This is a genomic window from Pseudomonas silensiensis (assembly GCF_050434865.1).
Classification (GTDB): Bacteria; Pseudomonadota; Gammaproteobacteria; order Pseudomonadales; family Pseudomonadaceae; genus Aquipseudomonas; species Aquipseudomonas fluorescens_W.
Window position 1 is genome coordinate 1 of sequence record NZ_JBNDJH010000027.1, and the last position, 112246, is coordinate 112246.

A 112246-nucleotide genomic window follows, 5' to 3' on the forward strand; every position below is an offset into this window, starting at 1 on the left:
GTTTCCTTTGCAACTTCAACCACTTGCGCTTTCGATCTCTCGTTAGCGGGAGGCGAATTCTACAGCGTTACTCGCTGCTGTCAACACCTCTTTTGCTCCGCTTTCGACCGAGAAGATCGAACCGTTAAAAGAGCCAAACCACCCTGCTCTTCCAACTCCTTCCGGGCTTCGATGAACTGAAGCCGCTCGCTGTCGAAACCTGCGTAACTCATTGTTTACCAAGGAGTTTTCCGTTTCGACTGCGCCGGAAGTGGGGCGAATTATAGACTTCCAGAATCTGCCGTCAACACCTAATTATGCTTTTCGTGCAGAAGATGTCTTTTGGGCTATTAATCGTGGGATTCGGCGGGTTACAGGGGGTAGTCGCAACACTAATAGCAATGCACCTATAGAGGCGTAAACCGCCCACTCCTTAAGATCAGCACGCACGATCCACAACATATGCAGCAATCCAAGCCCGAGAACTACATAGGCAAGACGATGCAGCGTCTTCCAGCGAGAACCCAAACGCCGCTGACTATAGCGATTTGAGGTCGCCGCCAAGGCCAATAAACAGAGAAACCCCAGCGTCCCGACAATAATGTACGGCCGTTTACGCAACTCGACACCTAACTGCGACCAATCAAAGCCGAGGATGAACGCCGTATACCCACTCAAATGCAAAACCACATAAACGAAGCACCACAGCCCCAGTTGCCGCCGGACAGCAACCCACCCCGCCCAACCGGTAAACCTCTGCAGAGGTGTCATGCTTAAAGTAATGAGTAGCAGGACAAGCGTCCCCAGCCCCAACCGGTCAACCAGCACCTTGCCCGGATCAGGCCCCAGCACATCCTCCCAGGCCTGATACAACCAAAGCAGCGGCCAGACCGCAGCAGCTATAAAGACGCCAATTCGCCAAAACGGAAATCGCATCAGTAGTTCTTCCGCAAATCGAGCCCTGTATATAAGGAGGCGACTTCATCCGAGTAACCATTGAACATCTGCGTATCCCGCACATTGGGCTTGAACAGTCCACTCGGCAAACGCCGCTCGCGCGCCTGAGTCCAGCGTGGATGGTCGACCGCAGGATTCACGTTCGCATAAAAACCATATTCATCCGAAGCAATGCTCTGCCAGGTGGTTTTCGGCTGCTCACTCACCAGACTGATCCGCACGATGGATTTGATGCTCTTGAAGCCGTACTTCCATGGGACCACCAACCGCAGAGGCGCGCCGTTCTGATTCGGCAACTCCCGCCCGTACATACCCACGGCAAGAATCGCCAACGGATTCATCGCTTCATCCAGGCGCAGCCCTTCCACATAAGGCCAGTCAATCAAGGCAAAACCGGAACGTTGCCCGGGCATGCTCTTGGGATCTTCCAGGGTTTCGAAGCGAATGAATTTGGCTTTGGACGTCGGCTCAACTTCCTTGAGCAGGGCCGAGATGGGAAATCCGATCCATGGAATGACCATCGACCAGGCCTCTACACAGCGAAGACGGTAGATGCGCTCCTCCAACTGATAAGGCTTCATGAAGTCTTCCAGCGCGTACCGCCCCGGCTTGCCCACCTCCCCATCTATTACCACGCTCCAAGGTTCGGTTTTCAGCGCGCCGGCGTTGGCGGCAGGATCACCCTTATCGGTGCCGAACTCGTAGAAGTTGTTGTAATGGGTTGCGTCCTTGAATGGTGTGATCGCCTCATCCTTGACGTTGACCGCCCCCCATTTGGTAGCAGGCAGTTTTTCGGCAAACCAGGAAGGCGCCTTGCCAGGCTCAACATCCGCGTAACGCGTAGCATCCTCTGCACTGGCCCAGCGCGGCAGGCTGCTCACGGCAAAACCGGCAACGGCGGCACCGAGAACATTGCGACGAGATAGATAGAAGGATTCAGGCGTGACGTCCGACTCGTGGCTGTCAGACGCTTTGGGGACTTTGATCAGCATGGCAACTCCGCAGCTTTGGAGACAGATGCACCAATAGACTGCGGAGTATGAGGGAAGTTAAGCGTTTTTGTGCCGTCGAAGACGTAACAGATATTGAACCGGGCCAGAGGCTGCATAAGCGAGGAAAACCAGCAGCAGGATGCGCGGCGGATCACTGAACACCACGGCAAACACCAGCACCACGGCGAGAATCGCCACGAAAGGTACACGCCCTTTCAAGTCCAGCTCCTTGAAGCTGTTGTACTTGATGTTGCTGACCATCAGCATGCCGGCGGCAGCGACCATCAGTGCAACCAGGAAGGACATCTTCGAGCCCTGAATGCCGTAATCACTGAACGCCCAGACAATGCCTGCAACCACACCAGCAGCAGCCGGGCTGGCCAGACCGATGAAGTAGCGCTTGTCCGCCGTGCCGACCTGGGTATTGAAACGCGCCAGACGCAACGCTGCACCGGCAACATAAATGAACGCGACCATCCAGCCGACCTTACCCATGTCGCCCAAGGCCCAACCGAACGCCAGCAAAGCCGGCGCGACACCAAAGGCGACCATGTCGGACAGCGAATCGTACTCGGCACCGAAGGCGCTCTGGGTATTGGTCATACGGGCAACGCGACCATCGAGGCCATCGAGCACCATCGCGACAAAAATCGCGATCGCTGCAAAAGCAAAATACTTGCTCGCACCAATCGAATCACCGGCACTCAAGGCGCTCTGGGCGCTCATCGAGTTGATGATGGAATAAAACCCTGCGAACAGATTCGCAGTCGTGAACAGATTCGGCAGAAGATAGATACCACGATGCCGGACTTTACGGCCTTCAGCGTCATGCCCTTCCTCGATGTGTTCATCGATGGGCAGCAGGCTTTCGGCGTCAGAAGCCTGGTTTGGCTCTTCGGGACGTTCGCTCATGGACATTACCTTGCAACGGGGTGGAAGTTTGGACAGGTGTCTGGGACGACGGTTCGGCCGCAAACGATGCAGCTTTATACCAGAACCAGCCACCCAAACGAAAAAACGCGGCCTAGGCCGCGTTTTTCGTACAAGTGCGCGACTTAGTTTTTAGCTTTGTCGACGATCTTGTTGGCACCGATCCACGGCATCATGGAGCGCAGTTGCTCGCCGATGATTTCGATACCGTGAGCGGCGTTGTTACGACGCTTGGCGGTCATCGAAGGATAGCCGGTAGCGCCTTCGCTGATGAACATCTTGGCGTATTCGCCGTCCTGAATACGTTTCAGGGCGTTGCGCATGGCCTGACGGGATTCGGCGTTGATCACTTCCGGGCCAGTCACGTACTCGCCGTATTCAGCGTTGTTGGAGATCGAGTAGTTCATGTTGGCGATACCGCCTTCGTACATGAGGTCAACGATCAGTTTCAGTTCGTGCAGGCATTCGAAGTAGGCCATTTCCGGCGCGTAGCCAGCTTCAACCAGGGTTTCGAAACCGGCTTTAACCAGCTCAACGGTACCGCCGCACAGAACGGCTTGTTCGCCGAACAGGTCGGTTTCAGTCTCGTCCTTGAAGGTGGTTTCGATGATGCCGGTACGACCGCCACCAACGCCAGCAGCGTAGGACAGTGCAACGTTTTTGGCGTTGCCGGAAGCATCCTGATAGATAGCGATCAGGTCAGGGATACCGCCGCCTTTGACGAACTCGGAGCGCACGGTGTGGCCCGGAGCTTTCGGCGCGATCATGATCACGTCGAGGTCAGCGCGCGGAACAACCTGGTTGTAGTGGATCGCGAAGCCGTGGGAGAAGGCCAGGGTGGCGCCTTTCTTGATGTTCGGCTCGATTTCGTTCTTGTACAGAGCGGACTGGAACTCGTCCGGGGTCAGGATCATGACCAGGTCGGCAGCCGCAACAGCGGAAGCAACGTCGGTCACTTTCAGGCCGTGAGCTTCGGCTTTGGCAACAGTCGCCGAACCTTTACGCAGACCAACAGTAACGTCAACGCCGGAGTCTTTCAGGTTGCACGCTTGAGCGTGGCCCTGGGAACCGTAACCGATGATGGCAACTTTCTTGCCCTGGATGATCGACAGGTCGCAGTCTTTTTCGTAATAAACTTTCATGAAATTCCCCTATATATCCAGGCCGTTCAGGCCATTCGCTAATTTGGTTTAGATGCTGAGTACTTTGTCGCCGCGGGCAATACCGGTTACGCCGCTGCGGACGGTCTCCAGAATCGAGGCGGTGCCAATGGACTGAATGAAGCTGTCGAGCTTATCGCTGGTACCGGTCAATTGAACGGTATACACGCTAGCGCTGACGTCAACGATCTGCCCACGATAAATATCGGTAGTGCGTTTGATCTCGGCGCGCTGGGCACCGGTGGCCTTGACCTTGACCAGCATCAGCTCGCGCTCGATGTGAGCACTCTCCGACAGGTCGACCAGTTTGACCACTTCGATCAACTTGTTCAGGTTCTTGGTGATCTGCTCGATCACTTCATCGTGGCCAACCGTGGTCAGCGTCAGACGCGACAGGGTCGGGTCTTCGGTAGGTGCCACGGTCAGGCTTTCGATGTTGTAGTTGCGCTGCGAGAACAGGCCGACTACACGAGACAGAGCGCCAGGTTCGTTTTCCAGAAGCAAGGAAATAATGTGCCGCATGATTAAGTACGCTCCGTCTTGCTCAGCCACATATCGCGCATGGAGCCGTCTTTGATCTGCATCGGGTAGACGTGCTCGCTGGTGTCGACCGAAATATCGAGCACCACCAGGCGATCTTTCATGGCAAACGCTTCCTCCATCTTCGACTTCAAATCTTTCGAGTCGGTGATGCGCATGCCGACGTGACCATAGGCCTCCGCCAACTTGACGAAGTCAGGCAACGACTCCATGTAGGAATGCGAGTGACGGCTACCATAGCTCATGTCTTGCCACTGGCGAACCATACCCAGAACACCATTGTTCAGGATGACGATTTTCACCGGCAAGCCATATTGCAGACAGGTGGACAGTTCCTGAATGTTCATCTGGATACTGCCCTCGCCCGTCACGCAGACGACGTCGTCATCCGGGAAGCTAAGCTTGATGCCCATGGCCGCCGGAAAACCGAAGCCCATGGTGCCCAGGCCACCGGAATTGATCCAGCGGTTCGGCTTGTTGAACGTGTAGTACTGCGCCGCAAACATTTGGTGCTGGCCCACGTCGGAGGCCACAAAGGCATCGCCCTTGGTGACTTCGCACAGGGTTTCGATCACGGTCTGCGGCTTGATGACGCTGCCGTCGCCCTTGTCGTAAGGGAACAGGCCGCGGTCACCGCGCCACTCATCAACTTGCTTCCACCAGCTGGCAACAGACTCCTTGTTCGGGGTCTCGCCAATTTCCTTGAGGATCGCGACCATCTCGGTCAGGACACTCTCGACCGGACCGACGATAGGTACGTCTGCCTTGATGGTCTTGGAAATCGAAGCCGGGTCGATGTCGATGTGAATGATCTTGGCATTCGGGCAGAACTTGGCCGGGCCGTTGATCACGCGGTCATCGAAACGAGCGCCGACTGCAAGGATTACGTCGGCATGGTGCATCGCCAGGTTAGCGGTGTAGCTGCCGTGCATGCCGAGCATGCCGATGAACTGACGGTCGGTGCCAGGGTAGGCACCCAGACCCATCAGGGTATTGGTCACTGGCAGGTTGAGCATCTTCGCCAGCTCGGTCAGCGGCGCGGAGCCACCACCGAGAATCACGCCGCCGCCTGCGTACATCACAGGACGCTTGGCCGCCAGGAGCATTTCTGCCGCCTTGCGGATTTGCCCGGAGTGACCGCGAACGGCCGGGCTGTAGGAACGCAGCTTGGCTTTTTTCGGGAAGATGTATTCGAACTTCTCGGCCGGGTTGGTCATGTCTTTCGGGATATCGACAACGACCGGACCAGGACGACCGGATTGCGCGAGGTAGAACGCTTTCTTCATGACTTCCGGGATTTCCGACGCGTGCTTGATCATGAAGCTGTGCTTCACGATCGGCCGGGAGATACCGATCATGTCGGTTTCCTGGAACGCATCGGTGCCCACCATGGTGCTAGGCACCTGGCCGGAAATGACCACCATCGGAATGGAGTCCATGTAGGCCGTGGCAATACCGGTGATGGCGTTGGTTGCGCCCGGGCCGGAGGTCACCAGTACCACACCGGCTTTACCGGTGGCACGGGCATAACCATCAGCCATATGGGTCGCAGCCTGTTCGTGACGAACCAGGATGTGGGTCACTTCCGGTTCTTTGAACAGGGCATCGTAGACATGAAGAAGAGCACCACCCGGGTACCCGTAGATATATTTGACGCCTTCGTCACGCAAAAAGCGGACGAGCATCTCACCGCCAGATAAAAGCTCCACGTTGTTCACCTCTAAAACGCCAGAATACCGTCCACATAAAAGGGGACGGGTCTTAATAGGTTTACTTCTCAGCAGAGCATGAGCGACGGTGGTCGCCGACTACGTCAGCACTGACTGAGCAAGTATTGGGATCGTCCCAAGTGTTGCGGGCCTTTCCCACCCAGCGCGAGGTAACGCGTTGCGGGTGTAACAGGTCGGCGCGGATGTGCGCCTCATGATCTGCTGAGCGGGCCTGCTTCTGGCAGTCCCTCTACAGCGGACTTTGGATTCTTCTGTTTCGTCCTCTCCAAGTCAAGTCGTCTATGTGCTTTATTGAACTAAGCACATGAGAAAGCAAGAAAAAACCTCTAAACAGCAACTGTGTTAGCTTCAATTGCGCAACCCAATACAAGGAAATGGCATGCGAACGTTTTTCCTGACCGTCAGCCTGCTGATTGGCATCAGCCCTTTGTGCATGGCCGCTCAGATCTATAAATGGGTCGACGCCCAAGGCGTTACCCACTTCGACGCCCAGCCGCCCCAAGGCCGGGAAGCCACCACCGTGGTCACGCCCTCCTCGCCTGCAAGCAACCAGCCCCCGCCGCCACGCAGCGGCGCCATCGGTGATCAACAGGCGATCGACAAGAAAGTTAAAAAGCAGGTGACCGAGGAGCAAGCCCAGCTAAAGGCATTCTGCGAACAGGCCCGGACGAACCTGGCTCAGCTGCAGAACAATCCGCGAATACGAGAGGATGTCGAAGGCGAAATGCGCCGCCTGACCGACCAGCAACGTCAGGAGCGCATCAGCGAAGCACAGAATCAGATTGCGGATAACTGCCAGTAGACAGTTCCTGCATCGGATCGGCGTTAGCGGGAGGCGGTGATCAGTAGATCAAACTCTTTGAGCAGCACCTGCAACTGCCGGTCCTTGCCTTGAACATTACGGGCAGCGAAGACCATTTCGGCCATCTCCTGAATTCCCGAAGCGTTTGGCAAGGGCAGATCCTGCTCGAGGATCACCTTCATCCGCGGAAGAAAGATCCATTGCAGCCACTGCTCGAAATCCAGCGTATCGACCGAGAATGGTTCGACACTGGAAAGCGCTTCGGCGGAGGGCGAGACCTCGTCCCACCAACCCTGAACCCGCAGCTCGCGCTCGATCAATAGCAACTGTTCGGCAATCTTCGGAAAGCGCGCATCCATCACAGCGATACCTTGGCCTTCTGACGGGCCAATGCTGCGCCAGCAGAATCACCCTGTTTCTCACGCGCCTGAGCGATCAATTGCCACAGACTGGCCTGAAGTGCCGGACGACCGTTGGCGAAGGTCAGGCCACGACGAGCAAACTGCTCGGCTTGTGCCGCATCGCCTTGAGCCATACGCACCTGAGCCAGACGATAAAGCACTTGCGGCTCACGCGGCGCAACACGCTGGGCGCGCTCGAGGCTGGAGGAAGCACCGTTGAGATCACCGCTCGCCTGTTGCTGCTGAGCGGTGGTCAGCAAGGCCAGAACCGGACCGTCCAATTGCTCGTCGGCAGACAAGCCACCGGAGTTCGCCGAAGGAATCCCGCTCGGCGTCGACGGCATGCTGTAGCTGCCCTGATTGACCGGTGCCGACTGAACCGGCGAGGTATCGATCGGCCCCGGGGTAATCGGGCCTGGCGTAATCGGCGCAGTGCTGATCGGTGCCGACGTCACTGCGCCACCACCTGGCACCATCACGACGACGCCGGTATCACCTTGCGGGATTGCCTGGGTCTGGGCTTGCACAGGACGTTTAGTCGTCGTCTGACGGAAACCACCATTCGCCGAAACCCGTTCACTGTTCGAAACGGCGCTACCGGAATCCACAACCGGAATCGACCCGCGTTGTACGGAGGAGCAACCGCTGAGCAAAGCCACGGCGGTAACCGCTGGAATCAACCACTTGTTCACTTGAAACCCTCTTTGCTTAATTCATCCAGCCCTTGACCCAATCCATCACCGTTTCGCCGGAAACAGGGCTTTCGCCACCGCAAGCGGCACCGGGAGGCGGTTCACTGCCGCGAATATACGGCATCTGCACCGCGCCTGGGCAGTTGGCATCAGAGCCTTGCCCGGTACGCGAATCGACCCAGGCCTGAACAACGTTGTCTGGCTGCGGCATGTCCAGCGGCAACGGATCGGCCTTGCGCATGAAACTGGTCCAGACCTGCAGCGCACCGGTGGCGCCGGTGAACGGAGTCTTGCCGTTGTCATCGCGCCCCAGCCAGACCACTGCCAGCAGGTCCTGACTGAAACCGGCAAACCAGCTGTCCCGCGAATCGTTACTGGTACCGGTCTTGCCGGCCAGGGTCAGGGTTTTCGGCAACACGTTGTAAACCGAACTGCCGGTACCTTCACGCATGACCCGCTGCATGGCGCTCTGGATCAGGTAAATGGAGGCCGGATCGAAACGCTGCTGAATCTGGAAAGGATAACGCTTGAGCGGTTCGCCTTCAGCGGTCAATACGCTACGGATCCCGCGCATCGGTGTATTGAAACCACCGTTGGCCAGGGTCTGGTACATCGTCGCCACTTCGATCGGGGTCAAACCGCCAGCGCCCAGCAACATCGACGGGAACGCCGGGAATTCGCGACTCACACCGAGACGCGCCAGGGTCTTGAGGACATTCGGCACGCCCACCGCCAACCCGAGACGCGCGGTCGACAGGTTGTAGGAATGCGCCAGGCCCTGATACAGAAATACAGTGCCATGGGAGCGGCGATCGTAGTTCTGCGGTTTCCAGACTTGGCCGTCCGCGCCTTTGACCGAGAAGGAATCGTCCGACAGCCAACTGGTCAAGGTGTACTGACTCGGCTTCTCAAGGGCCGTCAGATAAACTGCCGGCTTGATCAAAGAACCGATCGGTCGCACAGCATCCAGCGCACGGTTGAAGCCGGCAAAACTTGCCTGACGACTGCCGATCATGGCCTGGACTTCACCGGTTTCGGGGTTGGTCACGACCATGGCCGCTTCAACCTCATCGGAACCCTTGCGCCCGGAGAGTCTCTTGAAGGTGTCGTTGACCGACGCCTCGGCTTTCATCTGCAGGATCGGGTCGAAACTGGTGAAGATCCGCAGGCCTTCTTCGGTCAAGTCTTCATCGCGATAGTCTTCGCGCAACTGCCGCTTGACCAGGTCGAGGAAGCCCGGGAACGAGCTGTCCGCCAGCTTGCCGCGAGTGGTCACACCCAGTGGCATTTTCTTCGCAGCAGCGACCTGATCGGCGGTGGCAACGCCCTGTTGCTCAAGTACATCGAGTACGAGATTGCGCCGCTCAAGCGCCCGTTCCGGGTTGCGACGAGGGTTGTAATAGGACGGCCCCTTGACCATGCCCACCAACATCGCGACTTGATGCAGCTTCAGTTCAGACAACGGCTGCCCGAAGAAAAACTGGCTTGCCAAGCCGAAACCGTGCACCGCGCGCTGCCCATCCTGACCGACGAACACTTCATTGAGGTAAGCCTCAAGAATTTCTCGTTTGTCGTAATGCAGCTCAAGCAACAACGCCATCATGGCTTCGGTAAGTTTACGGGTCAGGCTGCGTTCGCTGGTCAGGTAGAAGTTCTTGACCAATTGTTGCGTCAGCGTACTGCCGCCCTGGGTCATCTTGCCGCCAGAGGTGTTGACATAGATGGCTCGGGCAATCGACTTGGGTGACACGCCCCAGTGGCTGTAGAAATCCCGGTCTTCCACGGCAACCAGAGTTTCCAGCAGATACGGCGGGACCTGATCAATTTTGATCAAAATGCGATCTTCGAGATTTTTCGGGTAAATCCCGCCGATCAGTAGCGGTTCCAACCGCACCACAGAGAGCTTCGAACCGTTGGTCGCCGAAAGTTCGGCCACGTAGTCGCCAGAGAAGCGCACCCGTACGGGTTGCGCTTGCTCCATGCCTTCATAGAACTGGAAGCCACGGGTATTCAAGTCGACGGTATTGCCGCTGACAGCCGCCGCGCCGGGTCCATTGCTCACACTTTCACGTCGATAGCCCAAGGCATCGAGCTCGGTCAGAAAATCGTCTTTGCTGAGCTTTTGTCCGACGAACAGCTCCAGCGGGCGCGCGTACACCTTGGCCGGGATGGTCCAGCGTTTGCCGGAGAACTTCTCCTGGACAATCGCGTCGAGGTAAACCGCGAATCCGGCCAGCACCACAAGGCCGACCAGACTGAGTTTAAGGGCCCAGCCCAGCCAGGGGCGCAGGCCCTTGGAAGGTGGTTTTTTGGGGGTGCGGGGGGATCGAGTACGAGTCATGGCGGCGGATTATACGCACTTTATTCATACTCAACAGGAGCCCTCCGAGGTTTGCGTCAGACGGACTTGCGGCCATAATGACGGCCGTGAATTTTCCCCAGACTCTGAAGGATCGCCTGTGAGCCAGTCCCTGATCGCTGCCCTGCAAAACCCGGCCCTCTACCCGCATCCCGTAGACGGGTTCCAGGTCATCGAAACCCATATTTCCTGGGTAATCCTCACCGGCCCGTTTGCTTATAAAGTGAAGAAACCAGTGAATTTCGGCTTCCTGGACTTCACCAACCTCGATGCACGCAAGCATTTTTGCGCCGAAGAGCTGCGTCTTAACCAGCGTCTGACCAACGATTTGTACCTCGAAGTGTTGCCAATCACCGGCAGCGCCGAAGCCCCACAACTGGGTGGCGAGGGTCCGGTCGTCGATTACGCATTGAAAATGCGTCAATTCCCACAGAGCCAGCTGCTCAGCACGCTTCAAGCGAACGGTGAATTGACCCCCTTGCACATCGACGAGATGGCCGCGCAGATTGCCCAATTCCACCTCAGCGCACCGAAAGTGCCTGCCGAACACGAAGCCGGTACGCCGGACAGCGTGATGGCACCGGTTCGCCAGAACTTCGAACAGATCCGCCCGTTCCTCAGCGACAAGGCCGATCTGCTGCAACTTGATGCGCTGCAAGCCTGGGCCGAAAGCAGCTTCGAACGCCTCAAGCCACTGTTCGCCCAGCGCAAGGCTGAAGGTTTTATCCGCGAATGCCACGGTGACATCCACCTGGGCAACGCCACCGTGATCGACGGCAAGGTCGTGATCTTCGACTGCATCGAGTTCAACGAACCGTTCCGCTTCACCGACGTTTACGCCGACACCGGTTTCCTGGCGATGGACCTGGAAGACCGTGGCCTGAAGAGCCTGGCGCGCCGCTTCATCAGCCAATACCTGGAACTGACCGGCGATTACCAGGGCCTTGAGTTGCTGAACTTCTATAAAGCCTATCGCGCACTGGTTCGCGCCAAGGTCAGCCTGTTCAGCATGCCGGCCGAGGCCGACCCGGTGCAGCGAGCCACCACCCTGCGTCAGTACCGCAATTACGCCAACCTGGCGGAAAGCTACAGCACCATTCCTTCGCGCTTCATGGCCATCACCCACGGTGTATCTGCCGTCGGCAAGAGCCACGTGGCCATGCGCCTGGTGGAAGCATTGGGCGCCATTCGCCTGCGTTCCGATGTAGAGCGCAAACGTCTGTTCGGCGAGCAAACCGTGCCAAACGACCCGCAGGCCGGCATCTATAGCGCCGACGCCAGCGCCGCCACTTACACCCGCCTGCATGAAATTGCCGCAGTGATCCTTCGTGCTGGCTTCCCGGTGGTCGTCGATGCAACTTACCTCAAGCGCGACCAGCGTGACGGCGCAGCGAAAATCGCCGAAGCCACCGGCGCGCCGTTCCTGATCCTCGATTGCAATGCGCCGCAAGCGGTGATCGAGAGCTGGCTGGCCCTGCGTCAGGCAGACAAAAAGGACCCGTCCGACGCCAACCTGGCGGTTATCGAAGCCCAGCAAGCCACTCGCGAGGCTCTGACGCCAGCAGAGATTCTCTGCAGCAAACGCGTTCAGACCAATGAAAGCGGAACCCTCGACACAGTCGTTGCACAGATTCGCCAGCGCCTGCCGGGCCTGTAAGAAACTATTTCAGCCGTGAAGCCTTCGCCGGCTTCACGGCTGCCAAATAGTGGCACTATACTGGCGTCATAAAACCAACAGGTGATCTGACATGAGCCAGCCGAAACTTCTCGACACCCCGCTTTATGCTTTGCTGCACAAAGACGACATCACTGGCTTCAACAACGAGCGTCCAAAAGACGGACCTATCGACATGGTCGGTGGCGATTTCCGGGGGCTGGACCTGCGTGAACTGAACGCTGACGGCGTCGACTTTAGCGATGCCTACTTCCGCTCAGCCGACTTGCGCGGCATCGACTTTCGCAAAGCCTCCCTGGAAGGCGCGAGCCTTGCTCATGCACAAATCTCCGGCGCCTATTTCCCGCCAGAGCTGAGTGCTGACGAGATCCTGATGTCGATGAATTTCGGAACTCGCCTGCGTTATCGCACCCGCTAAAAACGACTTTTAACTGACCCGTTCGGCGCCCCCCACTTTGCGCTGAACGCTGGGCATGCTTTGCCTGAAAACCTGATTCCACCGCCCTCTCTTCCTACCGCACTCGCGGACTTTCACACAGCTTCGGGGCTTCGCCTCTTAGAAGCTTTTGCGTCGAAACCGACCAAACAATCACGCTTTTCCTACTGATGGCTACACTCCTGAGAAGCTCGCCCACGCACCGTTCGGCCGTCGCAAGGAGGCTTGATGAATGATGAACTGCAGCACCTGAAGAATCTTGGCAAGACGTCGGCGCAGTGGCTTCATGCCGTGGGCATCCACAGCGCCTCGGACTTGCGTCGACTGGGGGCGGTGGATGCTTATCGGGCCGTGCGCACGCGCGGGTTTCGGGCATCCAAGGTGTTGTTATATGCCATCGAAGGCGCCCTGATGGATGTGCATTGGAATGACATTCCCGCCGAGCGCAAGGACGCCTTGAACAAACAGCTGGAAGCTATCTCGTCACGTCACAAGAACTGAACGGACGCAGCAGCCATGTACCTACTTGGGGAACAACCGGCTTACGCCGACGCGCTGATCAACCGACTGCAACATATTCCCGTCCGGCTGTTGGAAGGTTTGATGCCCTGCGGACCGAGCCTCGAATTTTCAGCCGTCGATGATCTGGCCGTCCTGTTACCCGGCAATCAATTGTTTGTGCTGGACAATGGCCTGCTGCATGGATGCATCGACGATCGGGCATTGTTCTATCTGCACGAGGGAGATCTGATCGGCTTGCGCCAGGGTACAGAGCTGCCCCGCTGCCGCTTTCGCAGCGATAGCCCTTTGGCACTGACGCCTTATCTGCGCTCCGAGGTTTTTCAGCATATTTATGCCGACCCGGAGCGTTCGGAACTGTTCCTTCAATACATGGCCGGCCAGTCCGCCCTGCTGTCCGACGCACTCGCCCGCCTCAAACAACCCGAGTTTCGAAGCACCAATGGCTTTCAGCGCGTGGCCAGTGGTGAAGTGTTGATCCGTCAGGGCGATGAACCGGATCACGTGTTCGTCATCATTGATGGCCACGCCGAAGCCTTTGTCGACGGGCATAAAGTCGGCGATGTATCCAAGGACGAGATTTTCGGCACCATGGCGGTGTTCACTGGCGAGAAGCGTAACGCCAGCGTGATCACCAGCGAACCCAGCACTGTCATGCTGATTCCCAAGGACCAGTTTCTCAGCCTGACCCAAAGCAATCCGAAGATCGCCCACAGCCTGATCGAGAGCATGGCCCGACGTATCGACCTGCTGAACAAGCAGATCATTCTGATGAGCTCGCTCAACCGCACTGGCTGAAACCCAATGATTACGGGCGTTTCAAGCGAACGAGCAGCGCATTTCAAAGAATTGAGAAATCAGCGGTTGACTTGGTAATGAGAATCGCTATGATTATCACAACTGGTCGCGAGACTGGTCGATATTTGAAAAGCCCTTGGTTCGGACTCTCAGATATCTCCTCATCAGGCTAATCACGGTTATTTGACCCGGCTCTTGCCGGGTCTTTTTTTGCCTGGAGAAAACCCGTTCGCTCACTTGCCAAATTGCTTACGCATTTGCGCGCAGTAATCCTGCGGTGGCTTGGCAGGCGTGTACCAGACGTAATCCGCCATGGCCGGTGTGACCTCGCTGCCCTGCTCCGCCAACATCAACACCACAGGCGCCTGGCGCTCTCCCAGATCAAGCACATGAATCGGCACGCCGACATCCTTGCGCGCATGGTAAGCGCCGGCAAACAGCAGTGAAGGCGTGGGTGCCGCCCGCAGGCGCTCGGCCATCCGTCGGTCACGTTGTTGCTGGACCGCCAGCATCGCCGGCATTTGCGATTCGGGCAGCAGACCACAGTGGGAGTCGCTGACTTGCTTCAGCAACTCGTCCTTGACTGAAGCAGCGTTGGAGCGCGAACCGCTCAATGTCGGAGGGTTGGCGTACACGGTACGGACTTCAAGCGTGTCCAGATTGGCTGCCAGCAGCGGGTATGGCTGGGTCAGGGCGAAACGAACGATTGGTTCGTACAGATTCCAGTCCCAGCCAGACTGCCAGGCCAATGCACCGGGTAAATCCGCTGGTGGTGTCGAGGCGTGACGAACGTCATCGACGCGCAGCTGTTGATCCGGCGTGAGCATTTCCAGCAACAGACTGCCTTGAGCTCGCCGCTCACCCAGCGACTTCAATAACCACAATTGCAGTTGATGGTGATCGCGATTGTCATGCTGTTCGCCCACGATCAGCCGTGAAGGCGACTCCAACCGCTCAACCAGTTCCTCCGCCGTGAGGGTCTGACCGCTGCGCAAGTCCCGGATCTCGCCGACAACCGGCGGCGGAGTCGAAACATGCTGACAGGCACTCAGCATCAGCAAGGCCAGCATCAAAATCCCACGCATGTTTTCACTCCATAAAAAACTCAGCGGGCGATGATCAGCGGATGCCCACGCTCCGGGTGCCGCTGCACCAGCACTTCCAGCCCGAACACGGCCTTGAGTGGCTCCGGGCGCAACACCTGCTCCGGCGTATCGAGCGCCACAGGGCACCCGCCTTCGAGCAGTAACAGGCGATCACAATAGCGCGCGGCCAGGTTCAGATCATGCAGGATAACCAGTACCGCCGCGCCGCGATTGGCGAACTCGCGCACGGCTTGCAACGTGGTGTGCTGATGAAGCGGGTCGAGCATCGACGTTGGCTCATCGAGCAACAACGTTTGCCCTGCTTCGCCCGGCCAGAGTTGCGCCAGAACCCGCGCCAGATGCACCCGCTGACGTTCGCCACCGGACAAGGCCAGATAGCTGCGACCACTCAAATGCCCGGCATCGGCAGCGTGCAATGCAGCGGCAACGATCTCGTCATCGCGGACGCGACCGCTTTGATGCGGCAGGCGACCCATGCCGACCACTTCTTCGACACGAAAGGCGAAGTCCAGGGTCGACACCTGCGGCAATACCGCCAAACGCTGCGCTCGCGACGTCCCGGTCCAATCGTTCAACTCGCGCTCATCAAGCCAGACGCTGCCATGATGAGCCTGCAACTCGCCGCACAGGGCGCCGAGCAAGGTGCTTTTACCGGCGCCGTTAGGCCCCAGCACACCGAGGACTTCGCCCGGCTTGAGTTCAAGCGTGATGTCCGTCAGGACAATCTTTCGGCCTCGACGGATTTGCAGATTTTGCGTTCGCAACATCAGGCACGCCCTCTGAGCAATAAATACAGAAAGAACGGCGCACCGATGAAAGCCGTGACGATCCCGATCGGTAATTCAGCCGGCGCCAGGGCCAGTCGCGCCACCAGATCGGCAAACAACAAAAGACTGGCCCCCGCCAATACTGACGCCGGCAACAGCACACGATGATCCGGACCCGCCAGCAGTCGCACCAGATGTGGCACCACCAGACCCACAAATCCGATCATCCCCGCCGCGGCTACCGCAGCACCGACACCCAACGCCGTGCAAAACACCAATTCGCGCTTGAGCCGTTCGACGTCGATGCCCAGGTGACCGGCCTCCGACTCACCCAGCAACAACGCATTCAAGGCTTTGGCCCGGCGCGGCAGCCACAGCGCCACGCCGGCACTAACCAGCAGTAACGGCCAGAGCCGCGAATAGCTGGCGCCATTGAGGCTGCCCAGGTTCCAGAACGTCAGGGTGCGCAGCGTCGCGTCATCCGCCAGATAGGTGAACAGCCCCACGGCGGAGCCGGCCAGCGCAGTCAACGCAATACCGGCCAACAGCATGGTCGCGACATTGGTCTGCCCGTTACGCCGGCCCAGTCGATACACCAACGCCGTCACGCCGAGCCCGCCGAGAAACGCGCACAGCGATAACAGATAAGGCCCGAAGGATTCGGGCAGTCCACCGAATACCGAGCCACCGACAATCGCGATCGCCGCGCCCAATGCCGCACCGCTGGAGACGCCGACCAGCCCCGGATCGGCCAGAGGATTACGAAACAACCCCTGCATCGCCACGCCGGACAGTGCCAACACCCCTCCCACGGCCAAACCCAACAAGGTTCGCGGCAAGCGAATCTGCCCGAGGATCAGCTCGGCCTGTTCCAGCCCGTCGGGCGCGATCGGTACACCCACCAGCCGCAGGGCTGCACGCAAGGTGTCGAACAGCGGCAAGCTCACCGGCCCAAGCGCCAACGACAACCAGATGGCCAACACACACAGCAGGATCAGACCAACGAATAAAGCGCGGGGTTTAACCAGGATGGTCATTGGCCGGCCGAACCGGGGTAGAAAGCGTCAGACAGTTTTTCCAACGCAGCGGGTAGCCGCGGCCCCAAGCCCCCCACCAACAAGGTCGGATCAAGCTCCATGACTCGCCCGTCCTTGGCCGCTCGGGTCGAGGACAGGATCGGGTTCTCCTTGAACAACGCCGCACGGGCCGCATCGCCGGTCAGTGCCCGATCGGCAAACACCAGCATCTCAGGATCCAGACTGACCAGGGATTCGACAGAAAAGGGTTTATAGCCGGTATGCGTGGCCAGATTGTGCCCACCGGCCTGCTGCAGCAACCAATCGGCGGCGGTGTCCTTGCCGGCGATGAGCGGTTTGCCGCCCGCGTGGCCAAGCAACAACAGCACGCCCGGCGATTTTTCCTTCAACTGCGCCCGAGTGACCCGGATCTTTTGTTGATCGAGTTGCCGTTGATAAATCTGAAACACCTGCGAAGCCTGATCTTCAGCGCCGAGTAACTTGCCCAAATGCTGCAAATTACCCTGCAAGGTCGGCAGATCCGGCTGGGCCGAGAACAGTTCGACCTGCACGCCTGCACTGCGAACTTGCGAAAGTACCGGTGGCGGTCCCACTTCCTCGGTACCGACCAGTATCTGCGGGCGTAAGCTCAAGATACCCTCCGCCGACAATTGCCGCTGATACCCGATGCTTGGCAATGCCTTGAGCGATTCCGGGTGCTGACTGGTGGTGTCGACACCGACCAGCTTCGATTCACCACCCAGCGCGCTGATCCATTCCGATAAAGCCCCACCGGCACTGACCCAACGTTGTGGCAACTCGGCCGCTGCGGCGTGGTGGCTGACGAAGAGTCCGACACAGAGCGCAGCAACGCGGGTACTCAGGCGCATAAACAGCTTCCTTTAAGGGTTTTCCCGGGCATCGAGATGACAGGCCAAGTATCCTCGGCATCTGGCACCTGAACCCGACAGGCAAGGCAGCCATTTGATAATTGTTTGCATTTGCACGTCAAGCTCGGACATATCCAGTCACGAGCCGCAGGACTTGAGGATAGACATGAAGTTTCTTTGTGCAGGCGTTGAGCTGGCCGATGCCAGCAGTCGCGGTTTCGACATCGACGGCCAGAAGCTCTTTGCCGTACGCCGTGGCGGCCAGGTTTACGTCTACATCAATCGCTGCCCGCACCGTGGCGTCGGACTGGAATGGAAGCCTGACCAGTTTCTTGACCCCAGCAACAGCCTGATCCAGTGCGCGACCCACGGCGCACTGTTTCTGATCGAAGACGGGGAATGCGTCGCCGGCCCTTGCGCGGGTCAGTCCTTGACCACAGTCGCCTGCCGCGAAGACGAGCAAGGGATCTGGGTCAGTCTTTAACCGTTGAGCAACACATCCAGACGCCGATCGACCACCATTTCTTCGTGGGTCAAACGCACGCCATAGGCCAGCACCTCGACCCCGCACGACACCGCCTCACGCAAGGCTGCGGCGTAGGCCGAATCGATTTCTTCTGCAGGACGCACAGCGTCGATGCCGCTGAGATTGACGCAATACAACTGCACCGCACGAATTCCGTCCCGGGCCAGATGCGCCAATTCGCGCAAATGCTTGGCCCCGCGTTGGGTCACCGCATCGGGAAATGCTGCCACCGAAGAACCATCGAAGCCCAAAGTGACACTTTTGACTTCCACATAAGCCGGCCCGCTCGGGTAATCGAGGCGGAAGTCGATGCGACTGCTTTCCTGACCGTAGGCCACTTCACGTTTCAGCTCGGTAAAGCCGTTCAGTTCGGCGATGACGCCGGCTCGCAGTGCTTCTTCGATCAGGCCGTTGGCCCGCCCGGTGTTCACACAAAACAAGCGTCCCTGAGGGGTTTCGCCGATTTCCCAGGTGCCGGGCAACTTGCGCTTTGGATCGTTGGAACGGCTGAACCAGACCTGCCCGCCTTCGACCTGGCAATTGAGCATCGAACCGGTGTTCGGGCAGTGAATGGTCAGCAACTCGCCGTTAACGGTTTCGATATCGGCGAGAAAACGCTTGTAACGACGAATCAAACGGCCTTCTTCGAGGGGAGGATGAAAACGCATCAGCCTTGCCAGCTCTTCAAGCCGCGCGCAATCCGCTCGACCGCTTCCTGTAGGCGCGGAAGACTTTGGGTGTAGGCAAACCGCACGTGGTGGCCAGCCTGATACCGACCGAAGTCCAGACCCGGAGTAATCGCCACGTGTTCGGTCTCGAGGAAATGTCGGCAGAACGCGAAGGCATCGCCGCCGAACTTGCTGATATCGGCATACAAGTAGAACGCACCCTCAGGCTCGACGGCGATACCAAAGCCCAACTCTCGCAGGGCTGGCAGCAGGAAATCCCGACGACGTCCGAATTCGGCGCGACGTTCTTCCAGAATGCTGATCGTGGCCGGTTCGAAGCAAGCCAGAGCGGCGTGCTGAGCCATGCTCGGGGCGCTGATGTAGAGATTCTGGGCGAGTTTTTCCAGCTCACCGACCGCCGCTTCAGGCGCCACCAGCCAACCGAGTCGCCATCCCGTCATGCCGAAATATTTGGAAAAACTATTCAGTACAAAGGCGCTGTCATCGACTTCCAGCACGCTCGCAGCATCGGTGCCGTAGGTCAGACCGTGATAGATCTCGTCCACCACCAGATGACCGTGACGCTCCTTGATCGCAGCCGACAGACCCGCCAGCTCATCGCGGGTCAGGATCGTTCCGGTCGGGTTGGCTGGCGACGCCACCAGGGCGCCGACGCTGTCTTGATCCCAATGGCGGGCAATCAGGTCCGGCGTCAGCTGGTAGCGCACATCTGGACCTACAGGAACAAGCTGCGCCGCGCCTTCCACCAACCGTAGGAAATGCCGATTGCACGGGTATCCCGGGTCCGCCAGCAGCCAATGCTTGCCCGGATCCACCAACAAGGCGCTGGCCAGCAGCAGCGCACCGGAACCACCGGGCGTGATGAGGATTCGCTGCGGGTCGATGTTCAAACCGTAACGCTGTTGATAAAAGCCGGAAATGGCCTCACGCAACTCGGGAATGCCGCGCGCCGCGGTGTAACGGGTCTTCCCCGCCGTCAGGGCAGCCTGGCCAGCCTGAATGATCGGCTCGGCGGTGGTGAAGTCGGGTTCGCCGATTTCCAGGTGGATCACGTCGTGACCAGCGGCTTGCAGTTCATTGGCCCGCGCCAGCAGCGCCATGACATGGAAAGGTTCGATCGCGCGACTGCGGGCACTGTAGGACTGAGCCATTAGCCTTCCTTCAACGGGAAAAAAAACCAATTCTACCCAAGCGCAGGAACGAGCGAGAACCTAAAGCGGTCAGACCGTTATAACGCTGGTCTCAAACGACTCAAGCGAGTGTCTCAGGTTTGACTAAAATCAATAATTGATCAGGTCTCCAGCGCCGCCAGACAAGGCTTTGCAATCATTTGCAAGCACAGCGGGCCACTACCTCGACATCCGGGAGTAGCGCGGTCCGATTTGATCTGGTAAGTTCGCCCGCTTGCAGCCGCAGGGCCGGCAGGTGTCGGTGATGGAGCAATCCTGCGCAATGGATTACAAGAGTAGAGGCGGTCCATTTCATGCCCACCCAAGCAAAGCAGCAAAACCAGTCGATCAGCGGTTTCGAACCCTACAAAGAAGTGAAGGGTGAGGAATACATGGGCAAGCCCATGCGCGCTCACTTCACCAAGATCCTGAATAAGTGGAAACAGGACTTGATGCAGGAAGTCGACCGTACGGTTGATCACATGAAAGACGAAGCGGCCAACTTCCCGGACCCGGCAGACCGTGCCAGCCAGGAAGAAGAATTCAGCCTCGAGCTGCGTGCCCGCGACCGCGAGCGCAAGTTGATCAAAAAGATCGACAAGACGCTGCAACTGATCGAAGACGAAGAATATGGCTGGTGCGAGTCTTGCGGCGTCGAAATCGGCGTCAAGCGACTGGAAGCCCGCCCTACCGCCGACATGTGCGTTGACTGCAAGACCCTGGCGGAAATCAAGGAAAAGCAAGTCGGCAAGTAATCTCGACTTGAACGAAAAACGGAGCGTGCGAACGCTCCGTTTTTGTTTCTGACATTCGCTGATACCTGCTGTGACTTTAAGATCGCCATCGCGAGCAAGCCGTGCGCTTATCAGGCGCCAACAAAGTAATATTCAGCCATGACCGCCATCGTTTCCCCCACCTACATCGGGCGCTTCGCCCCCACGCCCAGTGGACATCTGCATTTCGGTTCGCTGGTCGCAGCGCTGGCCTCGTACCTCGACGCGCGTTCGGTGGGTGGCCGTTGGCTGATGCGCATGGAAGATCTCGATCCGCCAAGGGAAGAGCCCGGCGCTCAAGCGGCGATCCTTAAAGCCCTGGAAAGCTACGGTTTCGAGTGGGATGGTGAAATGGTGCGACAGAGTGACCGGCACGATGCCTATGCCGAAGTCCTCAATCGCCTGTTCAATCACGGCCTGGCCTACGCTTGCACCTGCTCACGCAAAACACTTGCGCCCTATCACGGGATTTATCCAGGGCTGTGCCGCAATGCCGGTCATGACACTAAAAATGCTGCGATTCGCCTGCGCGTCCCCGAGCTGGAATACCACTTCATCGACCGGGTGCAAGGCGAATACCGCCAACACCTGGGCCGTGAGGTCGGCGATTTCGTGATCCGTCGCCGCGACCGGCTCTACGCCTATCAATTGGCGGTGGTGCTGGACGATGCCTGGCAAGGCATTACCGATATCGTCCGCGGCGCCGACCTGCTCGACTCCACACCGCGCCAGCTCTACCTGCAAGAACTACTCGGCCTGCCGCAACCGCGTTATCTGCATATCCCGCTGATCACCCAGCCCGATGGCAACAAGCTCGGCAAGTCCTATCGTTCGCCGCCGTTGACCGAAGATCAGGCGACTCCCTTGTTGCTGCGTGCGTTGCGCGCATTGGGGCAGAACCCCGGTGCCGAACTGGCTTACGCCAGCCCAAGGGAAGTGTTGAACTGGGGCATCGCCCACTGGGATGCCGTGCTGATCCCGCGCACACTCAATCTGCCTGAAGCGCAACTACAGTGATCACACTTGCAGTGGCGCGCCCATCCGTTACCATCGCCGCACGTTATCGGGCACGCGCATAAAAAAGAGAGGCCGGGATGTACATCTATCGCTTGGTCCTGCTCCTGGTAGTGGGGATTTATCTGTTCTCCCCAGCCATCATGGATTGGTGGATCGACGCCACTGGCGCCTGGTATCGCCCTTATCTGCTCTGGCTGATTCTGATCGTCGTGACCTTCATCCTGCAGAGTCAAAAAGATGCCGATGAGCTTTAGCCTGACCCAGATGATCCTGATCAGCGCCGCCTACCTGGCGGTGCTGTTCGGCGTAGCCTGGGTCAGCGAACGGGGCATGATCCCCCGGGCGATCATTCGCCACCCGCTGACGTACACCCTGTCGCTGGGCGTGTATGCCAGCGCGTGGGCGTTTTACGGCACGGTGGGCCTGGCCTATCAATACGGCTACGGATTTTTGTCCAGCTACCTGGGCGTCTCCGGCGCGTTTCTGCTGGCACCGGTGCTTTTGTATCCGATCCTGAAAATCACCCGCACGTATCAGCTGTCGTCGCTGGCCGATCTGTTCGCCTTCCGCTTCCGCAGCACCTGGGCCGGCGCGCTGACCACGATTTTCATGCTGATCGGTGTGCTGCCGTTGCTGGCGTTGCAGATTCAGGCGGTGGCCGATTCCATCGGCATCCTCACCCGCGAGCCAGTGCAGCATCGCGTGGCCCTAAGCTTTTGCGCACTGATTACGCTGTTCACGATTTTCTTCGGCTCCCGCCACATTGCCACTCGCGAAAAACACGAAGGCCTGGTGTTCGCGATTGCTTTCGAGTCGGTGATCAAACTCATCGCCATCGGCGGCGTGGGTCTCTATGCGCTGTACGGCGTGTTCGATGGCCCGCAACAGCTGGAACTGTGGCTGCTGCAAAACCAGACCGCCCTCGCCGCTTTGCACACGCCATTGCAGGAAGGCCCATGGCGTACGCTGCTGCTGGTGTTCTTCGCTTCGGCGATCGTGATGCCGCACATGTACCACATGACGTTTACCGAAAACCTCAACCCGCGCTCGCTGGTCAGTGCGAGCTGGGGCTTGCCGCTGTTCCTGCTGTTAATGAGCCTGGCGGTACCGCTGATTCTCTGGGCCGGACTGAAACTCGGTGCCACCACCAACCCGGAATACTTCACGCTGGGCATAGGTATCGCGGCCAACAGCAAGGCTTTGGCGCTATTGGCCTATGTCGGTGGATTGTCGGCGGCCAGCGGTTTGATCATCGTCACCACTCTGGCCCTGTCTGGTATGGCGCTGAACCATTTGGTGTTGCCGCTCTATCAGCCGCCGGCCGAAGGCAATATCTACCGTTGGCTGAAGTGGACCCGTCGGGCGCTGATCGTCGCGATCATCATGGCCGGTTACGGTTTCTACCTGCTGCTGGGCGCGGAACAGGATCTGGCGAATCTGGGCATCGTCGCCTTCGTCGCCACCCTGCAATTCCTGCCGGGCGTGCTGTCGGTACTGTACTGGCCGACCGCCAACCGCCGTGGTTTCATCGCCGGTTTGCTCGCGGGGATTCTGGTGTGGCTGGTGACCATGCTGCTGCCGCTGGTTGGCAATCTGCAGGGCTTTTACATCCCGCTGCTGAACATGATCTACGTGCTGGACGACACCAGTTGGCACATGGCCGCGATCGCCTCGCTGGCCGCCAACGTGCTGATGTTCACCCTGATCTCGCTGTTTACCAACGCCAGCCCGGAAGAAGCCAGCGCCGCCGAAGCCTGCGCCGTGGACAACGTGCGTCGCCCGCAACGCCGCGAATTGCACGCCGCGTCGCCTCAGGAATTCGCCACGCAGTTGGCAAAACCCTTGGGCGCCAAGGCTGCGCAGAAAGAAGTTGAACAAGCACTGCGCGACCTCTATCTGCCATTCGACGAGCGCCGGCCTTATGCCTTGCGCCGCCTGCGTGACCGCATCGAAGCCAACCTGTCCGGCCTGATGGGCCCGAGCGTGGCGCAAGACATGGTCGAAACATTCCTGCCCTATAAGGCGGGCGGCGAGAACTATGTCACCGAAGACATTCACTTCATCGAAAGTCGCCTCGAGGATTACCACTCGCGCCTGACCGGCCTTGCCGCCGAACTCGATGCCCTGCGCCGCTATCACCGCCAGACCCTGCAGGAATTGCCGATGGGCGTCTGCTCGCTGGCCAAGGATCAGGAAATCCTCATGTGGAACAAAGCCATGGAGGAGCTGACCGGGATTGCCGCGCAACGTGTGGTGGGTTCGCGCCTGAGCACCATTGCCGATCCGTGGAAAGAACTGCTGCAAGGCTTTATCAATCTGCCGGACGAGCATTTGCACAAACAGCACTTGGCCCTCGACGGCCAGACCCGTTGGCTGAACCTGCACAAAGCCGCGATCGATGAACCGCTCGCACCAGGTAACAGCGGCTTGGTGTTGCTGGTAGAAGACTTGACCGAAACCCAGATGCTCGAAGACAAACTGGTGCACTCCGAGCGGCTGGCCAGCATCGGCCGACTCGCGGCTGGCGTAGCCCATGAAATCGGCAACCCGATCACCGGCATAGCCTGCCTGGCGCAGAACCTGCGCGAAGAGCGCGAAGAAGACAGTGAACTGAAGGAAATCAGCGGGCAGATCCTCGAGCAGACCAAACGCGTGTCGCGCATCGTTCAGTCGCTGATGAGCTTCGCCCACGCCGGCAGTCATCAGCACAGTGATGAGCCCGTCTGTCTGGCCGAAGTGGCGCAGGATGCCATCGGCTTGCTGGCCTTGAACCGACGCAATTTCGAAGTGCAGTTCTATAATCTGTGCGACCCCGATCACTGGTGTGAAGGTGACCCGCAGCGACTCGCGCAAGTACTGATCAACCTGCTCTCAAATGCCCGCGACGCCTCGCCTCCCGGCAGTGCGGTACGGGTCAAAAGCGAAGCCGGCGAACACACGGTCGATTTGATCGTGGAGGACGAAGGCAGCGGTATTCCGAAGAACATCATGGATAGATTGTTCGAACCTTTCTTCACCACCAAGGATCCTGGCGAAGGCACCGGTCTGGGCCTTGCACTGGTCTATTCCATCGTTGAAGAGCATTATGGACAAATCACCATCGACAGCCCGGCTGATGTTCAAAGCCAACGCGGCACCCGTATCCGGGTGACCTTGCCGCGTCATGTCGAAGCGACGTCCGCTGTGAACTGAGACCGTCGAGAGTATCGAATCAATGCCGCACATTTTGATCGTCGAAGACGAAACAATTATCCGCTCCGCCTTGCGCCGCCTGCTGGAACGTAACCAGTACCAGGTCAGCGAAGCCGGTTCAGTGCAGGAAGCACAAGAACGCTTCACCATTCCCTCGTTCGACCTGATCGTCAGCGACCTGCGTCTGCCTGGTGCGCCAGGTACCGAGTTGATCAAACTCGGCCAGGGCACTCCGGTGCTGATCATGACCAGCTACGCCAGCCTGCGTTCGGCGGTCGACTCGATGAAGATGGGCGCGGTGGACTACATCGCCAAGCCTTTCGATCACGATGAAATGCTCCAGGCCGTCGCGCGAATCCTGCGTGACCGTCAAACTGTGCAAGCCAGCGGCGAGCCGGTCGCCGGTAAAGCCGGTAATGGCGCCGCGAAACCGGGCGCCAGCAACAACAACGGCGAAATCGGCATCATCGGTTCCTGTCCGCCGATGCAGGATCTGTACAGCAAGATCCGCAAAGTCGCGCCTACCGACTCCAATGTCCTGATCCAGGGCGAATCCGGCACCGGTAAAGAACTGGTGGCGCGCGCCCTGCACAATTTGTCCAAACGCGCCAAGGCGCCGATGATTTCGGTGAACTGCGCGGCCATTCCGGAAAGCCTGATCGAGTCCGAACTGTTCGGCCACGAAAAAGGCGCGTTCACTGGCGCCAGCGCCGGGCGTGCAGGTCTGGTAGAAGCGGCAGACGGCGGCACCTTGTTCCTCGACGAAATCGGCGAACTGCCTCTGGAAGCCCAGGCCCGCCTGTTGCGCGTGCTGCAGGAAGGTGAAATTCGTCGTGTGGGCTCGGTGCAGTCACAGAAAGTCGATGTGCGCCTGATTGCCGCGACTCACCGGGACCTCAAGAGCCTGGCGAAGATCGGCCAGTTCCGTGAAGACTTGTATTACCGCCTTCACGTGATCGCCCTGAAACTGCCGGCCCTGCGTGAACGTGGCGCCGACGTCAACGAAATCGCCAACGCGTTCCTGGCGCGGCAGAGCGCGCGGGTCAACCGCACTGATCTGAAGTTCGCCCCGGATGCCGAGCAGGCGATTCGTCATTACTCCTGGCCGGGTAACGTTCGAGAGCTGGAAAACGCCGTTGAACGCGCCGTCATCCTGTGCGAGAGCCCGGAGATTTCCGCCGAGCTGCTGGGGATCGACATCGAACTGAGCGATCTGGACGATGACGATTTCATCGGCCTGCCCCCACAACAGGGCAGCGCCGCCGGTAACAATAGCCATGAGCCGACCGAAGACCTGTCACTGGAAGACTACTTCCAGCACTTCGTCCTCGAGCATCAGGACCACATGACCGAAACCGAGCTGGCCCGCAAACTCGGGGTCAGCCGCAAATGCCTGTGGGAACGCCGTCAGCGCCTGGGTATTCCGCGGCGCAAGACCGGGGTGGCCAGCGAGAGCTGAACCGCGCCTGTCTGATGCGCGGGTAACACGTGACTTCGTGAAAAAACTGTTACCTCAGTTTTTTCACGTAACAGAAGCCGGGGCTTACGGTAACGAAGCCCCGGTTTTTTTTGGCCTCTGAAAAGCTCATCAGCCGGCCTAACCCCTTGTTTTGCTGGGCTTCGCAAAAGTTGGCACGCACCCTGCTATATGTTTGGTACAAGAACAATAACAAGCAATGCACAAGACAATAAAAATAAGACGTATCGACTCACGCACAATAAAAACAAGACGGCGAGAGGCGCAGCTAACTGATTCTTTTGGAGAGGCGTTGTATTTGGGGCTTGCCCCACGACCAGGCTGAGAACAACAAAAAACTGTCACAAGACAGAGCCCGAACTGGTTGGATCGCAAGATCACTGCAACACAGCGACCAAAGCAATCCGTTTGCTCTTGGCTCCCGATTGGGAGGGTCATGAAGGAAAAACTTCATGGCGAGGGCACTCAACAAAAACAAGAAGCCCGAATCAAAAATAAAAATAGAGCACGCAACTACTTTCTTGGGGAGCTTCGGCTCCCCTTGTAGTTTCTGGCGTTTAGACCCGCTATAAGCCCCTGCTTCAAGCGCTTGCGCAGCTTCCTACACCATCCCCCGACTAAATGCTAGAATCCCCGCCCATCATGCGGTCATTCTTCGTTTTGGCCGAACATTCCTTCAAACAGTGCATCCCATGCTGAAGAAGCTGTTCCAGTCATTCCGTTCTCCCAAGCGTCATACGCAACACATTCGCAGTACGCCTGAAGTGCTCAACAGCGGCCAACATTCGCTGCAAAAGGCTCAATTCAGTCGCTACGCGGTGAACATCGTCGAACGCCTGCAGAACGCCGGTTATCAGGCTTACCTGGTCGGCGGCTGCGTGCGTGACATGCTGCTCGGCATCACACCGAAGGATTTCGACGTCGCCACCAGTGCCACACCTGAACAGGTGCGAGCCGAATTCCGCAACGCGCGGATCATCGGTCGTCGCTTCAAGCTGGTGCACATCCACTTTGGCCGCGAAATCATTGAAGTCGCGACCTTCCGCGCCAATCACCCGCAAAACGATGAAGAGGAAGACAGTAACCAGTCCTCGCGCAACGAGAGCGGGCGCATCCTGCGCGATAACGTCTACGGCACGCTGGAAGAAGACGCGCAACGCCGCGACTTCACCATCAACGCCTTGTATTACGATCCGGTCAGCGAGCGCATCCTCGACTACGCCAACGGCGTACACGACATCCGCAATCACCTGATCCGCCTGATCGGCGATCCGAAGCAACGCTACCAGGAAGATCCGGTTCGGATGCTGCGAGCCGTGCGCTTCGCCGCCAAACTGAATTTCGGCATCGAAAAACACAGCGCCGCGCCAATCCGTGAACTGGCGCCGATGCTGCGCGAGATTCCATCGGCCCGCCTGTTCGAAGAAGTGCTCAAGCTGTTCCTCTCCGGCCATGCCGCGGACACCTTCGAGATGCTGGTCGACCTGCAGCTGTTCGATCCGCTGTTCCCGGCCAGTGCCGAGGCGCTGGAATACAACCCGACGTATACCCACACGCTGATCAGCGAAGCGTTGATCAACACTGATCTGCGAATCAAACAGAACAAACCGGTGACCCCGGCGTTCCTGTTTGCGGCCCTGCTGTGGCCTGCCCTGCCGGCTCGTGTATTGCGCCTGCAAGAACGTGGCATGCCGCCGATTCCGGCGATGCAGGAAGCGGCTCACGAGTTGATTGCCGAACAGTGCCAGCGCATCGCGATTCCGAAACGCTTCACCATGCCGATCCGCGAGATCTGGGACATGCAAGAGCGTCTGCCACGCCGCAGCGGCAAGCGCGCCGACCTGTTGCTGGACAATCCACGGTTCCGTGCCGGTTACGACTTCCTGCTGCTGCGCGAAAGCGCCGGCGAGCAGACTGATGGCCTGGGCGAATGGTGGACGGATTATCAGGACGCCAACGACAGCGAACGTCGCGACATGATCCGCGACCTCAGCGGCAAGGATGACGGCACCGGCGCTCCACGCAAACGTCGCCGCAGCGGTGGCGCCAAGCGCAAACGCACTGCCGGCGCACCGAGCGCCACGGGCGAGTAATCCATGGAACGCATCTACATCGGCATGGGCAGCAATCTGGCTGACCCCGCCGAACAATTGCGCAGCGCCATCGAGGCGCTGGCGCAGTTGCCGCAGACCGAACTGATCGGCGTGTCCGCGTTCTATCAAAGCGACTCGCTGCTGCCCGGCCAACCGCGTTACACCAACGCGGTTGCTGCCCTCGACAGCACGCTCCCGCCGCTGGAGTTGCTGGATGCGCTGCAAGCCATCGAGAACGGACAGGGTCGCGAGCGCCTGGAGCGCTGGGGACCGCGTACGCTGGATCTCGACATCGTACTGTTCGGTGATCGGCTGATCGATGAACCTCGCCTCAAAGTGCCTCACTACCATATGCAGGAACGAGCCTTCGTTCTCTATCCACTGGCCGAACTGGCACCTGCGGATTTGCGTCTGGCTGATGGTCGCGCGCTTAGCGAATTGCTCGCAGCGTGCCCGTTCGTCGGCCTGGAACGACTTCCTCAGCCAGAATGCTAATCCCTGTGGGAGCGGGCTTGCCCGCGATGGCGGACTACCAGCCAACATTGATGTTGAATGTAAAGTCGCTATCGCGGGCAAGCCCGCTCCCACAGTGTTTTGTACCCGGCTCAAGATCGACGGCAATCCTGCTGAATCGCATCAGTTACCCCGGTAACACCCCTGGCGTAACAATGCGGTAACACACGCAATTGACTTCCCGAGTTCTCCTCACGACTATAGGCGTCCCGCTGCCGCCAACACGGCGTTGAAGGGCGCAATCCAGGCCTTAAAAGCACGACAACAGACCGTGCGCCTGTATTTAACGAAGAATCACGCGCGTTACTCGCAGTAGTTTCCACAGCGCCTGAATGAGGAACTTTTCATGCCAGCCATCACCCTGACCACTCTGCAAGGTCTCAAGCAAAAAGGTGAAAAAATCACCATGCTGACCTGCTATGACGCGACCTTCGCCCACGCCTGCAATGAGGCTGGCGTCGAAGTGCTGCTGGTGGGCGACTCCCTCGGCATGGTTTTGCAAGGTCACGACAGCACCCTGCCGGTCTCCACCGCTGAAATGGCTTACCACGTGGCGTGCGTCAAGCGCGGTAACACCGATGCGCTGATCCTCGCCGACCTGCCCTTCATGGCCTACGCCACCACCGAACAAGCCATGACCAACAGTGCCCTGTTGATGCAGGCGGGTGCGCATATGGTCAAGGTTGAAGGTGCGCTGTGGCTGGCGGACTCGATCCGTCTGCTAGCCGAGCGCGGTATCCCGGTGTGCGCGCACATGGGGCTGACACCGCAATCGGTGAATATCCTCGGCGGTTACAAAGTCCAGGGTCGCAACGAAAACCAGGCGCGGCAGATGCGTGCCGATGCGATCGCCCTGGAACAGGCCGGCGCAGCGATGTTGCTGCTCGAATGCGTCCCGAGCGAACTGGCCGAAGAGATCACCCAGGCGGTGAAAATCCCGGTGATCGGCATCGGCGCCGGCAGTGGCACTGACGGCCAGGTACTGGTTCTGCACGATATGCTCGGCCTGTCGATCACTGGCCGTGTGCCGAAGTTCGTGAAGAACTTCATGGCCGGGCAACAAAACATTCAAGCGGCGCTTGGTGCGTACGTCACTGAAGTCAAAGCGGCGACTTTCCCTGGTATCGAACACGGATTCTCTGCATGAACACCGTAAAAACCGTACGCGAATTGCGGGCCGCCGTGGCCCGTGCCCGCAGTGAAGGCAAGCGCATCGGCTTCGTGCCGACCATGGGCAACCTGCACAGCGGTCATGTGGCACTGGTGACCAAAGCCACCCAACGAGTGGATTTCGTGGTCGCGAGCATTTTCGTCAACCCGTTGCAGTTCGGCGCCGGCGAAGACCTCGACAAGTACCCGCGCACCCTGGCAGCCGATCAGGAGAAACTGCTCCAGGCCGGTTGCCACTTGCTGTTCGCGCCAACCGTTGAAGAAATGTACCCCGACGGCATGGTCGGCCAGACCCGCGTCAGCGTTCCGCAACTCTCCCAAGGCCTCTGCGGCGCCAGCCGTCCCGGGCATTTCGAAGGTGTGGCGACGGTGGTCACCAAGCTGTTCAACATGGTCCAGCCGGACCTGGCGATCTTCGGCCAGAAAGACTTCCAGCAACTGGCGGTGATCCGCGCCCTGGTGCATGACCTGAACATGCCGATCCAGATCATCGGCGAACCGACGGTACGTGCAGCCGATGGCCTGGCGCTGTCATCGCGCAATGGTTTCCTCAGCGAAGAACAGCGGGCCGTTGCGCCGGTTGTGTATCGCGGCTTGAGCCAGATTGCCGACGCAATCAAACAGGGCGAACGGGATTTCCCTGCGTTGATCGACGCGCAGATCAAGCAGCTTGAAGCGGCGGGTTTGCGTCCTGACTACCTGGAAATTCGTCATGCCCAGACCTTGCGCCCGGCAACGGCGCAAGATCGGGATCTGGTGATTCTGGTCGCAGCGTTTCTTGGCACTACGCGGTTGATCGATAACCTGCACCTGAACCTCGACGCTACGGTTTAAAAAAACAAAATCAAAAAATTGAACGGCAGGATTGCAGCCTGCGCCTGTGGTCGCGGCCCGCCGTTCAATTCCGACCAGGGGAAACACTCATGCACGCCATCATGCTCAAGGCCAAGCTGCATCGCGCCGAAGTCACCCACGCTGTACTCGATTACGAAGGTTCTTGCGCCATCGACGGCGAATGGCTGGACCTGTCCGGCATTCGTGAGTACGAACAGATCCAGATCTACAACATCGACAATGGTGAACGCTTCACCACCTACGCGATTCGTGGCGAAGAAGGTTCGCGCATGATCTCGGTCAACGGTGCCGCAGCGCACAAGGCCAAGGTCGGTGATCGCGTGATCATCTGCGCATACGCCCATTACAGCGAAGCCGAGCTGCTCAACTTCAAGCCACGCATGCTCTACATGGCGCCGGGTAATGAACTGAGCCATACCAGCAATGCCATTCCGGTTCAGGTCGCCTGATCCCGTCTTAGCCCCTCCCCCCTTCCGTTTGTCGGACTGTTCCCTGCTTGATGTATAAAAAAGTACCGGGAACGGGTCAGACAAAGTCAAGACAGATTGCAGCGCGAGGTTTACTGTATTCGCCCTGTGTCATGAAATCGTGTCGACGCAGTTGACCGGACGCCCACCCACAGCGCTCCGGTATTTTTAGTGTTCAAAAGGCCGTTCAAGTAAAAAGGAAACCCGCAGCGATGGCGTATTACCGCACCCCTCAAGACGTTACCGCTCTGCCCGCCTGGCAAGCGTTGAATGACCACCGCCAAGCCATGCAAGATTTCAGCATGCGCGAAGCCTTTAATGCCGATCCGCAGCGCTTTACCCAATTCACCCTCAGCAGCTGCGGCCTGTTTCTCGACTACTCGAAGAACCTGATCAACGCCCAGACCCGCGATCTGCTGGTATGCCTGGCCAACGAAGTCGACCTGCAGGGCGCTATCAAAGCGCTGTTCGAAGGCGAAATCGTCAACTCCTCCGAAGGTCGTCCGGCCTTGCACACCGCCCTGCGCCGTCCGGTCGGCGACAAGCTGAAGGTCAACGGCGTCAACGTGATGCCGGAAGTGCACAAGGTCCTGAACCAGATCACCGACCTCGTGGGCCGTATCCACGACGGTTTGTGGCGCGGTTACTCCGAGAAGCCGATCACTGACGTGGTGAACATCGGCATCGGTGGCTCGTTCCTCGGCCCGGAGCTGGTCTCCGAAGCGCTGCTGTCCTACGCCCAGAAAGGCGTGCGCTGCCATTACCTGGCGAACATCGACGGCAGTGAGTTCCACGAACTGACCATGAAACTGCGTGCCGAAACCACGCTGTTCATCGTTTCGTCGAAATCCTTCAACACCCTCGAAACCCTGAAGAATGCCCAGGCCGCACGCGCCTGGTACCTGGCTCAGGGTGGTTCGGAAGCCGAGCTGTACCGTCACTTCATCGCCGTCTCCAGCAACAATGCAGCGGCAGTGGCATTCGGGATCCGCGAAGAAAACATCTTCCCGATGTGGGACTGGGTTGGCGGCCGTTACTCGCTGTGGTCGGCCATCGGTTTGCCGATTGCCCTGGCCATCGGCATGTCGAACTTCAAGGAACTGCTGTCCGGTGCCTACACCATGGACCAGCATTTCCAGAGCGCGCCTTTCGAACAGAACATGCCGGTGCTGCTGGCCTTGCTCGGCGTCTGGTACGGCAACTTCTGGGGCGCGCAAAGCCACGCGATCCTGCCGTACGACCACTACTTGCGTAACATCACCAAGCACCTGCAACAGCTGGACATGGAATCCAACGGCAAGAGCGTCCGTCAGGACGGCACGCCAGTGTCCACCGACACGGGCCCGGTGATCTGGGGTGGCGTGGGTTGCAACGGTCAGCATGCGTATCACCAGTTGCTGCACCAGGGCACCCAACTGATCCCGGCCGACTTCATCGTGCCGATCGTCAGCTTCAACCCGGTGTCCGACCACCACCAGTGGCTGTACGCCAACTGCCTGTCGCAAAGCCAGGCATTGATGCTCGGCAAGACCCTTGCAGAGGCCGAAACCGAGCTGCGCGACAAAGGCTTGAGCGAAGAAGAGGTGCAGAAGCTCGCGCCTCACAAGGTGATCCCGGGCAACCGTCCGAGCAATACGTTGGTGGTCGAACGCATCAGCCCGCGTCGTCTCGGCGCATTGGTGGCGATGTACGAACACAAAGTCTTCGTGCAAAGCGTGATCTGGGGCATCAACGCCTTCGACCAGTGGGGCGTGGAACTGGGTAAAGAGCTGGGCAAAGGCGTCTACAACCGCCTGGTCGGCAGCGAAGAAACCCCGGCTGACGATGCTTCGACCCAAGGCTTGATCAACTACTTCCGCGGCCGTCACCGCGGGTGATCTGACGCCCCGCCCACAGAATGTGTGAACAACACAAATTCTGTGGGCAACACTAATACCTGTAGGAGTGAGCCTGCTCGCGATAACGATTTTTCATTCAACATCGATGTTGACTGATCCACCGCGATCGCGAGCAGGCTCACTCCTACAGTTGTTTAGTGGACACCCTCTGGTTCAGTGTTCGGCTTGAACCCTTTCGCTACTCGGCGCATCTTTATTACTTGTCGCAAAACAAGAATAAGGAACCGTCATGTTCGATATCAGCACGTTCCCCCAAGCCGATGCCGTCCGCCGGGCTGCACAATTAAGTCAAGACGACTACAAGCGCCTGTACCGCCAGTCCATCGAACACCCCACTGAATTCTGGGCCGAACAGGCCACACGCTTTCTCGACTGGAGCAAGCCGTGGGATACCGTCCAGCGCTATAACCTGAAAACCGGTGAAGCGAGCTGGTTCGCCGGCGCAAAGTTGAATGTCAGTTACAACTGCATCGACCGTCACCTGGAAAAGCGCGGCGATCAAATCGCGATCATCTGGGAAGGCGACGACCCTGCCGAATCCGCGCAGATCAGCTACAAAAAACTTCATCACAACGTCTGTCGCCTGGCCAACGTGCTCAAAAGCCGTGGCGTTAAGAAAGGCGACCGCGTGTGCATCTACATGCCGATGATCCCCGAAGCCGCCTACGCCATGCTCGCCTGCACGCGCATTGGTGCAGTGCATTCGGTGGTGTTCGGTGGTTTCTCCCCGGACTCGGTGCGTGACCGGATTCTCGATGCCGACTGCCGCACCGTGATCACCGCCGATGAAGGCGTGCGCGGCGGTAAAGTCGTGCCGCTCAAGCAGAAGGTCGACAAGGCGCTACTCAGTTGCCCAAACGTCAGCACCGTCATCGTGGTCGAGCGCACTCAGGGCGACGTGGACTGGGTCGAGGGCCGGGACATCTGGTATCACCAGGCGCTGCGCGACGTCAGTGACGATTGCCCGCCTGAACCGATGGACGCCGAAGACCCGCTGTTTATCCTCTACACCTCCGGCAGCACCGGCAAACCCAAAGGCGTGCTGCACACCACCGGCGGCTACCTGCTGCAAGCGGCGATGACCTTCAAGTACGTGCTCGACTACCGCGACGACGAAGTCTTCTGGTGCACCGCCGATGTCGGCTGGGTCACCGGCCACAGCTATATCGTCTACGGTCCTTTGGCCAACGGCGCGACCACGCTGATCTTTGAAGGCGTGCCGAGCTACCCGAGCAGCGCGCGCTTCTGGCAGGTGATCGACAAGCACCATGTGAACATTTTCTATACCGCCCCGACCGCCCTGCGCTCCCTGATGCGTGAAGGCCCCGAACCGTTGAAGGAAACTTCCCGCGCGAGCCTCAGATTACTCGGCAGTGTCGGTGAGCCGATCAACCCGGAAGCGTGGGAGTGGTACTTCAATGCCGTCGGCGAACAGCGTTGTCCGATCGTCGATACCTGGTGGCAGACCGAAACCGGCGGCATCATGCTCAGCCCTCTGGTCAGCGCTCAACGGATCAAACCCGGCTGCGCCACGCAACCGATGTTCGGCGTGCAGCCGGTGCTGCTCGATGAAGTGGGCAAGGAAATCAAAGGCGCCGGCAGCGGCGTACTGGCGATCAAATCCAGCTGGCCGGCGCAGATCCGCAGCGTCTACGGCGACCCGCAACGAATGGTCGATACCTACTTCAAGCCCTACCCAGGTTACTACTTCACCGGCGACGGCGCCCGGCGCGATGAAGACGGTGACTATTGGATTACCGGACGCATCGACGACGTGATCAACGTCTCCGGGCACCGCATCGGCACCGCAGAAGTGGAAAGCGCATTGGTGCTGCACGACAGCATCGCCGAAGCGGCGGTGGTCGGTTACCCGCACGACGTCAAGGGTCAGGGCATCTACGCCTTCGTCACCCCCATGAACGGCACCGAGCCCAGTGACGAGCTGAAGAAAGCACTGCTGGCTCACGTCAGCGAGGAAATCGGCAGCTTCGCCAAACCGGACCTGATCCAGTGGGCGCCGGCCTTGCCGAAAACCCGTTCGGGCAAGATCATGCGGCGCATTCTGCGCAAGATCGCCTGCAACGAACTGGACAGCCTGGGCGACACCTCGACCCTGGCCGATCCGAGCGTGGTCCAGGAATTGGTCGATAAACGCCTGAACCAATAATCACTTGTTTCAAAAGCCTGCGCGGCCGTTAATGGCCGCGCCTCCTTTTCCGCCACTGAGTCGCCATGGAATTCATTCGAACCCGCATCGAAACCCAGATCATGAGCCTGACCGGTCTTTCTCTGGGCAAACTCGACCTGGAAAACCCCAAGGGTGATCCCGGCCTGTTCGGCCCCGATTCGGTGAGCTGGCAAGTGCATGGCGACTTCAGCAGCATGCTGATCGGTGGCATCAGTGCGCTGATGCTGCAAGCTCTGCATCCACTGGCCCTGGCCGGGGTTTGGGACCATTCGAATTTTCGCGAGGACATGATCGGCCGACTGCGCCGCACCGGGCAGTTCATTTCCGGCACCACCTTCGGTTCGCGAAAGGACGCCGACTGGCTGATCGAGAAAGTGCGCACCATCCACCTGCAAGTGACCGGCACAGCACCGGATGGCCGGCCCTACGCCGCCAGCGATCCCGATCTGTTGACCTGGGTGCACGTGGCCGAGGTCAGCAACTTCCTCGCGGCCCATTTGCGTTACCGCAATCCGAACCTGTCCCTCGCGGACCAGGACCGTTACTACGCGGAAATCGCGCTGGTTGCCGAACGGCTCGGCGCCCGTGACGTGCCGCGTTCACGGAAGGAAATTGCTGATTACCTTGAACGAGTTCGCCCACAACTGCTGTGCGATGAGCGCAGTCGAGAGGTGTTACGGCTGTTGTTGAACGCCCCGTCCCCCAGTCGTTTAGCCAAACCTTTTGGCAGCTTGATGATGCAAGCCGGGATCGACCTGCTGCCGGACTGGGCCAGTGACATGCTGGGCGTCAGCCAGAGCCCGCTGCAACGCAAACTGATCCGCGCCAGCGTCAATCGCAGCGTGCCGATGCTGCGTTGGGCGGTGCGTAATGGTTCGGTGCACCGGGCCAAACGACGGATGGGACTGTAGGAGCGAGGCTTGCCCGCGAAGAAGGTCACGCGATCTGGCTGATGCACCGCGTTATCGTTCTTCGCGGGCAAGCCTCGCTCCTACAGGTTCTTCATCGCTCAAGCTGTTAAACTCCCGCGCCAAATTCCCTCCTGCAAGGCGCCCAGCATGTCTTCCTTGAATCAGGCGCTGCGCGCCGCCCTCGATCGTCGCCAAGACCTGCTGGCCGAGCTGCATCAGCAAGGCACCGATTGCTATCGCCTGTTCCACGGCAGCCAGGAAGGCGCCGGCGGCCTGACGATCGACCGCTACGGCCCGCAGTTGCTGGTGCAAAGCTTTCACCAGTCGCTGGAACGGGATGCGCTGCTGCAACTGCACGACACCATCAATCAGCACCTGGGCCTCGAAACGCTGCTGGTCTACAACGATCGCTCCCGTGGCAACTCACGCATCGACCGTGAAGACACCGTCTACCGCGCCGACGAGGCCGCCCTGCAAGACTTGATCGGGCACGAATGGGGCTTGAATTACCGGGTTCGCGGTCGCCACGCCGGCCAGGATCCGCTGCTGTTCCTCGACCTGCGCAACACGCGCGGCTGGGTCAAGCAACACAGCAAAAACAAAAGTGTGCTGAACCTGTTCGCCTACACCTGTGGCGTCGGCCTGAGTGCGGCGGCCGGTGGCGCGAGCGAAGTCTGCAACCTCGATTTCGCTGAGGGCAACCTGGCCGTCGGCCGTGAGAACGGCCTGCTCAATCCCCAACTGCCGACCATGGACTTCATCCAGTCCGACTACTTCCCGGCCATTCGCCAATTGGCCGGCCTGCCGATCAGCCAGCGCCGTGGGCAGAAACTGCCGAGCTATCAGCGTCTGGAACAGCGTCAGTACGACCTGGTGCTGCTGGACCCGCCGGCCTGGGCCAAGAGCGCTTTTGGCACCGTCGACTTGCTGCGCGACTATCAGAGCCTGTTGAAGCCGGCACTGCTGACCACCGCCGACAATGGCGTGCTGATCTGCTGCAACAACCTGGCAAAAGTCAGCATGGACGACTGGCGCGAGCAGGTTTTGCGTTGTGCGGAGAAAGCCGGCCGGCCGGTGCGCGAGTGGACGGTGATGAAACCGGGCGGCGATTTTCCGTCAATGGATGAGCAGCCGCCGCTAAAAACCCTGATTCTGCAGCTCTGAAATTCGTGCGAAAAATCAGATAAATCCTATAAAGCATGATCACTTCGGAACCGGAAACGCGTGCCATACTCCAACGCACTCCGATTCAGACAGATGAAGCCGCACATGCCCAAAGGATTGATTCGCGCTATTGGCGCTCTGTTGACCGCTCTAGCCCTCTACAGCCTGCTGGGGTTTCTGATTTTGCCGGGTATCGCGTTGCGGGTGGCCAATCAACAATTGGCCAATTACGCAACGACGCCTGCCACGATTCAGCGGATCGAACTCAATCCGTTCAGCCTTGAAGTCACTCTGTGGGGACTGATCATCGGCGATCCGGGCAAGGAGCAGGTCGGCTTCGAACGCCTGTACGCCAACCTGCAGATCGACAGCCTCTGGACCAAGGCGCTGCACCTGTCCGATATCGAAATCGACAAACCCAAGACCGAAATCCTCTTTGGCAAGGACGGTAAGCTCAATCTGATTGGCCTGTTCAAACTCCCCGCCAGTGAGCCGACCCCGGCCGACCCGAACGCTAAACCGTTCCCGTTGCGCATCGAGCGGATCAAACTGGCCGGCGGTGTCGTGCACTTCCAGGACCAACGCCCCAGCGAACCCATCGAATTCCTCTACGACAAACTCGACTTCGAACTGAAAAACCTCAGCACCCTGCCTGAAGACAGTGCCGACATGACCTTGGTGGCCATCGGCCCGGCAGGTGGACAGATCGACTGGACCGGCAATTTCAGCCTGATCCCGATCGCCTCCGAAGGTAAGCTGAAGATCACCAACGGCAAGATGAAATCCTTTTGGCCCTATGTGCGTGACGCGCTGCCACTGGTGCTCGAAAACGGCGTCATGAGCCTCAGCACCGACTACAAACTCAACCTGGCCAAGGAAACCGAACTGCTGTTGAGCAACGTCGCCGTCAGCATCGCGCCGTTCGCGATCAAAGCACCTGACGGTCGACCGCTGGCGAAACTCGAGCGTCTGGACATCAGCGAAACCACCGTCGACCTGGCCAAGCAGCAAGTGGTCGTCGGCAAGATCCGCAGTAAGAAACTGGAAACCTGGGCCGCCCTCGAAGCCGATGGGCAACTCGACTGGCAGAAACTGTTCGCCAGCCAACCGTCCAAAGCAGCCGTCAAAGCCAAGGCCGAACCGGCCAGCACCCCGGCCGCCGCCGATTCACCGAAACCGGACCCGGCGCCACCGAGCAAGCCATGGCAGGTGCTGCTAAAAGACGTGCAACTGCGCGATTACCAGGTGCATCTGGCTGACCGCAAGGCAGTACCCACTGTGGCGCTGGACGTCGGCCCGCTGAACCTGGACCTGCAGAATTTCGATAGCCTCAATGGCTCGCCTTTTAACCTCAAGCTCGATACGGGCGTGGGCAAGCAAGGCAAGCTCACGGCAGACGGTATCGTCAATCTCGCCCCGGTCAGCGCCAGGTTAAAAGTACAAACCAAGGACATCGACCTGCGCGTCGCACAGTCCTATATCAACCCGTTCATTCGCCTGGAACTGCGCAGCGGCATGCTCGGCAGTGATCTGGCGGTCGATCTGAAAAGCACCGAGCCGCTGGCATTCAGCGTCACTGGCCGTGCTCAGGTCGATCAACTGCATACCCTCGACACCCTCAAAACCCGCGACTTCCTCAAGTGGCAGCAGTTGGTGCTCGAAGGCCTGAATTATCAGCACGGCGACAGCCTGTCGATCGACAAGGTCAACCTGTTCCAGCCTTATGCGCGCTTCATGATCAACGATGACCGCACCACCAACATCGATGATCTGCTGATTCCGCAACCGCCCGACTCAGGCGCCAAAACGGCTGCAGCCAAACCTGCCAGCACGGAAAAACCGCTGGGCATCCACATTGGCGGCATCGCCATCAACGACGGCTCGGCCAACTTCGCCGACTTCAGCCTGACCCCGAACTTCGCCACTGCCGTGCAACAGCTCAACGGACAGATCGGCACCATCGACAGCCGTCAGGCGAAACCGGCCAGCGTCGATATCAAAGGCAAAGTCGACCGCTATGCACCGGTCACCATCAAGGGTTCAGTCAACCCGTTCGACCCGATGGCCAGCCTCGACATCGCCACCAGTTTCAAACGTGTTGAACTGACCACGCTGACGCCCTACTCCGGCAAGTTCGCCGGCTACCGCATCCGCAAGGGCCGGCTCAATCTTGACCTGCATTACCTGATCACCAAGGGCCAGCTCAAGGCCGATAACAAAGTGGTGGTCGAGCAACTGCAACTGGGTGAGAAAGTCGACAGTCCGGACGCTGTGAGCCTGCCGCTGAAACTGGCGATCGCGTTGCTCAAGGACGTCGACGGCAAGATTTCCATTGAACTGCCGGTGACCGGCGACCTGAACAATCCGCAGTTCAGCGTCATGCCTATCATTTGGCAAACCCTGCGCAACCTCATCGTCAAAGCCGCCGCGGCGCCATTCAAAATGATTGGCGGACTGGTCAGTGGGAGTGGTTCGGAAGATTTGGGCACTGTGTCGTTTGCCCCGGGCTCAAGCGAACTGAGCAAGGAGGCCGAGGGTTCACTGGTCAAACTGTCCCAGGCCCTCAAGGAACGTCCGGCCCTGCGCCTGGAAATCGAAGGCACGGCGGCTGCCAGCAGCGATGGCCCGCTGATCGCCGAGCAGCGTCTGGAACGTGAATACCAATACAACTACTACAAAATGCTCCAGCGTCGCGGTGACAAGGTGCCGGCCCAGGCGTCATTGCTGGAAGTACCGGATAACGAGAAAGGTCCGCTGCTGGAAGGGATCTACCGCACGCGCCTGAAGACGCAGCCGCCCGCCGAGTGGAAGGATCTGGGCAAGGAAGAACGCACCGCCAAAATGCGCGCCGACGTGATCAAATTCTGGAGTTCCAGCGACGTGCTGTTGCGTCAGTTGGGTCAGGAACGCGCCAGCAGCATCAAGGACTATCTGGTCGACAAGGGTCAGTTGGCCGATGACCGCGTGTACTTCATCGACGCTAACCTCGGTGAAGCGGAAAGTGACGGTCGGGTGGTTACGCCGCTGCATCTGGACGCTGAATGATGGGCGCGAAATGGATGATAAGCCTGGCTCTGGCGATGGCCGCCAGTCAGGCCTCGGCAGCCGATACCCTGCGCTGCGGCAGTCAATTGGTCAGTGTCGGAGACAGGTCCAGTGAAGTGCTGCAGAAATGCGGTGAACCGGTCAGCCGTGATTTTTTGGGCTACAAGCGCAGCGCTAACCGACGGGAAGAGTTTCAAGTCGAGGAATGGACCTACGGGCCCAACGGCGGGATGTATCAGTACCTGCGTTTTGAAGGTAATCGTTTGAAGCAGATCACCAGCAAGCGCGGCAACTGACCTCACATTTGCTTTGCGTTGCCCCAAATAGAACAGGCCCCGACACGAATGCCGGGGCCTGTAATGGCCACATCCTTATGGCCTTCGCATGAACTCTCCTGAGGCGGCAGACGTATTGCTCGGCCCGTCTGTCGCGCCTTCTCCCAGTCCAGGCGAGAAGCCTTGTCTTACTCGGATTTCAGGCCGTCAGCGGAGACCGCCTGGACGCCTTTGATTTTCTTGGCGATCGCCACGGCGGTGGCTTTCTGAGCGTCAGTTACCGCAACGGTGGACGACAGAGACACTACGCCTTTGTTGGTTTCGACTTTGATGTCGGTACCAGGAATGCCTTTTTCGGTCACCAGGTCGGCTTTGACTTTAGTGGTGATCCAGGTATCGGAAGTAGCTTCTTTGGCTTTGGTGACTTCACCGGCCGCCAGAGTCATCGGAGCCTGGGTGGTTTGGGTGGTCTGTGCAAATGCAGCGTTGGCCATGGTCAGGGTCAGCGCGGTAGCAGTAGCGGCAGCGATAGCGAACTTCTTCATACGAGTAACTCCTGTTTTTCATAAAGTCTGCTGCGTGTCTTGTCAGCAGGGTTACTGGAGATAGTGCGAACGCTGTGCCAAGTTTGAGACAGTCAATAAATCTATATAAATCAATAAGTTATGAAAACGGTTAATTTTCGGAATCATGCAAATTGCATGACTTTGATTTTTTCTACATGCAAGTTGCGGGTTTTGGGCATGGGCCTAAGGCCATGAATTATCGGGTTTTTTGTACTTGAGCCTGATACGCACTTAAAAAAATGCCCCTGTCTGTCGACAGAGGCACTTCAAACCGCTTTAACCGCGTTACCAATTACGGGTGTGTGCAACCTGCTGGTGCGAAATCGGCACCGACGCTGGTGGCGCATGACCAACCATTAGCTGCGTCTCGAGTCAGTGTCACAGTCGCACCAGCAATAACCGCTGGAGGGCTTTTCACTGTGCAAAGAATGCCTGGAGTAGTACCAGTAACGGCGGTGATCGTGCAGTTCTGCGAATTGGCGGCATTTGGAGCAAAAGTGGCTACAGCCGGGGCCGCAGTACCCGAGTTGACCGCGTCCTCATAACCCACTTTGAGCGCCGAAATTTCGGCTGCACCCGCCGTCATCTTCGCCCGCGCCTGATACTTCGAGTAAGCCGGAATGGCAAACGTCGCCAGGATCCCGATGATCGCCACCACGATCAACAGCTCGATAAGCGTAAAACCTTTTTGAGTATTCATAGACAAGCTCCATGCATGAGTCGAAATCTCATGATCTGAGCTAGCCACAGCACAGTCCATGCCATGCCCTTCGCCCGCCTGTTATAGAGACACGGGACCAACACAAAGCCGTTTCCTACCCCCAGAATCCGCACTATCTGACACTTTTTGTCACCTGAACGCCGCTGGTTTGGTTCCTCCGCTTGACTAGGCTATAAGTCATGAACTGTCTGCGTCCGGGATCCCCATGAATGACATCGCCCTTAGCGGTCTGGCCAAGCAATTGGTCCTGGCCGAACTGCTCACTGACAAAAGCGCGCAACAGGCGTATCAGCAAGCCCAACGTGATAAAACCCCGCTGGTCAGCTATTTGGTGCAGAACAGGCTGGTAAAAAGCCGCCAGGTCGCCGAGATCGCCTCGGAACACTTCGGCATGGCCTTGCTCGACCTCAACTGCCTGGACAAGGAAACCCAACCCAAGGGTCTGGTCAGCGAGAAACTGATTCGCCAGCACCACGCCCTGCCTCTCTGGCGACGCGGCAACAAACTGTTCGTGGGCGTTTCCGACCCGACCAATCACCAGGCCATCAATGACATCCAGTTCAGCACCGGGCTCACTACCGAAGCCATTCTGGTTGAAGACGACAAACTTACCGATGCCATCGAAAAATTCTTCGACAGCCATAGCACCGGCCTGGAAGACATGGCCGATGTCGACCTTGATGGTGTGGACATCGAATCGATCGATGACAACAAACAGGACTCCATTGGCGGACAAGACGCCGAGGACGCACCCGTGGTGCGCTTCGTCCACAAGATGTTGCTCGACGCGATCAAGAGTGGCTCTTCCGACCTGCATTTCGAGCCCTACGAAAAAACCTACCGCGTGCGGATGCGCACCGACGGCATGCTGCGTGAAGTTGCCAAGCCGCCGATTCAACTGGCCAACCGCATAGCCTCGCGGCTGAAAGTCATGGCCAGCCTCGACATCTCCGAGCGACGCAAACCACAGGATGGGCGGATCAAGATGCGCCTGTCCAAGAGCAAGTCCATCGACTTCCGGGTCAACACCCTGCCGACCCTGTGGGGCGAGAAAGTGGTGATCCGGATCCTCGACCCGTCCAGCGCACAAATGGGCATCGATGCCCTCGGCTACGAGCAGGACCAGAAAGACCTGTACATGGCCGCCCTCAAGCAGCCACAGGGGATGATTCTGGTGACAGGCCCCACCGGGTCGGGCAAGACCGTGTCGCTCTACACCGGTCTGAATATCCTCAACACCGTGGACATCAACATCTCCACCGCCGAAGACCCGGTGGAGATCAATATGGAAGGCATCAACCAGGTCAACGTCAATCCCAAGCAGGGACTGGGCTTTGCCCAGGCGTTGCGCTCGTTCCTGCGCCAGGACCCGGACGTAATCATGGTTGGCGAGATCCGTGACCTCGAAACTGCAGAAATAGCCATCAAGGCAGCCCAGACCGGGCACCTGGTGCTGTCGACCCTGCACACCAACAGCGCCGCCGAAACCCTGACTCGCCTGCACAACATGGGCATCCAGGGGTTCAACATTGCTACCTCGGTCAGCCTGATCATCGCCCAGCGCCTGGCGCGCAAGCTATGCAGCCATTGCAAGAAACCCATCGAGATTCCCCGGGAGGCACTGCTCAAGGAAGGCTTCCCGGAGGAACGGATCGGCTCATTCACGATCTATGAACCGGTCGGTTGCGATCACTGCAACAACGGTTACAAAGGCCGAGTCGGAATTTATGAAGTGGTGAAGAATACCCCGGACCTGCAACGGCTGATCATGGCCGAAGGGAACTCACTGGAAATCGACATCCAGATGCGTAAGGACGGTTTCAATGACCTGCGTACGTCGGGCCTGCTCAAGGCCATGCAAGGCATCACCAGCCTTGAAGAAATCAACCGGGTCACCAAGGACTGAATATGGCGGTCAAAGCAGTAAAAATCAGCGTCTACACCTGGGAGGGTACAGACCGCAAAGGCACCAAAATAACGGGCGAGTTGAGCGGTCAGAACCCGGCGTTGATCAAGGCCCAGTTGCGCAAGCAGGGCATCAACCCCGGCAAGGTACGCAAGAAGTCCACCTCGATTTTCAACATGGGCAAGCGCATCAAGGCTCAGGACATCGCCCTGTTCACCCGGCAAATGGCGACCATGATGAAGGCTGGCGTACCGCTGCTGCAGTCTTTCGACATCATCGGTGAAGGCTTCGATAACCCGGCGATGCGCACACTGATTGACGAGGTGAAACAGGAAGTCGCGGCGGGTAACAGCTTCGCCGCTTCCCTGCGCAAAAAACCTCAGTATTTCGATGAGCTCTACTGCAACCTGGTCGATGCCGGCGAGCAGGCCGGTGCCCTCGATACCCTGCTGGAGAGAGTGGCGACCTATAAGGAAAAGAGCGAAAGCCTCAAGGCCAAGATCAAGAAAGCCATGACCTACCCACTGGCAGTGGTGTTCGTCGCGATCATTGTGACCGGGATTCTGCTGGTCAAAGTGGTGCCGCAGTTCGAATCGGTGTTCAAAGGGTTTGGCGCCGAATTGCCAGCCTTCACGGTGATGGTCATCGGCCTGTCGGAGTTCATGCAGAATTGGTGGTGGGCGATGCTCGGCGTGCTGATCGCGACCATCTTCGGTGTGCGCCACGCGTTTAAAACATCGCAAGGCTTTCGGGACCGAATGGACGCCTGGCTGCTGAAACTGCCGCTGATTGGCACGCTGATGTACAAGTCCGCCGTGGCCCGTTACGCCCGCACGCTGTCGACGACATTTGCGGCAGGTGTGCCACTGGTGGAAGCCCTGGATTCGGTGGCCGGCGCTACCGGCAACATCGTGTTCAAGCGCGCGGTGCTGCGCATCAAGCAGGACGTATCCACGGGCATGCAGCTGAATTTTTCCATGCGCGCCTCCGGCATTTTTCCGAACATGGCGATCCAGATGACCGCGATTGGCGAAGAGTCCGGCGCACTGGACGATATGCTCGACAAGGTCGCGAGCTTCTATGAGGACGAAGTGGACAACATGGTCGATAACCTCACCAGCCTGATGGAGCCGTTCATCATGGTGGTGCTGGGTGTTATCGTCGGTGGCCTGGTGGTTGCGATGTACCTGCCCATCTTCCAACTCGGCTCAGCGATCTGACATGCCCTTGAACGACATTCTGACCCTCCCCCCGTTGACCTTCGTGATCGCAGCCATGTTGGTGGGCCTGCTGATTGGCAGCTTTCTCAACGTGGTGGTCTGGCGCCTGCCAAAAATGCTTGAGCGCGAATGGCGTGAGGAGGCTCGTGAAGTGTTGGGCTTGCCGAGCGAAACACCGCTGCCGACCTTCAACCTGATGCTGCCCCATTCCCAGTGCCCACAGTGCGGCCATCGAATCCGCGCCTGGGAAAATATTCCGGTGCTCAGTTATCTGTTTTTACGGGGTCGATGCTCGAACTGCACGGCAGCCATCAGCAAACGCTACCCGCTGACCGAACTGGCCTGCGGTCTGCTCTCGGCGTTCATTGTCTGGCATTTCGGTTTCGGCTGGCAGGCCTGCATGGCGCTGCTCCTGAGCTGGGGGCTGCTGACCATGAGCCTGATCGACGCCGAACATCAACTGCTGCCGGATGTGCTGGTGCTGCCGCTGATTTGGCTGGGGCTGATCGTCAACAGCTTCGGACTTTTCGTGTCCTTGCATGAAGCGTTGTGGGGCGCGGTGGCCGGGTATATGGCGTTGTGGTCAGTGTTCTGGCTGTTCAAGCTGATCACCGGCAAGAACGGCATGGGCCACGGTGATTTCAAGTTGTTAGCGATGTTCGGCGCCTGGGGTGGCTGGCAGATCTTGCCACTGACCCTCCTGTTATCGTCGATGGTGGGCGCCGTTGTCGGCGTGATTTTGCTGCGTTTGCGCAACGCGAAAACCTCCACGCCGATCCCCTTCGGACCCTTTCTGGCAATTGCCGGCTGGATTGCCTTGCTCTGGGGTGGTCAAATAACCGACTTCTATTGGCAGTTTGTCGGTTTGAAATGAATACCCCTGTGGAAAAACCCTGGATTCTCGGCCTGACCGGCGGCATCGGTAGCGGCAAAAGCGCGGCTGCCCAGCACTTCATCGACCTGGGTGTGCACGTAGTGGACGCCGATCACGCGGCGCGCTGGGTGGTAGAACCGGGTCGCCCGGCGCTGGCCAGGATCGCCGAACACTTCGGTCCCGGCGTATTGCAAGCCGACGGGCAACTGGATCGCGCGGCGTTGCGCAAACTGATCTTCGAAGTGCCAGAGGAACGCCGCTGGCTCGAAGCGTTGCTGCATCCGCTGATCGCCAGGGAAATCGCCGATCACTTGGCCAAGGCACAATCGCCTTACGCGATTCTGGTTTCGCCGCTGCTGATCGAGTCCGGGCAGTACGCCATGACCCAACGGGTTCTGGTGATCGATGCCCCGGAACAACTGCAGATCGAACGCACCCTGCAGCGTGACCAGACCAGCGAGCAACAGGTCCAGGCGATCCTCAAGGCCCAGTCCAGCCGACAGGACCGCGTGAGCCACGCCAACGATGTGGTGGTCAATGACCGCGACCTCGCCTGGCTGCACAGCGAGGTCGAACGCCTGCATCACTTTTACCTTACTTTGCGTGGAGGCCAGTCATGAGCCAGACCCCAACCGTCAATTGCCCAACCTGTGGCGCCCCTGTCGAATGGGTCGCCAGCAACGTCAACCGGCCGTTCTGCTCGGATCGCTGCAAATTGATCGACCTCGGGGCATGGGCCTCGGAAGAACACAAGATTCCGGTCAGCCCGGATGCCGAAGACGAGCTGTTCAGCGAAGACTTCGAGCCGCGTCACTGATCTTCAAGGCCGCATAAAACCGTAGTCCTGGCTGTCATCGAGGTTTTCCGCGAGAAAACGCAACTCATCGGCCAGGTCTTCGGCACTGCGCACTGCCTTGCTCTGTTGCACCACTGCACTGAGCAAGGCGCGCAGGCTCAACCCCGGATCAAACCCCACTTCCTGCGCCCCATCCAGACTTTGACGCAACTCCTGCCTTGCCCATTCGTAGACACTCATTTCGATGCTCCTGAAGGTTTTCCAGAGCATGAATTCGTGAGCGTTTTTTGCCTTTGATGTGGATCAAGATTTGGGATCGTCGTCTTTCCAGGGGGCCGAAAGGTAGCGCGTGCGATTGAACGTCTCCAGCCACTCGGGGCAAAACACCACCAGCGCGCTGACCACCATGCCGTTGATGAACGCTTCCGGGAAAATCAGCAGCCACAGATAACCGACAAAATCTTCCAGCCAATACGGCATGGCGAAACGTTCGTCGAACCACAGCAACCACAGCGCCAGCAGCAGGCACAGCAACGCCGACAGCGCCGCTGCAAAAAAACCGGACACGAAGATATACACAAAGGGATTACGCGGTTGCGCTCGCTCCACCAGGATCGCGCAGCACTCGGTGACCAGCACCGGCAGCAGAATCAGCAGCGCGCCGTTGACCCCCATCGCCGCCAGATCTTGCCGCCCCAGCAGCACGAGTCCCGTTTGGGCGACCAACCCGCCGACAATCGCCAGCGGCCAGTCGAGCAACAGGGTCACGGCGGTCATGCCGATAAAGTGGTAGGACACGCCGGTGTCGAAGTCTTGTCTCACCAGCCAGAGCATGAACAGCGCGAACACCGTGCCAAACAACAGATGCTGGCGGCGACTGTCACTGAACAGTTCGACCCACGGTGCTCGCGCAACGGCCCAGATCAGCACCGGCACATAGATCAACCACCCCGCCGTGAGGGTTTCAGGTGACAGTAACTCGGCGCCGATCATGGCTGGGCACACTCCCTTGTCTTGCCGAAAGAGAACAGGCCCTCAGTCTACACCGCCCCTCGTACGCCCTTCGACTTCAGGCCCAATGCCGTGGATCGTTCATCACCGCCTCGTGTTCAGCGAACAGCTTGGGCAATTCGGCCTTGAGAAAGTCCACCCAGGTCCTGACCTTGGCATCGAGAAAACGCCGCGACGGGTACAACGCATAGACGTTGCGTTCACGAGGGCGCCAGGCCGGCAGCAAGCGCAACAAGGTGCCATCGCTCAAGGAGCGCGTCGCGGTGTAGAACGGAATCAGGCTGATCCCCATGCCGGCCTCCGACGCCTTGACCATCGACTCGGCGACGTTGCACTGAAAGGTCCTGGCCGGGCTGACGGCATGCTCGCCCTCTTCGTCCCGGAACACCCATTCATCGCTGTACAACGGGTCGAGCATGCGCAGGCACCGATGATCCTTCAGCGCCATCGGTGTGTGCGGCACGCCATGCCGTTGCAGGTACTCCGGGGAGGCGCAGGGCACGCTGTAAATCTGCCCGATCGCATGGGCGACCAATTGCGAATCGGCCAGTTCATGGGCAATCGAAATCACCACATCGTGCCCTTCCTCCAGCGGATCGGGATTGCGCTGCGACAGCGTCAGCTCGAACACCACATCGGGGTAAAGCTCGCTGTAACGGGCGATCAACGGCGTGATCAGCACACCCAGGCCATTCATGCTGTGCACCCGCAGCCGTCCACTCGGTTTGAGATGGGCGCCGCGGGCCTCCGCCGTTGCCACCTCCATTTCTTCGAGTATTTGCCGACTGCGCACCAAAAAGCGTTCACCGGCCTCGGTCAGGCTCAATCGCCGCGTGGTGCGTTGTAGCAAACGCGCTTGCACATGCTGCTCCAGATCGGCCACCAGTCGCGACACTTGCGCGGTCGACAGGTCCAGCGCATCGGCGGCGGCGGTAAAACTTGCGCAATCCACCACGCGGACGAACACCCGCAAATTATTGAGCAGATCCATAAGCCCTCCACGGGCGGTGACTGTTACGTTTCATGTAAGGCTGCATCAGGCGCTGGCCCCTTTATCGGTGGCGGGCGAAGACTAGAATTCAGGTATCGGAATCAACACGGAGCACGGAAAAATGAAAACCCTGATCAGCCTGTTTCTGACCGTTGTCGCCACCTCGGCCATGGCCGCCGGCAACGAACCTGCCGCGACCTCGTACAACCCGGCACAGCCGCTGGACATCGCCGAAGTGGTTTCCGTGTCGAACACCGCGACCGCCTGCGGGGTTGTGCCGGCGACCATGGAGTATGTCGATCATCAAGGCCAGACCCATCGCGTGACGTACGAGGTCATGGGTGATTGCACGAGCAACCTGTAATCACTGGCGTTGCATGACTCACACGATCATTCGTTTCGCCTGCAAGGCCAGATCATGCAAGCCGGCCAGGCGCGCCATGATGCGTTCGACCACCTCGACCCTGGCCACCGCACCGCTTTGCAGTTCGCCCATTGAGTGCAAGGCCACTCCGGCCTTTTCCAGTCCCAGACGTGTAGAGCCGGACAACTGCTGAAGACCTTGGCGTGCCTGTTCAGCGGACTGTTCCAGCCCCGTAGCGATTTGCCGGATCTGCGCACTGGAGTCCGCTGCCTGACGCGAGAGATTGCGCACCTCATCGGCCACCACCGCAAACCCTCGGCCATGGCTGCCCGCCCTCGCCGCCTCAATGGCTGCATTCAACGCCAACAGGTTGGTCTGACGGGAAATGGCCTGGATGCTGCCGACAATCGCGCCGATGCGCATCGACTGACTGCCGAGCTCGTCGAACACTTGATCCAGACGCTGCATATAGAGGTTCAGATCTTCCAGCACACTGGCCGAAGACTGCATGCTCAACGCACTCGCCTTCACCCGTTCACCTGCCGTGCGCGCCAGTTGATTGGCAAAGCGCATGTCTTCCTCGGTTTGCAGCACGGACTCGGTCAATTGCTCCAGCGTGACCTGCAAGCCGTTTTTGTGCGATAGCTGTTCTTTTTCAGGGGTCATAGCAGCGTCCATGTGTAGCTGAGGATCAAGCGGTTTTCGTCGATGTCACTGCGGTAGTTGGAACGGGCCATCGCGTTGCGCACACGAATCCCGAGGCCTTTGAGGCTGCCGCTCTGCAGCACATAGCCGAGATCGAGATCACGCTCGCGGTCCTTGCCCTCGAACCCTTTGCCGGTATCGACATTGTTGCCGGTGATGTAGCGCACGGTGCTGGTCAGCCCCGGCACGCCGAGGGCGGCGAAATCGTAGTCGTAACGCGCCTGCCAGGAGCGCTCATCGGTGAAGGCGAACTCGTAGGTCGGCACCTCGTTACCCAGTGGGCTGATGTTGGCAAACACTCGCGGGAAGGCGCTGTCGCCGAACATGCCCTGATAACCGACATAGAACGTGTGGCCGCCACGCTTGGCCGACAGCAAGGAGAAGAACGCCTGGTTGTCGATGTTGCCCAGCAGCTTCTTGCCGTCTTCGCGCGAATCGTAATATCCAAGGTTGGCGCCCAGGATCCAGTTACCGAGTGGCTCGTTGTGCTTGAGGCCGAGAAAACGCTGGTTGTAGATATCTTCCAGTTGCCCGAACCAGGCGCTGACCGAACTGCGTTTATCGTTGAAGGCGTAATCGGCGCCGACAAAGTTGAAGCCATCACTGCTGACCTGACGCTGCGGTATATGACCGAGCATGGCTTGCATCTTTTCGTCACCCGCCTCATTACGCAGGCTGGTCGAGTTCAAGTGACCACCTTGCAACGTCAGGCCATTGATCTCGTTCGAGCTGATGCTCGCACCTTGATAGCTGGGCGGCAGCAAACGGATATCGCTGAAGGCCAGCACTGGCAAGTTCGGTTGCAGTTCACCCACCTTCAGTTCGGTTTTGGAGAAACGCACCTTCAACGCGCCTTCCAGTCGGCTGTACTCATTCGCCGCGCGCCCGTCATCCTGCACCGGCAGCAAACCGGTATTGACCCGGTCCGGGCTGCTGTCGAGTTTGAGGCCGAGCAGGCCAATGACATCCACACCAAAACCGACGGGGCCTTGGGTGTAACCGGATTTGACGTTGAGGATGAAGCCCTGCGCCCACTCTTCAGCCTTCGACTGTTGGTTGGCCCCGACGATGTCGGAAAAGTCCCGGCTGAAATAGTAATTGCGTGCTTGCAAGGTCGCAGTGGTGTCTTCGATGAAGCCACTCTCGGCCGCCATTGCACCGGCGGAGAAACTCGAGACGACCGCCATGGACAACACTGAACCGGTTGTTGGAAGAATCTGTTTCATCGTTTTTTCTCTTATTTTTATTGATCGACAGGTTGAAGTGCTTCAACCGCAGCGGATTCGCGGCGGGGAACAGGACGACGGGCGTTTAACAACACGTGGGTGACCATGCCGAAAATCAGCCCCCAAAAAGCCGCGGACAAACCCAACAACGACATGCCCGACGCGGTGGTCAGAAAGGTCACCAACGCGGCTTCGCGATCACTCGGCACGGCCATTGCGCCGGCCAACGCCCCGGCAATCGCGGCGAACAGCGCCAGCCCGGCCAAGGCGGCGATCAGTTCTTTGGGGAACGCGGAAAACAGTGAAACCAGGGTGGCGCCGAAGATTCCCAACACCAGGTAACACAGCCCGCCCACAACCCCGGCCACATAGCGTTTGCCGGGATCTTCATGGGCCTCGCGCCCGGTACAAATCGCCGCGGTGATGGCCGCCAGATTCAGCCCATGGCAACCAAACGGCGCCAACAGCGCGGTGCCCACCGCACTGCTGGCGATGATCGGGCCGGCCGGCGTTGCGTAACCGCTGGCGCGCAGCACCGCCATGCCGGGAACGAACTGACCGGTCAGCGCCACCATCACCAGCGGCAAGGCGATATTCAGGGTCGCGCTCAGGCTGAACGCGGGCGTGATCCACACCGGCGTGGCCAACCCGATCACCAACGCTTCGCTGTGCAAATCACCGGCGAAAAACGCCATCGAGCAGCCCACCAGCAGCACCATCAACACCGCATAACGCGGAATCAGCCGTTTGCAGATCAGGTACGTGGCGAACATCGCCAGCACCAGCAACGGCTTGCCCTGCAACGAGACGAACAACCCGGTGCCAAAGCTGAACAGAATCCCCGCCAGCATCGCTGCCGCAATCGCAGCGGGCAGTTTGCCGATGATCCGGTCAAACGCCCCCGAGACCCCGACCAGAAAGATAATCAGGCTGCTGACCAGGTAAGCACCCACCGCCTCCGGCATGGAGATTCCCGGCAACAGCGCCACCAGCAACGCCGAACCCGGCGCCGACCACGCGATGATCACCGGGACGCGGTAACGCAGGCTCAGACCGATGCCGAGTACGGCGCTGCCGATGGAAATCGCCCAGACCCAGGAAGCCAGCACCTCCCGCGAGAGGTGCGCTGTCTCGGCGGCCTGAAAGATGATCACCAACGGGCCTGCGTAGGAAATCACCGTGGCGATAAATCCGGCGACTGCCGCAGACAGGGAAAAGTCCCGGAATAACGCTCTCATGAAACGTCGCCAACAGACCCGTCGAGCGAACCGTGGCGCAGGCCCGACAGCGCGTGTTTAGCACTGCGCCGACTGCTGACGGCGAACACGGTCATGGCAATCGCGGCCACCGCACCGGGCAAGGCAAAGGCCATGAAGTTCAGTTGCAGCGGCAGGCTGATCCCGAGTAACGCACCGCCCAGCAGCGGTCCGACAATGGCACCATTGCGCCCGATGCCCGACGCCCAGCCCAAACCGGTGGAGCGAATGGTCATCGAGTAGAACTGCGCGGCGCAGGCGTACAACAGAATCTGCGAGCCGATGGTGGTGGCGCCGGCGATGGCGATCAGCAGGTACAACAGCGGCATCGGGCTGTTGAAACCCAGCAAGGTGATCGACACCGCCGCCACGGCGAAGAACACCGCCAACACCCGCGGCAGGTTGAGTTTGTCACCCAACACGCCGCCGCCGACCGCGCCGAAAATGGCGCCGAAGTTGAGCACCAGCAGGAACGACAGACTCGAGCCCAGGCTATAACCCGCGTTGGCCATCAGTTTCGGCAGCCAGGAACTCAAGGCGTAGACCATCAGCAAGCAGCAGAAAAACGCCAGCCACAACATCAGCGTGCGCAGCGCACGACCTTCGCGAAACAGTTGCAACACCGGGGTGCCGGTGCCCTTCACTTCGCTCATGTGCAGCAGATCGCTGGTTTGCGCGACGTAAGCCGGATCAATCCGTTCCAGAACGTTGCGCGCCTCTTCATTGCGTCCCTGACGCAGCATGAAACCCACCGACTCGGGCAGGAAGTACATGATCAACGGCAACAACAGCAACGGCAGCACCGCCACGTAAAACACCGCTTGCCAGCCAAAACTCGGGATCAGCACGATACCGAGCCCCGCCGAGAGCATGCCGCCCACCGAATAGCCGCTGAACATGATCGCCACCAGCGTGCTGCGGATTTTCTTCGGCGCGTACTCGTTCATCAGCGCCACGACGTTGGGCATCACCCCGCCAATGCCAAGCCCGGCAATGAATCGGCAGAGGCCAAACTCGGTGGGGTTGCGGGCAATACCATTGAGCACGGTAAAACCGCTGAACAGCATCACGCAGATCGTGATGGCTTTTTTGCGTCCGATCTTGTCGGACAGCGGGCCGAAGAACAGCGCGCCGAACATCATCCCGAACAGCGCATAACTGCCCAGTGCGCCCGCTTGCAGGGGACTGAGCCCCCACTCTTTCATCAGCATCGGCAGCACCACGCCGTAGATCACCAAATCGTAACCGTCGAAGATGATGATCAGGGCACACCAGAACAGCACCATCCAGTGAAAGCGGTTGAATCGTGCGTTGTCGATAACCTCATGTACGTCGATCTTGCGCATGGCATTTATCTCTTGTTGTTGTTTTTTTAAGAGCGTCGGTAACGCGGCTAACGTCCGTACAGCCGAGGGTAGAGGCGCCAGGCACGTGGCAATATCCGCTTTGCGCAGATCGCTATCCGTTTTGTGCAAGGCCCTGAACCGGGCGCGGGATGTGGATTGTTGCGGGCATGACGCACCGTAGATCCGGCAGATCTGACCCTCTCCGATAAACTGTCTTCTTTGCGATCGCATTTGAACGCTAAGCTTGGGCTTATGGATGACTCAGATTATTTACGCCTGCTGACCATTGCGGCCGAGCAAGCCAACGCGTTCCTGTCCAATGCCCGCAAATGGGAGCGTGAGCGTTGGGTCTGTCAGCGCCTGCTGCAAGGCCTGAACATTCCCTATCGCGCCGACGAATTCGCCCCGGCCGGGGAGCCGCCGGACGTGCTGTTTCGTGACGCCAGTTTCGAAGTGTTTTTCGTGCTCGATGAAGGCCGACGCCTCAACGACGAATGGCGCGATGAGCTGCAACGCCGGCGCAGCGCGTTTTCCCTGAGTTCGCTGGTGCGCCGCGAGGCCAAGCCCCGGCGCATTCCGGCCAATGAATTCTTGCTGAGACTGGCACCGACCTTGCGCAAAAAAGCCCATAACTACAAAGAGCGTGGCATGGACCTGGGCGAACTGGACATCATCGCCTTCGCCAGCCTCAAGCGCGAAGTGCTGGACCTCAACAGCCATTTCCCGCCGCCGACCGAATACTTGCGCCAGGGCTGGCGCTCGTTGTCGCTGGTCGGTCCGACCTTCGCCCGCGTGCTGTTCGCGCACCCGGATGCGCCGGATTTCCTGCGCAGCAACCTGGGTCGCAGCATTGTTTTCGACGTCGGGATCAGCCTGTGAGCCCATTGCAGGAACTGATTGCCGAAGTGCCGCAAACGGGTCGCGTTCGCTGGATCGGCGTGCGGCCGCTATCACGTTCTCAGATGATCGAACTCGATGCCGTGGAGGCGCGGCTTGAAGCCGGTTTAACCGGTGATCACGCGCGTCCCGGCGTACGCAATGCGCGGCAGGTGACGCTGATTCAGTGGGAGCATCTGGCAGTGATCAGTTCGCTGATGGGCCGCCCGGCGGATCAACCGGTGTTGCCCCATGATCTGCGGCGCAACATCGTCGTCAGCGGCATCAATCTCTTCAGTCTCAAGGGTCGGCGCTTCAGGATCGGCCAGGCGATTTTCGAAACCACCGGTTGGTGCCAACCCTGTGCCCGCCTCGAGAACAACCTCGGTCCCGGGACCTTTCAGGCCGTTCGCGGACATGGCGGAATCACTGCCCGAGTGTTACAAAGTGGAATCATTCGCCTGGACGATACGGTGAGCGTCGAGCCCATTCCTGCCAGCGGCTATGCTCCGTTCAACGTTCGTTAAATCAGCCTGTAGCTTCTACACATTCAGCAACGTCTACCCCTGACGAGGCCCAATATGACCAGCCGCCTGAACCCCGACGACCAAAAGCATGTCGAAGAGTACCTGCAACTGTCCCAGCACCAAGTCGAGCGCCGGCCTTTCCGGCCGTGGATGCTCCTGGTGGTGGTGTTGGCAGTGACCATTGGTTTGGGCCTGTTGAGCCGACTTATCAGTTACCTGACGCTATGAGCTGCATCGCGCTCGCTCGGGTAATTGCACCGATTTCTTTTAGCCTTGCGAGATATCCCCATGACTCATCGTATTGTCATCGTTGGCGGCGGCGCCGGCGGTCTGGAGTTGGCTACCCGTCTGGGTAAGACTCTGGGCAAGCGCGGCACGGCCAGTGTGATGCTGGTCGACGCGAACCTGACTCACATCTGGAAACCGCTGTTGCACGAAGTGGCGGCAGGTTCCCTGAACTCTTCCGAAGACGAACTCAACTATGTTGCCCAGGCGAAATGGAACCACTTCGAGTTCCAGCTGGGGCGCATGAGCGGGCTTGATCGCGCACAGAAGAAAATCCAGCTGGCCGCCACCTACGACGAAGCCGGCGTGGAACTGGTCCCGGCGCGCGAAGTGGGTTACGACTCGCTGGTGATCTCGGTCGGCAGCACCACCAACGATTTCGGGACTCAGGGCGCGGCGCAACACTGCCTGTTCCTCGACACCCGCAAACAGGCCGAGCGCTTCCACCAGCAATTGCTCAACCACTACCTGCGCGCCCATGCCGGGCAGACCGACAAGGTCGAGCAGATCAGCGTCGCCATCGTCGGCGCCGGTGCCACCGGGGTCGAACTGGCTGCCGAACTGCACAACGCCGCGCATGAGTTGGCCGCCTATGGTCTTGACCGGATCAAACCGGAAAACATGCACATCACGCTGATCGAAGCCGGGCCACGGGTGCTGCCCGCCCTGCCGGAGCGTATCGGCGGGCCGGTGCATAAAACCCTGGAGAAACTCGGGGTCAACGTCATGACCAATGCCGCCGTCAGTGAAGTGACGGCCGACAGCCTGATTACCGTCGATGGCAAAGTCATCAACGCCAGCCTGAAAGTCTGGGCCGCCGGGATTCGTGCACCGGGCTTCCTCAAGGACATCGACGGCCTGGAGACCAACCGGATCAATCAGCTGCAAGTGCTGCCGACCCTGCAAACCACCCGCGACGAGAACATCTTCGCCTTCGGTGACTGCGCGGCCTGCCCGCAACCGGGCACCGATCGCAATGTGCCGCCGCGCGCCCAGGCTGCGCATCAGCAAGCTTCGTTGCTGGCCAAATCGCTGAAACTGCGGATCGAAGGCAAGCCTCTGCCTGCATACAAGTACACCGACTACGGCTCGCTGATCTCGCTGTCGCGTTTTTCGGCTGTGGGTAACTTGATGGGCAACCTCACCGGCAGCGTGATGCTTGAAGGCTGGCTGGCGCGGATGTTTTACGTGTCGCTGTATCGCATGCACCAGATGGCGCTGTATGGCGCGTTTCGCACGGCGATGCTGATGTTGGGCAGCAAGATCGGGCGCGGGACTGAGCCGCGACTCAAACTTCACTAACTCGGTCTAGTGTGGGAGCGGGCTTGCTCGCGAAGGCGGTGTGACAGTCAATAGAGATGTTGAATGTTATGACCCCTTCGCGAGCAAGCCCGCTCCCACATTTGTTCTGCATCAACCTGTAGATCTGTGTCTCACTGTATCTCCCCTGCCGTTTCATCCCCTTCGCTTACAAACTCCCCCCTTGCGCGACACAGTAGCGATACACCACGCCCGCTAAATGGCCACACCCGAGCAAGGCTCCCCGCCAGCTACGGTTATCGCCGCACTTACGTGGCGTCCTTTATCGAACGGTTGTGTCGTGCAACCCAGGAGTATTGAAATGTCCCGTACCACCAAAAACACTATCGGTTTGCTCGGCGCTGTTTTGGCCGGTGGCATGATGTTGTCCGGCGCTGTGTTCGCCTCGCAACCTCTGACTCAGGGCTACCTGCTGGCCTCGGCTGAACAGGTGGTGAAGACCCCTGAAGGCAAATGTGGCGAAGGCAAGTGTGGCGATGCGTCGATGGCAAAAACCGACACCGATGGCGACGGCAAGGTATCCCGTGCCGAATTCCAGAAAGTCGCGCCCAAGTCCAATTTCGACAAGATCGACACCAACCATGACGGCTTCATCGACGAACAAGAGGCTTACAACAACGTGAAAGCCAACTTCGAAGCCAACGGCAAGAAAATGCCAAAAGGCCTGTTCGAGCACTTGAAAGACCAAGACGGCGCCTAAGTTACCGAGAACCACGCCGCGCTTTTCCGTCGAGAAGCGCGGCTTTTTTGCGTCTTGGAAATTTAAAGCTGGAAGCGCCGCACCATGCCCTGCAAGGCATTGGCCAGTTGTGACAGCTCATGGCTGGACGCGCTGGTCTGATCCGCCCCGGCGGCAGATCGCACCGACAGATCACGAATATTCACCAAATTGCGATCCACTTCCCGCGCCACCTGCGCCTGTTCTTCGGCAGCGCTGGCGATCACCAGATTGCGTTCATGGATCTGATGCACCGACGCGGTGATGGTCTGCAACGCTTCGCCCGCTCGCTCGGCCAGAGCCAATGTGCTGGCCGCACGGGTTGAGCTGGCCTGCATGGAATCCAGCGCCTGAGTTGAGCCGTTGCGCATGCCCTGAACCATTTGCTCGATTTCCTGAGTCGATTGCTGCGTGCGATAAGCCAAGGCGCGAACTTCGTCGGCAACCACCGCGAAACCGCGACCGCTTTCCCCGGCGCGCGCCGCTTCAATGGCAGCATTGAGGGCCAGCAAGTTGGTTTGCTCGGCAATCGCACGAATCACATCCAGCACCTTGCCGATCTCCTGAGACTGGTTAGCCAGGGACTGCACCAATCCGCCCGTGATCTGCACATCGCTGGCCAGGGCGCCGATGGCCGTGACTGTTTCGCTGACCCGCTCCTGGCCGGCGTGTGCGGACTCACTGGATTGGCGCGTGGCGTCGGAGGTCGACACCGCGTTGCGCGCGACCTCCTCCACCGCGGTGGTCATTTCAGTGACAGCGGTGGCCGCTTGTTCGATCTCGTTGTTCTGCTGTTGCAGGTTCTGCGTGCTGTCGAGGGTGACCGCATTCAACTCGTCAGCCGCTGTCGCCAATTGCGCGGCCGAGCCGCTGATACCTTGCAAGGTTTCACGCAGGTTGCGCTGCATGGTCGCCAACGCCTTGAGCAAGCGACTCACTTCATCGTTGCCATGGGTTTCGATGGGGCGCGTCAGGTCGCCTCGTGCCACGTTTTCTGCGGCATTCAGCGCTTCGTTCAACGGTTTGACGATGCTGCGGGTCAGCAGCATGGCCAGGCCGACGGTGGCCAATGCCGCCAATGCGATAAACAGGCTGACGATCATCCGCGATGTTTCGTAATGCGCTGCAGATTTCTGGCTCTCCGCGGCGACTTGTTTGGCGAACAGATCCGCCAGGTCAGTGAGCTGTTTGCCCGAACCATCGACCACGGTTTTCATATCGATCAGCAGCAGTTTGGTCAGTTCGTCACGGCGACCCTGTTCGGCCAGGGAGAACGATTGAGCAATACCGGAGCGATAAGCCGCGAAGGTGGTTTTGAACTGGTCATACAAGGCCTTGCCTTCGGCGGTGTTGACCAACTGATCATAAGCCGCAATCTTCTGGCTCAACTCTTTGTCGCGGGTGTCCATCTGGCCACGGTAGACAGATATGTTCTTCGGATCCTGATCCAGTGCCATGCGCAGGGAAATAGTGCGGATGCGCAGCATGATTTCGCGGATCTCGTCACCGCCGCGAATGCTCGGCAGCCATTGTTTCTCCACCGCCACCTCACTGTCACGAATGCTCGACATCTGCCCCAGGGCAAAAATCCCGAGCAAAGCGACCAATACGGCAATCAGGGCAAACCCCAAGGCTGCCCGAGGAGCGATATTTAACTGACGAAGCACCATAACGAACGCCTTTTTCTTGTAGTGGCCTGGATAAGGGGCGTTGTTTCGGCAGTACCCCGTCGCCTCGTTATCGGCAAGTTGTACGATGACTGAAGTGTTGTTTCTCGAAGATAAAAAATCGAAGACAAAAAAAATCCCCGTATCTTTCGATACGAGGATTTTTAATATGGTCGGGGTAAGGGGATTCGAACTCCTGACATCCTGCTCCCAAAGCAGGCGCGCTACCGGACTGCGCTATACCCCGGTAAAAAAAAGGCACCTTTTAAAGGCGCCTTCTGCGAACAGAGCTTTTGGCGTCTGATCTTAAGATCTGATCCCAGCGTGAACTGGTTTCAAAAATGGTGGGTCGTGTGGGATTCGAACCTACGACCAATTGGTTAAAAGCCAACTGCTCTACCAACTGAGCTAACGACCCAAAAATGGTCGGGGTAAGGGGATTCGAACTCCTGACATCCTGCTCCCAAAGCAGGCGCGCTACCGGACTGCGCTATACCCCGGCTTGAAATTGGCTCCGTGACCAGGACTCGAACCTGGGACCCAATGATTAACAGTCATTTGCTCTACCGACTGAGCTATCACGGAACAACATATTTCAATTTACAACTGTGAAGCTTGCTTCACCTCTTCGACCCGTTCGCATCGCTGCGTTCGTGTGTCTGAGGCGCGCTATTCTACAATCTTAAGCACCTCTGTCAACCCCCTAAATTGCTTTCAAGTTAATGATTTGCAACTTATTTCAGATTCCTGCTTGGGGAGCTGGAACCCTTCAGGGCGACTTACTGCGGGGCGCACTTTACAAGCCTTTTCCTTTAAGTTCAACAGCCTGGCGAAAAAAAGGCCTCACAATGCGAGGCCTCTTCAATTTTGCTGCCGCCGTGGATCAGACGAAGACGATTTCGTCGTTCTCCACGACACCCTTGGCGGTATCGCCCGGCATGAAACGACCAGACAGAATCAGCTGCGCCAGCGGGTTCTCGATCCAGCGCTGGATCGCTCGTTTGAGCGGCCGCGCGCCGTAAACCGGGTCGTAACCCACCGCGATCAGCTTATCCATGGCCTCAGGGCTGAGATCAAGCTTCAGCTCGCGTTCGGTCAGGCGACTGCGCAGGCGACCCAACTGGATCTCGGTAATACCTGCGATCTGATCCCGAGCCAACGGTTCGAAGATCACCACTTCATCGACCCGGTTGATGAACTCCGGCCGGAAGTGCCTGGAAATCGCATCCATCACCGCCGCACGCTGCGCTTCACGATCACCGACCAGTTCCTGGATCTGCACCGACCCCAGGTTGGAGGTCATGACAATCACGGTATTTTTGAAATCCACCGTGCGGCCATGACTGTCGGTCAGTCGGCCATCTTCCAGCACTTGCAGCAAGATGTTGAAGACGTCCGGGTGGGCCTTCTCGACCTCGTCCAGGAGGATCACCGAATAAGGCTTGCGACGCACCGCCTCGGTCAGGTAACCGCCCTCTTCATAGCCTACGTAGCCTGGTGGCGCGCCGATCAGACGAGCCACGGAATGTTTCTCCATGAACTCGGACATGTCGATCCGCACCATCGCCTCTTCCGTATCAAAGAGGAACTCGGCCAGCGCCTTGCACAGCTCGGTTTTACCGACACCGGTCGGGCCGAGGAACATGAACGAGCCGCTCGGGCGATTCGGATCGGACAAACCGGCACGGGACCGCCGCACGGCGTTGGAAACGGCAATCACCGCTTCGTCCTGGCCGATCACACGTTGGTGCAACAGGCTTTCCATCTTCATCAGTTTGTCGCGCTCGCCCTCGAGCATTTTCGACACCGGAATACCGGTCCACTTCGAAACGACTTCGGCGATCTCTTCTTCGGTCACCTTGCTGCGCAACAACTGGTTTTCAGTTTTGCCGTGCTGGTCGACCATTTGCAGGCTGCGCTCCAGGTCCGGGATGATCCCGTACTGCAATTCGGCCATGCGGTTCAGGTCGCCTTTGCGGCGGGCAGCTTCCAATTCCTGACGGGACTGTTCGATTTTCTGCTGGATCTGCGCAGAACCCTGGACTTCGGCTTTTTCCGCGTTCCAGATCTCTTCCAGGTCCGAGTACTCACGCTCGTGACGGACGATTTCTTCCTGGAGTTTTTCCAGGCGTTTCTTCGCCGCGTCGTCGCTTTCTTTCTTCAGCGCCTGGGATTCCACCTTCAGCTGAATCAGACGGCGTTCAAGGCGATCCAAAACTTCCGGTTTGGAATCGATCTCCATGCGGATGCGGCTTGCCGCTTCGTCGATCAAGTCGATGGCCTTGTCCGGCAGCTGACGGTCAGTGATGTAGCGATGACTGAGCTTGGCCGCAGCGATGATCGCGCCGTCGGTGATCGCCACCTTGTGGTGAACCTCGTAGCGCTCTTTCAGGCCACGCAGAATCGCGATGGTGTCTTCTTCGCTCGGCTCGTCCACCAGCACTTTCTGGAAGCGCCGTTCGAGGGCTGCGTCCTTCTCGATATATTGGCGGTACTCGTTGAGCGTGGTCGCGCCGACGCAGTGCAGTTCACCACGGGCCAACGCAGGCTTGAGCATGTTGCCCGCATCCATCGAGCCTTCGCCTTTACCGGCGCCGACCATGGTGTGCAGTTCGTCGATGAACAGAATGATCTGCCCTTCCTGCTTCGACAGTTCGTTCAGCAACGATTTGAGGCGCTCTTCGAACTCGCCACGGTACTTGGCACCGGCAATCAGCGACCCCATGTCCAGGGACAGCAGGCGTTTGCCTTTCAGTCCATCCGGCACTTCGCCGTTGATGATGCGCTGGGCCAGGCCTTCAGCGATGGCGGTTTTACCGACGCCAGGTTCACCGATCAGCACCGGGTTGTTCTTGGTACGGCGCTGCAGGACCTGAATGGTCCGGCGAATTTCGTCGTCCCGGCCGATCACCGGATCGAGCTTGCCTTCTTCGGCACGCTTGGTCAGGTCGACGGTGTATTTATCCAGCGCCTGGCGCGACTCTTCGTGGTTGGCGTCATTGACGGCCTCACCACCACGCAGGTTGTTGATCGCGTTTTCCAGGGCTTTCTTGCTGACGCCCTGGCCGAGCAACAACTTGCCGAGCTTGCTGTTCTCATCCATGGCGGCGAGCAACACCAGCTCGCTGGAAATGAACTGGTCGCCCTTCTGCTGGGCCAGGCGATCGGCCTGGTTGAGCAGGCGCGCCAAATCCTGCGACATGTTGACGTCGCCGGTCGGGTTCTGGATTTTTGGTAGTTGGTCGAGCTCTTTAGTCAGCTCTTTACGCAGGCTGTTGACGTCGAAGCCAACCTGCATCAACAGGGGTTTGATCGAACCACCCTGCTGCTCAAGCATGGCTTGCATCAAGTGCGCCGGTTCGATGCCCGGATGATCGAGGCCGACGGCCAGGGATTGGGCGTCGGACAAGGCTAACTGCAACTTGCTGGTTAAACGGTCTATACGCATGGGTCACCTTCCTTTTGAGCAGGCCGGACCTATAAAACATCCTGAATGAAGAAACCTGCCAGATACCGTTATAGATGCGGTCGATTCTGGAAGATTCAAGCGTCGTGACGTTGATGCAGGTCAGCTAATTCTAGCGTTCGAGCCAGACAAGAGAGGCAAACCGACCAGTACGTGGACTGCGGCGGTAAGAAAAGAAGCGAGGATCGGTCACGGTGCAGAAACCGCCACCATAAACAGCGGTGACGCCGCAAGCCGCCAGACGCAAACGCGCCAGCTCATAGATATCAGCCATGAATTTGCCAGCATTGGCACTCGGCACAAAGGCTTTGGCGGCTTCGGGCAATTGCTCGACGAAGGTTTCGCGCACTTCAGGGCCGACTTCAAAGGCTTGCGGGCCAATGGCCGGGCCGAGCCAGACCAATACGTCTTCTGGTGGCACGGCCAGACTGTCGAGGGTCGCTTCCAGCACACCCGCCGCCAACCCGCGCCAACCGGCATGAGCCGCCGCTACGCGAGTGCCGGCACGGTCACAGAATAGCGCTGGCAGGCAATCCGCAGTCATCGCCGTGCAGGCAATACCGGGCGTTGCTGTCCAGCTTGCATCGGCAGTGGCCACCTGGCTTGGGTCTGCGTGGGCCACGGCAATGCCGTGAACCTGCTTTAACCAGGCCGGTTGAATAGAGAAATGATCGGTGAGGCGACGGCGGTTTTCGGCAACAGCTTCGGGGCTGTCATCGACGTGATCGCCGAGGTTGAGGCTGTCGAACGGCGCCAGACTGACGCCGCCCGCACGGGTGGTCACACAGGCTTTCACCCCGGCAGGCGCAGGCCAGTCGGGAATCAGCCAGTCACTCATCCGATGAACGCCTCGCGGTCTTGCTTGAGCAGGGTCAGCAACCAGACGAAATCGTCCGGCAGTGGCGATTCCCAGCTCATGCGTTTACCGGTAGTCGGGTGATCCAGCTCCAGGAACCGCGCATGCAGCGCCTGACGCGGGAACGCCTTCAGCGATTCGACCATGGTCACACTGGCAGCCGGCGGAATGCGGAAACGACCGCCGTAGGCAGGGTCTCCGACCAACGGGTAGTTGATGTGGGCCATGTGCACACGAATCTGGTGCGTACGACCGGTTTCCAGCTTCACCCGCACGTGAGTGTGGGAGCGGAAACGCTCGAGCACGCGGTAATGGCTGACAGCTTGCTTGCCACCTTCCATCACGGCCATGCGCTGGCGCTGCTGACCGTGACGACCGATCGGCGCGTTGATCTTGCCGCCGGCCGTCACCACACCGATCACGATGCATTCGTAGATCCGGCTTACGCTGCGGCTCTGCAATTGCGTGACAAGCTGTGTCTGCGCCTGAATGGTCTTGGCCACCACCATCAGACCGGTGGTGTCCTTGTCCAGGCGATGCACGATACCGGCGCGGGGCACATTGATGATGTCCGGCACGTGGTGCAGCAAGGCGTTGAGCAAGGTGCCATCAGCGTGACCGGCGGCAGGATGCACCACCAGACCCGCGGGTTTGTTGATCACCAGGATGTCGTCATCTTCATAGACGATGTCCAGCTCGATGTCTTGAGCGATCCATTCGCCCTGAGCTTCCTGCTCGGCAGTGAGTTCAAGAATGGCACCACCGTGAACAATGTCTCGCGGGCGGATAACCGCCCCATCCACAGTCAGGCGGCCGTCTTTGATCCAGGCGGAAAGGCGCGAGCGCGAGTGCTCAGCGAATAATTGTGCGGCGACTTGATCGAGGCGTTGGCCGCCCAATTCGGACGGCACCTCTGCGCGAAGTTCAATTTTATCGGACATGCTCAGACTAGGCGTCGGCACAGCCTTTGGTTTCGGCTGCGCGCTTGTGGTTAAATACGGCGTCTTTTGCCCCGAGGCTATTCAACGGGGCACTCATCATAACAGGACGGCCCCGCCCAAGACAGCGGCCGTCATAGGGACGCAAGCCGCCATGCAAGTGAAACACCTGCTGCTGATCGCCATCCTCGCATTGACCGCTGCTTGCTCATCGAAGGAAGTCGTAGACGAAAACCTGAGCGAGGTCGAGCTGTACCAGCAGGCTCAGCACGATCTGGACAACAATAGCTACACCGCCGCCACAGCCAAGCTGAAGGCGCTGGAGTCGCGTTATCCGTTCGGTCGCTACGCCGATCAGGCTCAACTCGAGCTCATCTACGCCAACTACAAGAACACCGAGCCTGAAGCTGCGAAGTCCGCCGCCGAGCGCTTCATTCGCCTGCACCCGCAGCACCCGAACGTGGATTACGCGTATTACCTCAAGGGTCTGACTTCTTTCGACCAGGACGTCGGCCTGTTGTCGCGCTTCCTGCCGTTGGACATGACCAAACGTGACCCGGGTGCCGCTCGCGACTCCTACAACGAGTTCGCCCAGCTGACCAGCCGCTTCCCGAACAGCCGCTACTCGCCGGACGCCAAGCAGCGCATGATCTACCTGCGCAACCTGCTGGCGGCCTACGAGATTCACGTTGCCGACTACTACCTGACCCGTCAGGCCTATGTCGCTGCCGCGAACCGTGGTCGCTACGTGGTGGAAAACTTCCAGGAAACCCCTTCGGTCGGTGACGGCCTGGCGGTGATGACAGAGGCCTACCAGCGTCTGCATCTGGACGACCTGGCCGCCACCAGCCTCGAAACCCTGAAGCTCAACTACCCGAACCACCCAAGTCTGGTGGACGGTCAGTTCGTGCCATCGGTGGCCGAAGCCGACAACCGTTCGTGGTTGAGCAAGGCGACCCTGGGCCTGATCGAATCCCGTCCACCGCTGCCGCCGGGCGAAACCCGCGCCAACCAGGACGTGCAGAAGCAATTCCAGGACGCCAAGGACGCGATTCCGAACGATCTCAAGCCTAAAGATGAAAATGGCGACGTGATCGAAGAAGAGGAACACGACTCCGAAGCCAATAACAGCGACCGCTCGTGGTTCAGCTACATGACCTTCGGCGTGTTTGACTGACACATCGGGTTGTACAAAAAGGAGCCTTTCGAGGCTCCTTTTTTATGGGCTCGATGATTACGCTGTGCGCTGGTCATGTCCTTGGCTAAACTGGCTCATCACTCGTCGAATAGCAGCTCATCATGCTTCGTTTACTGTTCTGGATCGCCCTGATTGCCGCTGCGGTATGGTTCTGGCGCAAGTTCAAGGGCCAGGCTTCCGTGCCCAAGTCCCCTGCCGAGCTGGAAGCGGCCCCCATGGTCCGCTGCGCCCATTGCGGCGTACACCTGCCACGCGACCGCGCGCTGAGCCTTCAACAACAGTGGTATTGCAGCCAGGCTCATCTTGAGCAAGGCCCGGGTTCCAGTGATCGCTGAGACCTCCAGTCCCGGCAGCAAACAGGCCCAGCGACTGCTGCGTCTCTATCACTTTTACCGTTTGAGCGTCGGCATCACCCTGGTGCTGTTGATCTCCAGCAACATGGACAACCAGCTGCTGACGTCCGCCAATGACGACCTGCTGCGCAGAGGCAGCTGGTTTTACCTGGTGCTGAATATCTTGCTGGTGGTGTTCCTCGAGAACACTCGACGCCCGGCGCAACTGTTCAGCCTGGCGCTGACCGACGTCCTGCTGCTGTGCGGCTTGTTCTACGCCGCCGGCGGTGTGGCCAGCGCCATCGGCAACTTGCTGATCGTATCCGTAGCCATCAGTAACACCTTGTTGCGAGGGCGCATCGGCCTGCTGATTGCCGCCGTTGGCGCGCTGGGTATCGTCGGGCTGAGCTTCCTCCTGAGTCTCAGCCATCCCGCCACCCCCAACGATTACCTGCAAGTCGGCACGCTCGGCGCCCTGTGTTTTGCTGCGGCATTGCTGGTGCAAGGGCTGACCCGACGCCTGGAGGTCAGCGAAACCCTCGCCGAACAACGGGCCAGCGAAGTCGTCGGCCTCGAAGCCCTCAACGCACTGATCCTGCAACGCATGCGTACCGGCATCCTGGTACTCGACGACAAACGGCGGGTTCAACTGGCCAACCACAGCGCCTTGAACCTGTTAGGCAGGGACAATCTTGCAGGCCAACTGATAGATGACTACCTACCCAGCCTGGTCGAACGCCTGCAACTGTGGCTCAACAATCCGACGCTGCGCCCCCAGAGCCTGAAAGTCGCCAGTAGTGGTCTGGAGCTGCAACCGAGCTTCATTGCCCTGGACCAAAGCCCACACCACCAGACCCTGGTCTTTCTCGAAGACCTCGCGCAAATCGCCCAACAGGCCCAGCAATTGAAGCTCGCCGCCCTCGGTCGCCTGACTGCTGGTATCGCCCATGAAATCCGCAATCCACTGGGCGCCGTTAGTCATGCCGCGCAGCTATTGCAAGAATCAGAGGAACTGAACCGCGCGGATCGGCGTCTGACACAGATTATTCAAGACCACTCTCAGCGAATGAATCGGGTAATCGAAAACGTCCTGCAACTGTCCCGCCGCCAGCAAACCGTAGCGCAACGGCTTGATCTGAAGCCGTGGCTGGAGCAGTACGTCAACGAAAACCGCGAGGGGGCGACCGAGCATCAGCAGATTCATCTGCGCATCGGCTCAGGGGACTTCAAAACCCTGATGGACCCAGACCAACTGACCCAGATTCTCGACAATCTGTTGCGCAACGCCTGGCGCCATAGCGCCTTGAATCACGACCTGGCACAGGTCTGGCTGGAGTTGTTCGTCGACCCGGACAGCCAGCTGTCGGTCCTCGAGATCCTGGACGATGGCCCCGGCGTGGCACCGGAGCATCACGTGCACGTGTTCGAACCGTTCTTCACCACGAGCCCCCAAGGCACCGGCCTGGGGCTTTATCTGTCCCGTGAGCTGTGCGAATGCAACCAGGCCCGCCTAGACTTCAAACCACGCCAAGGCGGCGGCTGCTTTCGCATCACCTTTGCTCACGGACGGAAACAAAGTTGAACATGAGCCCACGGCAAAAAGTCCTGATCGTCGACGACGAACCGGATATCCGCGAACTCCTGGAAATCACCCTGGGACGGATGAAACTCGACACCTTCAGTGCCCGCAACCTCGGCGAAGCCCAGGCCCTGCTCTCACGAGAGACGTTCGACTTATGCCTCACCGACATGCGCTTGCCGGACGGCACCGGCCTTGAGCTGGTGCAACACATCCAGCAACGCCACCCCCAAGTACCGGTGGCAATGATCACCGCCTATGGCAGCCTGGAAACGGCCATCAACGCCCTCAAGGCCGGCGCCTTCGACTTCCTGACCAAACCGGTGGACCTCACTCGCCTGCGGGAACTGGTCAGTAGCGCACTTCGGTTGCCTGCGCCCGGCGGCACCGGCATCGCCATCAATCGCCGGCTGCTGGGTGATTCACCGCCCATGCGCGCCTTGCGCAAACACATCGACAAACTGGCCCGCAGCCAGGCGCCGGTGTACATCAGCGGCGAATCCGGCAGCGGCAAGGAATTGGTCGCACGACTGATCCATGAGCAAGGCCCCCGCGCCAGCCAACCGTTTATCCCGGTCAATTGCGGGGCGATTCCGTCGGAATTGATGGAGAGCGAATTTTTCGGGCATCGCAAAGGCAGCTTCAGCGGCGCCTTCGAAGACAAACCCGGCCTGTTCCAGGCGGCCCATGGCGGCACCTTGTTCCTCGACGAAGTGGCTGATTTGCCACTGGCGATGCAGGTCAAACTGCTACGGGCAATACAGGAAAAAGCCGTTCGCGGTGTCGGCGAGCAACAGGAAACCGTGGTCGATGTGCGTATTCTTTGCGCCACCCACAAAGACCTCGACGCCGAAGTCGCCGCCGAACGCTTTCGCCAGGATTTGTACTACCGGTTGAACGTGATCGAACTACGGGTGCCGCCCTTGCGTGAACGCCGTGACGACATCGAATCCCTCGCCAGCCATGTGCTCAAACGCCTGGCGATCAGCACTGGCCAACCCGCCGTGAAGCTCCACCCCCAAGCCCTCGACGCGCTGAAAAGCTATCGATTCCCCGGTAACGTGCGGGAACTGGAGAACGTGCTCGAACGGGCGCACACATTGTGCGAAAACAAACAAATTGAAACCAGCGACCTGCGACTGGCCGAAGGCAACTGCAACCCGGAAGGCGGTGTGCCGGACCTGACGCAGATCGACAATCTGGAAGACTACCTGGAAAACGTCGAACGCAACCTTATCCTCCAGGCCCTGGAAGAAACCCGCTGGAACCGCACGGCGGCGGCTCAGCGGTTGAATCTTTCATTCCGGTCGATGCGCTACAGGCTCAAGAAACTGGGACTCGATTGAGTCTCAGATCCGTCCAGTCGGTGCATATGGCGCCGGATCAATGATCGGCTCACGCCCCAGCATCACATCCGCAAACAACTGGCACGACGCAGGCGCCAGCACCAAGCCATTACGGTAATGCCCGCAATTGAGCCAAAGCCCTTCGAACCCTGGTACCCGACCGATGTAGGGAATGCCTTCCGGCGAGCCCGGTCGCAACCCGGCCCAGTGCCCCACAACTTCGGCATCCGCCAGTGCTGGAATCAACTCCACCGCCGACGCCTTCAGGCTCTCGAGGGCAGATTCGGTCGGCGTCTTGTCGAAGCCTTCATGCTCCAGCGTACTGCCGATCAGAATGTGCCCGTCGCGCCGAGGAATCGCATAACGCCCCTTGGCCAGAACCATGCTCGGCAGGAAATCCGCTGCGCATTTGTAGAGAATCATCTGCCCTTTCACCGGCTCGACCGGCAGCTCCAGATCCAGGCTCTTGAGTAAATCACCGCTCCAGGCACCCGCAGTCAGCACTACCTGATCGCCATGAATCGCTCCCGCCGAAGTCTGCACCCCGACCACCGTGGCGCCTTCACGGATAAACCCGCTGACTTCACACTGCTCATGAATCGTGACGTTCGGCAGCGCCAGCAACGCAGCCTTTAGGGACTTCACCAGCCGCGGATTACGCACATTGGCCACATCGGCCATGTAGATCGCCCGGGAAAAACCGCTCCCCAACACAGGCACCGCGTCGTGAGCCGCCGAGATATCCACAGCCCGCAACGGACGGTTTTCCCGCTCGGCCCAGGCCAGTGCCTCGGCCTCGTCATCCAGGTCCAGCCAGTACAACCCGGTGGTATGCACCTCGGGATCGACACCGGTGGCTGCAAACAGTCGCTCACCCAGCTGTGGATAATAATCCTGGGACCAGTGCGCCAACGCGGTGACGGCCGGGCTGTAGCGCCACGGGTAGAGCGGCGAGACGATGCCGCCGCCGGCCCAGGACGACTCCTGACCGACGTTCGAACGATCCAGCAGCACAACACTTTGCACTTCGGACGCGAGATTGAACGCTGTCAGCAGGCCAATCACGCCGCCGCCGACAATCACCACTTGCTGTTGCCTGGTCATGTTCTGATCCAACCGTTAAATAGACAGAGGGCACAAAAGGCACCCAAAAAAGAAACTCAGCGCCCCCAGCAATCCTTGGTCGCGGCCGTCGCATTGACCATGCTTCTGACGCCCGTGTTGGTGATGGTGAAATCACCGCACTTGTCAGCTGCCATGGCCTTGCCGGGCTTGCGCGCCGCCGTCAGCAGGAAGGTCTGATCGGTCAGGGTCGGGGTGATGGTATAGAAGTCATTACCGGCGCTCAGGCCGGTGGCATTGGTGTAGACATTATTCTTCGAATAGTAGCGTTCAAGGATCTGCGCTTGTTCGGAGAGCAGGCCGGCGACTTCAGTGCGGCGGCCCTTATTCACATACTCGGTGAGGCTCGGGTAGCCAATGGTGATGACGATCCCGATGATCGCAATCACGATCATGATTTCGATCAGGGTAAAACCTCGGTTGGATCTGCGCATGCCTCAACTCTCACTTACTGAATTTGTCGCCACATGATGCGACGGCTGCCGCCGCTGCCGGGCTTTTCCACCAGGGAGCTGATGCCACCGCTGGAGTCGTTCACAATCTTGCGGGCCGCATTGTTGACGATCGCGTTCAGCGTCGGAATACCACCGGTGAAAATCACCCCGCTGGAAATCGAATCCTTGATGTCGACCAGACCGTCGCCATTGCTGTCGAGCACCGCGTAATTGAGCATCTTACCGCTGAATGCATCCAGCTCGACCAGTTTGCCGGTACCGAAACTGGCGCATGGGTCGGTGGTGTCCACGCTGGCCGTGGTGAATACGATCCGGCCGGCCACCAGACTGGCCTGATTGATCACCCGCTCACCGGTTAGTACGTTGTTGTACACCAGCGGCAGGTACCAGCCTTTTTCCGCCGGATAGGTCACGTCGTTCTGGCTGGTGGTGATGAATTGCCCACTGCTACCGGAGAACACGCCGGTCACCGACTGCGCCTGCAAACTGGACGTTGTGATTTGCCCGGAGCCACCTTCCGCATCCCACACGGCATAGAACGCCTGAAGATCTTTATTGGTCTTGTCGGCCGTCTCGTTGAATTTACCGGTGCCGAAAAACACTTCCTTCCCTCCCAACGAATTGTCCGCCAGCAATGGCTGTGCGGTGATCGGCTGGGTGACGCCACCTGCGGTGGTAAACAGCGGTTTGCGGGAAAACGCCAGATCCCACGATTCCGGGGCCGTCGCGCTCAAATCAAACTTCCACAGCCGCCCCTTCAAATCGCCGCCATAAGCGGCCTGCACCACATTCTGTGAGTTGACCCGAAGTTTTACCGACGACAGGCCGTTGGTCGTCTCGGCGCCGTCGACCACTATCTTCTTGATCAGCGTGCCGTCGCGAATGTCGACGACGTACAACGCTGCCACCCCGGAGTTGCTGCCATAACCGTTGGAGATGAATGCCGCCCATCGACCGTCGGCCAAGCGTGCCACTTCCGGTCGTGCATAGGCATAACCCAGATCATTGAAAACGTTCGCCGTGTTTGCTGTGGCCGGTGCGCTGATCTCCCACAACGCCTTCGTTACGTTACCGGCCGATGCGTCGAACAGTTGGAGCGCATAGAAGGTTCGCCCTCCTGCCCCCGTCCCGCCCAACGCGAGGGTTTTCCAGGCACTGTTGAGCTGGGCATCGAACACACCCACCTGACCGTCCACCAGAAACTTGTGGCTCACCCCGTTTATGTAAGTGGGGTCAGCGATGTAGCGCAGTGACGGCAACACGCTGGACGGCATAAACGCGTAACGCCGTGTGCCATTGGACACGTTGATGACGTTTACAAAGCCGTCGTTAGCGTTCACCACGAGGCTGGCGTTCATGCTTGCCGCTTTGGTCGCCAGATAGGTGCTGTAGGTGGTGTCGCCGGACAGATCGGACGCGGTTTTATCCGTGGGCGATGCCAACGCCAACGGCGAATTGATGATGTCGCCAAGCAGCACACTGCGCACTTTCAGACCGGCCTTGTTGGTGCCCTTGCTCCACTCCACCAGATCGCTGCCGGTGATGCCGGTGGGCAAACCCTGGTTGAGGGAAGTTTGCTGGGCAGGGGAAAAACTGGCGTAGGCCAGCGTCACGGCCGCATTGGTCAGGGTGTTCCAGGATTGATAGGTCGGTGCCGTGGCACCGGGCACGATGGTGGTATCGGTTGTCCACAACACCGAAGCGGTGTTGACCGTGCCAGTGGAGGTAAACCCGTAGGACTTGATCGTGCCGCGCCAATCCTTGGGATCGTAACTGGTCTGAAAGTAACTCGTACCGCTGGCCAGAGTGGTCCCGCTGGCGACGCCACTGCCGCCGGAGCCGGCCTTGGAGGTGATGTCGCTCAGCGCCGACGACAGTGCGCTGTTGAGGCCTGTACTGTCGGTAGCCTGGTAATACTTGCCCTGCCCGTAAGTCGCCGCGTCCGACAACATCGGGTTCGCAGTGGCGAAACCGACGGTGTAGGTGTTCATGTTCTGCTTTGGAAAATCCGCTGCGTCCCAGTTTTTGTTCGCAGAATCGGTACCGGTCGTGCGCATGTCGATGTCGAAGGCGAACTTGGCGATGTCATCCAGGTAAAGCGTATCGCCCTCATCGTCGCCGCCGGGACCATCGTTGTTTACACCGTCCCAATTGGGCAGTCGTGTACCGCCCAAGGGATCAGTGGTCGGGAAGGTCCTGTCAAAGGTGGGCAAGCCGTCAGTAATCACCACACCATAGTTTTTCTGGCAACGGTACTGGATCGGACTGGTGTAGGTCGCAGGCGTCGAGTTGTAGAACGGCGCCATGCCGCGCATGTAGCGGGTGACTTCGTAATAGGCTTCTGCCAATGGGGTATTGGCGACTGCATTCAAGCCGTTGATCGACGAAACAAGGTTATTAAAGTTGCTCTCCACCGACAGGTCGCTAATGGAACGGGCGATGTAGCCACCATTGCCAGAGTTGTAGATGGTGGCTGGGTTGAACGTCGCCAGGCCTATGCGCAGCCCACGGTTAGTGGTCACCAGATCAGTGGAGACTTTGCGCGCAACGTTCATCCGGTAATCGGTGGGGATTGAGCCAGTGGTGAAATCCTTGGTCGAACTGTTCGCCAGACTGATCAGGTAAGACAGGTAATTGGCCGAGTAACGGGTGTTCTCGCCGCCCACCGGATCGGGCAGTTTCAGGCAAAACGAATTCGCCCCCTGAGAGCCTTTAAAAAAACCAACATAACCTGACGCACAGCCACCGCGATTGAGGCTGGACAGAAAAATATTGGTGTCGGTCATGTCGAGATTTTGCCCTTCCTTGCAGGAGCCATCTGAACTGCAGATGGTCACCTGAGGGCGATTTGTGACCGTCGGATCGAAACCCGCCGCCCAGACGATGCTGTTCATGCTGCCCGAATCGTCAATCAACAGCATCACGTTAGGCGCGACAGCCGCGGCGCTCAACAGCGGAGAATCCGACGGTGTGAAGGCATACGCTGGCGCTGAGAGATAAAACCCCAATAGCACGCCGCAAACCAGGCGCCACAGCTGTTTAGTACTTCGCATAAATACTCTCCACCACACTGCGCGAGTTGCCCGCGATGCCGACTGCGGTCACCCGGTACAGCGTTGTCGAGGTGTTGCTTGGCACATTCACGGCGGTCAGGGTGGTGCCGATGTTCTGCACCCCGTAAAAACCGCTGCCGGAGGCGATCCAGGTCACCCCCGAGGTGGAATTGAAGCCGGCGCCGGTGATTGTCAACGACTCGGCCGGTGGCGCGCATTGGGTGGTGCCGCTGCAGACCGGCAACGAATAGGTCTCCAGTTGCACTGCGCTTTCACCTACGCGCAACGCCGACTCGGCGCCCTGGAACGACTGATTGCGCAAGGTCACGCTGGCCGCCATTTTTTCCTGCAGCGTGGCGTTTTGCATCGATGAAAGGCCGATCAGTGTCAACAACAGAAGAAACACCAGGCTGACCAACAGCGCCATGCCACGCTGGGCGTGAGGGGTCACGGGAGCAATACTCATCGGCCCGCCTCTCATTGCAAGCGGTTGCGCAGAGCGGCAACCACGTTGAAGGTTTGATTGCGCACCCGGTTGTTCGGGTCGGTGAGGGTCAATGTCAGGCGAACACTACGAATGCGCGCCGGATCAGAGGGGTTGCTGCTGTAACTGGAGGCGGCCACATCCGTAGCGGAACTGGCGAGACCAAAGCTCACGTTGAAGGCACTGACGTTGTTCACCAGCACCGCCTGAGCCGGCGTGCCGGGACCGACACCCATCAGCAGTTGATTGTTGCTGAAGCTGTAGATCAGGCGCCGGATCGGAAACGCCAGCTCGCCCGACGCCGGAACCCGGACGCCGGTGTAGGCCGTTGCGGTGTTCCGACAATCGGAAACCACCGTCCAGTTCGGTACCCCGCCACTACCGCCGACATCCGCAGTCACCAGGGTCAGTTTGAGGTTGGCGTTGTCCCAACTGATGGGTGTTGTCTGAAAGGCATTGAAGTCACCCGCCGAGCTTGAATCAGTGACCGTCCCCAGACATCCGAACATGCCGACCATGCGAATTTCCTGAATTAGTTTGCTCAGCACGAAACGCGCATCTTCCTGCATGGCGGCAGCGGCGTTCTGGCTGACATAGGTGTTCTTGGCCGCGATGAAAATCTGCGCCACGCCCAGGACCACGACCAAACTCAGCGCCAGGGCGATCAGTAACTCGATCAGGCCGAAACCTCTATTGGACCGGTTCATGGCGTCGGCACCGGATCGACGGTGGCGCGACTGGTCAGGACGAAACTGCGCCGTGAATCGGCGATGTTCGCAGCCCGAGAGTCATCCCAGGTGATGGTGATGGTGTACACCTGCTTATTGAGCGTAACGCTGCCGGTGGCGGTGGCGCCGCCGAAATTGACAATGTTGGTGGTGAAGTCGTAGAGGTCCTGATCCCGGGCGACGCTCAGGTTGCCTGAGGTCGGTGGCGTGACGGTGTAGTCGGCACCGGAGTTGGCGCGAATGCGGTCCATCATGTCGTAGGCGATAAAACTGGCCTGGCTGGTCATCCGCGAACTGTCGGTGTATTTGAGCGCATTGAGCTGAATCGCCGCAGCCCCTAACAGCCCCACGCTCAGAATCAACAACGCAACCAAGACTTCGATCAGCGTCATGCCCTCCTGTGCACGCTTGCTCCATCCCCTCATCCGCAGTTTCCACCCAATAGAATTCGTCCGTTCAAACACACATTCAGCGTCCTGCTTTGCGCCCCCAGGACATAGCTGATCACTACCGCCGTGGACGGTGCCGATAACCCGCCAAGGTTGTTGAAATCAATGGCGGTCACTCCTGAGGTTAGCGTCAGAGTCGCCCCGCTGCTCATCGCTGGAACAACCCGCAATACATTGGCCAATTTGCCAGTACCGTCATAAACCGAGAGTTCTCCGGTCCAGACCCCGCCCTCCGTCGTCGGCCGAAGCCGGGTGGTGATGCCCCGGTTGATCGCCTCAAGTCGGGCGAAATTCAGACCGCGTTGCAGATCGCCAATTTCGGTGTCGGCCTTGGTGATTTGCACCGAACGGGTAAACGCCGGTACGGCCAGCGTGATCAGGATCAGAAACACCGCGAGCGCGATCAGCAGCTCGATCAGCGTGAAACCTTTTGTACGATGATCCATCGGTGCGCTCCGTTGCCGTCGGCTATACCTGCTTCTACACGCTAGAGCATTCGACCGGCAGGTGTTCGATTGTTTTGCCATTACTCGCGCAGGGATCGCGCGGGCCGCAGCACTCCAGGGAGGGAGATGACATGCATCAGCGAGGTTTCAGCCTGATCGAACTGCTTATGGGACTGACAATTGTCGGGATTGTTCTGCTGTTGGTCAGTCCGGCATTTGCAGCACTGACTGAATCGAACCATCGCGAGCAGGTGGCAGAGTCGCTTATCAGCGGTATACGCAACGCCAGAACCGTTGCCATCACACGCAACCAGAGTGTTGTGATTCACGCCATCAACGGCGACTGGAGTCAGGGCTGGCGGATCATTCTGGATATCAGTGGTAAAGGGGCGGAGGACAACAGCAATCCGCTGCTGGTTGAGCGCGCGAGTGGCACTCAGGTGCCGATTGTCGGCAATTGGCCGGTCAGGCGATACATACGTTTCAACAGTATTGGCGAGCCACAGATGCCCGGACGGGCCTTTCAAGCGGGGACACTGCACATTTGCGCAGCCCGCGAACCGGTCACTCAGCTCCAGGTGGTGCTGGCCGCGACCGGCCGCGTCAGCCTGCGCAGCCATCAGGCTGAGCAGGCGCTGTGCCCAGGGGGCAAAAGCGTTAAAGCAGGGAGCGGACGCGCAGTTCTTTAGGCATGGAGAAGGTGATGTTCTCCTCGCGACCGGCCAGTTCATCGGCACCGGTAGCGCCCCACGCCTGCAACTGCTGGATCACGCCACGCACCAGCACTTCCGGGGCGGAGGCGCCAGCGGTGATGCCGATTCGCTCGACACCGTCGAACCAGCTCTTTTGCAGGTCTTCGGCACCGTCGATCAGGTAGGCCGGGGTGGCCATGCGCTCGGCCAGTTCACGCAAGCGATTGGAGTTGGAGCTGTTCGGGCTGCCGACCACCAAGACCACGTCGCATTCGTCGGCCAGTTGCTTGACCGCGTCCTGACGGTTTTGCGTGGCGTAGCAGATGTCGTCCTTGCGCGGGCCACCGATCGCCGGGAAGCGTGTACGCAGGGCGTCGATGACGCGGCTGGTATCGTCCATGGACAGGGTGGTCTGGGTCACGAACGCCAGTTTTTCAGGATTGTTCACCTGCAAGGCGGCGACGTCTTTTTCATCTTCGACCAGATAGATCGCGCCACCATTGCTGCCATCGTACTGGCCCATGGTGCCTTCGACTTCCGGGTGACCGGCGTGGCCGATGAGGATGCATTCACGGCCGTCGCGGCTGTAGCGTGCCACTTCGATGTGTACCTTGGTCACCAGCGGGCAAGTGGCGTCGAACACCTTCAGGCCACGACCGGCGGCTTCGGTGCGCACGGCCTGGGAAACACCGTGGGCACTGAAGATCACGATGACGTCGTCCGGCACCTGATCCAGCTCTTCGACGAAGATCGCCCCGCGAGCACGCAGGTCTTCGACGACGAATTTGTTGTGGACCACTTCGTGGCGCACGTAGATCGGCGGCCCGAAGACTTCCAGGGCGCGGTTGACGATTTCGATCGCCCGGTCCACACCGGCGCAGAAGCCACGGGGGTTGGCGAGTTTGATTTGCATGCTGTGCCTCGTGTCTTGCGCGCAGAAAGAATGCTGACCCCGCCCGACCAGAGTCGGGCGAAGGTTTTACAGTGCTATGACGTTGATGATCTCGACGTCAAAGGTCAATGTCTTGCCGGCCAACGGGTGGTTGAAGTCGATGGTCACTTGCTCATCATCGAATTCTTTCACCACACCAGGCAGCTCAGTATTGGCCGCATCGTTAAAGATCACCAGCAACCCAGGCGACAGCTCCATATCCTTGAACTGCGTGCGCGGGATGATCTGTACGTTCTGCGGGTTGGGTTGGCCAAAAGCGTTTTCCGGCTGAATCGTCAGCGTACGCTTGTCGCCAGCCTTGAAGCCGAACAGCGCAGCTTCGAACCCTGGCAACAGGTTGCCGTCACCGACCTTGAAGGTCGCCGGGGCTTTGTCGAAGGTGCTGTCGACGGTGTCGCCATTCTCCAGGCGCAGTGCAAAGTGCAAAGTGACTTCCGTGTTCTGGCGGATGCGTTGCTCAGCCAATACCTGTTCAGTCATGAACGGCTTCTCCGGTTTTCTTGCTTTTGAACATGTCCAGCGCAAGCATTACGGCACCGACAGTGATTGCACTGTCGGCAAAGTTGAACGCCGGGAAATACCAGCGGTTCTGCCAATGCACCAGAATGAAATCGATCACATGGCCCAGGGCAATGCGGTCATACAGATTGCCCAGCGCGCCGCCCAGTACCAGCGCCAAAGCGACGGCCAGCCAGGTTTCATTGCGCCCAAGACGTTTGAGCCATACCACCAGCACCGCACTGACCACGACCGCGATCAGGGCAAACAGCCAGCGCTGCCAGCCGGAGCTGTCGGCCAGGAAGCTGAACGCCGCGCCCGTGTTGTAGGCCAGGGTCCAGCTGAACAAATCGGGGATCACCACGATTTGCTGGTACATCTCGAGCTTGCCTTCGAAGTAGAACTTGCTGGCCTGGTCGATGACCAGGACCAGCAAACTCAACCAGAGCCAGCTCAGCCGTCCGAAACGGCCAGCCGCATTAGGCATAGTGACGAACCTCGCCAGCGCCGCTGATGTTATCGACGCAACGACCGCAGATTTCCGGATGCTCCGGGTTCACGCCGACGTCTTCACGGCAGTGCCAGCAACGGGCGCACTTGGCGTGGCTCGACTTGACCACTTGCAGTTTCAAACCGCTGACTTCGGTGACCACGGCATCGGCCGGCGCCTGCACGAACGGTGCAACGGTCGCGGTCGAGGTGATCAGTACGAAGCGCAGTTCGTTGCTCAGCTTGGCCAGGTCGGCGCTCAGCGCCTCTTCGGCGAACAGCGTCACTTCGGCTTGCAGGTTGCCACCGACGGCCTTGGCCGCGCGCTGGATTTCCATTTCCTTGTTGACCGCGACCTTCACTTCCATGATCCGCTCCCAGTAGGCGCGGCCCAGTTCGACGTCTGCCGGCAGTTCGGTCAGGCCTTCGTACCAGGTGTTGAGCATTACCGATTCGTTACGCTCGCCCGGCAGGTATTCCCACAGTTCGTCGGCGGTGAATGCCAGGATCGGCGCGATCCAGCGCACCAGCGCTTCGGAGATGTGGTACAGCGCGGTTTGCGCCGAACGGCGGGCCTTGCTGTTGGCGCCAGTGGTGTACTGACGGTCCTTGATGATGTCGAGGTAGAAACCGCCCAGCTCCTGCACGCAGAAGTTGTGAATCTTGGAGTAGACGTTCCAGAAACGGTATTCACCGTAGTGCTCTTGCAGCTCGCGTTGCAGCAGCAGGGTGCGGTCCACGGCCCAACGGTCCAGCGCCAGCATTTCTTCGGCCGGCAGGATGTCGGTGGCCGGGTTGAAGCCAGTCAGGTTCGAGAGCAGGAAGCGTGCGGTGTTACGAATACGCCGATAAGCGTCCGCACTGCGCTGCAGGATCTGCTCGGAAACCGCCATTTCACCCGAGTAATCGGTGGAAGCAACCCACAGACGCATGATGTCGGCGCCCAGGGTGTCGTTGACCTTTTGCGGTGCGATCACGTTGCCCAGGGACTTGGACATCTTGCGGCCGGACTCATCGACGGTGAAGCCGTGAGTCAGCAGCTCGCGGTATGGCGCGTGGTCGTCGATGGCGCAACCGGTCAGCAACGACGAGTGGAACCAGCCACGGTGTTGGTCCGAACCTTCCAGGTACAGGTCGGCACGTGGACCGGTCTCGTGACCCACCGGGTGCGAACCGCGCAGAACGTGCCAGTGCGTGGTGCCCGAGTCGAACCAGACATCGAGGGTGTCGCTGATCTTGTCGTATTGCGGCGCTTCGTCACCGAGCAACTCGGCCGCGTCCATCTTGAACCAGGCCTCGATGCCTTCGACTTCGACGCGCTTGGCGACTTCTTCCATCAATTCAGCGGTACGTGGGTGCAGCTCGCCGCTTTCCTTGTTCAGGAAGAACGGGATCGGCACGCCCCAGTTGCGCTGACGGGAGATGCACCAGTCCGGACGGTTGGCGATCATCGAGTGCAGGCGCGCCTGGCCCCAGGCCGGGACGAACTTGGTGTCTTCGATGGCTTTGATCGCCCGCTTGCGCAGGGTGTCGCCGGTCACAGGTTCTTTGTCCATGCCGATGAACCACTGCGCGGTGGCGCGGTAGATCAGCGGGGTCTTGTGACGCCAGCAGTGCATGTAGCTGTGTTCGATGATGCTGGTGTGCAGCAGCGCACCCACTTCGGTCAACTTGTCGACGATGGCCGGGTTGGCCTTCCAGATGAACTGGCCGCCGAAGAACTCCAGCGACGTTGCGTAAACGCCGTTGCTCTGTACCGGGTTGAGGATGTCGTCGTTGACCATGCCGTACTTCTTGCAGGTCACGAAGTCGTCTACGCCATAGGCTGGCGAGGAGTGAACCACACCGGTGCCAGCGCCCAGCTCAACGTATTCGGCCAGGTAAACCGGCGACAAACGGCCGTAGAACGGGTGGCGGAAGTTGATCAGTTCCAGCTCTTTACCGGTGGTGGTCGCGATAACCGAGCCTTCCAGGCTGTAACGGGCCAGGCACGACTCGACCAGCTCTTCAGCCAGAACCAGCAGTTTGTCGCCGACGTCGACCAGGGCGTAGTTGAATTCCGGGTGAACGTTCAACGCCTGGTTGGCCGGGATGGTCCACGGGGTGGTGGTCCAGATCACGATCGAAGCGGGTTTGCCCAGCGATGGCAGACCGAAAGCGGCAGCCAGCTTGGCTTCGTCGGCAATCGGGAATGCCACGTCGATGGTCGAGGACTTTTTGTTCTCGTACTCGACTTCCGCTTCAGCCAGGGCCGAACCGCAGTCGAAGCACCAGTTCACAGGCTTCAGGCCCTTGAACACGAAACCGCCCTTGACGATTTCTGCCAGGGCGCGGATTTCGCCGGCCTCGTTTTTGAAGTCCATGGTCTTGTACGGGTTGGCGAAATCGCCCAACACGCCCAGACGGATGAATTCGGACTTCTGGCCTTCGATCTGCTCGGTGGCGTAGGCACGGCACAGTTCGCGGGTCTTGTCCGCGCCCAGGTTTTTACCGTGGGTCACTTCGACTTTGTGCTCGATCGGCAGACCGTGGCAGTCCCAGCCCGGAACATAAGGCGCGTCGAAACCCGACAGGGTTTTCGAGCGGATGATCATGTCCTTGAGAATCTTGTTCAGCGCATGACCGATGTGAATCGTGCCGTTGGCGTACGGAGGACCGTCGTGAAGTACGAACTTCGGACGATCCTTGCCAATCTCGCGCAACTTACCGTACAGGCCAATGCTGTCCCAGCGCTGCAGAATCTGCGGTTCGCGCTGAGGCAGGCCGGCCTTCATTGGGAAGGCGGTGTCCGGAAGGTTTAGCGTGGCTTTATAGTCGGTCATTTAAGGCTCTTCATTAGCGATTGGCGCTAGGTGCGACAGGGCACGGGCGGCGGCAACATCCGCATTGATCGCCGTCTTAAGCGCCTCCAGAGAGGCGAAACGCTGCTCTTCACGCAGCTTGTGGTGGAAAACCACCGTCAAACGCCGGTCATACAGATCGCCGGCAAAATCTAAAAGATGCACTTCGAGGTGGGCTTTGCCATCACCTTGAACGGTTGGCCGCACGCCAATGTTGGCGACGCCCGGCCAGGTCTTGCCGTCGATGTCGACGTTGACCAGGTAAACCCCGGTCAGCGGCACGCGGCGACGCTTGAGTTGTATGTTGGCCGTGGGCGTACCCAACTGGCGCGCCAGCTTCTGGCCATGCAGGACCCGCCCGGCAATCCGGAAGGGACGACCGAGCAATCGCTCGGCCAGGGCAAAATCGGCAGCGGCGAGGGCATTGCGGACCTGGGTGCTGCTGACGCGAATACCGTCCAGCTCGACGGTTTGCGCCGCTTCGACGGTAAACCCTTGCAGGACGCCAGCCTGTTGCAGGAAATCGAAATCCCCTACCCGGTCGCAGCCGAAACGGAAATCGTCACCGACCTCAAGATGTTGTACACCGAGGCCGTCCACCAGAATGGTGTCGACGAATTCGGCGGCGCTGAGCTTGCTCAAGCGCTGGTTGAAGGCCAGGCACAGGACCCGGTCGACACCTTCCTCGGCCAGCAGCTGCAGTTTGTCCCGCAGCCGGGCCAGACGGGCCGGCGCCGTGTCCGGGGCGAAAAACTCCCGCGGCTGCGGCTCAAAAATCACCACGCAGCTGGGCACGCCCAACTCGAGCGCACGCTCACGGAGCCTCGCCAGGATAGCCTGGTGGCCACGGTGAACACCGTCAAAGTTGCCAATAGTGGCGACACAGCCCCGATGCTGGGGGCGCAAGTTGTGGAGGCCTCGAACCAGCTGCATAACGCGCTTCTTGCTCATAAAGTGGTCGATTATAACCACACCCGGCGGCCGACGACAGGCAACACCGTAACCCAAAGTGATCGAGCCGACAAAACCGTCGATTCGCCCGTGTTTATCGAGGTCGTGACCTCAGCTCAGCGCTTTGCGATTGAAGTCGCGCAAACGGAAGCCCATCAACAGCAACATGCCGAAATAAGCCACCACACCGGCAACGACCAATGCGCCCAGACGCAGGAACCGCTCCAGCATATGCCCCTGATCCCAGGCTGGCATGAAATGCATTCCGATCAGTAACACAGCAGACATCACCAACACTGCAATCACTAGCTTGAAGCCGAACTTCGCCCAACCCGGTTGCGGCTCATACATCTGCTGCTTGCGCAGCTGATAGAACAGCAGGCTGGCGTTAATGCACGCGCCGATGCTGATGGCCAGCGCCAGGCCGGCGTGGGCCAGCGGGCCGATCAACACCAGGTTGAACAACTGGGTGACGATCAGGGTAAAAATCGCGATTTTTACCGGAGTGCGAATGTTTTGTTGCGCATAAAAGCCCGGAGCCAGCACTTTGATCACGATAATCCCGAGCAACCCGACCGAATAAGCAATCAGTGCCCGCTGGGTCATGGAGGCGTCAAACGCGCTGAACTGACCGTACTGGAACAAAGAAACCGTCAGCGGCTCGGCGAGAATCCCCAGTGCCAGGGAGCACGGCAACACCAGCATGAAGCACAGGCGCAGCCCCCAATCGAGGATCCGCGAGTATTCCTGGCGATCCTTGCTGGCGTAGGTCTTGGCCAGGGTCGGCAGGAGAATCGTGCCCAGCGCCACGCCCAGAACACCGGACGGCAACTCCATCAAACGGTCGGCGTAGTACATCCAGGACACGGAACCGGCGACCAGGAACGAGGCGAAAATGGTGTTGATGATCAGCGAAATCTGGCTCACAGAAACGCCGAGAATCGCCGGCAGCATTTGTTTCATGACCCGCCAGACGCCACTGTCACGCAGGTTCAGGCGTGGCAACACCAGCAGGCCGATCTTTTTCAGGTGCGGCAGCTGATAGAGCAATTGCGCCAGCCCTCCCGCCAGTACTGCCCAGCCCAGTGCCATGACCGGCGGATCAAAGTAAGGCGTCAGGAACACCGAAAAGATGATCATGCTGACGTTAAGCAGGGTCGGCACAAAGGCCGGCACCGAGAAACGGTTATAGGTATTGAGGATCGCCCCGGCCAATGAAGACAGGGAGATCAGCAATACATAAGGAAAGGTCACGCGCAACAGACTGGTCGTCAGCTCGAATTTTTCCGGCGTGTCGGTGAAGCCCGGCGCGGTCACCCAGATGACCCACGGCGCAGCGATCATGCCCAACGCGGTGACCAACGCCAGTACCAGCGTCAGCAGGCCCGAGACGTAGGCAATGAAGGTTCGCGTCGCCTCCTCGCCCTTCTGGCTTTTATATTCAGCAAGAATCGGCACGAATGCCTGGGAAAATGCCCCCTCGGCGAAGATACGTCGCAGCAGATTGGGCAATTTGAAGGCGATAAAGAAGGCGTCAGTCGCCATCCCGGCGCCAAATGTGCGCGCAATGAGAGTGTCACGAACGAACCCCAGAATCCGGGAAAGCATCGTGATAGAGCTGACGGCGGCCAACGATTTGAGCAGATTCATTGAAAGAGTTTGTGCCTGTCGATAAACAGCAGGCGAACAAAGCGCCTACTTATGCGATACTCCGCGCCGCAGCAGCACAGAGCCAAAGCTCGCGAGTTTACAGGTCAAGCGCCGGAAATAAATATCCCGCCTCTTTATACCTACCACTTAGCGGAACGTCTCAACCGCCCTTGACAAGACATCAACTCATCGGCATGATTCGCGGCCTATTTTGTTTGCTATTTCCTAAAAAGTCTTTCGAGGAGCTCGACGGTGGCCAACACACCTTCCGCCAAAAAACGTGCAAAACAGGCTGAGAAGCGTCGCAGCCACAACGCCAGCCTGCGTTCCATGGTTCGTACCTACATCAAGAATGTAGTTAAGGCCATCGACGCAAAAGACGCTGAAAAAGCTCAAGCTGCTTACGTTCTGGCCGTGCCAGTTATCGACCGTATGGCCGATAAAGGCATCATCCACAAGAACAAGGCTGCTCGTCATAAGAGCCGCCTGAACGGTCACGTCAAGGCTCTGAACCTTGCTGTTGCCGCATAAGCGATAAGCTTGTTAAAAAACCGACCCTAGGGTCGGTTTTTTATTGCCTGCGATTTAACAAACGTCGCACAAAAAAGCAGGAGTGAGCCTGCTCGCGATAGCAGTAGAACAGTCAACATCAGTGTTGAATGTTAAACAGCCATCGCGAGCAGGCTCACTCCTACATTTCGATTTGCGTCAGATTATTGAGCCTGTGCCCACGGCAAAATCGGAATCGCCGTCACCGCATTCTGGGGACTGCCTTCGATCACACGATCGCTATAAACCAGGTACACCAGCGTATTGCGTTTCTTGTCGAGGAATCGCACCACCTGCATGGTCTTGAACACCAGCGACGTGCGCTCCTTGAACACCTCGTCACCATCCTTCAACTCGCCCTTGAAGCTGATCGGCCCGACCTGACGACAAGCGATAGACGCTTCTGCGCGATCTTCAGCCAACCCCAAACCGCCCTTCACGCCACCCGTCTTGGCTCGCGACAGGTAGCAAGTCACACCCTCAACCTTTGGATCATCAAACGCTTCGACGACGATGCGGTCGTTCGGACCGACAAACTTGAACACCGTCGACACCTGACCGATCTCCTCGGCCGAGGCCAGCAGCGGCATCGCCAACAGCAGACCCAACAATCCTTTTGCCACGCGCATTCAGGTATTCCTTCAGACCAGGATCAGGTTATCGCGGTGAACCAGTTCCGGCTCCGCCATGTAACCCAAAAGACCGACAATCGCCTCAGACGACTGACCGATGATTTTTTGTGCTTCCAGCGCGCTGTAGTTGGCCAGACCCCGAGCGATTTCACGACCGTCCGGCGCCACGCAAACCACCATCTCGCCACGACGGAAGCTGCCCTGGACCAGCTTGACACCCACAGGCAGCAAACTTTTGTTGCCCTTGGACAGCGCCGTCACCGCACCGGCATCCAGCACAAGCGTGCCGCGGGTTTGCAGGTGCCCGGCCAGCCACTGCTTGCGCGCCGCCAACAGGCCGCGCTCAGGCGACAGCAAGGTGCCGATGCGCTCGCCCGCCTTGAGGCGATCCAGCACGCGCTCAATACGCCCGCCAACGATGATGGTATGCGCACCGGAACGAGCCGCCAGTCGCGCAGCACGCAATTTGGTCTGCATGCCGCCACGCCCCAGCGCACCCCCCGTACTGCCCGCCACCGCATCCAGCGCCGGATCATCGGCGCGCGCCTCGTAAATCAGGTTGGCGTCAGGGTTGTTGCGCGGATCGGCGTCGAACATGCCATCGCGATCGGTAAGGATCACCAGCAAGTCAGCCTCGACCAGGTTGGCCACCAGCGCCGCCAGCGTGTCGTTGTCGCCGAACCGTATTTCATCAGTGACCACGGTGTCGTTTTCGTTGATCACCGGAATAACTTTCAGCTCGACCAACGCGCGCAAGGTGCTGCGGGCGTTCAAGTAGCGCTTGCGGTCGGACAAGTCGTCGTGGGTCAGGAGAATCTGCGCGGTATGCCGGCCATGCTCGGCAAAGCTCGACTCCCAGGCCTGCACCAACCCCATCTGACCGATGGCGGCAGCGGCCTGTAGTTCGTGCATCGCACTGGGTCGCACAGTCCAACCCAAGCGGCTCATGCCGGCCGCCACCGCCCCGGAGGACACCAGCACCAACTCGACGCCAGCCTCATGCAAAGCCACCATCTGCTCGACCCAAACACTCATTGCCGCGCGATCCAGGCCCTTGCCGTCCGCCGTCAGCAAAGCGCTGCCGATCTTCACGACCCAACGCTGCGCACCTGTCACCTTGCTCCGCATCATCTTCAACCTTAGCTTGAGGACAGCGCGACCTGGCACTGCCCGTAACGTTATTCGTGGTTATTCGTGACCAACTATCGATTTCCAGATACTAAAACGCCGCTCTAGTGAGCGGCGTTTAAGTTTATCGCAACGAATCAGTCACGCACGTAAATGATTTCCGGACCGTCTTCGTCATCCACATCTTCTTCATCCCAATCATCGTCGCCGATGTCGTGGACGGACTTCACGCCGCTACGGCGCAGGGCACGCTGGTCATCCAGGGCCTGCAGCTGAGCACGGGCTTCGTCTTCGATGCGCTGATCGAGTTCGGCCAACTCTTCTTTGTAAACCGGGTCGTTAGCCAGGCGATCAGCACGGTCTTCCATGTAACGCATGATGTCGTGGCAAAGACGCTCGGTGCCCAACTTGGAGATAGCCGAGATTACGTAGACCGGACCGGTCCATTCAAGACGATCAACGATTTCCTTGACGCGAGCATCGTGCTCTTCTTCGAGGATCTGGTCGCACTTGTTCAGCACCAACCAACGATCACGCTCAGCCAGGGACGGGCTGAACTTGGTCAGCTCGCTGACGATCACTTCAGCAGCATCCGGGGCGCTGGCGTCATCGAGTGGCGCCATGTCCACGAGGTGCAGCAGCAAACGGGTACGCGACAAGTGCTTGAGGAAGCGAATCCCCAGGCCTGCGCCATCGGAAGCACCTTCGATCAGGCCCGGAATGTCCGCAACCACGAAGCTTTTCCAGCGATCGACGCTGACCACACCCAGGTTCGGCACCAGCGTGGTGAACGGGTAGTCGGCGACTTTCGGCTTGGCGGCCGATACCGAACGAATGAAGGTACTTTTGCCTGCGTTCGGCAAGCCCAGCAGGCCGACGTCAGCCAACACCTTCATTTCCAGCTTCAGATCACGCGCCTCACCCGGCTTACCCGGAGTGGTCTGACGCGGAGCACGGTTGGTACTGGATTTGAAACGGGTGTTACCCAGACCGTGCCAGCCGCCGTGAGCCACCAGCAACTTCTGGCCAGCTTTGGTCAGGTCGCCGATCACTTCCTGAGTAGCGGAGTCGATAACAGTGGTGCCGACCGGAACACGCAGTACCAGCTCTTCACCTTTTTTACCGGTGCAGTCGGTGCTGCCGCCGTTGGAACCACGCTCGGCATCAAAGTGCCGGGTGTAACGGTAGTCCACCAGGGTGTTGAGGTTTTCGTCGGCGATCATGTAGACCGAGCCGCCATCACCACCGTCACCGCCGTTTGGGCCGCCGTTTTCAATGAATTTTTCGCGACGGAAGCTCATGCAACCGTTGCCGCCGTCGCCGGCCTTTACTCGAATCGATACTTCATCAACAAACTTCATAACAAAACGCCTCTCGTCATACGGACGAGCCGAAAAACACTAAGACATAAGACTCTTGCAAAAATGAGCGCAGCGACCTCAATCAACAACCGCAAATCCAGCGCTGGAGCCCATCACAAACAGCTTTGCAAGAGACTCACCCCACAAACGAAAAAGCCCCGTCGCGAGACAGGGCTTTTCCAGCGATCGCGCAATTAAGCTGCGACAACGCTCACGTAACGGCGGTTGAACGCGCCCTTTACTTCAAACTTGATCACGCCTTCGATTTTCGCGAAGAGAGTGTGATCTTTACCCATGCCAACACCGTAACCGGCGTGGAATTGGGTGCCGCGCTGACGCACGATGATGTTGCCCGGAATGATTTTCTGGCCGCCATACATCTTCACGCCAAGGCGTTTGGCTTCTGAGTCGCGACCGTTACGGGTACTACCACCAGCTTTTTTGTGTGCCATGAGTCAATTCTCCTAGTGAGGAATTAGGCTGAAATTAAGCCTGAATACCGGTGATTTTGATCTCGGTGTACCACTGGCGGTGGCCCATACGCTTCATGTGGTGCTTACGACGACGGAACTTGATGATGCGGACTTTATCGTGACGACCTTGGGAGATCACTTCAGCCACAACGGTAGCGCCAGCAACAACTGGAGCGCCGATGTTCACGTCATCGCCATTGGCGACCAACAGAACGCGATCAAAAGTAACGGATTCGCCGGTAGCGATTTCCAGTTTTTCGATCTTCAGGTATTCACCTGGGGCGACCTTGTATTGCTTGCCACCAGTAACAATTACTGCGTACGACATGGTATTTCTCCGATAATCCTGCTCACCCAGCTCTTTATAAGAAGAGGTATTGGCTGGCATGGCTGCATAAGGCTGGAAGGCCTGTTTGCAATTGCGTAAGGCAGGTGCTGCCCAGGAAGTTCAGGGTGCGCGATTGTACGCAAGCTGCCAGGGCGATGCAAGAGGCCGTCCATCGTACCTTGACACCCGCCGACGTGGGTCCTAGCATGCCGCGCAACCCTTCTGGAGCAACTGTCGCTGATGCAACCCCAAGCTTTCTACCGCGCGGTGGCGGACGATTTTAGCGCCGTCGACGGCATCATCAAGAAGCAGCTGACTTCCCGAGTGCCGCTGGTATCGAAAATCGGCGATTACATTACCTCGGCTGGCGGTAAACGCCTGCGCCCTCTATTAGTGTTGCTGTGTGGCAAGGCTCTGGGTCGCGAAGGCGATGACCTGCGCCTGCTGGCCGCAACCATCGAGTTCCTGCACACCGCCACCTTGCTGCATGACGACGTGGTCGACATGTCCGGCATGCGCCGTGGCCGCTCGACGGCCAACGCCATGTGGGGCAACGCCCCTAGTGTGCTGGTGGGCGACTTCCTGTATTCGCGGTCCTTCGAAATGATGGTCGAACTGGGCTCCATGCCAGTGATGAAAATCCTTTCGCAAGCCACGCGCATCATCGCCGAAGGCGAAGTGTTGCAGCTGTCCAAGGTTCGTGACGCCAGCACCACTGAAGAAACCTACATGGAAGTCATCCGCGGCAAAACCGCGATGCTCTTTGAGGCCTCGACCCACAGTGCCGCAGCGCTCTGCGAAGCGACATCGGAACAGTCAGAAGCCCTGCGTACATTCGGCGATCATCTGGGCGTGGCATTCCAGTTGGTCGACGACCTGCTGGACTACAAAGGCGACGCCGAAACCCTGGGCAAGAACGTCGGTGACGATCTGGCTGAAGGCAAACCGACCCTGCCGCTGATCTACACCATGCGCGAAGGCACGCCGGAGCAGGCTGCCCTGGTGCGCAAGGCGATCCAGAAAGGCGGTATCGAAGACCTGGAAAGCATCCGCGAAGCCGTGGAAGCCTCAGGCTCGCTGGATTACACCGCGCAACTGGCCCGTGACTACGTGGCCCGCGCGATCAAGTGCCTCGACGCACTGCCTGCCAGCGAATACCGCGATGCACTGGTCGAGTTGAGCGAATTTGCGGTCGCCCGTACGCACTGATAGACCACAACCTGTGGGAGCCCTTTCCCACAGGTTTGCTACCCCCCGCCCTCTTCCACCTAAAACCCTATACAATGTGCGCTTTTTAGCGATCCTGAATCCAAGGAGCTTTAGTGAGCACGTTGCCACCCTGCCCAAAATGCAATTCCGAATACACCTACGAAGACGGCGCCCAGCTGATCTGCCCTGAGTGCGCCCACGAGTGGTCCGCCAGCGGCGAAGCCGAAGCAGCGTCCGATGACACCGTGAAAAAGGATTCGGTCGGCAACGTCCTGCAGGACGGCGACACCATCACCGTGATCAAGGACCTCAAGGTCAAAGGCACGTCGCTGGTGGTCAAGGTCGGCACCAAGGTCAAGAACATCCGCCTGTGCGATGGCGATCACGACATCGACTGCAAGATCGACGGCATCGGCCCGATGAAGCTCAAATCCGAGTTCGTCAGAAAAGTCTGAGTCTGCTGTATTCCATCCCGCGTCCTGCGCGGGATGGTGCTTCACCCTCCCCCGCTTCGCCCAACAATCCCTCGCAATAGCCAAACGCCAGCCGTTTTGACCTTACGCAACCTTTACCCTTAAAAAAAACCAAACCGCCAATAGGCCCTTGCTATTTGATGAATAAGAATTATTCTCATTGAAATCAATCGATGGAGATGAGACCCATGACTTATTTGATCGACGCCTGGCTGGACCGCCCACACCCTTACCTCAGGATCCTGCATCGGGAAACCGGGGAAGTCTGTGCGGTGCTTGAAGAGGAAGCCTTGAACGAGCTGCAGGATCAGGGTGATCTGGACGTCAACGGCTTGAGTTCCAGCGAGCCGGTGGTGCTCAAGGAACTGGTGCGCAATCTGTTTCTGTTCTGCTATGCCCGGGCATTGCGCCCGACAAGCGAACTGCACCACAAGATCGAAATATGAAAAACGCTGAAAAACCCTGTAGGGGCAGAGCGCCTACAGGGTTACGGTCTTACAGAACGTCGAGCAGTTCGACGTCGAATACCAGTACGCTGTGCGGCGGAATGCTGCCAACGCCTTGAGCGCCGTAAGCCAGTTCGCTCGGCACGTACAGACGCCATTTGCTGCCGGCGTTCATCAGTTGCAGGGCTTCGGTCCAGCCAGGGATCACGCCGCCAACCGGGAATTCTGCAGGCTGACCACGATCGTAGGAGCTGTCGAACACAGTGCCGTCGATTAGAGTGCCGTGGTAGTGAGTGCGCACTTGATCTTCACGGGTTGGCTTGGCGCCTTCACCCTGAGTCAGTACTTCGAATTGCAGGCCGGAAGCCAGGGTGGTGATGCCGTCACGCTTGGCGTTTTCAGCCAGGAATGCCAGGCCTTCGCCAGCAGCGGCTTCAGCTTTGGCAGCTGCTTCAGCTTGCATGATTTCGCGAATGACCTTGAAGCTTGCGGACATTTCTTCCTGACCCACACGGCTTTCCTTGCCGGCGAAAGCGTCGGTCAGGCCTGCCAGGATCGCGTCCAGGCTAACGCCCGGTGGCGGGTTGTCGCGCAGTTGGTCGCCCAGCTGACGGCCAATACCGTAGCTGACGCGGGTTTCGTCGGTGGACAGATTTACTTCGGACATGACACTGCTCCGCTGTGCGGACGGCCCTGGAACTTGCCGTGCGTACACAGCGCGTCCCGGAGCGCCCGGAACCAAAAGGGCCAGCAGACTAGCACAGATGCCATTGTGTTGATGAGAGGCGTCAGTGCTGCCACGCAATCGGAACCTTCAGGCTTCCCTCGGAACTGGCACCGAGTCCACACATCTCGTCATGAACCGAAACGTGCACAAGGTTGAACGGCAAGCTGGGAAAGGCATGAAGCACTTCACGCGCATGCTCGACCGAACGCAGGTGAAACATCTGGCCGTGGGCATCACTCAGCGGATACGCCGCGCCATGCATCCGCGCCTCCAACAGGTAGATCCCGCCTTCCATCGAGATCAGGTTGAGCTCATCAACCTTCCCGGCGATGGCATAAGCATTCAACTCTTTCAGGTCCATAAACGCACCTCACGCAATGGCGAGCCAAGATTCTTACAGGCATAGGCCTCGGCGCATCAAAGTACAAGCCACAAACGACACCGCCCGTCTGTTTCGCAACAGACGGGCGGTTGGGTACAGCGATAAAACGATCAGTGCTTGGTCAGCTTATCCAGATAACCCATGGCAAACGCCGAAATCACGAAGGTCATGTGGATGATCACGTACCACTTCAAATGCTCGGGATCGACGTTCTTGGCGTCCATGAAAATCCGCAGCAGGTGGATGGACGAAATGGCCACGATGGAAGCGGCCACCTTCATCTTCAATGAAGAGGAATCCATGGTGCCCAGCCAGTTGAGCTTTTCCTTGTCGTCGTCGATGTCCAGTTGGGAAACGAAGTTCTCGTAACCGGAAATCATCACCATCACCAGCAAACCGCCTACCAGCGCCATGTCGATCAGTGACAGCAGCACCAGAATCAGATCCGACTCGGCCATCGAGAACACGTTAGGGATGACGTGGAAGACTTCCTGGAAGAATTTCAGCGCCAGGGCCAGCAGCCCAAGGGACAGACCAAAGTAGATCGGCGCCAGCAGCCAGCGGCTGGCGTACATTGCATTTTCGATAAAGCGTTCCATTAAATCTCACACAAGGCCTGGAAATGGCCGCGAGTATATCAGCCACCTGTAACACCCAGAAACCGTTGGGAAATCCATAACCTGCGCGTGTGTGACAAGGTTTTTCTGCTAGTGTCCAAAGCATTGACAGCTCAGCGACATCGGACAGGAAGACGGGAAATGGATGTGCGATTGCCTTTAACGAGCGCCGGCATTTGCCTGGCTTTGCTGATGAGCGCCTGCTCACCCAGCGATGAGAAGCGCCAGGTCAGTCTCGAGGAAAAGACTGCGCAGTTCGAGAAGTCTCTGGATGCGATTCAGGATCCGCAACTCAAGGAAGCCGTGGCTGAACTCGGCGGCTCACTGTTGTTGCTCGAGCGTGCGCAACTCAAGCTCGACAGCAAACCGGTGGAAACAGAATACGGTGAAGACGCCCTCGCCGTCCTCAAGCACTATCCCACCCCACAAGCCTTGGTCGACACGTACATCAATGGTCTGTTCGTGCTGCACAAAGACTCCAGTTCCGACTACCTGACCGATTTGCAACCGGTGTTCCCCTTCAACTTCAACATTCCGGTCGCATTTCTCTTTCCCCATAGTCTTGAATGGCAATCGGTGACTTTGAGCAACAAACGCGTCATTCCGTTTCAGCCGGAATGGTCAGAGACCGATCCGGGCATTCAGCTCAGTCCGTCGAGCTCCAACCTGACCAACCCCGATGATTTGACGGTGACCTATCCATTCATCGACGGCCTGGACGTGGACAAAAAGAACCAGCCACAACCGGTGAGCCTGCAAGGCACGGTGGAAGTCATCGCGCCGCGCCGGCTCTACAGCTTCGACCTGACGAAAAAGGACGTTGGCCAGACTCGCACCAACGACAATCTCAGCGTCACCCTGCTGAACCTTGCAAACAACTACGCCGAAATCGAATTCAACAACAGCGCGCCACAGGCCCCTGAGATCGGCGAAACACCGCTGAATCCGCTGATCGTCCAGGCCAAGGACAGCACCGGGCAATTTCTCGCGCGCTCAGGCTCGATCAACGAAACCCCCACACAAATAGCCTTCTATCAAAAGCAACTGGCGAAAATGCAACAGCAGAAAGCCTGGAGCGAGAGCTTCGAGAAGCAGATCAATGAAGAGCAGCGCGCCTTTGAGAAGCAACAAAGCCACCGTTATTCCAAGGTGTACTTCAACGGGCCGATCGAAACGCTTGAGGTCAGCGTACTGGACTTTTCAACCGCCACGGTGACCCGCAAGGACCTGAACCTGCCGGTACTTCGCTTCGACCCACACACCACGCAAAAGACCATCCAGCCACTGACGCTGCCGGTGGTGGTGTACGACGACCAGGCCCCGATCTGGCTCAAGGGCGCCACACTTGGCGAGGAACAACTGAAAAAAAGCGTGCGCATCAGTCAGTCGGTCGAAGACCCCAGCGCCGCGCGTATCGAGTTCGATCACCCCAAAAGCTTCAATGATGAGCTGCTCGGCACCTCCTTCAACCCCGGCGAAAGCCCGGTCAGCTTCTTTACCGAGGACGGTAACGGCAAGCGCGATGAGCCGATCGAATTGCCGCCTGAGGCTTACCAGGTCGATCCCCTGCGCGGCACCATCACCTACGACTTGAACCTGTTTCCAGAAACGCCGGCTTACGCGGTGGGCTCCATGCCGCTGTTTCTCGCCACTGTCGAAAAGAACACCCTCGACGCCCACCAGTTGCCCAAAGGGCTGCTGCTCAAAGGCAATGCGCTGGTGGTTGATCTGAAGCAGTTTCCCGCCCAGGACTGGCGTTTCTTCGCCAAGGACGACAGCGGCAATTATCTGAAGGAGATTCTGGCGGTCAGCCACGATGCGAGCGCAGAAGGCCCGGCATTATTGGGGGTGCATTATTTCTACGGGCAGCCTGCCCGTCTGGAAACCTATCAACGAACCGATCTCTCCACCGTGCAATATGGCTTCGAGGTCAAACTCGACAAGGCGGACACGTCCAGCCTTGCTCAATAGCCTGTTCAGTGATCGGGCCGAAACTCGAAACCTCCAGGGTTGCGGCAACGGCCACCATTGATTTCCCGCAGCTGGGCTTGCAGGTGCAGGCACCAGATTTGCGGATCATCGGCCAGCTCATAGCCGTGCAGGGTGAGACTTTCAACAATGGTGTCGAGGATCGACTCAGCCACAAAGGGGCCATGAAACGGGCCCTGGGCTTTGATGGCAGAAGGTTGTTCGCCTTCCATTCCGGCGGCGAAGAGTAAGGTCCACATGCCCGTATCCCCCGCCAATGGGCGGATGGCACACTCGATACGGGTCACAAGGCCCAGGCATTGACGGGTGAGGCAGAGGTTGCGCGACATGGCGGCGACCCTCAGTAGATCCGGTATTCAGCCCCCACGGGAGGACTGTCTCGATCCAGTGATTACTGTCGATATCCTTGACCTGAGAATAGAGGAAAAGTCTGACTAGCACGTCAAGTAAGACCAGAAGGCGCCGAATGGTCACTGTGTGAATATTGACGCCAGACTGATGGCACTTTCTTGAGACTGACACAAACAAATGTGGGAGCGAGCCTGCTCGCGAAGAGGGAGTGTCAGCTGACGTCAATGTCGTCTGATACACCGCTTTCGCGAGCAGGCTCGCTCCCACAGGGGATCCGTGTGATCCTCAGATTGCTTAGGCTGGTTTGGCCTCGACCAGCGCTTCCTGCGCAGCTTCTTTCTCTGCTTCCTTGAGGTCCTCTTCGCTGATCATTTCTGCGATGACCCGCAAGCGTTCCACCACCCGCGCGTTAACGCTGCCTTCAGGGAACTGGCCTTCGGCGTCCGGCGCACCGGCCGGCTCGCCGACCAACAGGCTCAGGGCTTCATCAGCCTGACGCACGGCGTAGACGTGGAACTGCCCCGCGCGCACCGCCGTCAGCACTTTTTCGTCGAGCATCAGCGTGGCAACGTTGGCGTGGGGAATGATTGCTCCCTGCTCACCGGTCAGCCCGCGGGCCTCGCAGAGCCGGAAGAAGCCTTCGATCTTCTCGTTGACCCCGCCCACCGCCTGCACTTCACCGAACTGGTTGATCGAGCCGGTGATCGCAAAACACTGCTTGAGCGGAGTTTTCGACAGTGCCGAAATCAAGGTGCAAGCCTCGCCCAACGATGCACTATCACCATCGACATAACCGTAGGATTGCTCCAGGGCGATACTCGCGGAAATCGCCAGCGGGAATTCCTGGGCGTAACGGCTGCCCAGATACCCGGTGAGGATCATCACGCCTTTGGAGTGAATGGGCTGACCGAGGTTGACCTCGCGTTCGATGTCGACGATGCCGCTACCGCCCGGATAGACCGTGGCGGAAATCCGCGCCGGCACACCGAACGCCGAATCGCCGACCTCCAGCACTGTCAGCCCGTTGCATTTGCCCACCGCCGCGCCGTCCGTGTCGATCAGGATGATCCCGGCCAGCATGTCATCGAGAATCCGCGCCGAGACGCGCCCGGTCCGCGTGGCCTTGGCCTTGAGCGCACGTTCGATGTGCCCGGCGTCGGTCATTTCGTCACTGGCCAGTTGGCGAATGAAATCCGCCTCGCTGACCAGTTGGAACAGATCGCCGATCCGCGCCGACAAACGCCCTTGGTGCTCAGCCAAGCGAGCACTGTAAGTCGCCAGACGCGCCACCGCATCGGCGGTCAGCGGCGCCATGCCTTCTTCGGAAGTGCGGGTCTTGAGCAACTGGGCGAACTGCTCCAGGCTTTCGTCGACCATCGGGATGTCTTCGTCGAAGTCCACCAGGACGCGGAACATCTCCTGGAAGTCCGGATCGAGGTCTTGCAGCGTGTAGTAGAGCTGCCGGGCGCCAATGATGACGACTTTGACCTGCAACGGAATGTATTGCGGTGTCAGGGTCACGGTGGCGAAACGGCCCATCTCGCCCAGCGGCGATTCCATTTTCAATTTGCGCGATTGCAGCGCGCGCTTGAGCGCATCCCACACGAACGGCTCGCTGAGCATTTTTTCCGCTTCAAGAATCAGGAAGCCGCCGTTGGCGCGGTGCAACGCACCCGGACGCAACTGTCGATACGTGGTGTAGAGCGCGCCCTGATCGGTGGTGTACTCGATGCGGCCGAACAGGTTTTCGTAAGTCGGGTGCGGCTCAAAGACCACTGGCGCACCGCCGCTGTGCGGATGACCGACCACCAGGCTCGGTGCGTATTGCTCTTCCAGCAGCTTGCGGGCGATGGCGTCCGTCTTGCTGTCGTCCACCAGTTGCTCGACCACAGTCTTGAGCAGGTACACCTGCATCGCTTGCAGGTAACCGCAAACGCCGGCGTTTTCCGCGTACTTTTCCGACAGCGGCGCGAGCAAGGGTTGCAAGGCCAGGGTGATGGTTTCTTCGTTGAGCTGGCGCAGTAGATTGCTCGACTCACGCTTCCATTGCGGCAGGCTGGCGAGCTCTTCGTTCAGCCGCTCTTCCAGCCACGAAATATCCTCGTGAAAACGCTCGCGATCGACTTCCGGCAACTGGGCAAATTCGGCCTCATCCACAGCCTTGCCTTCGCTCATCGGCGTGAACGCGATATTGGTGCTGTCGCGGTACAGCGCAACGTCCTTCTCCAGCGCCAGACGCTCGATGACATCCAGCGCGCGGTCATACCGTTGATTGAAGGCGCGGTCGATGGCGCTTTTCTTCTGCTGGTAGGACGGGTGCTCGAACACGGCCGGAAAAGTCGCCAGCAAGTTATCGATCAAGCCGTTGATGTCATCGATAAAGGCGCCGGCAGTGCCCGAGGGCAATTCCAGGGCGCGAGGTTCGCGAGGATCATCGAAATTGTTGACGTAGACCCAGTCCGCCGGGGTCTGCAGGCGTTTGCCTTCGGCTTTCAGGTAGCGTTTGACGAACGAAAACCGGCCGGTGCCGGGCTCGCCCATGACGAATACGTTGTAACCGGGGCGTGGCATTGCCACACCGAACTGCAAGGCTTCGACCGCACGTTCCTGGCCAAGCACACCGCGGAAGGGCTCCAAATCATTGGTGGTAGAGAAGCTGAACTGTTCAGCGGAAAACGGACGGGTCAGCGCTTCGGGCGCTAGACGCAAGCTGGCAGCAACAGGATCAGGCATCGGGCTTCCTTACATCAGGCGGGGCAGATAGCGGCATTCTGGCGCTGCCCATACCTCACTTGCAAGGCGCGCCTCTAGCCAAAGCATAGACAAAGCGGTATCGCCAAGCGGACCAGGTCCAAATCAATGTTTTCAGCGAATGTTATGCAAAAAATAACGGAACCTCAGGAACATGCCTAAACTCCAAACTGCGCGGCTGGAACAATAACCGGCCCACTGGCGCCAGATCGGGCCAGACCCCTGTCCATTGGTATGCACATAAAGAGAAAAAAGCTATGAAACGGATTCTTCTCGGTACTCTCTTCACCGCTGTATCCATCAACGCCATGGCTCAGGCGCCAGGCGGCCCGGATTGTGGTTGGGGCAACATGCTGTTCGAAGGTCAGCGTGGCACCCCGGCTCACTTCCTGGCATCCACCACCAACGGCACTTCCGGCAACGCAACTTTCGGTATGACCTCGGGTACCAACGGTTGCTCGACCAATGCGGCGCTGACCTATGGCGGCAAATCCTGGATTGCCATGAATGGCATGATGAACGAGCTTTCTGAAGACATGGCTAAAGGTCAGGGCGAAGCGCTGACCACTTACGCCGTGGTACTGGGCGTGGCGCCGGAAGACCGTGCGCATTTCGCCGCCGTCACTCATGAGCACTTCCAGCAGATCTTCAGCAAGGCTGATGTGACCGCTGACGACGTGCATACCAACACCCTCGCCGTTCTGAAAAGCGATCCTCGTCTGGCTAAGTACGCTACTCAAGCTTAAGCTCGACTCGCCCGCTGCTCTTTCGGGGAGCGGGTTTTATTTTTTGAACCTGGCCCTTTTCGGGCCTTTGTTTCTTTCGAATTAAGTTGCCCACTATGCTCAAACGCCTTGCCTGGCTGGCGCTCTGTGTCTGCGCCCCGCTGTCTGCCGCGCCACATGTCGACAATCAACGTTTGCAGCAATTGGCCAATGACCCCTTCTGGATTTCCCTGGGCCACTACGAAACCGCCAAACTCGGTGGCTGGCGCAGCTATGTCAGCGACAAGAAATTCTTCCTCGCCGCCGACGGCAATGAACATCCCGACCATGAACTGGCGGCGACCGTGCAAGCGCTGTACGCCCCGGCCAGTGCCGGTGATAAGCATGCGCAATGCGTCTACCCCGCCCGCACCCGCTGGCTGAAGGCGCAGCTCAACCTGAGCGATCTGCCTGCACTGGACTGCACTGAATTCAAGCAATGGTTCAAGGATGTATCGCCCCACAGTGCGGTGATGATTTTCCCGGCAGCGTATCTGAACAGTCCGTCATCGATGTTCGGCCACACGTTGCTGCGCATCGACCAGGCCAATGTGCAGAGCGATCAAACCGCCCTGCTCAGTTATGCGATCAACTTCGGCGCCTACATCGAGGGCTCGGACAACAGCATCCTGTATGCCTGGAAAGGCTTGATGGGCGGCTATCCCGGTTTGTTTGCCCTGGTGCCTTATCAGGAAAAACTCTCGGAGTACCGCAGTCTCGAGAACCGCGATCTGTGGGAATACCGCCTGAACCTGACCCAGGCAGAAACCGAGCGCATGGTCGAGCACGTCTGGGAGCTCAAACAGATCCAGTTCGACTATTTTTTCTTCGACGAAAACTGCTCTTATCGTCTGCTGGAATTGCTGCAAGTCGCCCGTCCGAGCCTGCGACTGACCGAACAATTCCCGCTGACTGCGATTCCTACCGACACCGTCAAAGCGGTGAAAGAAGCCGGGCTGGTGGAATCCATTCAGTATCGACCGTCTCGCGAACGTGAACTGCTGAGCCGCGCCGAGCCGTTGACCCATGAAGAACAGGATTGGGTACTGAAAGTCAGCGCCGACCAGAAGCAACTGCAAGAACCGGCGTTCAAGGCTCAACCCAAGGCTCGTCAGGCGCTGATCATCGACGCGGCCTATCGCCTGGAGCGCTACCGCGCCAACGGCCAGGAGCGTGACCCGCAACGGGCGCAGCGCAGTTTCGAATTGCTGCGGGCGATCAACCAGAATCCGCCACCGGAACTGGACATCCCGCGACCCGGTTTGCCTGAGGATGGCCATGAATCGCGCACCTGGCAGGCCGGCATCGGCACTCGAGGCGACAAGGCCTTTGGCGAGTATGGCCTGCGCATGGCGTATCACGACCTCAACGACAACGCCGAGAGCTTCCCCCTCGGCGCGCAGATTGAAATCCTGCAAATGAAACTGCGCCAGTACGAAGGCAATCACTGGCAGTTGCAGCAATTTGACCTGGCGACTATCCGCTCCCTGACTCCGCGCAATGAATTGCTGCAACCACTCTCGTGGCAAGTCACCGGCGGCCTGGAGCGAGTGCCGGGCAAGCATGACGACGAAACCCTGGTCAGCCACGTCAATGGCGGTGGCGGCGGGACCTGGCAACTGGGCGACGACATGCTCGGCTTTGCTTTAGGCACCGTGCGCATTGAACACAACAACGACTTTGCCGGTTTCATCGCGCCGGCGGCAGGCTTTAACAGCGGTTTGCTGTGGAAAAACCCGGTGGGCAACTTCAGCCTGGAAGCCAAGGGCGACTTCTTCACCAACGGCGAAGTGCGTCGTAGCGTGAGTCTGAACCAGCAGTGGGAATTGTCTCGCAACCTGGGTTTACGCCTGAGTGCCCAGCGCGAATTCAGCCACCTGGCTTCGCCCGAGAATGAAGTGATGCTTGAGGTGAAGTGGTATCACTACTAATCCCTCCCTTGTAGAAACATGGAGCTCGAACAACATGGTCGTTACCTGCAATTCCCTCGAGGACGTTCGCCAAAACATTGATCGACTGGACCGTCAGATAGTCACTCTGCTGGCCCAACGTGGCGCTTATGTGGCGCAGGCGGCTCGTTTCAAGAAGGACCCCGACGCGGTGAAAGCCCCGGCGCGAGTCGAGCAGGTCATCGCCAAAGTTCGCGCACTGGCTGAGGACGCAGGTGCCAGCCCAGAAGTTACGGAGCAGGTTTACCGCGCCATGATCGCTGCATTCATCGAACAGGAATTGTCTGAACACGCGCGCCTGACCGCAACTCCAACGGATTAATCACAGGTCTTTCACAAACGCCTCACGATTCCACTCCTAGACTTCTCCCATAGGCCGTTGACGGCCTGGGAGTCTGAGATGTGGCGTTGCGTGGGTGTGGTGGGTTTGCTGATGTTGATCGCGGGTTGCCAGACGACCCACGAGGATCTGATCGCCAAGGGTTATCCACCGGCGTTCGCCGATGGCTTCGATGACGGTTGCAGCAGTGGCCGGCAAGCGGCGGGGGCAATGACCGGAGAGTTTCGTAAAAACGTTCCGCGTTACCTCAAGGACAAGCAATACGCCGAGGGCTGGAGCGATGGCTTCCGTCAGTGTCAGGCCATGCTGGAAAACCAGGACCGCGAGGACTATCGCAGCCACCATTGGGACGACCGGGACAAAGCCTGGCAGCAGCAGAAGGATCAGGGCGCCGCTCGTGCTTTTCGCTCGCAATAAGTCGCTGGCAGATATCTGTCGAAACTAAAAGCCTGCGACCATGGCCCAAACCCTATAACGGGAGACAACCATGAGTCGCGCCTTCGTCAATGAAGATAACGCCGCCGCGCAAGCCGATCAGCCCGTCGAACGGCAGGTCAGCGCGCAGCCCAATTACGTCACGCCCACGGGGCTGATCCAGTTGCAGGTGAAAGTCGCCGAATTGCAACACCTGCACAGCGAGCAATCGGCCAAAGGTGAGCACGCCGACAAGCAGCGCCTGGCGGACCTTGAACGCGATTTGCGGTATTTCAACCAGCGTCTGCAAAGCGCTCAGGTCGTGACCGCCGCCAACTCAACGCAAAAAGTGCAGATTGGCAGCCGGGTGACCTTCGCCGACGAACACAACACCGAGCAAACCGTGCAACTGGTCGGTGAAGACCAGGCCCACGCGTCGGCGGGCCTGATCAATTGGGGCTCACCGCTGGGCCGGGCGTTGCTCGGGGCGCAACTCGGCGACGAGGTGCTGTGGCAACGTCCGGCGGGCGATCAGTTGATCGAGATCATCCGTATCGAACCGGCTTAAACCACGCCTTGGGCGAGCATCGCGTCGGCGACTTTGACGAAGCCCGCGATGTTGGCGCCTTTGACGTAGTTGATCCGGCCATTCTCTTCGCCGTAATGCACGCAAGCGTGGTGGATCGACTGCATGATCGCGTGAAGTTTGCTGTCCACTTCGCCACCGGTCCACAGCAGGCGCATGGCGTTTTGCGACATCTCCAACCCGCTCACCGCGACGCCACCGGCGTTGGACGCCTTGCCCGGCGCGAACAAAATCCCCGCCTCGATAAACAGGTCCACCGCTTCCAGGGTGGTCGGCATGTTCGCCCCTTCCGCCACGCAGATGCAGCCGTTGCGCAGTAACGTGCGGGCCGCCTCGGCGTCCAGTTCGTTTTGTGTAGCGCACGGCAGCGCGATGTCGCAGCTCAGGGCCCATGGGTGCTGGCCGGCCTTGAACTCCAGGCCAAAACGGCCGGCCAGTTCACTGATGCGCCCGCGCTGGACGTTTTTCAGTTCCAGTACCGCCAGCCACTGCTCTTCGGTCAAACCGCTTTCGCAGTACAGCGTGCCTTCAGAATCGGACAACGAAATCACTTTGCCGCCCAGGTCCATGACTTTGCGCGCCGCGTATTGCGCGACGTTGCCGGAACCGGAAATGGCCACGCGTTTGCCGTCGACGGTTTTACCGCTGCGCTTGAGCATTTCTTCAGCGAAGTACACACAGCCGAAACCGGTGGCTTCCGGGCGAATCAGGCTGCCGCCATAGCTTGGGCCCTTGCCGGTCAGCACACTGGTGAACTGGTTGCTCAGGCGCTTGTATTGGCCGAACAGGAAACCGATCTCGCGGGCACCAACGCCGATATCACCGGCCGGAACGTCAACGTCTGCACCAATGTGGCGATACAACTCGCTCATGAAGGCCTGGCAGAACCGCATGACTTCAGCGTCGCTTTTGCCTTTCGGGTCGAAATCCGAACCACCCTTGCCACCGCCCATCGGCAACGACGTCAGCGAGTTTTTGAAGGTCTGCTCGAAGGCAAGGAACTTCAACACGCCGAGGTTCACCGAAGGATGGAAACGCAGCCCACCCTTGTACGGACCGATAGCGCTGTTCATCTGGATGCGGAATCCACGATTGACCTGCACCTTGCCTTGATCGTCGACCCAGGAAACCCTGAAAACAATCGCCCGCTCCGGCTCGCAAATCCGCTCCAGAATGCCCGAAGTCAGATAGCGCGGATTGGCTTCAAGAAACGGCCACAGGCTGCGCAGGACTTCTTCCACGGCCTGGTGAAATTCGGGTTGGTCCGGGTCGCGTTTTTTCAGGCGGGCAAGGAAGGATTCAACGGATTCGATCATGGAAAAGTCTCGGCAAATTTATTGTCGTTGGAAGAGATTGGGCCGGACTTTAACAAACGAAACGCGCACAGGAATAGAGCAGAATGTCGCGTTTATGAAATTAAATGGTGCATTGAATATAAATTCGGTCCGATTATCGGCCACTTTTGCACCAAAACAGGGATTCGCTCCTTGAATACTGCACCAACAGTTACACCGACATCGCTGGCAAGCTAGCTCCCACAGTTTAAGGCGTGGTTCATCAGATTAGAGACAGTGCATAAACCCTGTGGGAGCTGGCTTGCCAGCGATGAATACACCGCGGTGCCACTGAAAAATGAATAAAAAAAACGGAGCCCGAAGGCTCCGTTCTTTCATGCAACCAACCTGAAATCAGGCCAGTTTCTTGTGCCGTACACGGTGCGGCTGAGCAGCCGCTTCGCCGAGGCGTTTGCGACGATCGGCTTCGTACTCGGTGTAGTTGCCTTCGAAGAACACCGCTTGCGAGTCGTCTTCGTACGCCAGGATGTGAGTTGCGACGCGGTCAAGGAACCACCGATCGTGAGAGATCACAATGGCAGCGCCCGGGAAGTCCAGCAGGGCTTCTTCCAGGGAACGCAGAGTTTCAACGTCGAGGTCGTTGGATGGTTCGTCGAGCAGCAAGACGTTGCCGCCCTCTTTCAGGGTCAGGGCCAGGTGCAAGCGACCGCGCTCACCACCGGACAGGTCCTTGACGAACTTCTGCTGATCGCCGCCCTTGAAGTTGAAGCGACCGACGTAGGTGCGCGACGGGATCTCGTAGTTGCCGATGCGGATCTGGTCCGAACCGTCGGAGATTTGCTGGAACACAGTCTTGCTGCCGTCCAGGTCTTCGCGGCTCTGATCGACGCACGCCAGTTGCACGGTTTCGCCGACTTCGATGGTGCCCGAGTCCGGCGTTTCCTTGCCCATCAGCATGCGGAACAGGGTCGATTTACCGGCACCGTTACCGCCGATCACACCAACGATGGCGCCTTTAGGCATGGAGAACGACAGGTTGTCGATCAGCACGCGATCGCCATAACCCTTGGAAACGTTCTTGAATTCGATGACCTTGTCGCCCAGGCGTGGACCGGCCGGGATGTAGATCTCGTTGGTTTCGCTGCGCTTCTGGAATTCCTGCGATTGCATTTCTTCGAAGCGTTGCAGACGAGCCTTGGATTTGGACTGGCGGGCCTTGGCGCCTTTGCGCACCCACTCCAGTTCTTCCTTCATGGCTTTTTCGTGGGCCGACTGCTGCTTGGATTCGGCAGCCAGACGATCGGACTTGGCTTCGAGCCAACCCGAATAGTTGCCCTCGTACGGGATACCGGCGCCGCGGTCGAGCTCGAGGATCCAGCCGGCAACGTTGTCCAGGAAGTAACGGTCGTGCGTGATCGCAACCACGGTACCCGGGAAATCGTGCAGGAAGTGCTCCAGCCAGGCGACGGAATCGGCGTCCAGGTGGTTGGTCGGTTCGTCGAGCAGCAGCATGTCGGGGGCGGACAGCAGCAGGCGGCACAGGGCCACACGACGCTTCTCACCACCGGACAGGAATTCAATCTTGGCATCCCAGGCCGGCAGACGCAGCGCATCGGCGGCGACTTCCAGTTGGCGATCCAGGTTGTGACCGTCGCTGGCTTGCAGGATGGCTTCGAGCTTGGCTTGTTCAGCGGCCAGTTTGTCGAAGTCGGCATCCTCATCAGCGTAAGCCGCGTAGACCTCGTCCAGGCGCGCCTGGGCGTTCTTGATCACGCTGACCGCTTCCTCGACCACTTCACGCACGGTCTTGGTCGGGTCCAGGATCGGTTCTTGCGGCAGGTAGCCGATGTTCAGCTCCGGCATCGGACGGGCTTCGCCCTCGAACTCGGTGTCGACGCCCGCCATGATTTTCAGCAGCGTGGACTTACCCGAACCGTTGAGGCCGAGTACGCCGATCTTGGCGCCAGGGAAGAAGGACAGCGAAATGTTTTTCAGGATTTCCCGCTTCGGCGGAACAACTTTACCCAGCCGATGCATGGTGAATACGTATTGAGCCATGGAGAACCTAGGGTCAGTGAACGATGAATGATTGGGGCGCGGGCGATGCCCGGCCAGGCCGTGCGCGTCGTCCGATTGATAGCTATCAATACGTGCGCGCTGAAAAAGCCTGATTCTAGGAGCTGGAACGCTCCCGCGTAACCGGCAAAGCTACCTGATTGACGGAAGGCAGTCCAGCCGAGCGGGACTGGCACTTTGCCACAACTCAGGGCATGCTAGCCGCCCTCCGGGCGTCCGGCTTATAGTGCACGTCGCGCCAGTCCAGCCAAACCGCAGGATTACAGTTTGTCTAATGTCACTCCCTCATCGTCCGTGACCGCACTCAATCCTGCGACCGGCTCAACCCTGCGTGGGTCCTTGAAGGGCGCGCTGGCGGCGCTCGTCCTGTTGTTGCTCGCGCTGCTGTTCTGGCAGTTGCTGGATCAACTGCGCGATACCCAACAACGCCAGCGTCAGTACACCATCGACTACACCGCCGATCTGGCCTCGCAAGTCAGCCTGAACATGGCGCTGAACGCCCAGATCGCCCTCAACCTGCTACCGATCGTCGAACAACCGCAAAGTGCCGACGAACAGCAGGTGCTGTTTCTCAAACTGCAAAAATCCTTGCCCGAGCTGCGCAGCCTCGCGTTGCTCAGCCCTTCCGGGAAAATCCTCACCGACAGCGCCGACAACAGCGACGATGCCGACTACCTGAGCGAACTGGTCCGGCGCAGTCGCGCCCAGGCCCATTATTTCAGCAACGCCAATAACGGTTCGGTAGTGCATCTGCTGCTGCATCAAGCCAGCGGTAGCACCCGTGGCTACTGGGTTCTGCGCCTGACGCCGACATTTTTCTCGTCACTGACCAAACAAAACGAAACCGGTATTCGCCCGCTGTGGGTGGTGGAAAACCGCGTCAATCACCAGATCATCAGCCGCGACGATGGGCAGTTCTCAGCCACTCCGGCAGTAATGACACCGGACGAGCAGGCCAACAGCGTACTGACCGTGCCCCTGAGCAACAGCGACTGGCAACTGCGCGGGTTGTTCGACCGGAAACGGGTGATCGAACAGCTGCTGCCGGCGTTCATCGGCAAATGCCTTCTGGGCCTGGCCTTCTCGCTCCTGCCGTTCATCGCCTTGCTGAACATGCGCCGCCGCCAACGCCAGGTACATGAAGGCCGTCGACGCTACCAGGATATTTTCGAAGGCACCGGCGTCGCCTTGTGTGTACTCGACGTGTCCGGGCTCAAAAGCTTCTTCGACAAGGCTCAGCTGTACAGCGGCGAACAACTGAAGGCCTGGCTCGAAACACCGGAACAACGCCAGCAGCTGCTGCAGGAACTGCGCATCACCGAAGTCAACCTGGTCGCCCTGCAACTGCTCAACGTCAGCACGTGCGATCAAGCCTGGAAACTGCTGATCGACGGTAACCCGCAGGACGGCACCGCCATCGGCAATCAAGTGCTCGACGCGGTGCTCAACCAGCAGAAACAGCTTGAACTGGAAATCAAACTGCAAGACGCCAATGGCCGCGACCAGCACTTGTGGCTGGTCCTGCGTCTGCCGGAAGACCAGGACGACTATAAAGCGGTGATCCTGAGCATCACCGACATCACCAGCCGCAAGCTTGTCGAATTGTCGCTGCTGGAGCGCGAAGGATTCTGGTCCGATGTGGTGCGCACCGTGCCGGATCATCTGTACGTGCAGGACGTGATCAGCCAGCGAATGATTTACAGCAACCACCACCTGGGCCAGACACTCGGTTACAACCGTACCGAATTGCACCAGATGGGCGAGTATTTCTGGGAAATTCTGCTGCACCCCGAAGATGCCGACTTCTACCACCGCTCGCGCCAAACCCAGCGCCAGGCGGGTTACAGACAATTGATGCAATGCCAGCTGCGCTTCCGCCACCGGGACGGTAAATGGCGGCGCTTCGACATTCGCGAACAGGCGCTGGCGCGGGACAAGCATGATCAGGTCACGCGGATCATCGGCGTGGCCAAGGACATCACCGATCAGATTGAAGCCAGTGAGTCCCTGCGCGACAGCGAGCAGCGTTACCGGATGCTCGCCGAAAGCATCAGCGACGTGATTTTCTCAACCGACAGCAAGATGGCGCTCAACTACGTCAGCCCGTCGGTGCAAGCCGTGCTGGGCTACGACGTCGACTGGATTTTCCAGAACGGCTGGCAATCGACCATCGCCAACCCGCAACAGCTGACCGGCATTTACAGCCTGATGGACCGGGTCAGCAAAGCGCTGAACAAACCCGACCAACTGGCGCTGTTGCGCAGCCAGGTACAGACCCAACTGTTTTTGTTCGACTGCCTGCGGGCCGACGGACGCAAGATTCCTATCGAACTGCGGCTGGTGCTGGTCTGGGACGAACACGGTGCATTCGAAGGCGTACTGGGCGTCGGTCGCGACATCAGCCAGCAACGCCGGGCCGAAAAAGACCTGCGCATGGCCGCGACCGTATTTGAACACTCGACCTCGGCGATCCTGATCACCGACCCGGCCGGCTACATCGTCCAGGCCAACGAAGCCTTCAGCCGTGTCAGCGGTTATGCGGTAGAGCAAGTGCTCGACCAGTTGCCGAACATGCTGACCGTCGATGATCAGCAGGAAGCCCATCTGCGTTACGTGCTCAAGCAATTGCATCAGCACAGCACGTGGGAAGGCGAAGTCTGGCTCAAACGACGCAATGACGAGCACTACCCGGCCTGGGTCGGGATCACGGCGGTGCTGGATGACGAAGGCGATCTGGCCAGCTACGTGTGCTTCTTCAGCGACATCAGCGAACGCAAGGCCAGTGAACAGCGGATTCACCGCCTCGCCTATTACGACGCCTTGACCCACCTGCCCAACCGCACACTGTTCCAGGATCGCCTGCACACGGCGCTGCAATCGGCCGAACGGCAGAAGTCCTGGGTGGTGCTGATGTTCCTCGACCTGGACCGCTTCAAACCGATCAACGACTCCCTGGGCCACGCCGCTGGCGATCGCATGCTCAAGGAAATGGCCACGCGCCTGCTCGGCTGTGTCGATGATGACGATACCGTGGCGCGCATGGGCGGCGATGAATTCACCTTGCTGCTGCAACCGCGGGCCAACCGTGAAATTGCCTTGAACCGGGCGATTCATGTGGCCGAACAGATTCTCGCCAGCCTGGTGAAACCGTTCGTGCTTGAAGGCCGCGAGTTCTTCGTCACCGCCAGTATCGGCATCGCCCTGAGCCCTCAGGACGGTAACGAACTCAGCCAGCTGATGAAAAACGCCGACACCGCGATGTATCACGCCAAGGAGCGTGGCAAGAACAACTTCCAGTTCTATCAGGCCGACATGAACGCCAGCGCCCTGGAGCGTCTGGAACTGGAAAGCGACTTGCGTCACGCCTTGGAGCAGAACGAATTCGTCCTCTATTACCAACCGCAGTTCAGCGGCGATGGCAAACGCCTGACCGGCGCCGAAGCCTTGCTGCGCTGGCGCCATCCGCGACGCGGTCTGGTGCCGCCGGGAGACTTCATTCCGGTGCTCGAAGAGCTCGGCCTGGTGGTGGATGTCGGCGACTGGGTGATCAGCGAGGCCTGCCGTCAGCTCAAGGCCTGGCATCAGGCCAAGGTGCGGGTGCCGAAGGTGTCGGTGAACATTTCGGCCCGGCAATTCTCCGACGGCCAACTCGGGACGCGGATCGCCACCATCCTCAAGGAAACCGGCCTGCCGCCGGCGTGCCTGGAGCTGGAACTGACCGAAAGTATCCTGATGCGCGAAGTCAGCGAAGCGATGCAGATTCTCGCCGGGCTGAAAAACCTCGGCCTGAGCATTGCGGTCGACGACTTCGGCACCGGTTACTCATCGCTCAACTACCTCAAGCAGTTCCCCATCGACGTGCTGAAAATCGACCGCACCTTCGTCGACGGCCTGCCGTCGGGTGAGCAGGATGCGCAGATTGCCCGCGCGATCATCGCCATGGCCCACAGCCTGAACCTGGCGGTTATCGCCGAGGGCGTGGAAACCCACGAGCAACTCGACTTCCTGCGTGAGCATGGTTGCGACGAGGTTCAAGGGTATCTGTTCGGCCGGCCGATGCCGGCGAACCGGTTTGAGGCGCAGTTCAGCAATGATGCGCTATTCATGTTCGACTGAAACGCAATCACTGTGGCGAGGGAGCTTGCTCCCGCTTGAGTGCGCAGCGCTCACAAGATTTTTAGGGCCGCTTCGCAGCCCAGCGGGAGCAAGCTCCCTCGCCACAGGCCAGCACGATCACCGCTGATCCCGTCATGAAGCCCACTTGTCTGCGACATGATGTCCTTTCATATGCCATCTAAAACCCATTGGGTTAGAATGCCCCCCTTTTCTGCCCCGATCCCTGAGGACCGCCATGTTCAGCCGTGATTTGACTATTGCCAAGTACGACGCCGATCTCTTTGCCGCCATGGAGCAAGAAGCTCAGCGCCAGGAAGAGCACATTGAGCTGATCGCTTCGGAAAACTACACCAGCCCTGCGGTCATGGAAGCTCAAGGCTCGGTACTGACCAACAAGTACGCCGAAGGCTACCCGGGCAAGCGCTACTACGGTGGTTGCGAGTTCGTCGACGTGGTCGAGCAACTGGCCATCGACCGTGCAAAAGAACTGTTCGGCGCTGATTACGCCAACGTTCAGCCACACGCCGGTTCGCAAGCCAACAGCGCCGTTTACCTGGCGCTGCTGCAAGCGGGCGACACCATCCTGGGCATGAGCCTGGCGCACGGTGGTCACCTGACCCACGGTGCCAGCGTTTCCTCCTCCGGCAAGCTGTACAACGCCGTTCAGTACGGCATCGACGGCAATGGCCTGATCGACTACGACGAAGTCGAGCGTCTGGCGGTCGAGCACAAGCCGAAAATGATCGTGGCCGGTTTCTCTGCCTACTCGCAGATTCTGGACTTCCCGCGCTTCCGCGAAATCGCTGACAAGGTTGGCGCCTACCTGTTCGTCGACATGGCCCACGTGGCCGGTCTGGTCGCCGCTGGCGTCTACCCGAACCCGGTACCTTTCGCTGACGTCGTGACCACCACCACGCACAAGACCCTGCGCGGTCCACGTGGCGGCCTGATCCTGGCTCGCGCCAACGCCGACATCGAGAAGAAACTGAACTCCGCCGTATTCCCGGGCGCCCAGGGTGGCCCGCTGGAGCACGTGATCGCCGCCAAAGCGATCTGCTTCAAGGAAGCACTGCAACCTGAGTTCAAGACTTACCAGCAACAAGTGGTGAAAAACGCCCAGGCCATGGCCGGCGTGTTCATCGAGCGCGGTTACGACGTCGTGTCGGGCGGTACTCAGAACCACCTGTTCCTGCTGTCGCTGATCAAGCAGGAAATCTCCGGTAAAGACGCTGACGCCGCTCTGGGCAAAGCGTTCATCACCGTGAACAAGAACTCCGTGCCAAACGATCCACGCTCCCCGTTCGTCACCTCCGGCCTGCGCTTCGGTACTCCGGCTGTGACCACTCGTGGCTTCAAGGAAGCAGAGTGCAAAGAACTGGCCGGCTGGATCTGCGACATCCTGGCGGACCTGAACAACGAAGCGGTGATCGACGCCGTTCGTGAGAAGGTCAAGGCCATCTGCAAGAAGCTGCCGGTGTACGGCGCTTAATCAGCCCGCAGAACCGCAGCAATGAAAAACCGGCCAGTGATGGCCGGTTTTTTTATGCCCGCGATTTTTTTCAAACAGCGAAAAGGCTCAAGGTCGGGGCATTGCGCCCAACTGGTAAGACCGGTCATGCCAATTTCTCAAAATTTGCTTGCGATCACCCAAAAACAGCGCCTAGACTGCGCCTGCACTGGACATACCGGTAAGACCACAATAATTAAGTCCTGAATCTGATGCGCGAAGCGCACGGCAGCCAGGACACCGACCAGGATTCCTCCCATGCTCAGATGGTGCTCGCGTTCTATCTTCCTCCAAGTGGTTCTCGGACTGGTGCTCGGCATCGTCTGTGGGCTGACCCTTCCTGAATACTCCGCCCAGCTCAAACCGCTCGGTGATGGCTTCATCAAACTGATCAAGATGCTCATCGGTCTGATCGTGTTCTGCGTAGTGGTCAGCGGCATCAGCGGTGCCGGCGACCTGAAGAAGGTCGGGCGCATCGGCCTGAAATCGGTGATCTACTTCGAAATCCTGACCACCATCGCCCTGGTGATTGGTCTGGTGTTCGCTTTCACCACCGGCATCGGCAGCGGCGCGAACATTCATCTGGATCAGCTCTCCGCTGCCGACATGGGCGACATCGCCCAGCGCGGTCAGCACATGCAAACCACCTCCCAGTTCCTGATGAACCTGATCCCGACCTCGGTCATCGGCGCCTTCGCGGAGAACAATATTCTGCAAGTGCTGCTGTTTTCGGTGCTGTTCGGCAGTGCGCTGAACCTGGTGGGCGAAGCAGCGTCGGGTATTTCCCGACTGATCAATGAGCTGAGCCACGTGATCTTCCGCATCATGGGCATGATCGTGCGTCTGGCGCCGATCGGCGTGTTCGGCGCCATCGCTTTCACCACCAGCAAATATGGCCTGGATTCGCTGCAGCACCTGGGCAGCCTGGTTGGCCTGTTTTACCTGACCTGCGTGGCGTTTGTGTCGCTGATTCTCGGCCTGGTGATGCGCCTTTCGGGCCTGAAGATGTGGCCGTTGCTCAAGTACCTGCGCGAAGAACTGCTGATCGTGATGGGTACCGCTTCTTCCGACGCCGTGCTGCCACAAATCATGCGCAAGCTTGAGCATCTGGGCATCGGCAGTTCGACGGTCGGGCTGGTGATTCCGACCGGGTACTCGTTCAACCTGGACGGTTTCTCGATCTACCTGACCCTCGCCATCGTGTTCATCGCCAATGCCACCGGCACGCCGCTGGCCATGACCGACCTGCTGACCATTCTGCTGGTGTCGTTGATCACCTCCAAAGGTGCCCACGGGATTCCCGGCTCGGCGCTGGTGATTCTCGCGGCAACACTGACGGCAATCCCGGCAATTCCGGTGGTTGGCCTGGTGCTGGTGTTGGCAGTGGACTGGTTCATGGGCATCGGCCGGGCGCTGACCAACCTGATCGGCAACTGCGTCGCCACCGTGGCCATCGCGCGCTGGGAAAAGGACATCGATATCCAACGGGCGAACAAAGTACTTTCTGGTCAGGTGGGTTATACCTTCCAGCCGAGAAAGCCTGTCGGCCCGGCACATCAGCAGGAATTCTGAATAACCGCCGTGGCGGCCCCCCGGCCCGCCCCCCCCCCCACAGGTTTTGTTTGTCATTGGGGGACCCGTGGTAACCCCCTCGGCCGGGGGGTATTATGTTGTAGTAAAAAAACCGGGCGCGTTGGGGCGCGGGGACTGGGG

Annotated in this window: 104 protein-coding genes and 4 tRNA genes; 51 read left to right on the forward strand and 57 right to left on the reverse strand. The window is 58.9% G+C overall.

The features are described from left to right. Positions 1–294: 294 nt before the first annotated feature. The 6 genes from msrQ to QF010_RS28360 form a co-directional block, all read right to left on the reverse strand. Entirely contained in the window at positions 295–915 is a 621-nt protein-coding gene (msrQ, locus tag QF010_RS28335; protein WP_429534403.1) for a protein-methionine-sulfoxide reductase heme-binding subunit MsrQ, read from the reverse strand. Then, entirely contained in the window at positions 915–1928 is a 1014-nt protein-coding gene (msrP, locus tag QF010_RS28340; RefSeq protein ID WP_429534404.1) for a protein-methionine-sulfoxide reductase catalytic subunit MsrP, read from the reverse strand. Before msrP ends, msrQ begins: the two co-directional genes overlap by 1 nt. Before the next feature lie 57 nt (positions 1929–1985). Then, positions 1986–2840: a CDP-diacylglycerol--serine O-phosphatidyltransferase gene (gene pssA / locus QF010_RS28345; RefSeq protein WP_008156794.1), complete on the reverse strand. Its 855-nt coding sequence runs from the start codon at positions 2838–2840 to the stop codon at positions 1986–1988. A 143-nt stretch (positions 2841–2983) separates the two neighbouring features. Further along, the gene (gene ilvC / locus QF010_RS28350) at positions 2984–4000 is read right to left on the reverse strand and encodes a ketol-acid reductoisomerase (RefSeq protein WP_007948647.1); all 1017 of its coding nucleotides are present in this window, start codon (positions 3998–4000) and stop codon (positions 2984–2986) included. A 48-nt stretch (positions 4001–4048) separates the two neighbouring features. Continuing rightward, positions 4049–4540: an acetolactate synthase small subunit gene (ilvN, locus tag QF010_RS28355; protein ID WP_003176102.1), complete on the reverse strand. Its 492-nt coding sequence runs from the start codon at positions 4538–4540 to the stop codon at positions 4049–4051. Between the two features lie 2 nt (positions 4541–4542). Next, positions 4543–6267: an acetolactate synthase 3 large subunit gene (locus QF010_RS28360; protein ID WP_033054390.1), complete on the reverse strand. Its 1725-nt coding sequence runs from the start codon at positions 6265–6267 to the stop codon at positions 4543–4545. Between the two features lie 400 nt (positions 6268–6667). On the opposite strand from QF010_RS28360, the gene QF010_RS28365 reads away from it, so the two are divergent. Beyond that, entirely contained in the window at positions 6668–7090 is a 423-nt protein-coding gene (locus QF010_RS28365) for a DUF4124 domain-containing protein (protein ID WP_033054375.1), read from the forward strand. 23 nt (positions 7091–7113) lie between these two features. On the opposite strand, the gene QF010_RS28370 is transcribed toward QF010_RS28365, so the two are convergent. From QF010_RS28370 to mrcB, 3 genes are read right to left on the reverse strand one after another with little or no spacing between them, the layout of a single operon-like run. Next, the gene (locus tag QF010_RS28370) at positions 7114–7449 is read right to left on the reverse strand and encodes a YqcC family protein (protein WP_033054374.1); all 336 of its coding nucleotides are present in this window, start codon (positions 7447–7449) and stop codon (positions 7114–7116) included. Continuing rightward, positions 7449–8183: a tetratricopeptide repeat protein gene (locus QF010_RS28375; protein ID WP_033054372.1), complete on the reverse strand. Its 735-nt coding sequence runs from the start codon at positions 8181–8183 to the stop codon at positions 7449–7451. The genes QF010_RS28370 and QF010_RS28375 overlap by 1 nt, the downstream gene beginning before the upstream one ends. A 16-nt stretch (positions 8184–8199) precedes the next feature. After that, a complete protein-coding gene (gene mrcB, locus QF010_RS28380) occupies positions 8200–10524 on the reverse strand; it encodes a penicillin-binding protein 1B (RefSeq protein WP_429534405.1) in 2325 nt (774 codons plus the stop codon). A gap of 118 nt (positions 10525–10642) precedes the next feature. On the opposite strand from mrcB, the gene QF010_RS28385 reads away from it, so the two are divergent. From QF010_RS28385 to QF010_RS28400, 4 genes are all read left to right on the forward strand, one after another. Continuing rightward, positions 10643–12199: a bifunctional aminoglycoside phosphotransferase/ATP-binding protein gene (locus QF010_RS28385; protein ID WP_429534406.1), complete on the forward strand. Its 1557-nt coding sequence runs from the start codon at positions 10643–10645 to the stop codon at positions 12197–12199. A gap of 91 nt (positions 12200–12290) precedes the next feature. After that, complete coding sequence (locus tag QF010_RS28390; RefSeq protein WP_033054368.1) at positions 12291–12635, forward strand: pentapeptide repeat-containing protein; 345 nt, start codon at positions 12291–12293, stop codon at positions 12633–12635. 246 nt (positions 12636–12881) lie between these two features. Continuing rightward, entirely contained in the window at positions 12882–13154 is a 273-nt protein-coding gene (locus QF010_RS28395; RefSeq protein WP_003228231.1) for a TfoX/Sxy family protein, read from the forward strand. Between the two features lie 15 nt (positions 13155–13169). After that, positions 13170–13970 (forward strand): Crp/Fnr family transcriptional regulator, encoded by an 801-nt coding sequence (locus QF010_RS28400; RefSeq protein WP_429534407.1) that lies wholly within the window; start codon positions 13170–13172, stop codon positions 13968–13970. A 233-nt stretch (positions 13971–14203) separates the two neighbouring features. Here QF010_RS28400 and QF010_RS28405 read toward each other — a convergent pair whose 3' ends face one another. Genes QF010_RS28405 through QF010_RS28420 form a run of 4 tightly spaced genes read right to left on the reverse strand, consistent with a single transcriptional unit; the run spans position 14204 to position 17749 of the window. Next, a complete protein-coding gene (locus tag QF010_RS28405) occupies positions 14204–15055 on the reverse strand; it encodes a ChaN family lipoprotein (RefSeq protein ID WP_429534408.1) in 852 nt (283 codons plus the stop codon). Positions 15056–15075: 20 nt separating this feature from the next. After that, on the reverse strand, positions 15076–15843 hold the full coding sequence (locus QF010_RS28410) for a heme ABC transporter ATP-binding protein (protein ID WP_033054363.1): 768 nt from the start codon (positions 15841–15843) through the stop codon (positions 15076–15078). Then, the gene (locus QF010_RS28415) at positions 15843–16826 is read right to left on the reverse strand and encodes a FecCD family ABC transporter permease (protein WP_429534442.1); all 984 of its coding nucleotides are present in this window, start codon (positions 16824–16826) and stop codon (positions 15843–15845) included. Before QF010_RS28415 ends, QF010_RS28410 begins: the two co-directional genes overlap by 1 nt. Before the next feature lie 50 nt (positions 16827–16876). After that, positions 16877–17749 carry a heme/hemin ABC transporter substrate-binding protein gene (locus tag QF010_RS28420; protein ID WP_033054360.1) on the reverse strand — a complete coding sequence of 291 codons (873 nt, stop codon included), beginning with the start codon at positions 17747–17749 and terminating at the stop codon, positions 16877–16879. 166 nt (positions 17750–17915) lie between these two features. Between QF010_RS28420 and QF010_RS28425 the strand changes: the two genes are divergently transcribed. Continuing rightward, positions 17916–18233, forward strand: coding sequence for a Rieske (2Fe-2S) protein (locus QF010_RS28425; RefSeq protein ID WP_008153288.1), 318 nt, complete (start codon positions 17916–17918; stop codon positions 18231–18233). Here QF010_RS28425 and sfsA read toward each other — a convergent pair. Further along, positions 18230–18943 carry a DNA/RNA nuclease SfsA gene (gene sfsA / locus QF010_RS28430; RefSeq protein WP_033054359.1) on the reverse strand — a complete coding sequence of 238 codons (714 nt, stop codon included), beginning with the start codon at positions 18941–18943 and terminating at the stop codon, positions 18230–18232. The genes QF010_RS28425 and sfsA overlap by 4 nt on opposite strands. Then, positions 18943–20115 carry a pyridoxal phosphate-dependent aminotransferase gene (locus tag QF010_RS28435; protein ID WP_033054357.1) on the reverse strand — a complete coding sequence of 391 codons (1173 nt, stop codon included), beginning with the start codon at positions 20113–20115 and terminating at the stop codon, positions 18943–18945. The genes sfsA and QF010_RS28435 overlap by 1 nt, the downstream gene beginning before the upstream one ends. 332 nt (positions 20116–20447) lie before the next feature. Here QF010_RS28435 and dksA point away from each other — a divergent pair, with 332 nt between their 5' ends. The 16 genes from dksA (at position 20448) to QF010_RS28515 (ending at position 41192) form a co-directional block, all read left to right on the forward strand. Next, positions 20448–20888 (forward strand): RNA polymerase-binding protein DksA, encoded by a 441-nt coding sequence (gene dksA / locus QF010_RS28440; RefSeq protein ID WP_007902025.1) that lies wholly within the window; start codon positions 20448–20450, stop codon positions 20886–20888. A gap of 138 nt (positions 20889–21026) precedes the next feature. Continuing rightward, positions 21027–21923 (forward strand): tRNA glutamyl-Q(34) synthetase GluQRS, encoded by an 897-nt coding sequence (gluQRS, locus tag QF010_RS28445; RefSeq protein ID WP_429534409.1) that lies wholly within the window; start codon positions 21027–21029, stop codon positions 21921–21923. 77 nt (positions 21924–22000) lie between these two features. Then, entirely contained in the window at positions 22001–22177 is a 177-nt protein-coding gene (locus QF010_RS28450; protein ID WP_003176118.1) for a hypothetical protein, read from the forward strand. Beyond that, positions 22161–25115, forward strand: coding sequence for a sensor histidine kinase (locus QF010_RS28455; protein WP_197281704.1), 2955 nt, complete (start codon positions 22161–22163; stop codon positions 25113–25115). Before QF010_RS28450 ends, QF010_RS28455 begins: the two co-directional genes overlap by 17 nt. Positions 25116–25137: 22 nt before the next feature. Then, a complete protein-coding gene (locus tag QF010_RS28460) occupies positions 25138–26574 on the forward strand; it encodes a sigma-54-dependent transcriptional regulator (RefSeq protein WP_033054354.1) in 1437 nt (478 codons plus the stop codon). 710 nt (positions 26575–27284) lie between these two features. Further along, positions 27285–28685 carry a polynucleotide adenylyltransferase PcnB gene (locus QF010_RS28465; RefSeq protein ID WP_008153304.1) on the forward strand — a complete coding sequence of 467 codons (1401 nt, stop codon included), beginning with the start codon at positions 27285–27287 and terminating at the stop codon, positions 28683–28685. 3 nt (positions 28686–28688) lie between these two features. Further along, positions 28689–29180 (forward strand): 2-amino-4-hydroxy-6-hydroxymethyldihydropteridine diphosphokinase, encoded by a 492-nt coding sequence (gene folK / locus QF010_RS28470; protein ID WP_429534410.1) that lies wholly within the window; start codon positions 28689–28691, stop codon positions 29178–29180. A gap of 364 nt (positions 29181–29544) precedes the next feature. After that, complete coding sequence (gene panB / locus QF010_RS28475) at positions 29545–30345, forward strand: 3-methyl-2-oxobutanoate hydroxymethyltransferase (RefSeq protein WP_429534411.1); 801 nt, start codon at positions 29545–29547, stop codon at positions 30343–30345. Further along, a complete protein-coding gene (gene panC / locus QF010_RS28480; protein ID WP_429534412.1) occupies positions 30342–31202 on the forward strand; it encodes a pantoate--beta-alanine ligase in 861 nt (286 codons plus the stop codon). The genes panB and panC overlap by 4 nt, the downstream gene beginning before the upstream one ends. Before the next feature lie 89 nt (positions 31203–31291). Then, positions 31292–31672 (forward strand): aspartate 1-decarboxylase, encoded by a 381-nt coding sequence (gene panD, locus QF010_RS28485; protein ID WP_008153310.1) that lies wholly within the window; start codon positions 31292–31294, stop codon positions 31670–31672. 230 nt (positions 31673–31902) lie between these two features. Beyond that, positions 31903–33567: a glucose-6-phosphate isomerase gene (gene pgi / locus QF010_RS28490; RefSeq protein WP_033054348.1), complete on the forward strand. Its 1665-nt coding sequence runs from the start codon at positions 31903–31905 to the stop codon at positions 33565–33567. A gap of 250 nt (positions 33568–33817) precedes the next feature. Then, positions 33818–35755 (forward strand): acetate--CoA ligase, encoded by a 1938-nt coding sequence (acs, locus tag QF010_RS28495; RefSeq protein WP_429534413.1) that lies wholly within the window; start codon positions 33818–33820, stop codon positions 35753–35755. 65 nt (positions 35756–35820) lie between these two features. Further along, positions 35821–36687 carry an oxygenase MpaB family protein gene (locus tag QF010_RS28500; protein ID WP_429534414.1) on the forward strand — a complete coding sequence of 289 codons (867 nt, stop codon included), beginning with the start codon at positions 35821–35823 and terminating at the stop codon, positions 36685–36687. Positions 36688–36834: 147 nt separating this feature from the next. Continuing rightward, entirely contained in the window at positions 36835–37851 is a 1017-nt protein-coding gene (locus QF010_RS28505) for a class I SAM-dependent rRNA methyltransferase (RefSeq protein WP_008153314.1), read from the forward strand. Positions 37852–37956: 105 nt separating this feature from the next. Further along, the gene (locus QF010_RS28510; protein ID WP_429534415.1) at positions 37957–40896 is read left to right on the forward strand and encodes a DUF748 domain-containing protein; all 2940 of its coding nucleotides are present in this window, start codon (positions 37957–37959) and stop codon (positions 40894–40896) included. Continuing rightward, on the forward strand, positions 40896–41192 hold the full coding sequence (locus QF010_RS28515) for a DUF2845 domain-containing protein (RefSeq protein WP_033054342.1): 297 nt from the start codon (positions 40896–40898) through the stop codon (positions 41190–41192). Before QF010_RS28510 ends, QF010_RS28515 begins: the two co-directional genes overlap by 1 nt. Before the next feature lie 167 nt (positions 41193–41359). On the opposite strand, the gene QF010_RS28520 is transcribed toward QF010_RS28515, so the two are convergent. Both QF010_RS28520 and QF010_RS28525 read right to left on the reverse strand, forming a co-directional pair. Continuing rightward, positions 41360–41716 carry a BON domain-containing protein gene (locus QF010_RS28520; protein WP_008153317.1) on the reverse strand — a complete coding sequence of 119 codons (357 nt, stop codon included), beginning with the start codon at positions 41714–41716 and terminating at the stop codon, positions 41360–41362. A gap of 313 nt (positions 41717–42029) precedes the next feature. Further along, positions 42030–42437 (reverse strand): pilin, encoded by a 408-nt coding sequence (locus tag QF010_RS28525; protein ID WP_033054340.1) that lies wholly within the window; start codon positions 42435–42437, stop codon positions 42030–42032. 226 nt (positions 42438–42663) lie between these two features. Between QF010_RS28525 and pilB the strand changes: the two genes are divergently transcribed. The 5 genes from pilB to yacG are packed head-to-tail and all read left to right on the forward strand — an operon-like array spanning position 42664 to position 47275. Then, positions 42664–44364, forward strand: a complete 1701-nt coding sequence (gene pilB / locus QF010_RS28530; RefSeq protein ID WP_033054339.1) for a type IV-A pilus assembly ATPase PilB — start codon at positions 42664–42666, stop codon at positions 44362–44364. A gap of 2 nt (positions 44365–44366) precedes the next feature. Then, complete coding sequence (locus tag QF010_RS28535; protein ID WP_033054338.1) at positions 44367–45584, forward strand: type II secretion system F family protein; 1218 nt, start codon at positions 44367–44369, stop codon at positions 45582–45584. Position 45585: 1 nt separating this feature from the next. Next, positions 45586–46458, forward strand: a complete 873-nt coding sequence (locus tag QF010_RS28540) for a prepilin peptidase (protein ID WP_429534416.1) — start codon at positions 45586–45588, stop codon at positions 46456–46458. Then, a complete protein-coding gene (coaE, locus tag QF010_RS28545) occupies positions 46455–47078 on the forward strand; it encodes a dephospho-CoA kinase (protein ID WP_429534417.1) in 624 nt (207 codons plus the stop codon). Before QF010_RS28540 ends, coaE begins: the two co-directional genes overlap by 4 nt. After that, on the forward strand, positions 47075–47275 hold the full coding sequence (gene yacG, locus QF010_RS28550; RefSeq protein WP_429534418.1) for a DNA gyrase inhibitor YacG: 201 nt from the start codon (positions 47075–47077) through the stop codon (positions 47273–47275). The genes coaE and yacG overlap by 4 nt, the downstream gene beginning before the upstream one ends. A 3-nt stretch (positions 47276–47278) precedes the next feature. Here the strand turns inward: yacG and QF010_RS28555 are convergent, their stop codons facing one another. From QF010_RS28555 to QF010_RS28565, 3 genes are all read right to left on the reverse strand, one after another. Further along, on the reverse strand, positions 47279–47494 hold the full coding sequence (locus QF010_RS28555) for a hypothetical protein (protein WP_033054332.1): 216 nt from the start codon (positions 47492–47494) through the stop codon (positions 47279–47281). Between the two features lie 63 nt (positions 47495–47557). After that, positions 47558–48247, reverse strand: coding sequence for an energy-coupling factor ABC transporter permease (locus QF010_RS28560; protein ID WP_429511885.1), 690 nt, complete (start codon positions 48245–48247; stop codon positions 47558–47560). A 76-nt stretch (positions 48248–48323) separates the two neighbouring features. After that, complete coding sequence (locus tag QF010_RS28565; protein WP_429534419.1) at positions 48324–49256, reverse strand: LysR family transcriptional regulator; 933 nt, start codon at positions 49254–49256, stop codon at positions 48324–48326. A 121-nt stretch (positions 49257–49377) separates the two neighbouring features. Here QF010_RS28565 and QF010_RS28570 point away from each other — a divergent pair, with 121 nt between their 5' ends. After that, on the forward strand, positions 49378–49620 hold the full coding sequence (locus QF010_RS28570; RefSeq protein ID WP_033054329.1) for a DUF2790 domain-containing protein: 243 nt from the start codon (positions 49378–49380) through the stop codon (positions 49618–49620). An 18-nt stretch (positions 49621–49638) separates the two neighbouring features. Here the strand turns inward: QF010_RS28570 and QF010_RS28575 are convergent, their stop codons facing one another. Genes QF010_RS28575 through QF010_RS28590 form a run of 4 tightly spaced genes read right to left on the reverse strand, consistent with a single transcriptional unit; the run spans position 49639 to position 54153 of the window. Next, positions 49639–50298, reverse strand: a complete 660-nt coding sequence (locus QF010_RS28575; protein ID WP_429534420.1) for a methyl-accepting chemotaxis protein — start codon at positions 50296–50298, stop codon at positions 49639–49641. Continuing rightward, entirely contained in the window at positions 50283–51551 is a 1269-nt protein-coding gene (locus QF010_RS28580; protein WP_429534421.1) for an OprD family porin, read from the reverse strand. The genes QF010_RS28575 and QF010_RS28580 overlap by 16 nt, the downstream gene beginning before the upstream one ends. A gap of 17 nt (positions 51552–51568) precedes the next feature. Further along, entirely contained in the window at positions 51569–52789 is a 1221-nt protein-coding gene (locus QF010_RS28585; protein ID WP_429534422.1) for a benzoate/H(+) symporter BenE family transporter, read from the reverse strand. Then, positions 52786–54153, reverse strand: coding sequence for an aromatic acid/H+ symport family MFS transporter (locus QF010_RS28590; RefSeq protein ID WP_429534423.1), 1368 nt, complete (start codon positions 54151–54153; stop codon positions 52786–52788). Before QF010_RS28590 ends, QF010_RS28585 begins: the two co-directional genes overlap by 4 nt. Before the next feature lie 252 nt (positions 54154–54405). Here QF010_RS28590 and QF010_RS28595 point away from each other — a divergent pair, with 252 nt between their 5' ends. The 5 genes from QF010_RS28595 (at position 54406) to QF010_RS28615 (ending at position 57861) form a co-directional block, all read left to right on the forward strand. Then, a complete protein-coding gene (locus QF010_RS28595) occupies positions 54406–55032 on the forward strand; it encodes a DUF1780 domain-containing protein (RefSeq protein WP_008154887.1) in 627 nt (208 codons plus the stop codon). Further along, positions 55029–55556: an MOSC domain-containing protein gene (locus QF010_RS28600; RefSeq protein ID WP_429534424.1), complete on the forward strand. Its 528-nt coding sequence runs from the start codon at positions 55029–55031 to the stop codon at positions 55554–55556. Before QF010_RS28595 ends, QF010_RS28600 begins: the two co-directional genes overlap by 4 nt. 54 nt (positions 55557–55610) lie before the next feature. After that, positions 55611–55784, forward strand: a complete 174-nt coding sequence (locus tag QF010_RS28605) for a DUF3094 domain-containing protein (RefSeq protein WP_008154890.1) — start codon at positions 55611–55613, stop codon at positions 55782–55784. A 60-nt stretch (positions 55785–55844) separates the two neighbouring features. Continuing rightward, positions 55845–57143: an NAD(P)/FAD-dependent oxidoreductase gene (locus tag QF010_RS28610; RefSeq protein ID WP_033054320.1), complete on the forward strand. Its 1299-nt coding sequence runs from the start codon at positions 55845–55847 to the stop codon at positions 57141–57143. Positions 57144–57462: 319 nt separating this feature from the next. Continuing rightward, a complete protein-coding gene (locus QF010_RS28615) occupies positions 57463–57861 on the forward strand; it encodes an HvfA family oxazolone/thioamide-modified RiPP metallophore (RefSeq protein WP_033054319.1) in 399 nt (132 codons plus the stop codon). Between the two features lie 62 nt (positions 57862–57923). Here QF010_RS28615 and QF010_RS28620 read toward each other — a convergent pair whose 3' ends face one another. The 8 genes from QF010_RS28620 to rluD form a co-directional block, all read right to left on the reverse strand. Further along, on the reverse strand, positions 57924–59549 hold the full coding sequence (locus QF010_RS28620) for a methyl-accepting chemotaxis protein (RefSeq protein ID WP_429534425.1): 1626 nt from the start codon (positions 59547–59549) through the stop codon (positions 57924–57926). A 167-nt stretch (positions 59550–59716) separates the two neighbouring features. After that, positions 59717–59793, reverse strand: a tRNA-Pro gene (locus tag QF010_RS28625). 95 nt (positions 59794–59888) lie between these two features. Then, positions 59889–59964, reverse strand: a tRNA-Lys gene (locus QF010_RS28630). Between the two features lie 5 nt (positions 59965–59969). After that, positions 59970–60046: transfer RNA gene (locus QF010_RS28635), tRNA-Pro, on the reverse strand. Positions 60047–60055: 9 nt separating this feature from the next. Continuing rightward, positions 60056–60131: transfer RNA gene (locus QF010_RS28640), tRNA-Asn, on the reverse strand. A 298-nt stretch (positions 60132–60429) separates the two neighbouring features. Further along, the gene (gene clpB, locus QF010_RS28645; protein ID WP_429511878.1) at positions 60430–62994 is read right to left on the reverse strand and encodes an ATP-dependent chaperone ClpB; all 2565 of its coding nucleotides are present in this window, start codon (positions 62992–62994) and stop codon (positions 60430–60432) included. A gap of 130 nt (positions 62995–63124) precedes the next feature. Then, positions 63125–63850 carry a peptidoglycan editing factor PgeF gene (gene pgeF, locus QF010_RS28650; RefSeq protein WP_429534426.1) on the reverse strand — a complete coding sequence of 242 codons (726 nt, stop codon included), beginning with the start codon at positions 63848–63850 and terminating at the stop codon, positions 63125–63127. After that, positions 63847–64809, reverse strand: a complete 963-nt coding sequence (gene rluD / locus QF010_RS28655; protein ID WP_007942311.1) for a 23S rRNA pseudouridine(1911/1915/1917) synthase RluD — start codon at positions 64807–64809, stop codon at positions 63847–63849. Before rluD ends, pgeF begins: the two co-directional genes overlap by 4 nt. A 151-nt stretch (positions 64810–64960) precedes the next feature. On the opposite strand from rluD, the gene QF010_RS28660 reads away from it, so the two are divergent. The 4 genes from QF010_RS28660 to QF010_RS28675 all read left to right on the forward strand — a co-directional run bounded on the left by QF010_RS28660 (position 64961) and on the right by QF010_RS28675 (position 69261). Next, positions 64961–65983, forward strand: coding sequence for an outer membrane protein assembly factor BamD (locus tag QF010_RS28660; protein WP_033054313.1), 1023 nt, complete (start codon positions 64961–64963; stop codon positions 65981–65983). A gap of 122 nt (positions 65984–66105) precedes the next feature. After that, entirely contained in the window at positions 66106–66339 is a 234-nt protein-coding gene (locus tag QF010_RS28665; RefSeq protein WP_008037883.1) for a PP0621 family protein, read from the forward strand. Further along, complete coding sequence (locus tag QF010_RS28670) at positions 66329–67918, forward strand: sensor histidine kinase (protein ID WP_429534427.1); 1590 nt, start codon at positions 66329–66331, stop codon at positions 67916–67918. The genes QF010_RS28665 and QF010_RS28670 overlap by 11 nt, the downstream gene beginning before the upstream one ends. A 2-nt stretch (positions 67919–67920) precedes the next feature. Next, a complete protein-coding gene (locus QF010_RS28675; protein WP_429534428.1) occupies positions 67921–69261 on the forward strand; it encodes a sigma-54-dependent transcriptional regulator in 1341 nt (446 codons plus the stop codon). Between the two features lie 3 nt (positions 69262–69264). Here the strand turns inward: QF010_RS28675 and thiO are convergent, their stop codons facing one another. Genes thiO through QF010_RS28710 form a run of 7 tightly spaced genes read right to left on the reverse strand, consistent with a single transcriptional unit; the run spans position 69265 to position 75998 of the window. Further along, positions 69265–70365 (reverse strand): glycine oxidase ThiO, encoded by a 1101-nt coding sequence (gene thiO / locus QF010_RS28680; protein WP_429534429.1) that lies wholly within the window; start codon positions 70363–70365, stop codon positions 69265–69267. A 56-nt stretch (positions 70366–70421) separates the two neighbouring features. Then, a complete protein-coding gene (locus QF010_RS28685; protein WP_429534430.1) occupies positions 70422–70817 on the reverse strand; it encodes a type IV pilin protein in 396 nt (131 codons plus the stop codon). A gap of 14 nt (positions 70818–70831) precedes the next feature. Then, positions 70832–73891 (reverse strand): pilus assembly protein, encoded by a 3060-nt coding sequence (locus QF010_RS28690; protein ID WP_429534431.1) that lies wholly within the window; start codon positions 73889–73891, stop codon positions 70832–70834. Then, positions 73878–74357 (reverse strand): pilus assembly PilX family protein, encoded by a 480-nt coding sequence (locus QF010_RS28695; protein WP_429534432.1) that lies wholly within the window; start codon positions 74355–74357, stop codon positions 73878–73880. Before QF010_RS28695 ends, QF010_RS28690 begins: the two co-directional genes overlap by 14 nt. Positions 74358–74368: 11 nt before the next feature. Next, complete coding sequence (locus tag QF010_RS28700; RefSeq protein WP_429534433.1) at positions 74369–75082, reverse strand: PilW family protein; 714 nt, start codon at positions 75080–75082, stop codon at positions 74369–74371. Then, positions 75079–75528, reverse strand: a complete 450-nt coding sequence (gene pilV / locus QF010_RS28705; protein WP_033054300.1) for a type IV pilus modification protein PilV — start codon at positions 75526–75528, stop codon at positions 75079–75081. The genes QF010_RS28700 and pilV overlap by 4 nt, the downstream gene beginning before the upstream one ends. Continuing rightward, complete coding sequence (locus tag QF010_RS28710) at positions 75525–75998, reverse strand: GspH/FimT family pseudopilin (RefSeq protein ID WP_429534434.1); 474 nt, start codon at positions 75996–75998, stop codon at positions 75525–75527. Before QF010_RS28710 ends, pilV begins: the two co-directional genes overlap by 4 nt. A gap of 131 nt (positions 75999–76129) precedes the next feature. On the opposite strand from QF010_RS28710, the gene QF010_RS28715 reads away from it, so the two are divergent. Continuing rightward, a complete protein-coding gene (locus QF010_RS28715) occupies positions 76130–76687 on the forward strand; it encodes a GspH/FimT family pseudopilin (protein ID WP_429534443.1) in 558 nt (185 codons plus the stop codon). On the opposite strand, the gene ispH is transcribed toward QF010_RS28715, so the two are convergent. The 6 genes from ispH to murJ all read right to left on the reverse strand — a co-directional run bounded on the left by ispH (position 76656) and on the right by murJ (position 84070). Continuing rightward, complete coding sequence (ispH, locus tag QF010_RS28720; protein ID WP_033054296.1) at positions 76656–77603, reverse strand: 4-hydroxy-3-methylbut-2-enyl diphosphate reductase; 948 nt, start codon at positions 77601–77603, stop codon at positions 76656–76658. The genes QF010_RS28715 and ispH overlap by 32 nt on opposite strands. Before the next feature lie 66 nt (positions 77604–77669). Continuing rightward, positions 77670–78107, reverse strand: coding sequence for an FKBP-type peptidyl-prolyl cis-trans isomerase (gene fkpB / locus QF010_RS28725; RefSeq protein ID WP_197281706.1), 438 nt, complete (start codon positions 78105–78107; stop codon positions 77670–77672). A 7-nt stretch (positions 78108–78114) separates the two neighbouring features. Continuing rightward, positions 78115–78627: a signal peptidase II gene (lspA, locus tag QF010_RS28730; protein WP_033054294.1), complete on the reverse strand. Its 513-nt coding sequence runs from the start codon at positions 78625–78627 to the stop codon at positions 78115–78117. Further along, entirely contained in the window at positions 78620–81451 is a 2832-nt protein-coding gene (gene ileS, locus QF010_RS28735) for an isoleucine--tRNA ligase (protein WP_429534435.1), read from the reverse strand. Before ileS ends, lspA begins: the two co-directional genes overlap by 8 nt. Continuing rightward, complete coding sequence (gene ribF, locus QF010_RS28740) at positions 81452–82402, reverse strand: bifunctional riboflavin kinase/FAD synthetase (protein WP_008154932.1); 951 nt, start codon at positions 82400–82402, stop codon at positions 81452–81454. Between the two features lie 129 nt (positions 82403–82531). Beyond that, on the reverse strand, positions 82532–84070 hold the full coding sequence (gene murJ, locus QF010_RS28745) for a murein biosynthesis integral membrane protein MurJ (RefSeq protein ID WP_429534436.1): 1539 nt from the start codon (positions 84068–84070) through the stop codon (positions 82532–82534). 252 nt (positions 84071–84322) lie between these two features. On the opposite strand from murJ, the gene rpsT reads away from it, so the two are divergent. Then, positions 84323–84601 (forward strand): 30S ribosomal protein S20, encoded by a 279-nt coding sequence (rpsT, locus tag QF010_RS28750; protein ID WP_008154937.1) that lies wholly within the window; start codon positions 84323–84325, stop codon positions 84599–84601. A 182-nt stretch (positions 84602–84783) separates the two neighbouring features. On the opposite strand, the gene QF010_RS28755 is transcribed toward rpsT, so the two are convergent. The 5 genes from QF010_RS28755 to rplU form a co-directional block, all read right to left on the reverse strand. Continuing rightward, a complete protein-coding gene (locus QF010_RS28755) occupies positions 84784–85248 on the reverse strand; it encodes a CreA family protein (RefSeq protein WP_033054290.1) in 465 nt (154 codons plus the stop codon). Positions 85249–85260: 12 nt separating this feature from the next. Beyond that, positions 85261–86379: a glutamate 5-kinase gene (proB, locus tag QF010_RS28760; RefSeq protein WP_033054289.1), complete on the reverse strand. Its 1119-nt coding sequence runs from the start codon at positions 86377–86379 to the stop codon at positions 85261–85263. Positions 86380–86516: 137 nt separating this feature from the next. After that, positions 86517–87740, reverse strand: a complete 1224-nt coding sequence (gene cgtA, locus QF010_RS28765; protein ID WP_010467530.1) for an Obg family GTPase CgtA — start codon at positions 87738–87740, stop codon at positions 86517–86519. A 194-nt stretch (positions 87741–87934) separates the two neighbouring features. Beyond that, positions 87935–88192 carry a 50S ribosomal protein L27 gene (rpmA, locus tag QF010_RS28770; protein ID WP_003176049.1) on the reverse strand — a complete coding sequence of 86 codons (258 nt, stop codon included), beginning with the start codon at positions 88190–88192 and terminating at the stop codon, positions 87935–87937. A 34-nt stretch (positions 88193–88226) separates the two neighbouring features. Further along, positions 88227–88541 carry a 50S ribosomal protein L21 gene (rplU, locus tag QF010_RS28775; protein ID WP_003176051.1) on the reverse strand — a complete coding sequence of 105 codons (315 nt, stop codon included), beginning with the start codon at positions 88539–88541 and terminating at the stop codon, positions 88227–88229. 240 nt (positions 88542–88781) lie between these two features. Between rplU and QF010_RS28780 the strand changes: the two genes are divergently transcribed. The 3 genes from QF010_RS28780 to QF010_RS28790 all read left to right on the forward strand — a co-directional run bounded on the left by QF010_RS28780 (position 88782) and on the right by QF010_RS28790 (position 90669). Then, positions 88782–89750 (forward strand): polyprenyl synthetase family protein, encoded by a 969-nt coding sequence (locus tag QF010_RS28780; RefSeq protein ID WP_033054288.1) that lies wholly within the window; start codon positions 88782–88784, stop codon positions 89748–89750. A gap of 113 nt (positions 89751–89863) precedes the next feature. Next, complete coding sequence (locus QF010_RS28785; RefSeq protein WP_010467527.1) at positions 89864–90205, forward strand: zinc ribbon domain-containing protein YjdM; 342 nt, start codon at positions 89864–89866, stop codon at positions 90203–90205. 206 nt (positions 90206–90411) lie between these two features. Beyond that, on the forward strand, positions 90412–90669 hold the full coding sequence (locus tag QF010_RS28790; protein WP_008154268.1) for a PA4570 family protein: 258 nt from the start codon (positions 90412–90414) through the stop codon (positions 90667–90669). Between the two features lie 49 nt (positions 90670–90718). Here QF010_RS28790 and bamJ read toward each other — a convergent pair whose 3' ends face one another. From bamJ to QF010_RS28805, 3 genes are all read right to left on the reverse strand, one after another. Beyond that, positions 90719–91336, reverse strand: coding sequence for a BamJ family beta-barrel-assembly machinery protein (gene bamJ / locus QF010_RS28795; RefSeq protein WP_033054286.1), 618 nt, complete (start codon positions 91334–91336; stop codon positions 90719–90721). A gap of 121 nt (positions 91337–91457) precedes the next feature. Beyond that, positions 91458–91757, reverse strand: a complete 300-nt coding sequence (locus QF010_RS28800) for a DUF6482 family protein (RefSeq protein ID WP_033054285.1) — start codon at positions 91755–91757, stop codon at positions 91458–91460. Positions 91758–91888: 131 nt separating this feature from the next. Next, the gene (locus QF010_RS28805; RefSeq protein ID WP_033054284.1) at positions 91889–92377 is read right to left on the reverse strand and encodes a TIGR00645 family protein; all 489 of its coding nucleotides are present in this window, start codon (positions 92375–92377) and stop codon (positions 91889–91891) included. A 159-nt stretch (positions 92378–92536) separates the two neighbouring features. Here QF010_RS28805 and QF010_RS28810 point away from each other — a divergent pair, with 159 nt between their 5' ends. Beyond that, positions 92537–94366 carry a hypothetical protein gene (locus QF010_RS28810; RefSeq protein ID WP_429534437.1) on the forward strand — a complete coding sequence of 610 codons (1830 nt, stop codon included), beginning with the start codon at positions 92537–92539 and terminating at the stop codon, positions 94364–94366. Between the two features lie 5 nt (positions 94367–94371). Here the strand turns inward: QF010_RS28810 and QF010_RS28815 are convergent, their stop codons facing one another. Continuing rightward, complete coding sequence (locus tag QF010_RS28815; protein ID WP_033054282.1) at positions 94372–94713, reverse strand: PA4575 family protein; 342 nt, start codon at positions 94711–94713, stop codon at positions 94372–94374. Between the two features lie 316 nt (positions 94714–95029). Next, positions 95030–97468 carry a Lon protease family protein gene (locus tag QF010_RS28820; RefSeq protein ID WP_429534438.1) on the reverse strand — a complete coding sequence of 813 codons (2439 nt, stop codon included), beginning with the start codon at positions 97466–97468 and terminating at the stop codon, positions 95030–95032. A 275-nt stretch (positions 97469–97743) separates the two neighbouring features. Between QF010_RS28820 and QF010_RS28825 the strand changes: the two genes are divergently transcribed. The 5 genes from QF010_RS28825 (at position 97744) to QF010_RS28845 (ending at position 101521) form a co-directional block, all read left to right on the forward strand. Continuing rightward, complete coding sequence (locus tag QF010_RS28825; RefSeq protein ID WP_033054280.1) at positions 97744–98232, forward strand: DUF3015 domain-containing protein; 489 nt, start codon at positions 97744–97746, stop codon at positions 98230–98232. Positions 98233–98327: 95 nt separating this feature from the next. Further along, entirely contained in the window at positions 98328–100181 is a 1854-nt protein-coding gene (locus QF010_RS28830; RefSeq protein WP_429534439.1) for an Lnb N-terminal periplasmic domain-containing protein, read from the forward strand. 34 nt (positions 100182–100215) lie between these two features. Continuing rightward, positions 100216–100521 (forward strand): chorismate mutase, encoded by a 306-nt coding sequence (locus QF010_RS28835; RefSeq protein WP_033054278.1) that lies wholly within the window; start codon positions 100216–100218, stop codon positions 100519–100521. 78 nt (positions 100522–100599) lie between these two features. Beyond that, positions 100600–100956, forward strand: a complete 357-nt coding sequence (locus QF010_RS28840) for a hypothetical protein (protein WP_033054276.1) — start codon at positions 100600–100602, stop codon at positions 100954–100956. A 70-nt stretch (positions 100957–101026) separates the two neighbouring features. Then, positions 101027–101521: a GreA/GreB family elongation factor gene (locus tag QF010_RS28845; RefSeq protein ID WP_033054275.1), complete on the forward strand. Its 495-nt coding sequence runs from the start codon at positions 101027–101029 to the stop codon at positions 101519–101521. Here the strand turns inward: QF010_RS28845 and gdhA are convergent. Beyond that, complete coding sequence (gene gdhA / locus QF010_RS28850) at positions 101518–102855, reverse strand: NADP-specific glutamate dehydrogenase (RefSeq protein ID WP_429534440.1); 1338 nt, start codon at positions 102853–102855, stop codon at positions 101518–101520. The two genes, QF010_RS28845 and gdhA, sit on opposite strands and share 4 nt — an antisense overlap. Positions 102856–103227: 372 nt before the next feature. Beyond that, complete coding sequence (ettA, locus tag QF010_RS28855; protein ID WP_033054271.1) at positions 103228–104892, reverse strand: energy-dependent translational throttle protein EttA; 1665 nt, start codon at positions 104890–104892, stop codon at positions 103228–103230. Between the two features lie 285 nt (positions 104893–105177). Here ettA and QF010_RS28860 point away from each other — a divergent pair, with 285 nt between their 5' ends. From QF010_RS28860 to QF010_RS28870, 3 genes are all read left to right on the forward strand, one after another. Beyond that, the gene (locus QF010_RS28860; RefSeq protein WP_429534441.1) at positions 105178–109026 is read left to right on the forward strand and encodes a sensor domain-containing protein; all 3849 of its coding nucleotides are present in this window, start codon (positions 105178–105180) and stop codon (positions 109024–109026) included. Between the two features lie 235 nt (positions 109027–109261). Next, complete coding sequence (gene glyA / locus QF010_RS28865; protein WP_033054266.1) at positions 109262–110515, forward strand: serine hydroxymethyltransferase; 1254 nt, start codon at positions 109262–109264, stop codon at positions 110513–110515. Positions 110516–110791: 276 nt separating this feature from the next. Beyond that, positions 110792–112105 (forward strand): C4-dicarboxylate transporter DctA, encoded by a 1314-nt coding sequence (locus QF010_RS28870; RefSeq protein WP_033054264.1) that lies wholly within the window; start codon positions 110792–110794, stop codon positions 112103–112105. Positions 112106–112246 lie beyond the last annotated feature (141 nt).

Bases quoted from the DNA above. Each gene is read 5' to 3' on its own strand.
- msrQ (WP_429534403.1), bottom strand. From the start codon at position 915: ATGCGATTTCCGTTTTGGCGAATTGGCGTCTTTATAGCTGCTGCGGTC.
- msrP (WP_429534404.1), bottom strand. From the start codon at position 1,928: ATGCTGATCAAAGTCCCCAAAGCGTCTGACAGCCACGAGTCGGACGTC.
- pssA (WP_008156794.1), bottom strand. From the start codon at position 2,840: ATGAGCGAACGTCCCGAAGAGCCAAACCAGGCTTCTGACGCCGAAAGC.
- ilvC (WP_007948647.1), bottom strand. From the start codon at position 4,000: ATGAAAGTTTATTACGAAAAAGACTGCGACCTGTCGATCATCCAGGGC.
- ilvN (WP_003176102.1), bottom strand. From the start codon at position 4,540: ATGCGGCACATTATTTCCTTGCTTCTGGAAAACGAACCTGGCGCTCTG.
- QF010_RS28365 (WP_033054375.1), top strand. From the start codon at position 6,668: ATGCGAACGTTTTTCCTGACCGTCAGCCTGCTGATTGGCATCAGCCCT.
- QF010_RS28370 (WP_033054374.1), bottom strand. From the start codon at position 7,449: ATGGATGCGCGCTTTCCGAAGATTGCCGAACAGTTGCTATTGATCGAG.
- mrcB (WP_429534405.1), bottom strand. From the start codon at position 10,524: ATGACTCGTACTCGATCCCCCCGCACCCCCAAAAAACCACCTTCCAAG.
- QF010_RS28390 (WP_033054368.1), top strand. From the start codon at position 12,291: ATGAGCCAGCCGAAACTTCTCGACACCCCGCTTTATGCTTTGCTGCAC.
- QF010_RS28395 (WP_003228231.1), top strand. From the start codon at position 12,882: ATGAATGATGAACTGCAGCACCTGAAGAATCTTGGCAAGACGTCGGCG.
- QF010_RS28400 (WP_429534407.1), top strand. From the start codon at position 13,170: ATGTACCTACTTGGGGAACAACCGGCTTACGCCGACGCGCTGATCAAC.
- QF010_RS28405 (WP_429534408.1), bottom strand. From the start codon at position 15,055: ATGCGTGGGATTTTGATGCTGGCCTTGCTGATGCTGAGTGCCTGTCAG.
- QF010_RS28410 (WP_033054363.1), bottom strand. From the start codon at position 15,843: ATGTTGCGAACGCAAAATCTGCAAATCCGTCGAGGCCGAAAGATTGTC.
- QF010_RS28420 (WP_033054360.1), bottom strand. From the start codon at position 17,749: ATGCGCCTGAGTACCCGCGTTGCTGCGCTCTGTGTCGGACTCTTCGTC.
- QF010_RS28425 (WP_008153288.1), top strand. From the start codon at position 17,916: ATGAAGTTTCTTTGTGCAGGCGTTGAGCTGGCCGATGCCAGCAGTCGC.
- sfsA (WP_033054359.1), bottom strand. From the start codon at position 18,943: ATGCGTTTTCATCCTCCCCTCGAAGAAGGCCGTTTGATTCGTCGTTAC.
- QF010_RS28435 (WP_033054357.1), bottom strand. From the start codon at position 20,115: ATGGCTCAGTCCTACAGTGCCCGCAGTCGCGCGATCGAACCTTTCCAT.
- dksA (WP_007902025.1), top strand. From the start codon at position 20,448: ATGCCCACCCAAGCAAAGCAGCAAAACCAGTCGATCAGCGGTTTCGAA.
- gluQRS (WP_429534409.1), top strand. From the start codon at position 21,027: ATGACCGCCATCGTTTCCCCCACCTACATCGGGCGCTTCGCCCCCACG.
- QF010_RS28450 (WP_003176118.1), top strand. From the start codon at position 22,001: ATGTACATCTATCGCTTGGTCCTGCTCCTGGTAGTGGGGATTTATCTG.
- QF010_RS28455 (WP_197281704.1), top strand. From the start codon at position 22,161: ATGCCGATGAGCTTTAGCCTGACCCAGATGATCCTGATCAGCGCCGCC.
- QF010_RS28460 (WP_033054354.1), top strand. From the start codon at position 25,138: ATGCCGCACATTTTGATCGTCGAAGACGAAACAATTATCCGCTCCGCC.
- QF010_RS28465 (WP_008153304.1), top strand. From the start codon at position 27,285: ATGCTGAAGAAGCTGTTCCAGTCATTCCGTTCTCCCAAGCGTCATACG.
- folK (WP_429534410.1), top strand. From the start codon at position 28,689: ATGGAACGCATCTACATCGGCATGGGCAGCAATCTGGCTGACCCCGCC.
- panB (WP_429534411.1), top strand. From the start codon at position 29,545: ATGCCAGCCATCACCCTGACCACTCTGCAAGGTCTCAAGCAAAAAGGT.
- panC (WP_429534412.1), top strand. From the start codon at position 30,342: ATGAACACCGTAAAAACCGTACGCGAATTGCGGGCCGCCGTGGCCCGT.
- panD (WP_008153310.1), top strand. From the start codon at position 31,292: ATGCACGCCATCATGCTCAAGGCCAAGCTGCATCGCGCCGAAGTCACC.
- pgi (WP_033054348.1), top strand. From the start codon at position 31,903: ATGGCGTATTACCGCACCCCTCAAGACGTTACCGCTCTGCCCGCCTGG.
- acs (WP_429534413.1), top strand. From the start codon at position 33,818: ATGTTCGATATCAGCACGTTCCCCCAAGCCGATGCCGTCCGCCGGGCT.
- QF010_RS28500 (WP_429534414.1), top strand. From the start codon at position 35,821: ATGGAATTCATTCGAACCCGCATCGAAACCCAGATCATGAGCCTGACC.
- QF010_RS28505 (WP_008153314.1), top strand. From the start codon at position 36,835: ATGTCTTCCTTGAATCAGGCGCTGCGCGCCGCCCTCGATCGTCGCCAA.
- QF010_RS28510 (WP_429534415.1), top strand. From the start codon at position 37,957: ATGCCCAAAGGATTGATTCGCGCTATTGGCGCTCTGTTGACCGCTCTA.
- QF010_RS28515 (WP_033054342.1), top strand. From the start codon at position 40,896: ATGGGCGCGAAATGGATGATAAGCCTGGCTCTGGCGATGGCCGCCAGT.
- QF010_RS28520 (WP_008153317.1), bottom strand. From the start codon at position 41,716: ATGAAGAAGTTCGCTATCGCTGCCGCTACTGCTACCGCGCTGACCCTG.
- QF010_RS28525 (WP_033054340.1), bottom strand. From the start codon at position 42,437: ATGAATACTCAAAAAGGTTTTACGCTTATCGAGCTGTTGATCGTGGTG.
- pilB (WP_033054339.1), top strand. From the start codon at position 42,664: ATGAATGACATCGCCCTTAGCGGTCTGGCCAAGCAATTGGTCCTGGCC.
- QF010_RS28535 (WP_033054338.1), top strand. From the start codon at position 44,367: ATGGCGGTCAAAGCAGTAAAAATCAGCGTCTACACCTGGGAGGGTACA.
- QF010_RS28540 (WP_429534416.1), top strand. From the start codon at position 45,586: ATGCCCTTGAACGACATTCTGACCCTCCCCCCGTTGACCTTCGTGATC.
- coaE (WP_429534417.1), top strand. From the start codon at position 46,455: ATGAATACCCCTGTGGAAAAACCCTGGATTCTCGGCCTGACCGGCGGC.
- yacG (WP_429534418.1), top strand. From the start codon at position 47,075: ATGAGCCAGACCCCAACCGTCAATTGCCCAACCTGTGGCGCCCCTGTC.
- QF010_RS28555 (WP_033054332.1), bottom strand. From the start codon at position 47,494: ATGAGTGTCTACGAATGGGCAAGGCAGGAGTTGCGTCAAAGTCTGGAT.
- QF010_RS28560 (WP_429511885.1), bottom strand. From the start codon at position 48,247: ATGATCGGCGCCGAGTTACTGTCACCTGAAACCCTCACGGCGGGGTGG.
- QF010_RS28565 (WP_429534419.1), bottom strand. From the start codon at position 49,256: ATGGATCTGCTCAATAATTTGCGGGTGTTCGTCCGCGTGGTGGATTGC.
- QF010_RS28570 (WP_033054329.1), top strand. From the start codon at position 49,378: ATGAAAACCCTGATCAGCCTGTTTCTGACCGTTGTCGCCACCTCGGCC.
- QF010_RS28575 (WP_429534420.1), bottom strand. From the start codon at position 50,298: ATGGACGCTGCTATGACCCCTGAAAAAGAACAGCTATCGCACAAAAAC.
- QF010_RS28580 (WP_429534421.1), bottom strand. From the start codon at position 51,551: ATGAAACAGATTCTTCCAACAACCGGTTCAGTGTTGTCCATGGCGGTC.
- QF010_RS28585 (WP_429534422.1), bottom strand. From the start codon at position 52,789: ATGAGAGCGTTATTCCGGGACTTTTCCCTGTCTGCGGCAGTCGCCGGA.
- QF010_RS28590 (WP_429534423.1), bottom strand. From the start codon at position 54,153: ATGCGCAAGATCGACGTACATGAGGTTATCGACAACGCACGATTCAAC.
- QF010_RS28595 (WP_008154887.1), top strand. From the start codon at position 54,406: ATGGATGACTCAGATTATTTACGCCTGCTGACCATTGCGGCCGAGCAA.
- QF010_RS28605 (WP_008154890.1), top strand. From the start codon at position 55,611: ATGACCAGCCGCCTGAACCCCGACGACCAAAAGCATGTCGAAGAGTAC.
- QF010_RS28610 (WP_033054320.1), top strand. From the start codon at position 55,845: ATGACTCATCGTATTGTCATCGTTGGCGGCGGCGCCGGCGGTCTGGAG.
- QF010_RS28615 (WP_033054319.1), top strand. From the start codon at position 57,463: ATGTCCCGTACCACCAAAAACACTATCGGTTTGCTCGGCGCTGTTTTG.
- QF010_RS28620 (WP_429534425.1), bottom strand. From the start codon at position 59,549: ATGGTGCTTCGTCAGTTAAATATCGCTCCTCGGGCAGCCTTGGGGTTT.
- clpB (WP_429511878.1), bottom strand. From the start codon at position 62,994: ATGCGTATAGACCGTTTAACCAGCAAGTTGCAGTTAGCCTTGTCCGAC.
- pgeF (WP_429534426.1), bottom strand. From the start codon at position 63,850: ATGAGTGACTGGCTGATTCCCGACTGGCCTGCGCCTGCCGGGGTGAAA.
- rluD (WP_007942311.1), bottom strand. From the start codon at position 64,809: ATGTCCGATAAAATTGAACTTCGCGCAGAGGTGCCGTCCGAATTGGGC.
- QF010_RS28660 (WP_033054313.1), top strand. From the start codon at position 64,961: ATGCAAGTGAAACACCTGCTGCTGATCGCCATCCTCGCATTGACCGCT.
- QF010_RS28665 (WP_008037883.1), top strand. From the start codon at position 66,106: ATGCTTCGTTTACTGTTCTGGATCGCCCTGATTGCCGCTGCGGTATGG.
- QF010_RS28675 (WP_429534428.1), top strand. From the start codon at position 67,921: ATGAGCCCACGGCAAAAAGTCCTGATCGTCGACGACGAACCGGATATC.
- thiO (WP_429534429.1), bottom strand. From the start codon at position 70,365: ATGACCAGGCAACAGCAAGTGGTGATTGTCGGCGGCGGCGTGATTGGC.
- QF010_RS28685 (WP_429534430.1), bottom strand. From the start codon at position 70,817: ATGCGCAGATCCAACCGAGGTTTTACCCTGATCGAAATCATGATCGTG.
- QF010_RS28690 (WP_429534431.1), bottom strand. From the start codon at position 73,891: ATGCGAAGTACTAAACAGCTGTGGCGCCTGGTTTGCGGCGTGCTATTG.
- QF010_RS28695 (WP_429534432.1), bottom strand. From the start codon at position 74,357: ATGAGTATTGCTCCCGTGACCCCTCACGCCCAGCGTGGCATGGCGCTG.
- QF010_RS28700 (WP_429534433.1), bottom strand. From the start codon at position 75,082: ATGAACCGGTCCAATAGAGGTTTCGGCCTGATCGAGTTACTGATCGCC.
- pilV (WP_033054300.1), bottom strand. From the start codon at position 75,528: ATGAGGGGATGGAGCAAGCGTGCACAGGAGGGCATGACGCTGATCGAA.
- QF010_RS28710 (WP_429534434.1), bottom strand. From the start codon at position 75,998: ATGGATCATCGTACAAAAGGTTTCACGCTGATCGAGCTGCTGATCGCG.
- QF010_RS28715 (WP_429534443.1), top strand. From the start codon at position 76,130: ATGCATCAGCGAGGTTTCAGCCTGATCGAACTGCTTATGGGACTGACA.
- ispH (WP_033054296.1), bottom strand. From the start codon at position 77,603: ATGCAAATCAAACTCGCCAACCCCCGTGGCTTCTGCGCCGGTGTGGAC.
- lspA (WP_033054294.1), bottom strand. From the start codon at position 78,627: ATGCCTAATGCGGCTGGCCGTTTCGGACGGCTGAGCTGGCTCTGGTTG.
- ileS (WP_429534435.1), bottom strand. From the start codon at position 81,451: ATGACCGACTATAAAGCCACGCTAAACCTTCCGGACACCGCCTTCCCA.
- ribF (WP_008154932.1), bottom strand. From the start codon at position 82,402: ATGCAGCTGGTTCGAGGCCTCCACAACTTGCGCCCCCAGCATCGGGGC.
- murJ (WP_429534436.1), bottom strand. From the start codon at position 84,070: ATGAATCTGCTCAAATCGTTGGCCGCCGTCAGCTCTATCACGATGCTT.
- QF010_RS28755 (WP_033054290.1), bottom strand. From the start codon at position 85,248: ATGCGCGTGGCAAAAGGATTGTTGGGTCTGCTGTTGGCGATGCCGCTG.
- proB (WP_033054289.1), bottom strand. From the start codon at position 86,379: ATGCGGAGCAAGGTGACAGGTGCGCAGCGTTGGGTCGTGAAGATCGGC.
- cgtA (WP_010467530.1), bottom strand. From the start codon at position 87,740: ATGAAGTTTGTTGATGAAGTATCGATTCGAGTAAAGGCCGGCGACGGC.
- rpmA (WP_003176049.1), bottom strand. From the start codon at position 88,192: ATGGCACACAAAAAAGCTGGTGGTAGTACCCGTAACGGTCGCGACTCA.
- rplU (WP_003176051.1), bottom strand. From the start codon at position 88,541: ATGTCGTACGCAGTAATTGTTACTGGTGGCAAGCAATACAAGGTCGCC.
- QF010_RS28780 (WP_033054288.1), top strand. From the start codon at position 88,782: ATGCAACCCCAAGCTTTCTACCGCGCGGTGGCGGACGATTTTAGCGCC.
- QF010_RS28790 (WP_008154268.1), top strand. From the start codon at position 90,412: ATGACTTATTTGATCGACGCCTGGCTGGACCGCCCACACCCTTACCTC.
- bamJ (WP_033054286.1), bottom strand. From the start codon at position 91,336: ATGTCCGAAGTAAATCTGTCCACCGACGAAACCCGCGTCAGCTACGGT.
- QF010_RS28800 (WP_033054285.1), bottom strand. From the start codon at position 91,757: ATGGACCTGAAAGAGTTGAATGCTTATGCCATCGCCGGGAAGGTTGAT.
- QF010_RS28805 (WP_033054284.1), bottom strand. From the start codon at position 92,377: ATGGAACGCTTTATCGAAAATGCAATGTACGCCAGCCGCTGGCTGCTG.
- QF010_RS28810 (WP_429534437.1), top strand. From the start codon at position 92,537: ATGGATGTGCGATTGCCTTTAACGAGCGCCGGCATTTGCCTGGCTTTG.
- QF010_RS28815 (WP_033054282.1), bottom strand. From the start codon at position 94,713: ATGTCGCGCAACCTCTGCCTCACCCGTCAATGCCTGGGCCTTGTGACC.
- QF010_RS28820 (WP_429534438.1), bottom strand. From the start codon at position 97,468: ATGCCTGATCCTGTTGCTGCCAGCTTGCGTCTAGCGCCCGAAGCGCTG.
- QF010_RS28825 (WP_033054280.1), top strand. From the start codon at position 97,744: ATGAAACGGATTCTTCTCGGTACTCTCTTCACCGCTGTATCCATCAAC.
- QF010_RS28830 (WP_429534439.1), top strand. From the start codon at position 98,328: ATGCTCAAACGCCTTGCCTGGCTGGCGCTCTGTGTCTGCGCCCCGCTG.
- QF010_RS28835 (WP_033054278.1), top strand. From the start codon at position 100,216: ATGGTCGTTACCTGCAATTCCCTCGAGGACGTTCGCCAAAACATTGAT.
- QF010_RS28840 (WP_033054276.1), top strand. From the start codon at position 100,600: ATGTGGCGTTGCGTGGGTGTGGTGGGTTTGCTGATGTTGATCGCGGGT.
- QF010_RS28845 (WP_033054275.1), top strand. From the start codon at position 101,027: ATGAGTCGCGCCTTCGTCAATGAAGATAACGCCGCCGCGCAAGCCGAT.
- gdhA (WP_429534440.1), bottom strand. From the start codon at position 102,855: ATGATCGAATCCGTTGAATCCTTCCTTGCCCGCCTGAAAAAACGCGAC.
- ettA (WP_033054271.1), bottom strand. From the start codon at position 104,892: ATGGCTCAATACGTATTCACCATGCATCGGCTGGGTAAAGTTGTTCCG.
- glyA (WP_033054266.1), top strand. From the start codon at position 109,262: ATGTTCAGCCGTGATTTGACTATTGCCAAGTACGACGCCGATCTCTTT.
- QF010_RS28870 (WP_033054264.1), top strand. From the start codon at position 110,792: ATGCTCAGATGGTGCTCGCGTTCTATCTTCCTCCAAGTGGTTCTCGGA.